We start from the raw sequence: 115,343 nt of genomic DNA, 5'->3' as shown, positions 1-115,343 counted from the left end.
AGCCTTGCACCGTGGGGTACAGACGGCCACGCACGCGATCGAACAGTTGCAGTTGGATCAGCTTCTCGAAGCGGGCCAGTTCGCGGCTGACGGTCGGTTGTGAAGTTTGCAGCAGCGCCGCCGCTTCGGTCAGATTGCCGGTGGTCATCACCGCGTGGAAAATCTCAATCTGGCGCAGGGTAATAGCGTACATGGCGAAACTCCACGGAGAGGGAAATCCATATCATAAATGAATAGACTATGGCGAAATAGATATTTTTCACACCGAGGCTGCTGCGGCATGATGGTGGAAAATTTGATTATGGGAACCGAACCATGCCACGCGCCTTGAACGACACCTCTACCGCCCTGAACGCCGCCAATCTGCTGGCGCTGCCCCCACGCTTTGGTTGCCCGGTCTGGGCCTATGATGCAGATATCATCAGCCAGCGTATCAGCCAGTTACAGCACTTTGACGTGATCCGTTTTGCCCAGAAAGCCTGCTCGAATATTCATATTCTGCGCCTGATGCGCGAGCAGGGCGTCAAGGTGGATTCGGTGTCGCTGGGTGAGATTGAGCGCGCGTTAAAAGCCGGTTTTGAGCCGGGTGGCGAGGATATTGTATTTACCGCCGACGTGCTGGATCACGCCACGCTGGCGCGCGTCAGCGAATTGAAAATCCCGGTCAACGCCGGTTCTATCGATATGCTGGAACAGCTTGGCCAGGTGTCTGCCGGGCATCCGGTGTGGCTACGTATCAACCCTGGTTTTGGCCACGGCCATAGCCAGAAAACCAATACCGGCGGTGAAAACAGCAAGCACGGTATCTGGTATGCCGATCTGCCGCAGGCGGTCGCCAAGGTGCAGCAATACGGTCTGAAACTGATCGGGCTGCATATGCACATCGGTTCCGGGGTGGATTACCAGCACCTGGAGCGCGTGTGTGATGCCATGGTGCAGCAGGTGATTGCCCTGGGGCAGGACATTACGGCGATTTCCGCCGGTGGCGGCCTTTCTATCCCTTATCAGCAAGGGGAAGAGGCGATTAATACCGAACACTATTACGGCCTGTGGAACCGTGCACGTGAGCGAGTTGCCGCACATCTGGGCCATCCGGTGAAGTTGGAAATCGAGCCGGGGCGTTTCCTGATGGCGGAAGCGGGCGTGCTGGTGGCCGAAGTGCGTTCGGTAAAACAGATGGGCTGCCGCCACTTTGTCCTGGTAGACGCAGGGTTCAACGATCTGATGCGTCCGGCGATGTATGGCAGCTATCACCATATCTCCCTACTGCCTGCCGACGGCCGCAATACTGATCATCAACCGCTGCAAGACACCGTGATTGCCGGGCCGCTGTGTGAGTCAGGTGATGTGTTTACCCAGCAGGCGGGTGGCGGTATTGAAACCCGTCCGTTGCCGCAGGTGCGGGTCGGGGATTATCTGGTGTTCCATGACACCGGGGCCTATGGCTCGTCGATGTCCTCCAACTACAACAGTCGCCCGCTGCTGCCGGAAGTACTGTTTGAAAACGGTGAGCCTCGGCTGATCCGTCGCCGTCAGACGATTGAAGAATTGATCGGGCTGGAGTTAATTTAAGCGTAGGGGCCAGGCACCACGGACTCACGCAGTTTTAACTCACCGACAAACGGCGTTAGCGGTTGTAGCGCTTCGCCGTTGATCAGACGCAGGGCTTGAGCGATCGCCGCTTCGATCATAGCGTCGATCGGCAGGTAGACGGTGGACAACGCCGGTTGCAGATAGGCGGCGCTTGGCTCATCGTCGAAACCAAACAGCGAAACGTCCTCAGGCAGGCGTTTGCCAGCCTGGTGCAGGGCCTTCATCGCGCCGATGGCCATATCATCGTTGCTGGCAAACAGCGCGCTGAAGGAGTTGCCGCTAGCCAGCAGTGCCTTACAACTGAGGTACCCGCCGGGTACGCTGCTGTCGCCGTTGGTGATCAAGGCATCATTGAACGCAACCTGGTGGTGTTCCAACGCCTGACGATAACCCGCCAAGCGGGATTGGGCGGTGGGGGTATCAATAGGCCCGGTGATGCAGGCGATCTCACGGTGCCCTTGACGGATCAGGTAATCCACCACGTTGAAGGCGGCCTGTTGCTGTTCGAAGAACACGCAGCGTTCACGGGCCTTCGGCAGATCGCGGTTAATGATCATCACCGGAACCGGCAGGTCTTCCAGCAGCTCCATCAGGGCGCTTTCGCTCATAAAGCGGGTGTACAGGATAATCGCGTCGCAGCGGCGATCCGCCAGCAGCCGTACCGCCTGCAATTCATCTTCTGGCGTGTCGTGGCCGTCGGTGACGATCAAGTGCTTGCCGCTGGCCTCGACCAGTTTGGCGGCCTGGCGCAGCAAACGGCCAAAGTAGGGGCCGTCAAAATTGGACACTACCAGCCCAATACTGTTGGAGCTTTTATTGGCCAGCGATTGGGCGAGAAAGTTCGGCCGGTAGCCCAATTCATCCATTGCCTTGAACACCGCATCACGCGTGCTTTTCTTCACCTGGCCGGTGCCATTTAAAACGCGGGAAACCGTGGCTTTGGACACCCCCGCGCGCATGGAAACATCCAACATGGTGATCATCAATGGCTACCCTCTTTCAACGTCCGCTGCGGTAAATAGTGTTGAGTCTAGCATAGGGTGAGATCGGCTCGAACATGTTCGACCCCTACAAATTCAGCAACCTATGTTGTTGGGGCACCCATGCATTGATTGGCGTACACTGACGGTGCAGGCGTTTAAGGCATTTTTCCGAGGGGATTAGCGTGTTTCGTATTGTGCATCTGGCGGACTATCCGCAGCATCAGCAACAGGTTATCGACTGGCAGTGGCAGGCGTTTGGCAGCGAAAACAGCCGGGAATTCTTTGCCAGTGTGGTGGCCAGCAGCCTGCGGCATGAAGGTTTGCCGATCACCTTTATCGCCCTGTTGGATGACCAGCCGGTGGGCACCGTGGGGCTGTGGCGCTGTGATTTGATCAGCCGCCAGGATTTAACGCCGTGGCTGGCCGCGCTTTACGTTGAAGAGAGCCAGCGCGGCAGCGGGCTGGGGTTGCAGCTCCAGCAATATGTGCAGGAGTACAGCCGCCAAGCCGGGTTCAAGGAGCTGTATCTGTATGCCGAATTTAGCGGTTATTACGAACGCCATGGCTGGCAGCACATCGGCGAGGCGCTGGAGTACCCGGATCGCCCCGTGCGCCTCTACCACCGCCGGCTAGATTAGCTCTGATCGAAAGCGTTATTGATGCTGGCGACCGAATGGCGGCGGACCAGCGTCGGGCTGAACATATTGGTGATCTCCGGTAGCGGCTGGTTGTTGGCCAACGCTAATGCCAGCTCTGCTGCTTGCGTTGCCATCGCCACCACCGGGTAGCGGATAGTGGTCAGGCGTGGGCGCAGATAGCGGGAAATCAGCACGTCGTCAAAACCAATCAGCGAAATCTGGCCAGGAACGTCCACGCTGTTATCACTGAGCACCGAAAGCGCCCCGGCGGCCATCGGATCGTTATAGCAGGTGATGGCGGTAAACTGCTTACCACGGCCCAGCAACTCGGTCATAGCCTGCTCGCCGCCAATCTCATCCGGCTTGCCGTAGGCAACCAGCTTCTCATCCACCGCAATACCGTGTTCTTCCAATGCATCCAGGTAGCCCTGCAGTCGATCGGCAGCATCTGAAATCTGATGGTTGGAGCAGATGAAGGCGATCCGCTGGTGGCCCTGCTGGATCAGATGGCGGGTGGCCAGCCAGGCACCGTAACGATCGTCAAGCGCTACGCAGCGGGGCTCAAACCCAGGCAGTGTTCGGTTGATCAGCACCATGCCTGGAATTTGGCGCATCCAGACGGTCAGCTCATCGTCGGTCAGCTTCTTGGCATGCACCACCAAGGCCGCACAGCGATGGCGCACCAGTTGCTCAATGGCCTGACGCTCTTTTTCGGCATTGTGGTAACCGTTACCAATCAGCAGAAAATTATGCGTAGCGTAGGCCACCTGCTCCACGGCTTTTACCATGGCACCAAAGAAGGGATCGGAAACGTCAGAGACAATCAGGCCCAGGGTTTCGGTGGATTGCTGTGCCAGCGCACGGGCATTGGCGTTGGGGTGATACTGTAATCCTTCCATGGCGGCCAGCACGGCGGTTCGTGAACTTTCGCTGGCTTTTGGGGAGTTATTTATTACGCGGGACACCGTGGCGACGGAAACACCCGCCAGCCTGGCAACATCCTTAATCGTGGCCATATCTGCAACACTTCCTGGGTAATCGCTTACATTCCTCAGTTTTGCGGAAAAAATCGCGCGCCGCAAGGGCTGGTATCGCTAACTTGTGGTGAGCGTTGCATTTATGGCTTTTAAATTCACCTTTTCACCCCAAGCGGATCCAGGGTTAACGGGCGCAACGTGCGGTGCCCCAACGATCCGGGTTGGTTGAGGTTTTTCAATAGTTTCAAAACAATGTCTATCAAAGGAAAAACTACATCGCTGGTTACACTTTGCGTCGGACTGTTGCGATTGGCCGCTGGCGAGAGTTTGGCGTGGCGGGGTAAATTGACTGTCCCAGAGGTATTGATTGGTGAGCAATCGGCATACTCTGTATGTTGAAGCCATTTTCAATTGCACCAACCTACGCGGATGCGTAGGTTTTTTTTTGCCTGCCGTATAGTATTCTTCCTCAGACAATTTTTAAGGCCATCAACCCCGAGGGAGAGTGGGATGATATATACCGTGTTACGTGCACTGTTTCGCCTGTTGTTTCGTGTTCGTGTCGAAGGCGACGCCAAGCATTTTGAGCAGCAGAAACTGCTGATCACCCCGAATCACGTTTCTTTCATGGATGGCGCGCTGCTGGCGTTGTTCTTACCGATCAAACCGGTGTTTGCCGTTTACTCCAGCATTTCCGAACGTTGGTTTATGCGCTGGTTGAAACCTTATATCGATTTTGTGCCACTGGATCCCACCAAGCCGATGGCCATCAAGCATCTGGTGCGCATGGTTGAACAGGGCAGGCCGATCGTGGTATTCCCGGAGGGGCGCATTACGGTGACCGGTTCATTGATGAAGGTCTATGACGGGGCGGCCTTTATCGCCGCCAAATCTGGCGCCACCATCGTGCCGGTACGTATCGATGGCCCGGAGTTCAGCGTGTTTGGCCGTATGGCCGGGGTGTATAAACTCCGCGCCTTCCCACAGACCACCATCAGCATTCTGCCGCCAACCACTTTACCGATGCCAGACGCGCCAAAAGCCAGTCAACGCCGGCAGTTGGCCGGTGACAGGCTGCATCAGATCATGATGCAGGCGCGCATGGATACCCTCAAACCGCAAACCCTGTTCGGCGCGCTGTTGGCCGCACAGCATCGTTATGGGCGCTTCAAGCCCTGCATCGAAGACATAGGTTTCAAGGAAGACAGCTATCATACGCTGCTTAAAAAATCGCTGGGCGTCAGCCGCATCCTGGAGCGCTTTACCGCGCCGAAAGAGCATGTTGGCCTGCTGTTGCCCAATGCCACTATTACCGCTGCCGCCATCTTTGGCGCTTCATTGCGGGGCCGTATTCCGGCGATGCTCAATTACACCGCCGGTGTGAACGGGCTGAAAAGCGCGATGACCGCGGCCACCATTAAAACCATCGTCACCTCGCGCCAGTTCCTGGAAAAGGGCAAGTTGACTCACCTGCCAGAGCAGGTGCCGGAAGCCAATTGGGTTTATCTGGAAGATTTGAAAGATACCGTCACCCGCGACGATAAGCTGTGGATCCTGCGTCACCTGTTCCAGCCACAAAAGGCCATGGTGCCGCAGCAGCCAGAAGATGCGGCGCTGATCCTGTTTACCTCCGGCTCGGAAGGCCATCCCAAGGGCGTGGTGCATTCCCATGCCAGCCTGTTGGCGAACGTGGAGCAGATCCGAACCATTGCGGATTTCACCCCGCGCGATCGCTTTATGTCCTCGCTGCCACTGTTCCACTCTTTCGGCCTGACGGTTGGGTTGATCACCCCGTTGATGACCGGTAGCCGGGTATTCCTCTACCCAAGCCCACTGCATTATCGCGTGGTGCCGGAACTGGTCTATGACCGTAACTGCACCGTGCTGTTTGGGACAGCGACCTTCCTCAACAACTACGCCCGTTTCGCCCATCCTTACGATTTTGCCCGTCTGCGCTATGTGGTGGCCGGGGCCGAGAAGCTGGCCGAAAGCACCAAACAGATTTATCAGGACAAATACGGCATCCGCATTTTAGAAGGCTACGGCGTCACTGAGTGTGCTCCGGTAGTGTCGATCAACGTGCCTCTGGCGGCCAAAGTTGGCACCGTAGGCCGCATTATGCCGCAGATGGAAGCACGTTTGATTAAGATGGCCGGGATCGATAACGGCGGCCGCCTGCAATTGAAAGGCCCTAACATCATGAAGGGCTACCTGCGGGTTGAACGCCCAGGCGAACTGGAAACTCCGGCAGCCGAGGACGAAAACGGCGTGTTGCAAGCTGGCTGGTACGATACCGGTGATATTGTCAGCTTCGACGAACAGGGCTATTGCACCATTCGTGGCCGCGTGAAGCGCTTTGCCAAACTGGCGGGGGAAATGATCTCGCTGGAGAGCGTGGAACAGTTGGCCGTGCGCCTGTCACCGGAAGGGCTGCATGCGGCCACGGTGAAAAGCGACAGCAGCAAAGGCGAAGCGCTGGTGTTGTTCACCAACGACGCCAGCATTACCCGTGATAGCTTGCTGCGGGTGGCTCGTGAGCAGGGCACCCCGGAGCTGGCGGTGCCGCGTGATATTCGCCTGGTGAAGGCGTTGCCGTTACTGGGCAGCGGCAAACCGGATTTCGTTACTTTGCGCCAAATGGCTGAACAGCCGGAGAAGGCATAATGAATGCAACTGATTCCCCACTGCTGTCACGTTCGATGATCGCGGTGATCTGTGCCCAGTTTCTCTCGGCCTTCGGCGATAACGCCTTGCTGTTTGCTACCCTGGCGCTGATCAAACAGCAAATGTACCCCGATTGGAGCCAACCGATACTGCAAATGGCCTTCGTGGCCACCTATATCATCCTGGCTCCGTTTGTCGGCCAAATCGCCGACAGCTTCTCCAAAGGCCGGGTGATGATGGTCGCTAACGGTTTGAAGCTGGCCGGTGCGCTGGTGATCTGCTTTGGGCTGAACCCGTTCCTGGGCTATACCCTGGTCGGCATCGGGGCGGCGGCTTATTCACCGGCGAAGTACGGCATCCTGGGTGAGATCACCAGCGGCGATAAGCTGGTGAAGGCCAATGGGCTGATGGAAGCTTCCACCATTGCCGCCATCCTGGTGGGCTCGGTAGCCGGTGGCCTGCTGGCAGACTGGCATATTGTAGCTGCACTGGCGGTGTGTGCTGTGGTTTACGGCGCGGCGGTCGTTGCCAACCTGTACATCCCGCGCTTGCCTGTTGCCCATAAGGTGGCCTCCTGGCACCCACGCGTCATGGGGAGCACTTTCTTCAACGCTTGCGTGGTGCTGTGGCGCGATGGGCAAACCCGTTTCTCACTGATTGGTACCAGCCTGTTCTGGGGCGCTGGGGTTACCCTGCGCTTCCTGCTGGTGCTGTGGGTGCCGGTGGCGCTGGGCATTCGCGATAACGCCACGCCAACCATGCTCAACGCGATGGTGGCAATAGGTATCGTGGTCGGGGCCGGGGCGGCAGCCCGCTTTGTGACGCTGGAAACGGTTAAGCGTTGTATGCCTGCCGGGATCCTGATCGGCATCGCCGTAGCCTTCTTTGCCGTGCAAACCAGCATGCTGAATGCTTATGGCGTGCTGCTGGTGATTGGTGTGCTGGGTGGTTTCTTTGTGGTGCCGCTGAATGCGCTGTTGCAAGAGCGGGGCAAACGCTCCGTTGGGGCGGGGAATGCTATTGCGGTACAGAACCTGGGTGAAAATACCGCCATGCTGCTGATGCTTGGCCTCTACTCTTTGGTGGTCAAATTAGGTGTGCCGGTGATCGGCGTCGGGATCGGTTTTGGCGTCGTGTTCGGCCTTGCCATCACCGTCCTGTGGATATCTCAATTCCGCTCCAAAGCCTAACGGTTTGATACATAGGGGCACAGCATGCTGTACCCCTATAGTCTTTATGGCGCTGGAATGGTGAAGCGGCTGTGGATCTCTTCCAGAGCCTGCAACACTTCCTCGTTCAACACCACGTCAAAACTGTCGATATTTATCTTCAACTGCTCCAGCGTGGTGGCACCCAGCAAGGTGCTGGCAACGAACGGCTGCTGGCGCACGAATGCCAATGCCATCTGTGAAGGGTCCAGACCATGCTTTTTCGCCAGCGCCACGTATTCGGCGATCGCCGCCTGGCTCTGGGCTGAAGAGTAGCGGGTAAAGCGGCTGAACAGTGTGTTGCGTGCCCCGGCCGGTTTGGCACCGTTGAGGTATTTGCCGGACAGCGTACCGAAGGCCAGGCTGGAATAGGCTAACAGTTCGATACCCTCATGTTGGCTGATCTCCGCCAGACCAATCTCAAAGCTGCGGTTTAACAGGCTGTAGGGGTTCTGGATCGAGACGATACGCGGTAGTTCGTGTTTTTCTGCCAGTTGCAGGTAGCGCATCACGCCCCAAGGGGTTTCGTTAGAGACGCCGATATAGCGAATTTTGCCGGCCCGGACCTGCTCGGTTAACGCTTCCAGAGTTTCCAACAGCGGGATGGTGGCCTTCTCATCGGTGTACTGATAATTGAGCTTGCCGAAACAGTTGGTGGTGCGCTGCGGCCAGTGTAGCTGGTACAGATCCAGATAATCGGTGTTTAACCGTTTCAGGCTGGCATCCAGGGCAGCGCGGATATTTTTGCGATCTAACGCCTGCTGTGGGCGGATCCCAGCGTCATTACCCCGGATCGGCCCGGAGACCTTGCTTGCCAGCACGATTTTATCGCGGTTGCCGCGCGCTTTGATCCAACTGCCAATGTATTGCTCTGTCAGCCCCTGGGTTTCCGGGCGCGGTGGCACTGGATACATCTCTGCGGTATCAATCAGGTTGATGCCAGCGGCTAATGCATAATCCAGCTGTGCGTGGGCATCGGCTTCGCTGTTTTGTTCGCCAAAGGTCATGGTGCCCAGTCCCAGCACGCTCACTTCTAAAGAACTGTGGGGAATACGGTGGTATTGCATTAACGGCCTTCCTTCAATGTTAGCGCTTACGGGCGTGATGCCCGGTAAAACAGCAGCCAGAGATCCAACGGCGTAACACGCCTTACTTGACTATAACCAAGCTAAGAAGATGGTGAAAGTGGAATATAACAGCCGAGGGCAGGGCTAATCCCCTGATTGATAATCCGTCAGGGGTCAGGAAGATGCGGGGGCTGGGATTAACGCTCGATAACCTGCGAGACCTGATCGCCGTTAATCTGACGCTGCTTGCCTTGCTCGTCCTGATAGCTGATCAGGCCGGTATCCTTATCGATTTTAGGCTTACCCTGCGTGAGGATCATATTGCCATCTTTGGTGGCCATCACATAGTCGCTGGAACAGCCTGCTAATCCGGCGACCATCATCAGGGCGGAAATAGCCATTACCCACTTTTTCATGCCGAACACCTTATATACCTAGAATAATTGTCCTAATAGAGTAGCAAACTCTGCCAAAGATGGCTTTCGGACGTATCCCATCTGTGTAAGGAGAAATGACGGTGAAATCAGGATGCGCAGGGCTAATCAAAGCGTAAAGTGCCTGGCCAGCAGCGCCCGGGTGAAGTTTTTCTTCAGATAGAAGCCGCGCGGCAAGGTGAGGATCGGTTGGCCCTGTTCGCCGGTGGCTTCGGTCAGTGCCTTGTTGTTGGCCGCTTTTGGCCGCAGCTGTAGCACTTCGCCATGGCGGGCAGTGATCCGCTCAACCTGGCCGAGCACGATAAGATCCATCAGTTCTTCCCAATCCCGGCGCAGCATCTCGGTTTCTTCCTGATTGGGCTGCCACAGCAGCGGGGAACCTACGCGGCGCTGTGCCAATGGGATTTGTCGTTCACCCTCCACCGGGATCCACAGCACGCGTGCCAGTTTGTGGCGTACGTGGCTGCTTTCCCAAGTGACGCCGCTATTGCCTGTCAGCGGGGCTACGCAGACGAAAGTGGTTTCCAGCGGGTTACCGGCGGCGTCGACCGGGATGGTTTTCAACTCAATGCCCAGCTCTGGGAAATCCTGTTCAGGCTTGCTGCCCGCCATGGCACCCAGATAGAGCTCCAGCAGCATGCCGACCCAACCTTTATCCCGTTTGAGATCCTTGGGAATGCTGACCTGCGCACGAGCTGCCAGTTCACCAAGGTTAAAGCCAGCCAGCGCCTGGGCACGGGCTAATAATTGCTGCTCGTTTTCTGGCGGCAGCGGGGATAAACACGCCATAAATCAGACCTATGCATTATGGTTAAAAAATGTACCGAATTTACTCACAGCCTTAAAAGGGAAAAGCAGGCTGGGGAAAACAACAATAGTAGCATGATTTTGCATGACTTTTTGGCTACCCCATCGCGGTAGAAAAATTTCATCGCGGGGTTGTGCACCTGTAGCCACCGACAATAAACAGGATCTTACACCTATTTATCCACAGATTTCTGGGATAACCCAACTTTTTGCCGATCACTGGTTTGATTTACAGCCTTGACGCGGGGCATTTTTTACGAATTTGGCGGTTTTATAGGTCACTGGGTATAATAATCTGTGGATAAAATCCGCATTGGTGGATCTTTCGCCAGAGAAAGATCCAAAGCGTGCATAGATCACATTTTTACCCTGTTCATAACTGTGTTTAAGTCATTATTGCATTGTATTTAAAGGAATAATAAAAAATTAAAAATACGGCGGATTTTAAGTTCAATTGAGTTTTCCCGGCTTATCCCTAGAGTTCTTCACACACCTATCCACAGAAAAAGTGAATAAAACCGCCCTCCAACCTCGTTACATGTTTATAACTTTGCCATTATCTGTGAGTTATCCCAATGTTATCCGAGCGACGGCGCTGCAAAGCAGTGGTTTACCGCCTGTGGCTTGTGTGAAACAATCAGGTTATCAATACGAATTTATGCTTATCGAGGTAGTCCGGTGATCGATGATGATGGCTACCGCCCGAATGTTGGTATCGTAATCTGTAATCGTCAGGGGCAGGTCCTATGGGCCCGCCGTTACGGTCAGCACTCCTGGCAGTTTCCCCAAGGGGGAATAAACCCTGGCGAAACGCCTGAGCAGGCGATGTACCGTGAGCTGTTCGAAGAAGTGGGGCTGAGTAAAAAGGATGTGCGTATCCTGGCCTCAACCCGCAACTGGTTGCGCTATAAATTGCCAAAACGTTTGGTGCGTTGGGACACAAAGCCGGTTTGTATCGGCCAAAAGCAGAAATGGTTTCTGCTGCAGTTAATGTGCAATGACGCGGATATCAACATGCAGCGCAGCAGTACGCCGGAGTTTGACGGCTGGCGCTGGGTGAGCTTCTGGTATCCGGTGCGCCAGGTGGTGTCGTTTAAACGCGACGTGTACCGCCGGGTTATGAAAGAGTTTGCCGCAACCGTCATGCCTATGCAGGAACTGGCAGCGCAGCGGCAGCCTCCTGCTTATCGCCGAAAGAGAGGTTAAGTCAAACCGACTATGCTCACGCGCTTGCGAGAAATTGTTGAGAAAGTGGCCGCGGCGGCCAGTCTGACAGATGCGCTGGATCTTTTGGTCAATGAAACCTGTCTGGCGATGGACACCGAAGTTTGCTCCATCTATCTGGCAGACAACGACCGCCGCTGTTATTACCTGATGGCGACGCGCGGGTTGAAAAAGCCCCGTGGGCGAACTATCGCCCTGGCCTTTGACGAAGGCATCGTCGGCCTGGTCGGGCGGCGGGCAGAGCCGATCAACCTGGCGGATGCCCAAAGCCATCCCAGCTTCAAATATATTCCGCAGGTCAAAGAGGATCGTTTCCGATCCTTCCTTGGCGTGCCGATCATTCATCGCCGCCAGTTGCTTGGCGTGTTGGTGGTGCAGCAACGTGAACTGCGCCAGTTTGACGAAAGCGAAGAATCCTTCATGGTTACCCTGGCCACCCAAATGGCCGGGATCCTCTCGTTATCACAGCTAAACGCCATTTTTGGCCAGTATCGCCAGACCCGCATTCGGGCGCTGGCTGCGGCTCCTGGCGTGGCAGTGGCGGAGGGGTGGTTAGATAGCAGCCAACCTTCACTTGATCAGGTGTATAAAGCCTCCACGCTGGATACCGTCAGCGAGCGTGAACGCCTGACACAGGCGTTGGAAGAGGCTGGGGCAGAGTTCCGCCGCTTCAGTAAGCGTTTTAGCGCCAGCTCGCAAAAAGAGAGCGCGGCGATCTTCGATCTCTATTCCCACCTGCTCAACGATGCTCGTCTCAAACGTGAACTGTACGCGGAGATCGATGCCGGTTCGGTAGCCGAGTGGGCGGTAAAACAGGTGATTGAAGCCTTCGCTGCCCAGTTTGCGACCTTGCAAGATACCTATATGCGCGAGCGCGCCAGCGACCTGCGTGCGCTTGGCCAACGTCTGCTCTTCCACCTCGACGATACCACCCAAGGGGCCAGCCAATGGCCAGCCCGATTTGTGCTGGTCGCCGATGAGCTGACGGCAACCCTGTTGGCCGAAGTGCCGCAGGATCGCCTGGCTGGCGTGGTAGTGCGGGACGGTGCCGCCAACTCCCATGCCGCGATCCTGGTGCGGGCCATGGGCGTGCCAACGGTGATGGGGGCGGACATCCAGCCTGCGCTGTTGGCCCAGCGAATGCTGATTGTTGATGGCTATCGCGGCGAGCTGCTGGTCGATCCGGAACCGGTGCTGGTGAAGGAATACCAACGTCTGATCAGCGAAGAGCAGGAGCTCAGCAAGCTGGCAGAAGACGACGTTGAACAGCCCGCAGAGCTGAAAAGCGGTGAGCGGATCCAGGTGATGCTGAACGCTGGCCTTAGCCCGGAACATGAACAACTGCTGGGTGCGCGCGTGGACGGCGTTGGCCTGTACCGCACCGAGATCCCGTTCATGCTGCAAAGTGGCTTCCCGTCGGAAGAGGAGCAGGTGGCGCAATATCAGGGCATGCTGCAACTCTTCTATCCGCACAAGCCGGTGACGCTGCGTACGCTGGATATCGGCGCTGATAAACAGTTGCCCTACATGCCGATCAGCGAGGAAAACCCGTGCCTCGGTTGGCGGGGGATCCGTATTACGCTGGATCAGCCAGAAATCTTCCTGATCCAGGTGCGCGCCATGCTGCGTGCCAATGCGGGAACCGGCAATCTGGGGATCCTGTTGCCGATGATCACCAGCCTGGAAGAGATCGACGAGGCCAAGCGCCTGATCGATCGCGCCGGGCGAGAAGTGGAAGAGATGCTGGGATACGACATTCCCAAGCCGCGGATTGGCGTCATGCTGGAAGTGCCGTCGATGATCTTCCTGATCCCTTATCTGGCCGCACGCGTCGATTTTGTCTCGGTAGGAACCAACGATTTAACCCAGTATCTGCTGGCGGTGGATCGTAATAATACCCGCGTTGCTTCGCTGTACGACAGCCTGCATCCAGCCATGTTGCAGGTGCTGAAATTGATCATCGATCAGGGGACGGCGGCCGGGCTGCATGTCAGCCTGTGCGGTGAACTGGCGGGAGACCCGATGGGTGCTCTGCTGCTGGTGGGTATGGGTTACCGCAATTTGAGCATGAACGGGCGCAGCGTCGCACGGATCAAATATCTGTTGCGCCATATCGAACTTGAAGACGCGCAAGGGTTGGCCAAGCGGGTATTGAGTGCCCAGATGACCACCGAGGTTCGCCACCAGGTAGCGGCGTTTATGGAACGGCGTGGCATGGGGGGGCTGATCCGCGGCGGCCGTTGATTAGGCGTTGTCCAGCCCGTTAAGTGTTGACCTATTTTTTTACAGAACTTTTCCCTGCCGGCAAGCCCGGACGTGGTTAAGCCTATGTTATGATGCGCCATCTCAATGCGGTGCTCCCGTTGCACGGGCTTTGCACCGCGTTTGGCACCTGCCGCCCCCGCTTGGGGATGAATAACAGACATATTGTGGTGATAGATGAGCACTAGCTATCTGGCGTTTCCAAAATTTGATCCGGTGATTTTCTCTATCGGCCCGGTCTCTTTGCACTGGTACGGTTTGATGTACCTGGTTGGCTTTGTTTTTGCCATGTGGTTGGCGGTGCGCCGCGCGAACAAGCCCGGCAGCGGTTGGACCAAAGACGAAGTGGAAAACATGCTGTATGCCGGTTTCCTTGGGGTCTTTATCGGTGGCCGTGTCGGTTACGTGCTGTTCTACAACCTGCCGTTGTTCCTGGATAACCCGCTCTACCTGTTCAAAGTCTGGGATGGCGGTATGTCATTCCACGGCGGCCTGATTGGCGTGATCGCGGTGATGCTGTGGTTTGCCCGTCGCACCAAGCGCAACTTCTTCCAGGTTTCTGATTTTATTGCCCCACTGATCCCGTTTGGTCTGGGCGCTGGCCGCCTGGGTAACTTTATCAACGGTGAGCTGTGGGGGCGTGTTACTACCAATACACCTTGGGCGATGCTGTTCCCAAGCTCGCGTCCGGAAGATATCGCCATCGCTGCCGCCAATCCTCAACTGCTGCCGCTGCTCAACGAATATGGCGTGTTGCCACGTCATCCGTCGCAGCTGTATGAAATGGTGCTGGAAGGCATCGTGCTGTTTATCATTCTGAACCTGTTCATCCGTAAGCCACGTCCGATGGGAGCCGTTTCGGGCCTGTTCCTGATTGGCTATGGCACGTTCCGTATTATCGTCGAGGCGTTCCGCCAGCCTGATGCCCAGCTTGGCCTGTTTGACGGGGTGATCAGCATGGGGCAAATCCTGTCCGTGCCGATGGTGCTCGCCGGTATTATTATGATGATCTGGGCGTATCGTCGTCGTCCACAGCAACAACAGTCGTGAGGAAAAATGAAACAGTATCTGGATTTGATGAACAAAGTGCTCGCCGAGGGCACCCCTAAAGCCGACCGTACCGGCACTGGCACGTTGTCGATTTTCGGCCACCAGATGCGTTTCAACCTGCAGGAAGGTTTCCCGTTGGTGACCACCAAGAAATGCCACCTGCGGTCGATCATTCATGAGCTGCTGTGGTTCCTGAACGGCGATACCAACGTGGCGTATCTGCGCGAAAACAACGTCAGCATCTGGGACGAATGGGCTGATGAAAACGGCGATCTTGGCCCGGTCTATGGCAAGCAATGGCGTGCCTGGGGCGCGGCAGATGGTCGCGAGATTGACCAGCTAAGCACCGTGTTGCAACAGCTGAAACAGGATCCGGATTCTCGCCGTATTATTGTTTCTGCGTGGAACGTGGGTGAGCTGGATAAGATGGCTCTGGCACCGTGCCATGCCTTCTTCCAGTTCTATGTGGCGGACGGCAAACTCTCTTGCCAGCTGTATCAGCGCTCGTGCGACGTGTTCCTCGGCCTGCCGTTCAATATTGCCAGCTATGCGTTGCTGGTGCATATGATGGCGCAACAGTGCGATCTGGAAGTGGGCGATTTTGTCTGGACCGGTGGTGATACCCATCTTTACAGCAACCACATGGAGCAGACGCAGCTGCAATTAACCCGCGAGCCGCGTGCGTTGCCGAAGCTGGTGATCAAACGCAAGCCAGCCTCGCTGTTTGATTATCGTTTTGAAGACTTTGAGATTGAAGGCTACGATCCGCACCCGCCGATCAAGGCTCCTGTCGCTATCTGATTTGCTGAGGGCCGTATCCGGCCCTCTTTCTTACGCCTACTGAAAGTAGGCGCGCCGCATGCTGCGCTCGTGCTGCATTGCCAAAAATGCGAAGCCGTACTCAACTTCCCCCAGCTTGTTACCTGCTAACTAAAAATTCTGCGTATCATTTGCCAGCCTGAGAAAAGGTGCCTTTCATCGTGCCTCTGGCTGATTACACTCGCCGTATGAACCGATATAAAAATAGCCCCGAACACCAGCAAGGCCTGACGCTGATCGAACTGATGATCGTGATGGTGCTGGCGGGGATGCTGACCTCTTGGGGGGGTAGCCAGTGGCATCATTATCAACAGGCGCTACGGCTTGAGCAGACCGCCCAGCAACTGCTGGCATTCTTAACGCGCTTACAGGCCGATGCCAACTGGCATAACCGCAACGCGTTATTGTGGTTTCGGCCTGGGAAAATCTGGTGCATAGGCAGCGGCCCGCAGGTGGCACCTTGTAGTGCATTGGCGGACCGGGTCTTTACCCCAGAACACCTGGATGTGGAGTTACAAGGTTATACCCAAAAGGAGATGGGATTTTATGGGGTGCGCAACAATGCGCAGGCCGGGCATATCCTGCTGGGCAATCCGGCTGGCCGCATACGTCTGGTGCTGTCTGCCAAAGGTCGGCTGCGGCTGTGCAGCGAAGAAACTGCTATCCGGAGCCTGCCCTTATGCGAACCTTAGAACAAGGCTTTACCCTGCCGGAGGTGCTGCTGGCGATGACATTCGGCAGCCTGATTGCATTGGCGGCGGCGAAAACCTTACCGATACTGCGTCAGCAGACGGTTGATGTAGGCCGTCATTATCGGTTGGAGCTGGTGTTACGCCAGCTGGCTTTCGGGATTGAAAAGGATCTGCGCCGCAGCGGATTTTGTGCCGGGCAGTGTCAGGGGCGCTCGTTGCTGATTGGCCATGCAGCGGGGGAAGCGCCGGGCAGCTGTGTGATCGTGGCCTACGATCTTAACCGCAATGGCAACTGGGACAGCGGTGGCGATGCCGAGTATTTTGGTTACCGCCTGCGGGCTGGCGGGCTGGAGGGGCAAAGCGGCGTGACCCAGTGCCAGGGCAGCGGCTGGGAACGCTTGCTGGATCAGGAAGAGGTACGGATTGAGTCTTTTTCTGTCAGCCAGATCGCAGGGCGCGATGGCAAGTCCTTGATGTTGTTTACCCTAAGGGGCCGCTCAACGGTGCGGGCAAATATAGAACGCCGCCTGGAGTGGGCGGTTAGCATGGAGGCACCCTAGAGATGGATATGCAGCAGGGGGGCAGCACGTTGGCTGCGGTGATGTTGTTGCTGGTGATGGGGCTGATGCTGCTCACCGCCCAGCAGCGGCAATTGGACAGTGCGCTACTGCTGGCCGTCGATCAGCAGCGCTATCTGCGGGCTTACAACCAGGCGGCTTCGGCCCTAAGCTGGGGGCTGACGCAACCGTGGCCACGGGAGTCTCTGCAGGCGAGCCACTGGTCCTGTCAGCAGATTAGCAGCGAGGCTTTGCAAGCCTGCGCCCGGCTATCGGCCCGTACCGGTCTGGTAATGGTGCGTGGGGCTGGAGATGTTGCGGGAGCGGAGCCCTTGTGGCTATACCAACTGGCTACACAGCAAGGCGGGGCTGGTGGCCACCTGCTGAAAGCGCAAAAAGGCGGCTGGCTGGATTTTTGTCCGGAAAAGCGGGAAAGCGACTGTGCTGAATAAACCAGCTGGCCGGCGAAGTCAGCGGGGTTTCAGCCTGCCCGAAGTGTTGATCGCGGCATTGTTGTTCGCCGTCTCGCTGCTCGGGCTGTTACACTATCAGCAGGTGTTGTTGCAGGCATTTCAACGGCAGTGGCAATATCGACAGGCCTGGTCTCTGGCGCACCAACAGCTGGAAATATTCAGTGCCGGTGCCGAAATAAGCCATGCCATATCGCTACCACCAAATTGGCACTACCAAGTCGAAACCCGCCAAGCGCAAGGCTCATGCCTGCGGCGTACGGTGAAGATACAAACGCCGCTGCACCAACAGATTGAACTCAGTCGCTGGTATTGCGGGCAGTAGCGCGGGGTGTTGTGCCACCTCAGACTCTTTTGGTCGAGATGTTCTCGATCGGTTCCCTCTCTCTTTGGGAGGGAGTCAGAGTGAGGAAAAACTATGTCGCCGGTAATGCCCTTTTTCGCTTCCAAGGAGCCTCATGTTTACGGTTTATCATTCCAATCAACTGGACTTGCTGAAAACGCTGACCAGCGCGCTGATAGCCAGAGAACCTTTGGCCGATCCGTTTCAACAGGAAGTGGTGCTGGTGCAAAGCCCCGGCATGGCGCAATGGTTGCAGATGCAGCTGGCCGAGCAGTTTGGCATTGCCGCGAATATCGTTTTCCCGCTCCCGGCGACCTTTATATGGGACATGTTCACCAAGGTATTACCCGGCATACCCAAAGAGAGCGCCTTTAGCAAAGATGCCATGACCTGGAAACTGATGTGGCTGCTGCCAGGCATGCTGACCCGGCCCGAGTTTGCTCCTTTACAGCATTATCTGACCGATGACGCCGACAAGCGCAAGATCCACCAGCTGGCCGGGCGTGTTGCCGATCTGTTTGACCAATATCTGGTTTATCGCCCGCAGTGGCTGGAGAGTTGGCAGCGTGGGGAAACGGTAGAAGGGCTGGCAGAGGCGCAAAGCTGGCAAGCCCTCCTGTGGCATCGGCTAGTGGAATATACCCACGAGCTGGGTCAGCCTGAATGGCACCGTGCCAATTTATATCGCCGGTTTATTAGTACCCTGGAGAATGCCACTCAATGCCCAGCAGGGTTGCCGCCACGGGTGTTTATCTGTGGGATTTCTGCCTTGCCGCCAATCTACCTGGAAGCGCTGCAGGCTTTGGGTAAACATATTGATATCCATCTGATGTTTACCAACCCCTGCCGCTATTACTGGGGCGACATTCAGGACTACGCCTTTCTGGCCCGTTTGCAGAGCCGCAAACGCCGCCACTATCACCAGGCACGGGAGCAAGGCTTGTTCCGTCAGCCGGAACAGGCAGCACAACTATTTGATGCCGAGGGTGAACAACAACTGAGTAACCCGCTGCTGGCTTCCTGGGGCAAGCTGGGGCGCGATCATCTGTATTTACTGTCGCAGATGGAGGCGGTGCAGGAAGTAGATGCCTTTGTCGAGATCCCGGCAGATAGCTTGCTGCACGCCATTCAGCACGACATGTTGGAGCTGGAAGATCACGCACTGATCGGCACCACGCCGGAAACCCTGGAGCGCAGTGACAATAAACGCCAGCTCGATCCGCAGGATCGCTCCATCAGTCTGCATGCCTGCCACAGCCCGCAGCGCGAAGTCGAGGTGCTGCACGACCATTTGCTGACCATGCTGGCAGAAGATCCCCAACTTACCGCGCGCGACATCATCGTGATGGTGGCCGATATCGACAGCTACACCCCGTATATTCAGGCGGTGTTTGGCAATGCCCCCGCCGGGCGCTATCTGCCGTTTGCCATTTCCGATCGCAAGGCCCGTCAGGCGCATCCTGCGCTACAAGCCTTTATTTCCCTGCTGGATCTGCCGCAAAGCCGTTTTACCTCAGAGGAGGTACTGGCGCTGTTGGACGTGCCTGCGCTAGCGGCACGTTTCTCGATTCAGGAAGAGGGCTTAAGTCTGTTACGCCACTGGACTGGCGAATCCGGGGTACGTTGGGGGCTGGATGATGACAACGTGCGTGAGCTGGATCTTCCCGCAACCGGGCAGCATACCTGGCGGTTTGGCCTGACGCGGATGCTGCTGGGCTACGCAATGGACAGCAACGCCGGAGATTGGCAGGGCGTATTACCTTACGATGAGTCTAGTGGATTAGTGGCCGAACTGGCTGGGCAACTGGCCGATCTGCTGGCACAACTCAGCCGTTGGCGGCAAATCCTCAGTGAAGAGCGGCCGTTAGCCGAATGGTTACCGCTGTGCCGCCAACTGCTCAATAGCTTCTTTGAGACGGACAGCGAAACCGAAGAGGCGTTGGCGCTGATCGAAGAGCAGTGGCAGAAAGTGGCCAGCTTTGGCCTGGCGGCCCGCTATCCCGATGCCGTGCCGTTGACGTTGCTGCGCGATGAACTGGCCGCACGGCTCGATCAGCAGCGCATCAGCCAGCGTTTCCTGGCTGGGCAGATCAACTTCTGTACCTTGATGCCCATGCGTTCCATTCCGTTCAAGGTGGTCTGCCTGCTGGGCATGAACGACGGTGTCTACCCCCGCACCTTGCCGCCGCTGGGGTTTGACCTGATGGCGCAGCAGATTAAGCGCGGCGATCGCAGCCGCCGTGACGATGACCGCTACCTGTTCCTGGAGGCGATCCTCTCTGCCCAGCAGCAGCTGTATATCAGCTTTATTGGCCGTTCCATTCAGGATAACAGCGAGCGATATCCTTCCGTATTGGTCACTGAACTGTTGGAATATCTGCAGCAAAGCTATTGCCTGCCCGGCGATGAAGGGCTGGATGCGGACGGCAGCGCACGCAGGGTCGGTGAGCACTTGCTTAAACGTCATGCCCGCATGCCGTTTGCTGCGGAAAACTTCCTGCCGGGGAGCGAAGATCAAAGCTATGCGGCAGAATGGTTGGCCGCTGCCGATGGCCGTGGCGCTGCACATCCAGAATTTAATCAACCGCTGGCGGAGGAAGAGAAAACCCAGGTTTCTCTTGATGAACTGCTCCGTTTTTACCGCCATCCGATCCGTGCCTTCTTCCAGCTACGTCTTGGCGTTAACTTTATTCTGGAAGAGACCGATCTGCCGGAAGACGAGCCTTTTACGCTGGATAACCTCAGCCGCTATCAGTTCAACAGCCAATTGCTGAACACGCTGATCGAGGGGGAGGACGCAGGCAAGTTATACCAACGGGTGCGTGCATCGGGGGGATTACCTTACGGGGCTTTCGGTGAGATTTACTGGCAAAAGCAGCAGGAGGAAATGGCGGAGCTGGCCGAGCGGGTGCGTGAACAGCGCCAGGAGAATGGCAGCCTGGAGCTGGATATCGACGTGGCGGGCATGCGTATCACCGGCTGGCTGCATCAGGTACAGCAGGATGGCTTGCTGCGCTGGCGACCGGCAACGCTTTCTGCCGTAGACGGCATCTTGCTTTGGCTGGAGCACCTGGTGTATTGCTGCGTTGGCGGTAGCGGGGAAAGCCGTATGTTTGGCAGCAAGAATTCCGCCTGGCGCTTCGCTGCGCTCGCAAGCGAGGATGCCCACGCGCAGTTGGCGGAGCTGGTAGCGGGCTACCGCCGTGGCCTGTCGCAGCCGCTGATGCTGCTCAATAAAAGCGGCTGGGCCTGGTTGAGCCAATGTTATCAGGCACAAACGCAGCAGATAGACTGGGATGAAGAAGTCCAGATCAAGGCGCGTGCCAAGCTGCTACAAGCCTGGCAGGGCGATCAGCGGATCCCGGGCGAGGGAGCAGATCCCTATACCCAGCGCGTTTTCCGCCAAATGGATAATGTTCGCCTTGAACAAATCCTCAAAGAAACAGAGTGTTACTTGTTGCCCGTGGCCCGTAATAACCTGGGGTAACCCCCCTCACGGTGGCACAGGTCGCAGTGAGGTGATAAAAATTTTACGCTTTTATACTCAACCATTGAGGTTAAGTCTGGTCTTACATAACGTATAGGCATATACGTTGTAGAGTGGCGCACGCTGCGCGCCCAACGATGTGGGCTATAGTGAGTTGAGTGTTTAAAACCGTAATGCGTTGAGTTAGAAATTGAATTTCATTGGGCATCGCTTTCGGTTGTGTCATTTTGCACCGTGCTGTCACCGTCAGGGAGTTGGCGAGACAGCCAGAGAACAGGGGTTTATTTTGGATATGCGCAGACTGTTGACCCGCATTACCGGGTTGATGTTATTGGTTATGTTTTGGGCGCCGTTAAGCTGGGCCGCGCAAGGCTGGCAACCGCTGGCGGAAAAGATCAACAAAAGCGATCACGATCCGCGTGAATACCAGGCTATCAAGCTGGATAACGGCATGACCGTACTGCTGGTGTCCGACGCGTTGGCACCAAAGTCACTGGCTGCTCTGGCGCTGCCGGTAGGCTCGCTGGAAGATCCCAACAGCCAACTTGGCCTGGCTCACTACCTGGAACATATGGTACTGATGGGCTCCAAGCGCTATCCAGAACCCGAGAACCTCTCCGAGTTTTTGAAAAAGCACGGTGGTAGCCACAATGCCAGCACCGCGTCTTACCGCACTGCGTACTATCTGGAAGTGGAAAATGACGCTTTAGAACCCGCTGTCGATCGGATGGCCGATGCCATTGCCGAACCTATTTTGGATCCCGGCAATGCGGACCGCGAACGCAACGCGGTGAATGCCGAGTTAACGATGGCGCGCTCTCGTGACGGTATGCGCATGGCGCAGGTTGGGGCAGAAACCCTCAATCCGGCTCACCCTAGCGCACGTTTTTCTGGCGGCAACCTCGAGACGTTGCAGGACAAGCCAGGCAGCAAGCTGCATGAAGAACTGGTTAGTTTTTATCAGCGTTACTATTCTGCCAACCTGATGAAGGGCGTGCTGTACAGCAACCAATCCTTGCCTGAACTGAGAGCGCTGGCGGTCAAAACCTTCGGCCGCATTCCTAATCACGATGCGAAAGTGCCACCGATCACCGTTCCGGCGGTCACCTCGGAGCAGCAGGGCATCATTATTCATTATGTACCGGCGCAGCCGCGCAAGCAGCTGAAGGTCGAATTCCGTATCGATAACAACAGCGCCGAGTTCCGCAGTAAAACCGATACCTATATCAGCTACCTGATTGGCAACCGCAGCACCAATACGCTTTCTGACTGGCTACAGAAGCAGGGGCTGGCAGATGCCATCAATGCGGGTGCCGACCCGATGATCGATCGCAACGGTGGCGTGTTCTCAATCAGCGTTTCCTTGACCGACAAGGGGCTGGCGGAGCGTGACAAAGTGGTGGCAGCGATCTTCAGCTATCTGAAAATGTTGCGTGGTGAAGGGATCAAGCAAAGTTATTTTGACGAGATCGCCCATGTGCTGAATCTGGATTTCCGCTATCCGTCGATTACCCGCGACATGAATTACATCGAATGGCTGGTGGACACCATGCTGCGCGTGCCGGTAGAGCATACGCTGGATGCGCCGTACCTGGCCGATCGCTACGATCCTGAAGCCATTGCTGAACGCCTGGGGCAAATGACGCCACAAAATGCGCGTATCTGGTTTATCAGCCCGAATGAGCCACACAACAAAACGGCTTACTTTGTTGAAGCACCTTATCAGGTCGAGAAAATCAGCGCGGAACGCTTCGCGAAATGGCAGCAGTTGGGTAAAGATATCGCACTTTCTCTGCCGGGGCTGAACCCTTATATTCCGGATGAGTTTACCCTGAACAAGCCCTCACATGAGTTTATCAAACCGGAAATGGTGGTGAACCAGCCAGGGCTGCGGGTGCTGTATATGCCAAGCCGCTATTTTGCCGATGAACCCAAGGCCGATGTCACGGTAGCGTTGCGTAACGCCAAAACCATGGATTCCGCGCGTAATCAGGTGTTGTTCTCGTTGATGGATTATCTGGCGGGGATCTCGCTAGATGAGTTGAGCTATCAGGCCTCGGTGGGTGGGATTAGCTTCTCTACCTCGCCTAATAACGGCCTGATGTTTAGCGCCAATGGCTTTACCCAGCGTCTTCCACAGCTGTTGACCTCGCTGATTGAAGGCTACTCCAGCTTTACCCCAACGCAAGAGCAGTTGGAACAGGCGAAATCCTGGTATCTGGAACAGTTGGATTCCGCCGAGAAGGGCAAAGCCTTTGAGCTGGCGATCCAGCCGGTACAGATGCTGTCCCGCGTGCCTTACTCCGAGCGTAGCGAACGCCGCGAAGTGCTGAAAACCATTACGTTGCAAGACGTGCTGGCTTACCGTGACAGCCTGATGGCCGGGGCCACGCCGGAGTTACTGGTAGTGGGCAATATGAGCAAGCAACAGGTGGACACGTTGGCTTCTTCACTGAAGCAGAGCCTGGGTTGTACTGGTCTGGAATGGTGGCACGGCGAAAACGTCGTGATTGCCAAAAACCAGTTTGCCAACCTGCAGCGCCCTGGCAGCAGCACCGATTCGGCGCTGGCGGCGGTGTATGTCCCAACGGGGTATGACGAAGTGACCAGCATGGCGTATAGCTCATTGCTGGGGCAGATCATCCAGCCGTGGTTCTACAGCCAATTGCGTACGCAAGAGCAGCTCGGCTATGCGGTGTTCTCCTTTGCGATGCCGGTTGGCCGCCAGTGGGGCATCGGTTTCCTGCTGCAAAGCAACAGTAAGCAGCCAGCCTATCTCTACCAGCGCTATCAAGATTTCTACCCGAAAACGGAAAAGCGCCTGCGTGAGTTGAGTGATGCCGATTTTGCCCAATACAAACAGGCCATGATCAATGAGCTGCAACAGCGTCCACAGACTTTGGGTGAAGAAGCGGGCCGCTTTAGCAGCGATTTCGATCGCGGTAATTTCGCCTTCGATACCCGTGAAAAGCTGATCGCTCAGGTACAGACTCTGACGCCTGCCAAGCTGGCGGATTATTTCCATCAGGCGGTGATTAAGCCACAGGGGCTGGCACTGTTGTCTCAGGTGAGTGGCAGTAGCCAGCAGAAAGCTGATTTTGCGGCGCCGGGTGAGGGTTGGGTGACCTATCCTAACGCCTCGTCCCTGCAAAAAACGCTGCCTCGTAAAGTGGCGACGCCATGACGAAAGGCGTTCCTCAGCGGCTTGATCCACTGACGTTGCCGCTGTTTGGTGAACGGCTGATCGAAGCCTCGGCAGGGACAGGGAAGACCTTCACTATCGGTGCTTTGTATCTGCGCCTGCTGCTTGGCTTAGGCCAGGCAGCAGCGTTTCCACGGCCGCTCACGGTAGAAGAGATCCTGGTAGTTACCTTTACCGAAGCGGCGACGGAGGAACTCCGGGGCCGCATTCGCAGTAATATCCACGCATTACGCATTGCCTGCGTACGCGGGCATAGCTCAGACCCGCTGTTTGCCGCGCTGATGGCGGAGATTGGCGATCTGTCAGAGGCCGCAGCGCAATTGCTGGCTGCCGAGCGCCAGATGGACGAAGCGGCGATCTACACTATCCACGGTTTTTGTCAGCGAATGCTCACTCACAACGCATTCGAGTCGGGCATTCTGTTTGAACAAACGCTGGTGCAGGACGAACTGCCGTTGCGCCGCCAGGCCTGCGCCGATTTTTGGCGGCGTCACTGTTATCCATTGCCACTGGGCGTTGCCCGGGCGGTCAGTCAGGAGTGGAGCGGCCCAGAGGCTTTGTTGAGCGATCTCTCGGGCTATCTGCATGGCGAAGCTCCCACTCTGCGTCAGCCGCCGAAAGATGACGAAACGGTGCTGATGCGCCATGAACAGATCGTTGCGCGGATCGATGCCCTCAAGGCGCAATGGCAGGCGGCGGCCGATCTGGAAGCACTCATCAGTCAGTCTGGCGTCGACAAACGCAGCTACAGCAGCAAACATTTACCCAACTGGCTGAATAAGGTGGGGGAATGGGCGGGGCAGGAAACCGAAGATTACCAGTTGCCCAAAGAGCTGGAGAAGTTCCGCCAATCGGTGCTGCTGGAGAAAACCAAAAAAGGTGAGGCTCCGCGGCATCCGCTGTTTGTGGCGATTGATGAGCTGTTTGCCGAACCCTTGACCCTGCGTGACCTGATCATGGCACGGGCGCTGAGCGAAATACGCCTTTCCATTCAACAGGAAAAACGCCAGCGTGCCGAACTGGGGTTTGACGATCTGCTCAGCAGGCTGGATGCGGCACTGCAAAGCGCCGGTGGTGAACAACTGGCGCTGGCGATCCGTCAGCGTTATCCGGTGGCGATGATCGATGAGTTTCAGGATACCGACCCACAGCAGTACCGGATCTTCCAGAAACTGTATGTTGGCCGGGAAGAGTGTGGCCTGCTGCTGATCGGAGATCCCAAACAAGCGATTTACGCCTTCCGTGGTGCAGACATTTTTACCTATATGAAGGCTCGTTCAGAGGTAAGTGCCCACTATACCTTAGAGACCAACTGGCGCTCATCACCGGCGATGGTTGGCAGCGTTAACCGCCTGTTTGCTCAGGTGGAAAAGCCGTTCCTGTTTGGCCAAATCCCGTTTATCGAGGTGGCTGCCGCAGCGAAGAATCAGGAACTGGTCTTCGAGTGGCAGAATAAGCCGCAACCGGCTATGCAATTTTGGCTGCAACCTGGGGATGGGGCCGGAGTAAGTGATTACCAACAATTAATGGCGCGCTTGTGTGCCGCCCAGATCCGCGACTGGCTGAGTGCCGGGCAGGCCGGAGAAGCCTGGCTGGTCAAAGGGGAACAACGCCGCCACGTTCAGGCATCGGATATTACCATTCTGGTGCGTAGCCGCGCCGAAGCGGCGTTGGTGCGTGACGCACTCAGCGCGCTGGCCATTCCCTCGGTTTACCTTTCCAACCGTGACAGCGTGTTTGATACGCCGGAAGCCAAAGATTTACTGTGGCTACTACAGGCGGTGCTGGCTCCCGAACAGGAACGAACCCTGCGTTGCGCTTTGGCCACCGGGCTATTGGGGCTGGATGCCTTGACGCTGGATGGACTAAACCATAACGAGTCCGCTTGGGATGATTTGGTCAACGAGTTTGATGAATATCGTAGCCACTGGTTACGTCGTGGCGTATTACCAATGCTGCGTGAGGTGATGGCCAAGCGGCATCTGGCAGAAAACCTGCTGGCCAGCCCTGGGGGGGAGCGCCGTTTGACCGATGTCATGCACCTGGGGGAGCTGTTGCAGGAAGCCACGGCGCAGCTGGACGGTGAACACGCGCTGGTGCGCTGGTTGGCGCAGCAGATCGCTCAGCCGAATCGCCAGTCGGACAATCAGCAACTGCGGCTGGAAAGCGACCGTCATCTGGTGCAGGTGATCACCATCCACAAGTCGAAAGGGTTGGAGTTCGATCTGGTATGGCTGCCTTTTGTGGGGAATTTCCGCCAGCAGCAACAGGTGCTGTACCACGATCGCCAGACCTTTAAAGCCCTGCTGGATCTGAATGCCAACGAAGAAAGCGTGGCCTGGGCGGAAGAGGAACGGTTGGCAGAGGATTTGCGCCTGCTATACGTGGCGCTGACCCGTTCGGTGTATCACTGCAGCATCGGTATTGCGCCGTTGTTCCTCGGTACGCGCAAGAAGCAGGGCGATACGGATTTGCACCGCAGCGCGCTGGGATATCTGGTGCAGGCCGGGCAGGCGGGCGATGCGGCCTATCTGCAAAACTGCCTGCAACAGCTGGCAACTCAGGGCATCGCGCTGTCGCTGGTGGATGCACCGGGTGAACAAAGCTGGCAGCCACAGATGGCCGCCGCCGCAGAACTGACGGCCAGGCAGTTTCCACGCAGGATGCAGGATTTCTGGCGGGTTACCAGCTATACCGGCTTGCAACAGCATGGCTCAAGCCGGATGCAGGAGCTGTTGCCGCGCCTGGACGTTGATGCCGTTGGTGAGGGCGATACGGCTACACCACCCGCATTGACTCCCCATACTTTCCCGCGCGGCGCGGCACCTGGAACCTTCCTGCACAGCCTGTTTGAGGAGTTGGACTTTACCCAACCGCTAGATGAACAGTGGCTGTTGGCGCAGTTACAACAGCAAGGGCTGGAGGAGCATTGGTTGCCGGTATTATCCGGCTGGATGCAGGTGTTGCTGAATGCGCCACTTAATAGCAGCGGCGTCGCGCTATCCGCCTTACCGGCGGGAGCCAGGCAGGCAGAATTACAGTTCTATCTGCCGATCGGTGGCTTGCTGCAAGCGCAGCAGTTGGATGAACTGGTAAAACGCTACGATCCCCTTTCTGCTGGCTGCCCGGCGCTGGATTTCCAACAGGTTCAGGGCATGCTGAAAGGCTTTATCGATCTGGTGTTCTGCTGGCAGGGCAAATATTACCTGCTGGATTACAAATCCAACTGGCTGGGCGAAGACAGCAGCGCCTATACCCAAGAGGCGATGGCGCGGGCGATGGCGGAACACCGCTACGATCTGCAATACCAACTCTATACCTTGGCGCTGCACCGCTATCTGGGGCATCGTCTGGCGGATTACGATTACCAGCGCCATTTTGGCGGGGTAATTTATCTGTTTTTACGCGGGGTAGATGCCGAGCATGAGGGCAACGGTATTTTTGCCTGTCGTCCGGAGTTCGCTCTGGTTGAAGGAATGGATCGCCTGTTTAGCGGTGAAACGGTCGACGTTGAGGATGGGCAATGATTGAGATTTTGCATCAGGCGTTGGCTCTGGGCGCCTTGCGACCGCTGGACGTGCAATTTGCCCAGGTGGTCGCCAACGATGATGAGCCGGATATTCTGCTGGCCGCCGCCTGCCTGAGCTCGGAGGCCGGTGCGGGCCACGTTTGTCTGTTGCTCGAACAATTATTGCCGGAAAATCTGTTTGGTGGCCGCCAGCCAGAGTTGGCCTTGGCTGCCTGGCAGGCCTGCGGGCAACCGGACGTGGCGAGTTGGCAACAGCGTCTGGCGGTCTCGCCAGCGATTAGCGATGGCAGTACGGCAACGCCGATGGTACTGCAACAGCAGCGGCTGTATCTGCAACGCATGTGGCAGAGCGAAGGTGACGTCGCCACTTTTATCAGCAGCGACAGCGTGCCACAGGAACTTGAAGAAGCGCAGCTGCGCACCATCCTCGATCGGTTATTTGGCGCAGCCACGGACGAACCTGATTGGCAAAAAATTGCCGCAGCGGTAGCGGCCACGCGCCGCATCGCGATTATTTCCGGCGGCCCCGGTACTGGTAAAACCACAACCGTCGCTAAGCTGTTGGCGGCGCTGGTGCAGTTGGCGGCCGGGGAGCGTTTGCGTATCCAGCTTGCTGCGCCTACCGGTAAAGCAGCGGCTCGACTAACCGAATCCTTGGGAAGCGCTAGCCGTCAGTTGGACTTAACCCCGGAGCAACGTGCCTTGTTTCCTACGGAAGCGGCGACGTTACACCGCTTGCTGGGGGCCCAGCCAAACAGCCAACGCATGCGCTATCACCGGGGGAACCCGCTGCATCTTGATGTGCTGATAGTGGACGAGGCTTCGATGGTGGACTTGCCCATGATGGCAAGGTTGATTGCCGCCTTACCCCCCAAGGCGCGAGTCATCTTCCTTGGCGATCGCGATCAACTGGCCTCGGTGGAGGCTGGAGCCGTGCTGGGGGATATCTGCCGGTTTGCCGAGCAGGGATATAGCGAAACCCGTGCGGCACAGTTGTCGCGCCTGACCGGTTGCCCCTTGCAAGGGCAGCCAGCGCAGGCCGAGGCAGCGGTGCGCGATAGCCTGTGCCTGCTGCGCAAGAGTTACCGGTTTGATGCCAAATCCGGCATTGGCCAGTTGGCTTTGGCGGTGAATGCTGGCGATAGCAAGCGCGCCCTGGCGGCGTTGAATGGCAGCTATGCCGACGTGGCGGGTTATCCGCTGGCAGAAACCGAAGATTATCAACGGCTGTTGGATAACTGCGTTGCTGGTTATCGCGACTATCTGCGGCTGGTAGCAGAAGGGGCGGGGGCCGTAACGATCCTGGATGCCTTTGGCCGTTTCCAGTTGCTCTGCGCACTGCGCGAAGGGCCATTTGGCGTTGCCGGGTTGAATGAGCGTATCGAAAGTGGGTTGCAGCGTGCCGGTTTGATTCGGCGTAATCCTGGCCCCGCCGGTCGCTGGTATTTAGGGCGGCCGGTGATGATTGGCCGTAATGATAGCGCGCTGGGGCTGTTTAACGGCGATATAGGCATTGCCTTGCCCGGTGAGGGCGGCGATCTGCGCGTGCATTTCCAATTACCGGACGGCAGCATCAAATCGGTACAGCCTAGCCGCTTACCGGCGCATGAAACCGCCTATGCGATGACGGTGCATAAATCACAGGGTTCGGAGTTCGACCACACGGCGCTGGTGCTGCCGAATCATTTTCTGCCGGTACTGACCCGTGAGCTTGTCTATACCGCCATTACCCGCGCGCGCCAGCGGTTGTCGCTCTATGCGGTAGACAAGGTGTTGGTGAGCGCTATCCGCACCCCCACCCAGCGCCGCAGCGGGTTGGCAGAACGTTTGCAGATTGGGAAATAATAACGGCGGGCGTTTGCCATACAGACGTAAAAAAACCTGACTGGTGAGGTCAGGTTTTTTTAGTGTTCCAGCACGGAGCGGTAACTCTGGCCAGAGCGAGGTGCTCCCTTACTAACGTGCTCAGTATATAAACAGCGGCGGATAAAGGCAAATCATAGAGAAGCGTTTTTGGACAAGTTCCAAGCCTCGCCCGAGAAAATTTAATGTTGTATAGTCATTGAGTTAGTTATGGAGATGCTTCGTTTCAGCCTTCTGTATGGCGGTATAACGTCTTGAAGTCCTGGCTGAATTGCGGGTGGTGCCGGGTTCAGTGCTCTGGCCGGAGCGAGGTGCTTCCTTACTAACAATGGAAGGAGCCGTTGTGACAGGCAAATGGAAGGGTAAACAGCGGCGATCTCGCTCCATATGATGGAGAGACGGATGAAAACTTTGATCGATAAAGTTCTCATCGTTCTGAAAGCGCTCGTCGCGCTGCTAGAACTGATCCGCCGGTTGATCGACTGATAGCGGAAACGTAGCTAAGGCCAGGGTTAACCACACCCTGGCCTTTAACATTTACTCAGCTTGTCCCACTACGTTCGAAGATCGGCCAACAGGATCTTCGAGCGGCGCTGGTAGTTATATAAAGCCTGCTTCTGCATCGGCAACACGTCGACTTCCGCCGGAGTGAAGCCGCGCTCCTGGAACCAGTGGATGCTGCGTGTGGTCAGCACAAACAGCTTCTGTAGCCCCATCTGGCGCGCCTGGCTTTCTACCCGCTGCAGCAGCATCTCGCCCCGCGACGAGCTGCGGTAATCTGGATGCACTGCCACGCAGGCCATCTCACCAATCTTCTCTTCCGGGAACGGATAGAGCGCCGCGCAGGCAATGGTCAGGTTATCGCGTTCGATAATCGTGAACTTGTCGATCTCCATCTCCAACTGTTCGCGCGAACGGCGGACTAAAATCCCCTGTTGCTCCAATGGGCGGATCAGCTCAAGTATCCCACCGATATCATTGATGGTCGCCCGGCGTACCTGCTCGGCGCTCTCCATAACGATTTGGGTACCGATACCGTCGCGTGAAAACAGCTCCTGTACCAGTGCACCATCCTCCTGATAGCTGATCAGGTGGCTGCGGCGTACCCCGCTGCGGCAGGCCTTTACCGCGCCGCGCAGGAAGCGTACGGTGCCGGAATGGTAGTCACCAGCCTCTTCCAACTGCTCGATACGTTTTTGTGCATCGTTGGGGAACAGTTCGGAAAGAATATTGCCTTCTGCATCTGTCACCCCTTGTGATGAACAGAAGCCGATCATTTTCTCGGCCTTCAGCTTGATTGCCAACTGGGTGGCGACTTCTTCCGAGGTCAGGTTAAAGCTTTCGCCAGTCACCGATACCGCCACCGGGCCAATCAGCACGATGGCCTTACTATCGAGTTGGCGATGAATGGCTTCTTCATCAATACGGCGGATACGGCCGCTGTGGCAATAATCGACGCCGTCATCCACGCCCAGCGGTTGGGCGATAATAAAGTTGCCGCTCACTACGTTGATGTGCGCCCCTTGCAATGGGGTGTTATTCAGGCTCATGGAAAGCCGTGCGGTAATATCCAGCTGTAACAAGCCGGCGGCCTGCTTGACCAGCTCTAGGGTATGGGCGTCTGTTACCCGGGTATGCTTATGGTAAATCGGCTCGTAGTTATGCTGCGCCAGATTGGCGTCAATCTGCGGCCGCGCACCGTAGACCACCACCAGACGAATGCCCAGGCTATGTAACAGCCCGATATCATTGACGATACTGGAAAAGTTTTCATGTTCAATAGCTTCGCCACCCAGCATGACGACAAAGGTCTTGCCACGGTGAGTATTGATATAGGGAACTGAGTGACGGAATCCTTGCACCAGCTCTGTACTACGTTCCTTCACGGCAAGACCTCATTTGCATATTTATACGGTATTTTTGTATTTTTATTCTTTTATTGCGCCAAAGGCAAGCAGGAAATGACAGTGATTTTTCTGACAAATGCGCTAACTGATTAATAAATTGAAAGATCATAAAAAGATTTTCTGATGACAGCGGTGAATGGATTGGGTAAAGTTTTTGCCATTGTTTTTTTTTGCTGTTTTTTTAATCGTTATTTTTACCGGAGCCGCATGCCTAACTCTAATCACAATCCGGGTCGCCGTCGTTTGTTGCAGGGGGTTGCTGCAACCTGGTTGCTGAGTGTGAGTCGCGTTGGTTTCGCCGCTGCTTCTCATGTGATTGCCGTTCGTGTCTGGCCTTCCTCGACCTATACCCGAGTCACGCTGGAATCCAATGTCCCGCTAAAATACAAACAGTTTGCCCTGACCAATCCAGAACGCATCGTGGTGGATGTGGAAGGGGTACAGCTGAATAGCGTGCTTAAAGGCATCGCCGGACAGGTGCGCAAAGAAGATCCCTATCTGAAACAGGCACGGGTCGGCCAGTTTGACAAGAATACCGTCAGGCTGGTGCTGGAACTCAAGCAAAGCGTCAGCCCAAATATGTTTACCCTGACTCCCGTCTCGGAATATCGTAACCGCCTGGTAATGGATCTTTATCCTACCAAGGGGGGCAGCGGTGAAGAGTATGATCCGCTGTTGGCGTTACTGGAAGATTACAACAAGGGCGATCTGGAACGGACGTTACCGGCAGAAGCACCACAGGCCGGTAAGGCAGGGCGCGATCGGCCGATTGTGATCATGCTCGATCCTGGGCACGGCGGGGAAGATCCGGGAGCCATTGGCAAAAATAAAACCCGTGAAAAAGATATCGTGCTGCAGATTGCCCGTCGTCTCAGTGCGCTGATCAAACGCGAACCCAACATGAAAGTGTTTATGACGCGTAATGAAGACGTGTTTATCCCATTAAAGGTACGTGTAGCCAAAGCGCGTAAGCAGCGGGCCGATCTGTTTGTCTCGATCCACGCCGATGCCTTCAGCAACCGTGCGGCACGCGGTTCCTCGGTGTTTGCGCTTTCTACCAAAGGGGCAACCAGCAACGCCGCCAAGTTTCTGGCGCAAACCCAGAACGCCGCCGACGATATCGGCGGAGTCAGCAAGAGTGGCGATCGCTACCTGGATCACACCATGTTCGATCTCTTGCAGACCGCCACCGTCAATGACAGCCTGAAATTCGGTAAGGAAGTGCTGAACCGGATGGGTAAAATTAACCGTTTGCATAAGAATCGTGTCGATCAGGCCGGTTTTGCCGTGTTGAAGGCCCCGGATATTCCGTCGATCCTGGTGGAAACGGCGTTTATCAGCAATCTGGAAGAAGAGCGCAAGCTGCGCACCAGCCATTTTCAGCAGCAGGTGGCGCAATCTATTCTGGCCGGGATCAAAGCCTATTTCGCCAACGGTGGCGCATTGGCACGGCGTTAAACCAGGCGTAGCCCAAGGAGGGGCGGCGTAGTTAATTGGGAAGGTAGGGGGAAATTCAGATACAAAAAAACACCCGTTAAGGTGCTTGTCTGATGTTATCAAGATTGGTTGCGGGGGCCAGATTTGAACTGACGACCTTCGGGTTATGAGCCCGACGAGCTACCGGGCTGCTCCACCCCGCGTCCGTCTTGATACTGATATTATCGAACCAACCCTTCATGTGATACCGCTATTGCCGTATCGGTTGGTTGCGGGGGCCGGATTTGAACCGACGACCTTCGGGTTATGAGCCCGACGAGCTACCAGGCTGCTCCACCCCGCGTCCGTATAATACCTTTTCTTTCATCGAATCCAACACATTTTTGATACCGTTATCACAGTATCGGTTGGTTGCGGGGGCCGGATTTGAACCGACGACCTTCGGGTTATGAGCCCGACGAGCTACCAGGCTGCTCCACCCCGCGTCCGATGGAAGCGCACTATACTCTCCAGGCATTTTGTTGCAAACCCTTTTTGCATATAATTCACCGAAAGCCATTTTTATGCTGCATTAGTCCCCAATTTGCGTTTTTTTTCATCATAATCATCTGGCTGGGAATTTTTAGCGGTAGCGATTCCTTTATCTATGGCCGTTTGTTATCGTTCAGCCAGTTTACCCGTATCCATTGGGTATGGAACATATCAGTCTGAGAGAGTGTGCAATGAAAGGACGTTGGGGCAAATACCTGCTCGGTGGGTTAGTGATTGCGGTACTGGCCGGTTGTTCGTCAAAACCGACCGACCGGGGGCAGCAGTATAAAGATGGTCATCTGGATCAGTCGCTGGAGTTGGTGAATCGCCCCAATGCCAGAGGCGCCCCGATCAACGGCCAGGATTACGCCAACCAGCTGATGGAGATTAAATACGCTTCGCCGTCGCTGTTTAACCGCAATAACGCCACCTATCAGGCGGTGCAAAACTGGATGGCGGCGGGGGCGGATACGCGCCAACTGAACCAGTTCGGCCTCAGCGCCTATCAGATGGAAGGCGTCGATAGCTATGGCAACGTCCAGTTCACCGGCTATTACACCCCGGTGCTGCAGGCGCGTTATACCCAACAGGGCGAATTCCGCTACCCGCTGTACAGCATGCCAGCCAAAGGCAAGCGCCGCCTGCCGGATCGTGCCGGTATCTACTCAGGGGCGCTGGACAGCCGTTACATCATCGCTTACACCAACTCCCTGATGGATAACTTCATGATGGAAGTGCAGGGCAGCGGCTATGTCGATTTCGGCAATGGCCAGCCACTGGTGTTCTTTGGTTATAGCGGCAAGAACGGCCATGCTTACCGCAGTATCGGCAAGGTGCTGATCGATCGCGGTGAAGTGGCCAAGGCCGACATGTCAATGCAGGCCATCCGCCAGTGGGCGGATACCCACAGCGAAGCCGAGGTGCGCGAACTGCTGGAGCAAAACCCGTCGTTCGTGTTCTTCCACCCGGTGCCTTTTGCTCCGGTGAAAGGGGCCAGCGCGGTGCCGCTGATTGCCAAAGCCTCCGTGGCCTCCGATCGCTCCCTGATCCCGGCCGGTACCACGTTGCTGGCAGAAGTCCCGCTACTGGACAACAAGGGCAAGTTCACGGGAAAATATGAAATGCGCCTGATGGTCGCTCTCGACGTGGGGGGCGCCATCAAGGGCCAGCACTTTGACATGTACCAGGGGATTGGCCCAGAAGCCGGTCACTCGGCAGGGTTCTATAATCACTATGGCCGGGTCTGGGTATTGAAAGGCGGTAATCCTGGGGCACAGCTGTTTAGCGCCAATCAACCGTTGACCGCCTCGAGTGGTTCCCAGTTGGTTACCCGCTAAGAACGATGGCATATAGCTTGACCCGCAGGGCCGGATCTTCCGGCCCTGCCTATTTGCAACCAAGGTAAGTAAAGCAAAATGAGTACAGCCTATTCAGAGGCCTATCTACAGCGTTTTGGCGGCACGGCACGCCTGTACGGCCAGCCGGCATTGGCCCTGTTTGCCCAGGCGCACGTTTGTGTGATCGGCATTGGCGGGGTCGGTTCATGGGCGGCTGAAGCGCTGGCACGCACCGGCATTGGAGCGATCACTCTGATTGACATGGATGACGTCTGCGTCACCAACACCAATCGGCAGATCCATGCTTTGCGCCAGCATGTTGGCCAATCGAAAACCGAAGTGATGGCGGAACGGATCCTGGCGATCAACCCGGAATGCCGGGTGACCTGCGTAGATGATTTTATTACCCCGGACAACGTCGCCGAGCTGTTGAACCATAATTTCAGCTATGTGATCGATGCGATTGACAGCGTACGGCCCAAAGCGGCGTTGCTGGCCTATTGCCGACGCTTCAAGATCCCGGTGGTCACTACCGGCGGTGCCGGTGGGCAGATCGATCCTACGCAGATCGCCGTGGCCGATCTGGCCAAAACTATCCAGGATCCGCTGGCCGCCAAGCTGCGTGAAAGGTTGAAGAACGACTTTAACGTGGTGAAAAACAGCAAAGGCAAGCTGGGGATCGACTGCGTCTTCTCCACCGAGCCGCTGGTATATCCGCAGCCGGATGGTTCAGTATGCGCCTCACGCAGTACTGCAGAAGGGCCGAAAAGAATGGATTGCAGCGCGGGTTTTGGCGCGGCGACCATGGTCACCGCGACCTTTGGCTTTATTGCCGTCTCCCACGCGTTGAAGAAGATGGTGGCAAAGGCGGCACGTCAGGCATAGCTGGCAGCGATGGCGTGTACCCTGGCCGCCAAGGCTGCCAGGCCGCTGGCTCGGGTGGCGCTGAGCTGGGCACGCAGCGCCAAGCTATCAAACAGGGCCAAAGGATCGATAGCTAAGACCTGCTGAGGCGTTTTGCCTTCGACTGCGGTCAGCAGGATCGCCAGCAGGCCGCGCACAATGCGTCCTTCGCTGTCGCCATAAAAATGCAGTGTTCCATCTGCCAACCGCTGGTGCCCCAACCAGACCCGGTTTTCGCAACCGCTCAGTTCCATCTCCGTTTGCCGTAGATCGGCCGCCAGCGATGGCAAGCGTTTCGCCAGCATGATCAGTTGGCGGTAACGGTCTTCCCACTGTTTTAGCGGGCTGAAGGTTGTTATCAGCGTCTCGGCGGTGATTTCACGGCCAAAAGGGTGAGGGGCAAGCATCGGTTCTCCGTTGTGCATCTTATTCCGCCAGTAGTTCGATGGCGTTAGTTAACGCCAGCACCAGAGCATCGACGTCTTGCGGCGTATTATAAGGCGCAAATGACGCACGTAACGTTCCGCTGACCCCTAATGCGGCGATCAAAGGTTGGGCGCAGTGTTGGCCCGCGCGTACCGCGATGTTCTGTTCGGCTAACAGGGTGACGATATCGCTGTGGTGGATCCCAGCGATATCAAAGGCCAGCAGGCTGGAGCCGGAACTGCGGAAGCTGCGAAATCCGGGTAACTGCTGCAAACGCTGTTCGGCATTTTGCGCCAGGGCGCGGCTGTATTGCTCGGCGGCGGCCATATCCTGCGTTTCCAGCCAGCTCAACGCGGCACCCAACCCCAGCACTCCGGCAATATTTGGCGTACCGGCTTCAAAACAGTGCGGTGGTTTTTGTGGCGTAAAGCCGCTGAAAGAAGCCTGCGTCAGCATTTTCCCCCCGCCTTGCCATGGCCCCATTTGAGCCAGCAGCGCGGTTTTGCCATACAACGCACCAATGCCCGTTGGGCCATAGAGTTTATGCGCTGAGAAGGCGTAGAAATCGATATCGAGCCGCTGAATATCGGCAGGGCAATGCACAATGCCCTGTGCGCCGTCGATCATCACTACCGCGTTCACCGCATGGGCCAGCTCAATAGCCAGCGCGATATCCGGGCAGCCTCCCGTGACGTTGGACATTTGCCCCAAGGCCAGAATGCGGGTTTTCTCGCACAACAGCGTAGGGAGCAGCGTCAAATCTGGCAGGCGATCGGGGCCAAGCGGCAGCTTCACCACTTCGGCACCGGTCTGTTCTGCCACCATCAACCACGGGATCAGGTTGGCATGATGCTCCGCCTCGCTAACCAGGATCTGATCTCCCGGCTGCAGGCGTGGGCGAGCATAGCTCTGCGCGACTAAATTGATGGCTTCCGTGGTGCCGCGGGTCCAAACGATGTCGTCCGCACAAGGGGCATTAATCAAGGTGGCAACCTGCTGGCGTGCCTGCTCAAAGCGCTGGGTCAAATCCTGTGCCGCACGATGTTGGCTGCGGTGTACGGTGGCGGCATCTGCGCTGTAAAACTGCTGCGTGGCGTCGATCACCGCCTGCGGTTTTAGCGCGGTAGCGGCACTGTCCAGATAAATTCCTGCCTGTTGAAGGGCCGGGAACTGGCTGCGGAACAAGGTAGGCTCAAAAGGCTTCATCGGCTGATTATCAGTGGCTTTGTCAGCCATTGATCCTGTCCTATTTTGCCGTCAGAGACAAGTTATCCCGAACAATTGTCGCCGTTTCCTGGAAATCTGACGAAAGTTTGTTATGCTGAATATTGGCGTTCGAATGAGTCCCTTAAATAACAGAAATGATTTTTACAGCATTTTTATCTGCAAGGAGTCACAAATGAACAAGACAGCCGCAGTTATCTCTGCCCTGATGCTCACGTTTACCCTGGCAGCCTGCTCAAGTAACTACGTCATGCATACCAGCGATGGACGCACCATTGTCGCCGATGGAAAACCCAAGGTGGATGACGATACCGGGATGATCAGCTACAAAGATGCCAACGGCGTTGAGCAGCAGATTAACCGCGCCGACGTGAAGGAAATGGTTGAAGGTAATCAGTAACTTCCAGGCAAAAAAAAGCACCGCGAAGTTGGCGGTGCTGCATAAAATCACTATGGACAGACAGGGTAAATGTACAGGAAGTGAAAAACAGTAGCCTAGCTACCATGTCCGAATTGGCGGACAAATTGCAAACACAACATCACAACCACAAGCCAAAAGTTCATCGGCGTCTTCGACACCCAATCCCTTTTCGTTCCGGCCCAGGAAGTGTCGCCACTATAGGTATTTACTGGCGCATGCTCAACGGACAATTTATAATGGCTCGGATTAAAAAAACTAATGGCAATAGTCCACGCGGATGGGCTAGTGGCGTTATGTATCATGCAGCCTGATCTCGTTTGCGAAACCCGGCGGTCATTTGTTACATAAATGTAACTAAAGCCGATGAATTGCAAATTGGCCGCTCTGGCGTGTCCCTGCGCTCGCGGCATTTTTCGGCACAGCTAGGTAGCGGTAAGGACGCGTTCAGCCGACAACGCCGCAGTTTGCCATACAAAAGGGTCAATGAATGTCTAAACGTCTCCCTCCTCTTAATGCTCTGCGGGTTTTTGACGCGGCAGCCCGCCATTTGAGCTTTACCAAGGCGGCAGAGGAGCTGTTTGTTACCCAGGCCGCAGTCAGCCATCAGATCAAGTCTCTGGAGGATTTCCTGGGGCTGAAACTGTTTCGACGACGCAACCGTTCTCTGTTGCTGACGGAAGAGGGGCAGAGTTATTACCTGGATATCAAAGAGATTTTCTCTTCGATCAATGAGGCAACACGCAAGCTTCAGGCACGCAGTGCCAAGGGGGCTCTGACCGTCAGCCTGCCACCCAGTTTCGCCATTCAGTGGCTGGTGCCACGTCTTTCCAGCTTTAACTCAGCTTATCCGGGGATCGATGTGCGCATCCAGGCCATTGACCGCGAAGAAGAAAAGCTGGCGGATGACGTTGACGTGGCGATCTTTTATGGCCGTGGCAACTGGCCGGGAGTGCGCGCCGAGCGTCTGTACGCGGAGTATCTGCTGCCGGTTTGTTCTCCCAGCCTGTTAATGGGCGATCATGCACTGAAAGTGCCGGGCGATCTGGCTTATCATACGCTTCTGCATGATACTTCACGCCGCGACTGGCTGGCATACACCCGCCAACTGGGGTTACAGCATATCAACGTGCAGCAAGGGCCAATCTTTAGCCATAGCGCCATGGTGGTCCAGGCGGCCGTTCATGGCCAGGGGGTTGCGCTGGTGAATAACGTGATGGCGCAAACCGAGATCGAAGCCGGTCGGCTGGTCTGCCCGTTTAACGATGTGTTGGTAAGTAAAAACGCTTTTTATCTGGTATGTCATGACAGCCAGGCAGAACTGGGTAAAATAGCCGCCTTTCGCCAATGGATCTTGGCGCGTGCGGCCAGCGAACAGGAGAAGTTCCGCTTTCGCTATGAACAATAAGGCCGGCTGCGGTGACGTTGTGGCTGTGGCTGGTGGATCTCGATTAAGGTGAATAATGATGAGTAGCCGTTCTATGCTGATTTTTGCTGCTATCAGTGGTTTTGTCTATGTTGCTCTGGGCGCGTTTGGTGCGCACGTATTGAGTAGTGCGCTCGGGGTCAATGAAATGGCCTGGATCCGCACCGGGCTTGATTATCAGGGTTTCCATACTCTGGCGATCCTGGGGCTGGCCGTTGCCATGCAGCGTCGGGTCAGCCTGTGGTTTTACTGGAGCGGAGCGCTGTTGGCGCTCGGCACCGTGTTGTTCAGCGGCAGCCTGTACTGTCTGGCGCTGTCTCACCAAAAGGTTTGGGTTTATGTCACGCCAGTGGGCGGGACCTGCTTCCTGATCGGTTGGGCATTGATGTTGATTGGCGCTTTGCGTCTGAGGAAAAAGGCCGAGCGCCATGAATAAGATCGCGTTGTACTGCCGCCAAGGCTTTGAGAAAGAGTGCGCGGCGGAAATTACCGACAAGGCCGCCCAGTTGGAAGTGTTTGGTTTTGCCAGGGTTAAAGACAACAGCGGCTATGTGCTGTTTGAATGCTATCAGCCGGACGATGCCGATCGCCTGGCGAAAGAAATCCCGTTCCGTGAGCTGATCTTTGCCCGCCAGATGTTGGTGGTGGGAGAACTGCTGCGTGATTTGCCACCGGAAGATCGGGTTTCACCGATTGTCGGCATGCTGATGGGCGTGGTCGATCGCGGCGGTGAATTACGGGTAGAAGTACCGGATACCAACGAAAGCAAAGAGCTGCTGAAGTTCTGCCGCAAGCTGACTGTGCCGCTGCGCGGCGCATTGCGTGAGCAGAAAGTGCTGATGGCGCGTGAGAATCCCTCTCGGCCTGTGGTACACGTGTTCTTTATCGCGCCGGGCTGTTGCTACGTGGGGTATTCCTACAGCAACAACAACTCCCCGTTCTATATGGGGATCCCACGCCTGAAGTTCCCGTCCGATGCGCCAAGCCGCTCTACGCTGAAGCTGGAAGAGGCTTTCCACGTTTTCATCCCGGCAGACGAATGGGACGAGCGTTTAGGCAGTGGGATGTTTGCGGTCGATCTGGGGGCTTGCCCTGGCGGCTGGACCTATCAGTTGGTCAAACGCAGCATGATGGTGCATTCGGTGGACAACGGCCCGATGGCCCCGAGCCTGATGGATACCGGGCAGGTGACCCATCATCGTGTCGACGGCTTCCGTTTTGAACCGACCACCAGCAAAAACTACTGGGTAGTATGCGATATGGTGGAGAAGCCGGCAAAAGTGACCAGCCTGATGATCCAATGGTTGCTCAAAGGCTGGTGCCGTGAGGCGATCTTTAACCTGAAGCTGCCGATGAAGAAGCGCTATGAAGAGGTGGCGCAGAACCTGCAAAGTATCCACGAAGCCTTGGCCAACGAGGGGATCAGTGCAGAGATCCACGCCAAGCAGCTGTACCACGATCGTGAAGAGATCACTGTACACGTGCGCCGCATGTGGTCGGCCATTCCCGGCCGCCGCGACGAGCGCGAGTAAGGCGTAAGGGCGTTGCTGCTGGCAGCGCCCTTAATTTATTGGCAAACGTAACTGTTGCAGATTGCCGTCCAGCGTCAGATCGGTACGCAAAGTGGCGACCTGCTTGCTGATATAGGCCAGCTCGCGGTGCTCTAACAGCTTGCTGTGCCACTTCTCCGGCACCTGTTCCAGGTGTTGATACAGACCATCCAGACTCCCCATCTGTTGCAGTAGCAATACCGCCGTTTTGGGCCCGATACCGGCAACGCCTGGGATCTTGCTGCTACCAATGCCTGCCAGCCCCCAATAATCCGTGAGCTGTTGCGGTAACACACCAAACTCTTGCTGCACAAACGGCATATCCAACCAGCGTTTCTGGAAGTAGTCACGGATTTGTACGCTGGGAGCCAGCAGTTGGCAGTAGCCTTTGTCGGTAGAGACAATCGTCACCTGGTGGCCACCCGCGGCCATTTTCGCTGTCAGCGTCGCAGCCAGATCGTCCGCCTCATTGCCTGAGGAGTGCCAACTGGCGACCCCTAGCTCGGCAAACGCTTCGCGCAGCTGCGGCATTTCCTGATGCAGGTTTTCCGGCATCGGCGAACGCCCGGCTTTGTAATCGGGCAGAATTTGATGGCGCCAGCTCTCGCTACGGTCGTCTTCGTCGAACACCGCCACGGCGTGGGTGGGCTGGCTGTGTTGAATCAACTGCTGTAGCGCATGCTTGCAAGCGTTGACACAAGGGGACCCTTGAACCGCATGAATGCGGCGAATTAGGTTCAGAGCATCGACAATCAGTAAATGTATAGGCATAGGCAAGGCAACAACGTCAGAAAATAAGGGCGGCTATGACGCCGCCCAGAGGTGAGGATCAGGCTACAATCTCGTAGCAAGGCACGTAGGCGGTTCCCGGCAGTTTCATACGGTGCTGGGCGACAAAGCCCTGCAACAGGTTATCCATCTGCTTCATCATCAACGGATCGCCATGCAGCTTGTAAGGGCCGAACTGTTCGATGGCATGGATGCCGTTCTCCTTCACGTTACCCGCTACGATCCCTGAGAATGCACGTCGCAGGGCCGCAGCCAACTGTTCCGCCGGTTGATTCGGGTACAGGTTGAGGTTGGCCATGTTTTCATGGCTTGGCTCGAAGGGGAGCTGCAGGTCCGGTGCAATACGCATCGACCAGTTAAAGCTGTAGGCATCACCGGTATTGCGGCGGTTTTCTTTCACCAGCGGCATGGCCTTTTTCATCTGACGGGCCACTTCGGCCGGATCGTCGATGATGATGGTGTAGTGGCGGCGGGCCTTCTCGCCCAGCGTATTCATGATGAATTCGTCCAGCACGCGGAAATAATCGGCGCTTTCTTTTGGCCCGGTGAGGATCAGCGGCAGTACCTGCTCGCTGTTTTCCGGGTTCATCAGAATGCCCAACAGATACAGCAGTTCTTCCGCTGTACCGACCCCGCCAGGGAAAATAATGATACCGTGCGCGATCCGCACAAAGGCTTCCAGACGTTTTTCGATATCTGGCATGATCACCAGCTCGTTAACCAGTGGATTCGGCGGCTCGGCGGCAATAATGGAGGGCTCGGTCATGCCGATAAAGCGGCTGTTGTGGTAGCGCTGCTGCGCATGGCCGACGGCGGCCCCTTTCATTGGCGCTTCCATCGCCCCTGGCCCACAGCCGGTACAGATATTCAGCTCGCGCAGGCCCAGCTGGCTACCGACCTTACGGGCATAAAGATATTCGTTTTCATTGATCGAGTGGCCACCCCAGCACACCACCATATTCGGGTCTTCGTCGAGGTGCAGCGTGCGGGCATTACGCAGGATGGAGAACACCAGATTGGTGATATGAATGGAGTCTTCCGAATTCAGGTGTTGGAAACGCCCGGCGCTGTCAATTTGGCCGTGGACAAACAGGATATCGCGCAGCACCGCAAACAGGTTGGCCTGCAGTGAACGAATAATGCGGCCATCAACAAAAGCCTCTTCTGGCGGGTTCACCAGCTCCAGTTTTACGCCGCGTTCACGGCGCAGTACGTTGATATCAAAGTTTTCATAACGCGATAGCAACTGTTTGCTGTTGTCGGTCTGGCTGCCGGAGTTTAACACCGCCAGGGAGCAGTTGCGGAACAAACGGTACAGGTCGCTGCTGGCGGTACGCTTCAGCATGTCTACTTCCAGCTGCGACAACAAATCCATAGCGCCAAGTGGGCTGATATGTGTAATCAAGGTAACTCCTTTGCGCCCATAAATAGGGCGATAATAATCCTTACCTGTCTCTGTGCACTGCGGTAAGAATTTTGTATTGCCTACTGGAATGCCTGAGCAAAAAGCGGGCACTCTTGATTTAACCTTACCGCCGTCTCCGGATTTTTACCAATACAAACCGCCTGTTAGCTCAGTTGTTGAGCATTATTGACGGGCCAGACGGCCATGCGCCGGTTCGAACGCCACATTGCTGCGCCAAGGGTTGATATCCAGACCACCGCGCCGGGTGTAGCGGGCATAAACGCTCAATTGTTGCGGCTGGCAGAAACGCAGCAGATCGTTAAAGATCCGCTCAACGCACTGTTCATGGAATTCGTTGTGATGACGGAACGAAACCAGATAGCGTAGCAGGGCTTCACGGTTGATCTGCGGACCGCGATAGCGGATTTGCACCGAGCCCCAATCGGGCTGGTTGGTGATCAGGCAGTTGGACTTCAGCAGATGGCTGACCAGCGTTTCCTCAACGATTTGGCTACCGGCTGCGCTTTCCAGGTAACCCGTGTCGAACTCGTAGTTATCAATGCTGATGTCTTGCTGGTCGAGGCATTCACCCTCCAACCGGGCGATAGGGCTGCCTTCAAGCCGATCGACGCTGAACAGGCTCACGCTGACATCCCCTTGTGCGCAGGCGGCGAGATCGCGTTGTAGCGTAGAGCGTACCGCTTCCCAGTCTGGGAAGTGGGTTTGGTTAAAGCTGTTGAGATAGAGCTTGAAGCTTTTGGACTCGATCAGGTTGACGCTGTTGGCATTCAGGCTGATTTCTCCCACCGCGACCTGCGGCAGCCCCTTGGCATTGAGCCAGGACAGTTCATACAGCGTCCAGATATCGGCACCGTGGAACGGCAGGTTATCGGGATAAAGCCCCAGCGGCTCCCGGTTCATGCTGCGAGGAACCGCTTGTAACAGTGAGGCATCGTAGCAGTCACGGTATGCGGTTGGCTTGCCCAGCGTCAGTGCCGCCAGAGCCTGATGATCTTGATAGGAGGACATGAGCTGTCACCTTGGTCTTAGATAGGTACAATAGGCACCAGTTTACCGTATGCGAGAAAAAATATGGACCATGATGTATCGCACGCCCTGTGTGAATTTACCCAGCGCTATGTCGACAAATGGCAGCAGCAGTATGGCCATGCCCCGGCTAGCCAGGAACTGTACGGCGTGGCTTCCCCCTGTATTGTCGAAAATCGCGATGATACGGTGTTGTGGCTGCCACAGCCTTTTACGCCAGCGGCCAGCCTGGAAAAGGTGGAGCAGGCGCTGGAACTGCAACTACAGCCGGATATCCACACCTTCTATACCCAACAGTATGCCGGGGATATGAATGCGGAGTTTGGCGAGCATCCGTTGACGCTATTGCAGGTCTGGAGTGAAGACGACTTTATTCGGCTGCAGGAGAATCTGATTGGGCATCTGGTGACGCAAAAACGCCTTAAGCTATCGCCTACGTTGTTCCTGGCGACCACAGAATCGGAAATGACGGTGGTGTCGCTGTGTAATGTCAGCGGCAACGTGCTGCTTGAGCAATTTGGCAGCAAAAAACGCACGCTATTAGCCGCCAGTTTGGGGGATTTTCTCAATGCTTTACGCCCCAGAGTTAATTAATCGGCTAATTTGCCTTTAGTGCGTGTGCGAGATCTCTTACAAAAGCTGTGAGAGATCGCTTTTAATTTTTCGATTTAGTTAGCCATTTTTTAATTATTAGTTATATATATCAGTTTGTTATGTATTTTTGCCGATGTAGGTTAAGTCAAGTTTACTGTAATCCGTCCTACATGCCCTTGTTAACGGGAAGGAAATAAGCGATCTTATGTCTACCGGAAGGAAGCCGGATGGAGCAGGAAAGCGTCAGGATGATGCAGCTTCAGGAAGAAGAAAGGGATGCACTCAGGAAGAGTGGAAAGGATTGGTATCAGGATGATACACAGGATGTTTCAGGATTGAAACCAAGGACACCTCCAGGACGGAGATAGAGAGCCAGCACAGGATTGTTGGTGGGTCAGGAAGGCTGAGGAACCGCGTCAGGATGATGCTAGAGGATTTTGCGAAGGATTGTTTTGGTCAGGATGGCCGAAAGGAAAAGTTTTCAGGGATTGAGCAGGGAGCACACTTGTAGCGGGATTAGCTATAAAACGAACCGGGGGCACTGTTAACGCAGTGCCCCCAACTTTTTGTCTGGAGCAAAGCCAGACAGCAAATCCTGCCTGACTTCCCCCCTCAAGGTTTACCCGATTGCCCCCAACGTATCGCCCGTGCTTTGTTTCTTCGGTAGCAGGAACAGCGTGGCGAAAATATCCAACAGGTAAATAGCGGCCAGCAGGCTGATCGCGGCGGTAAAGGAAACCTGAGTGACCAGCGCACCGATCACCAATGGCCCCAACCCACCGACGCCGCGGCCCAGGTTGAACAGGATATTCTGCGCCGTGGCGCGAGCCTGTACCGGGTAGGTGTCAGAAATCAGCGCGCCGTAGCCGCCAATCATCCCGTTAACGAATACTCCCATCAGTGCACCCGCAAACAGCATCAGCGTGGGATCGGTGAGTTGCGCATAGCTTATGACCATCACCACGGCGCCAACCTGATAAATGACAAAGATGATCCAACGGGGAAAGCGGTCGGCCAATACGCCAAACAGCCAGATACCGAAGGTCATGCCGATCACCGTGACCCCCGTCCAGACGCCAGATTTGGTCAGCGAGAAGCCAAAGTTTTTGGCCAGATAGGTCGGCATCCAGATCATCAGCCCGTAATAGCCAAAGTTCTGCACCGAGCAGAGGATGAAGATTCCCAGGCTGGCCTTGCCGGTGGCGCGATCTTTAAATAGCAGCTTTAATCGTTGAGTAAAGGAGAGCTGCTGTTCGCTGGTTTTCTGCTGCGTAAACTCTTTGGGTTCGCCCATGGTTCGGCGAATAAGGAAGGAAACCAGCGCCGGCAGCAGACCCACCAGAAACATGCCACGCCAGCCGATATAAGGCAGCAACAGCGGGGTGAGGAAGGCTGCGGCAAGCACGCCGAGTTGCCAGCCCATCCCCACATAGGCCGAGGCACGGTTGCGCTTCTCAGCGGGCCAGGCTTCGGCGATCAACGCCATGCCAATGCCGAATTCACCGCCCAGCCCAATCCCCGCTAGGGTGCGATAGGCAAGCAAGTCCCAGTAGCCGACGGCAACGGCGCACAGGCCGGTAAACAGCGAAAACATCAGGATAGTGATGGTCAGCACGCGGATGCGGCCAAAACGGTCGCTGAGATGGCCGAAGATCACGCCGCCAATCACTGCGCCGATCAATGTCCAGGTCACCAGCGAACCGGCTTGTGATGAGGTGAGACCTAGCTCAGTGGTGATCACCGGCAGCATAAAGCCGAGTATCAACAGATCGAAGCCGTCCATAGCATAACCGGTAACCGAAGCCAGCATGGCTTTACCGGGCGTAGCGTGATTTTTATTGAGTGATGTTGCGGGCATGTCTTTTATCATGTGTGATTTTTGGGTGCGCGTATTGTGCCGTGCCAGGCGTGGCGCCACCAGATAAAATTGGGTGCTTTGGGCTTAAATGTTATGCTTTGCGGCTTGCAGCCGTAGGCTGATTAACATGCTTAAATTGTTCGGGAATGTCGATGAGTATATCCAACCAGGTTCGCCACAATTTACAGGCGATTGAACAGTCCATGCGGGATTTGGCGTTGTGGCAGTTGACGCCGCCAGAAGCCGAGGCTTTTGCCAGCACGGAACCCTTTTGCATCGACAGCATGCAGGCCGAAGAGTGGTTGCAGTGGATACTGTTGCCAAGGATGCATGCGCTGCTCGATGCCGATGCACCACTGCCAACGCGTTTTGCCATCACCCCCTATTTTGAAGAAGCGTTAAAGGATAAACAGCCGAACTGCCTGCCGCTGCTGTTGCTGTTACAACAGCTGGATTCACTGCTCAATATCGAGCTGTAATCGCGCTGCATTCTACACCTGCAATCTGCAATTCACCGGTATGGCTAAAATAGAGTTTCCACCGCCGTGTGCAACTAGTAGATAATGTGCACATTACCGCGAGTCACCAAGGAGGGTTTCTCATGTTGAGACAAAATATATTCGGTTGGTTGGGGATTGCGCTAGGCGGCCTGGCGCTGTTATTGGCGATGGTGCATTTCTATGCCGGGCCATTTGCCCCTCAGCAGACGTTGGAAAGCCTCGTGGCGGGCAAAGCGGTGGCCATCAAAGAATCACTGTTGGCCTCATTGGCTGGCCAGCAAATCCCTGAAAAGGTCTCGCGGCCTCATTATGATGTGGATCGGATTTTGAAGATCGTCACTGCCGTATTGGCGGTGGGGGCCGTGATCCTGGGCGCCATTGCTGGTGTGTGTAAGGAAAATCCGCGCGCGGTTTCCGCTGCGGTATTGCTCGGTATTGGCACGCTGGCTTTTCAAATTGCCATGTTTGCTTTTGGCGTGATCATGACCATTCTTCTTATTGTGTTGGTATTGTCACTGATTTCTGGAATGGGTGTAGGCTGTTAGCTGCTTAGGCTCCGTCGTCGGAAACCTTGTCTCTGGGTGTCTTTCAAGGATTAAAAAGGTGCTGCAATCATGGATTTGCTGAAGTTTATCCTCCGTTTGCCTTTTACGTTGATAAAAGGCCTGTTCCGCCTGTTGGCCCTGGTTTTTGGCCTGTTGGGGCGGCTGTTCAAGCCGGTGGTGGGCAACCTGAACTGGAATGCACCTGCCTGGTGGGCAGCGGTATCCGGCGGGGTGAGGCGCGGCTTCCTGCGGCTGGAAGGTGGGGTAGACAAATATCCCAAAGCCATTAGCCTGTCGTTGCTGGTGCTGTTGTGCGCCGCGGGTGGCGCCTTCTACGGATGGCACTGGTGGCTGAATCGGCCACAGCCGATTGAACCGGCACCGATGGTGTACCAGGAAACCAGCGTGCGGGTATCCGATCCTGAGCCGGTTAACTTTGCCGTGCAGAAATCTGCGCCGCAGCAGGTCACCCTCACCTTTAGAAACTCCGTGGCACCGTTGACCGATGCTGGCAAGGTCGTGGAAAAAGGCATCTCCATCAGCCCGGCCCTTGAAGGGCAGTGGAAGTGGAATAACGCCTGGACCCTGGTCTTCACGCCGAAAAACCCATTGCCGATGGGCAGCAAATATGAGGTTAAGCTCGAGCCTGCCGTGTTGCTGGCCCCGCAGATTAAACTCGCCAACACCCACTACAGCTTTAGTGCCCCGGCTTTTGACTATCAACTTGGGCAAGCTGAGTATTATCAAGACCCACAAGATCCGCAAAAGCGCAGCGCTATCTTCAACGTCAAATTCAATGCGCCAGTGGACGTGGCCAGCTTTGAAAAGCAGATCGCCATGGGGTTGATCGAAGCCAACGCCAAATCTGAAAAGAAACTTAATTTCTCCCTGGTTTACGATGCCAAGAAGCTGAACGCCTGGGTGCATTCTGAACCGCTGAAAGCGCTGGATCACGGTGGTAAAGTGCATCTGGTACTGGGCAAGGGCATCAAGTCGGTGGTGTCTGCCAATGAGATCGCTCAATCGAAAGACAGCTGGGTGTCGGTGCCAACTCTGTATAGCCTCACTGTGAAGGACGCTAGCGCCCAGGTGGTCGATAGCGATGGCAGCAAAGGCCAGCGTGCGCTGATCGTCGCCTTCAGCGATGCGATCAAAGACAAAGATGCCGGGCGCGCGGTCAAGGCCTGGCTGTTGCCGCAGCATAATCCTAACGATTCCGAAGCCAGTAACGAACCGGACGATTTTTATCAGTGGGGCGGGACCGAGAGCATCGAAAACAGCGTGATGGCCCAGTCTACGCCGCTGACGCTGACCCTGAATGAAGCGGAAGAGACCTATCAACCGCAGTTCAGCTTCAAGTTTGACGCACCGGCTCACCGCTTTATGCTGCTGGAAATCACTAACCTGATGACCTCTTCGGGCGGCTATAAAATGCCGGAGAAGGTCTACCGTATCGTCGAAGTACCAGACTTCCCGAAAACCTTGCAGTTTATGTCACAGGGTTCTCTGCTGTCGGTGAATGGTGACAAGCAAATCAGCGTGGCGGCGCGTAACGTGCCCGGCCTGCGTCTGGATATCAAGCGGGTGATCCCAAGCCAGCTGCAGCATATCGTCTCATTCAAAAGCAGCGAATACTCTTCGGCCCAGTTCAACCAGCTTAACGATGAATATTTTACCGAACACTTTAACTATCAAACGGTCATCAACAACGATCAGCCGGGTGAAGTAAGCTATAAGGGCATAGATCTCTCACGTTACCTGTCCACCAGCACGGATTCCCATCGCGGCGTGTTCCTGCTGACGCTGTCGGAATGGCAGCCAGAAAAGAAAAAGACGCAGGCCGCAGAGGATGAAGGCGATCAGGGCGAGCAAGAAGGGGATGATTCACCTAGCGTGGGAGATTCTCGCTTTGTTGTCGTCACCGATCTGGGCATCATTGCCAAACGTTCACAGGATAAAACGCGTGATGTGTTTGTCCAATCTATCCACAGCGGTGCGCCAGTCGGTAACGCCAAGGTTTCGGTGATCGCCAAAAACGGCGTGACGCTGCTTAGCCAGGTGACCGATGCCAATGGGCACGTGCGTTTCCCATCGTTAGACGTGTATACCAACGAACGTCAGCCGGTGATGTTCCTGGTGGAAAAAGAGGGCGATGTGTCCTTCTTGCCGACCACCCGCTACAACGACCGCGGGCTGGATTTCTCCCGCTTTGATATTGAAGGCGAAGAAACTCCGATCGATCCACGCACCCTGAGCAGTTACCTGTTCTCCGATCGTGGCGTGTACCGTCCGGGCGATACCTTCAATATTGGTCTGATTACCCGTGCTGCCGATTGGGGCGTAGCCCTGGCTGGCGTACCGGTACGTGCCGAGATCCGCGATCCGCGCGACAAATTGATGACAACGGTGCCGCTGACTCTCGGTGGCAGTGGTTTCAATGAATTGAGTTACACCACCGACGAGAATGCGCCAACGGGCGAATGGAACGTCTACCTGTATCTGATTGGCAAGAATAACGACACTTCCACCTTGCTTGGCCATACCGCCGTCAACGTAAAAGAGTTTGAGCCAGACCAACTGAAGGTGAAGCTGGAGTTGACGCCGAACCGCCAGCAAGGGTGGGTGAAACCTTCTGAGCTGCAGGCGAACATCGATGTGCAGAACCTGTTTGGCACGCCTGCCCAGGATCGCCGAGTTACCTCGAAGCTGACGCTACGGCCAATGTACCCAAGCTTCGATCGCTTCCCGGATTACGCCTTCTTTGAGAACCGCCAGAATAGCGATGGTTTTGAAACCGAGCTGGAAGACCGTACCACCAACGAGCAGGGCGTGGCGAATATCCCACTGGATCTGAAGTCCTATGCGGATGCCACCTATCAGCTACAACTGCTGTCAGAAGCCTTTGTAGCGGGTGGCGGGCGTTCCGTTGCCGCCACCGCTCGGGTGCTGGTATCGCCGTATGACTATCTGGTGGGCGTGAAGCCAGACGGTGATTTAGGCTATATCAACCGGGGTTCAGCGAGAAATCTGAACGTGATTGCCGTCGATCCTTCCCTGAAACAGATTGCACTCGCCGATCTGAAGCAGGTGTTGATCGAGCAGAAATACATCTCGGTGCTGACCAAGCAGGATTCTGGCGTTTATAAATACCAGTCGAAGATGAAAGAGGTGCAGTTGTCCGAGCAGCCGTTGGCGCTGAGCGAGCAGGGCACCGATCTGACCTTGGCAACCGACACCCCGGGTGACTTTGTTCTGGTGATCGAAGATGCACAGGGCAAGGTGCTCAACCGTATCGCCTATAGCGTGGCGGGCAATGCCAACCTCAGCCGTTCGCTGGATCGCAATGCCGAACTGAAGCTGAAACTGAATCAGGCGGAATATCAGCCGGGTGAAGAAATTGAAGTGGCGATCAACGCGCCTTATACCGGCAGCGGTTTGATCACCATCGAAAAAGACCGTGTCTATGCCTGGCAGTGGTTCCACACCGATACCACCAGCTCGGTGCAGAAAATCCGGGTTCCGGCCGGGATGGAAGGCAACGGGTATATCAACGTGCAGTTTGTGCGCGACGTGAACTCCAGCGAGATCTTTATGAGCCCGCTGAGCTATGGCGTCATGCCGTTTAAAATCAGCACCAAAGCCCGGCAAAACGGCCTGGAAATAGTGACGCCTGAGGTGATTAAGCCGGGTGAAAATCTGACCATGACGGTGAAAACCGATGGCCCACAGCAGGTGGCACTGTTTGCCGTAGATGAAGGGATCTTGCAGGTAGCGCGTTACCGCCTGAAAGATCCGCTGGAGTACTTCTTCCGTAAGCGTGAGCTGAGTGTGGAAAGCTCGCAGATCCTCGATCTGATCCTGCCGGAATTCAGCAAGCTGATGGCGCTTTCTGCGGCACCGGGCGGTGATGCGGGTGAAGGGCTGGATCTCAACCTGAATCCGTTCAAGCGCAAGCGCGACAAGCCGGTGGCCTATTGGTCTGGCATTACCGAAGTGAACGGCGAGAAGCAGTTTACCTATCCGGTGCCGGATTACTTCAACGGCAAGATCCGCGTGATGGCCATTTCGGTTACGCCAAGCAAAATCGGCAAGGCCCAAACCTCCGCGACGGTACGTGACAACTTCATCATGACGCCGAATGTGCCTTATATGGTGGCACCGGGGGATGAGTTTGATGTCAGCGTAGGGGTTAGCAATAACCTCGAAGGGTTGAACGGAAAGCCTGTGGCGATCGCCGTGCAGTTGACGCCGCCACCGCAGTTGGAAGTGGTGGGTAAGGCCGAGCAAAGCCTGTCATTGGCGGAGAAGCGTGAAGGCGTGATCAACTTCCGCCTGCGTGCCAAGGCGGCACTGGGTGATGCTCCGTTGGTGTTTGATGCGCGTTACGGTGATAAAACCAGCCGCCGTACCGTTAGCACCTCGGTACGCCCGGCAATGCCTTACCGCACCCAGACGGTGATGGGCCGGATGAGCGGTAGCAGCCAGAATATTGATAATCTGCGGCAGATGTTTGATGCCTATGCGCAGCGTAGCGCGGCGGTATCTCACTCCCCGTTGGTGCTGACCAACGGCCTGGCGCAGTATCTGGCGGATTATCCGTACTACTGTTCTGAGCAGATCGTCAGCCGTTCCATTCCGCTGATCATGCAAAGCCAGCATCCGGAAATGAAAAGCAGCCTGAGCCAGGCCGAAGTCAGCAAACAGCTGAAAAACCTGCTCGGCGTACTGCGTTCCCGCCAGAACGACAGCGGGGCCATTGGTGCCTGGCGTTCATCGCCGGAAACCGATCCTTTCGTCACGCCATACGTGGTGCAATACCTGCTGGAAGCCAAAGCGGCGGGTTATGCTTTGCCGGTGGGGATGCTGGAAGATGCCAACGGTGCGCTGCGTGAACTGGCAGCCAACCGTTATGATGATATGTACCATCTGCGTCTGCGTACCTGGGCAGTCTACCTGCTGACCTTGCAGGGCGAAATTACCACCAACTCGCTGGCCTCGGTGCAGGATACGTTGCAGAAACTGTATCCAGACAGCTGGAAAACCGATCTGAGCGCCCTGTATCTGGCATCGTCTTACCGTCTGCTGAAAATGGACGATGAGGCGAATGCCTTGCTGCAACCTAGCTGGAAGCAACTGAGCAAAGCCTATGACAAAGGCTGGTGGACGCAGAATTACTTCGATCCGCTGGTGCAGGACGCAACGCGTCTGTACCTGATCGCTCGCCACTTCCCGGAGAAGGTGTCTTCCATCCCTCCGCAGGTGCTGGAGAACATGGTCAAGGCGTTGAAAGAAGAGCGCTACACCACCTATTCTTCGGCGATGAGTATCCTGGCGCTGGAAAACTACTCGGCTCAGGTGGCGGCGCAGGCCAATACTAGCGATTCGCTGACGATTGCGCAGAGCGGCAAGCAAGGTAACGTCGATCCGCAGGTGATTTCAGAGATGATAGGGCTGTTTGCCAAAGGCCAGTTTACGGCCGAGGCCAAGGCTATCCGCTTTACCAACAGCGCCGACGCTCCGGCCTGGTATGTGGTCACTCAGGCCGGTTATGATCTGGCTGCTCCACAGAAAGCCATTGCTCGCGGTTTGGAAATTACCCGTGATTACACCGATGAACAGGGCAAACCGGTCACTCAGGTAACGTTAGGACAGAAGATCAACGTTCATCTGAAAATCCGCGCCAATTCGAAAGAAGGGCAGAGCAACCTGGCGATTGTCGATCTGCTGCCTGGCGGATTTGAAGTGGTGCAGCAAACGGCACCAGAGCCAGAATCGACCGGCGAAGACGGTGAAGCCAGCGAGAATACGGATGCAGGGTGGCAGTCACCACTGGCTGCCTCGGGCTCCACTTGGGCACCTGATTACAGTGATATCCGCGAAGACCGGGTGATTATCTATGGTAGCGCCAGCACCGATGTGCAGGAGTTTGTCTACCAGATTAAAGCGACCAACACCGGTAGCTTTGTGATCCCTCCGGCTTATGGCGAAGCCATGTACGATCGTGAAGTGCAGGCCATGTCGGCCAGCAGCGGTAAACTGGTGGTTGTACCGGCGGAAAGTCAATAAGCCATCGCGATGCCCCGCAGCGTTGAGCTGCGGGGTTCGTGGGTATCGAGACTCCATGAAAATCCTTCCTGTATCTGCTGTGGCAAAACGCTGGCTGCAAAATATCCTGATGGCGGTATTTCTGCTGGCGCTGGGCCTGGTAGGTGCCCGGCTGTGGCCGCATCCTCCTCTTTCGCAGGGCGTGCCCTTCTCTACGGTTTACTACGATCGCCACGGGACGCTGATGCGCCTCACGTTGGCCAATGACGACCGTTATCGCCTGTGGACGCCGTTGGAAAAGATCTCGCCGTTGGCGGTGCAGGGTATTTTGCTGCATGAAGATCGCTGGTTCTATTACAACCCCGGATTTAACCCCGTCAGTCTGCTGCGTGGCTTTTGGCGCAGCTACGTAGCCGGCGGCAAAATGCAGGGCGGTTCGACCATCACCATGCAGCTGGCGCGCATGCATTGGCATCTGAATACCCGTACACCCGGCGGTAAACTGATGCAGGTTCTGCGGGCCGTGCAGTTGGAACTCAGCTACTCCAAGCACGATATTCTGGAAGCCTATCTCAATTACGCCCCCTATGGCCGCAATATTGAAAGCATCGGTGCGGCCAGCCTGATCTATTTTGCCAAGGCACCGCAGGATCTGACCTTGCCGGAGGCGCTGACGCTCTCGGTGTTACCACAGTCACCCAGCTATCGTATCGATCCTAAAACCGGCGTGTTGGGGCAAGCCCTGACGCAGGCCCGTAACCGCCTGTTTCAACGCTGGCAGGGCGTGTATAGCACCGACAGTAGTCAGCGTGCCTTGTTTCAACTCCCTTTGGCACTGCGCCAACCAGAACGGATGCCGTACATTGCTCCACACTTTATCGAACAGTTGCGTCAACAGACCCAGCAGTTAGTGCAGTTGGATACCCGTGTGGATACCACGTTGGATGCCGGGCTCCAGCGGCTGATCGAAAGGCAGGTGAACGCGTTTATCGTCCGTAACCAGAGCCGGGGGATCCATAATGCCTCGGTGCTGTTGGTGGATAGCCGTGATATGGGGATAAGGGCGCTGGTAGGCTCTGCCGATTATTACAACCGCGAGATCCAGGGGCAGGTGAACGGGACCAATGCCAAGCGCTCCCCTGGTTCGACCCTCAAGCCCTTTATTTATGCTTTGGGGATGGAGCAGGGCGTACTGCATCCGATGACCATCCTGAAGGACGTGCCTTCATCCTTTGGCGCCTATGCGCCAGAAAACTTTGACCGACGTTTCCTGGGGCCGGTAACGGCGACGGATGCGTTGAATTTCAGCCGTAATATTCCTGCGGTGTACGTAGCTTCACAACTACGGCAACCGACGTTTTACCAGTTTTTAAGCCTGTCCGGCATCGCCAACCTGGCCAGTGAAAACCATTATGGATTGTCGCTGGTGTTGGGGGGCGGTGAAATCACTGCTCAGGAACTGGCGAAGCTGTATGCGCTGTTGGCTAACCGGGGCGCATTGCGCCCATTACGGATGCAAAAGAGTGATGCCTATCCGCCACCAATCCGTTTGCTCAGCGAAGAAGCCAGCTTTACTACGCTGGATATGCTGCGCCAGCACCGCCGGCCTGGTGACACTTTGGCACAACGCTCGTCATCCCTGCCGGTCTATTGGAAAACAGGGACCTCCTGGGGCTTCCGCGATGCCTGGAGCGTCGGGATCTTCGGGCCTTACGTGCTGGTGGTATGGGAAGGGAATTTCGACAGCAGAGGCAACAACGTGTTTGTGGGGGCCGATGCGGCAGCCCCGCTATTTTTCAATATTATCGACAGCATTAACGCCAGCTATCCGGCCTTGCAGGAGCCGAAACACCCCTTCCCGAAACAGTTGAAGCGGGTGGATATTTGCTTGGCCAGCGGCAACCTGCCGACGCAGTGGTGCCAGCAGAAAGGCAAAACCTGGTTTATCCCCGGCAAGTCGCCGATCAAGGTCGATACCGTCTATCGCCCGGTGGTGTTGGATATTCACAGCGGTGAGGTGGCCTGCCCGCCGTATGATGAAACACAAACCCGCACCGAAGTGTTTGAGTTCTGGCCTTCCGATCTGGCTAACGTGTTTGCGCAGGCTGGATTACCCAAGCGAGCTCCGCCGGTAAACCATTGCAAGGATAATGCGGTGGCGATGGGGGGCAACCCGCCGCGCATTACCTCGCCGCTGAAAAATACCACCTATACCTTGCGGCAATCGCAGCAGGGGCGTGACAAAATCTCCTTCAATGCGGTGACGGATGCGGACAGTAAAATGGTGTATTGGTTTGTCGATGATATTTATCTTGGCAGCAGCGGCAGTAAAACCGCCATCGATTGGCGGCCGGTCAACAATGGCCAGTATCGCATCCGGGCGGTGGACGATCATGGCCGGGCCGATAGCCGCCTGATCACCATTGAGCTGGTGAACTAAGATGCCTCTCCCCTCACCCTAACCCTCTCCCACAGGGAGAGGGTTAGGGTGAGCGTGTTTGAAATGGTAGTGACTTACCTTGGATAAAGAAGGTTATTGAGTTTGCTTCTACTTCCAAAACAGCTTTAGAGTTTGCTTGAGATTTTCTCTTTACTGCCAAAAGAGCAGGGCCATCAGCTCGCTATCCTTGCGAAAGAGGGTTGGGATGAGGGGGCGTAAATGCCCGCTTTCTGCGCCATCGTCTGCAAATGACCAAAAACATTACCAACGCGTAAGCCGTTATGCTCATACTCGTTGGTGATCCACGGCGTCAAATTACCCACCTGTTGCGCCGTCGCCAGCGAGAGCTGCAAATCGACATACATATCGCTGAAATAAATGGCGGCGAATACCGGTACCCGATTGTCGAGCAGGCGATCGCTGTTATACAGCGGTGACCACACGCGGCGATCGGCCAGCAACTTAACGGGTTCATTGAAGGGGCGCAGAGCGGCGATCTCGGTGAACATCCAGGGATAGATCATTTCCCCGGTCAGGTAAAGCGGGCGCCGATCTTCGGCGAAAGCATCGAAGTTGCCCCGTTGCCGCTGGGCGGCCCAATTGGTGGCCTTATCCTGTGCGTAGATACTTTCATGCAGCGCGGCAAACAGCGGATTCTCCGCGTAGCTGGTCAACGCCATTACCTGTGACAAAAAGGTGTCGCTGAATTCACCGTCCGGGTTGAAGGCTTCGTCAAACAGCCAAAGTAGCCGCTCGTAACCTTCACTCATGCCAAGATCGATCCCCAGGCTTTGCAGGCGGCGTATGGTCAGCCGGTCGCCATCGGGCAACAACACCTCTTCCTGCTCTAGTTTGTCGGCAATCTGACCGATAAGCGGCTCCAGATGTGGGTAACGCTGATAGAAGATGCGATTTTTGGCGATCACCTGTGGATAGGTATGAGCGTAGACTTCATCGGCATCGGGCTGCAGGCTTGCCAGGCCGCCGGTCATAAAGCAGCAGTGGAGACCTTCCGGCGCCTGAGAAAGATAGGTCAGCGTGATAAAGCCGCCATAGCTTTGCCCCAGCGTGCTCCACGGGCGATCGCCAAAGCAGTTTTTACGCAGATATTCGGCATCGCTCACTATCGAGTCGGCGCGGAAGCAGGCCAGGTAATCTGCCGCCTGGTGGGCGGTTAGCCCGGCCAGACTCTTACCTTCAATGCGGCTGCTGCGCCCGGTGCCACGCTGATCGAGCAGGATCACCCGATAGCTTTTGAGGGCTTCGGCGATCCAACTGCTGCGTGCCGTAGGGCGTGGGCTTTTCCCTCCGGGACCACCTTGTAAAAACAGCAGACAAGGGAGTTGTTCATCACGGCGTAACGGGTCAACCAACTCACGGGCAAAGATCTCAATGGTGCGGGTATCCTTGTTATTGAACCAATTCAGCGGGACCTGGACCAGGTGTTCACGCACCCAGATCGCTGGCAACAAATATTCTCGTTCAACGCTCATGTTTTTCTCTCCCTATTATGGTGTTCTCTTTTTTCTGCCGGTTATTTTAATGCCATATCGGTGTTTACGCGGAGCGTTCAGATCTACTCTATTTTATCGATAAGCAACAATAGTCCGGAGTTTGAAGAGTGAACATCAGCGTAACAGGAGGAATGAACTTAGCAAATGCATGAGTGATTAAATTTTAGTCAAAATGTGCAAGAGTGTGACTGAATAAGTATTCTTGACTGATGAATATAAAGGGAGTGCTGGTGGCAGTGGGAGCCACCAGTCAACATCGAGCGGGCTCAGCCGTTATCTATGACGTCGGCAGCAAGGAACTCAAAGGGAGGGCTGGTTTTAAACTCAGCGGAAACTTCACCGGTAAAATCTGCCATCTCATCTTTACCCAGCGTCAGCTTTTTAACCGGAGCGCCGGCAGCAAAGTTGACCCGTTTCAGGTCTACCCAAAAAGTACTGCTGCCCAGTGCCGATTCAAAGTAGTACAGCTTGTTCTTTTGATCGGCCAGGGTGCGCCAACGAGTGGAAGAAATATTGGGTTCTTCAGGGGTCGTGATGCCAAAGGGCACAGAAACATTGCGCATAACGCTCAGCACGCTAGAGGCTGCCAGCCTGGCCTGATGATATTTCGGGATAGCGTTGATATAAAACTGTGCGCGTACAAAACGGTCGGCAGCACGGTTTGTGCCAGGCAGCATGACGTTACCCCCAATCCCTTGCCAGTATTTGGTGATGGCCAACTGCTGATCGAAGGTAGGGGAATTGGTCAGGACCTGATAGTCGCGGCTATGGTGAATCACTAATTTGCCGTTAATGTATTCGAAAATGGCACTGTCCCCACTGGCATCGGACAACGACAAATGAAGGGAGGCCAAACGTTCCTGGCCAGGCACACCGCCGGTCACAACGATAAAAGGGGCCTTTTCCAGTGAGTTAACCGCTTCTTGCACCGTGGCGAAGTTATCCAACGCATACTGTGCCCATGCTGCCAATGATAAGGTTGGCTGCTGGCCATCGAATGCCGGGTATTGAGATTCCACCAACCACAGCATATTGGCCACCAGACCTTTTTCATTCATACCATCGGTGGTTGCAACACCATAGGCGGAAGTCACGACGCTGCCGTATTTAGATGTCCATTTGATCGAGTTGCTGCCTGCATTACCACTGCGCTCCATTCCTTGCGGGAAAATCCACAGGTCAGAGTGCAGCTGTTCTTTCCAGTCCATAGTGCGGCCGGTGATCACCAGATTACCTTCGCCGTGGTAGACCGCGCGAGTACAGGCCATTGCCAACTGTGGTGAAAACAGAATGCCGCACATGGACAATAAAAGGGGGGTTATCAAAAGCGTTATATTCCAACTCACCGTTATCTCTCCTTGCTACTTTTTGTACAGTGTAGGCACTACTGACCCGTGGGGCAAAAACGAGAGCGCCAAACGGGATTTTCGTTTCGTTATTATTTATGTTTGACGATAGAATCAATCAATTACCTATCTCCTTGCCCCTGCAAACCGGCCAGCAGGCTGCAGCTTGCAGGGGCAAGGAGATAAAATGCATGATTAATCTATGGAAAAAATCACTCTATGAAGGTGTTGTACCAGGACGAACATCTGATCGCCGTTAACAAACCCTCAGGTTGGCTGGTGCATCGTAGCTGGCTGGATCGTCACGAGACGAGGTTTGTCATGCAAACCGTGCGCGATCAGATTGGCCAGCACGTATTTACCGTACACCGCCTGGATCGTCCTACTTCCGGCATATTGCTGATGGCGTTGTCCAGCGATGTGGCTCGGTTATTATCGCAACAGTTTGAACTGCATCAGGTACAGAAAACCTATCACGCGGTGGTGCGGGGCTATGTTTTAGAGGGCGGCACCGTTGATTATGCGCTGACGGAAGAGTTGGATAAGTTGGCGGATAAACATGCCAACCCGGATAAAGCTCCAAAACCGGCGGTAAGTCATTATCAGCCCTTGGCAACGGTGGAGATGCCGGTGGCGATTGGCCGCTATGACACCTCGCGCTATAGCCTGGTTGAGCTGAAACCAGAGACCGGGCGTAAGCATCAGCTGCGTCGTCATATGGTGCACCTGCGCCATCCGATTATTGGTGATACCGCTCACGGCGATCTGCGGCAAAACCGCGGGATGGCCGAACATTTTGGTTGTTCACGCCTGATGCTGCACGCCAGCCATCTTCAACTTACTCATCCGGTGAGCGGCCAACCGCTGCATATTTCCGCGCCCTGGGAAGCGGATTGGCAAGGTGTCATGTCACAATTTGGCTGGCATAACGTGCTGCCAGAACTTGAGTTTCCGCAGGCTAACGGTCAGGATAGCTAATCATTTTTCAACGGTCATAAGGGAGCAGCAACGATGGCTCAGGTCGGCATTTTCGTTGGAACGGTCTACGGTAACTCTTTGTTAGTGGCGGAAGAGGCAGAAAATATCCTGCAACAACAGGGCCATGAGGTCAAAGTGTTTGAGGAAGGGACGCTGGCAGAGTGGCAGTTTTACCGCCAGCATTATGCGCTGGTCGTGACTTCCACCACCGGGCAAGGGGACTTGCCTGACAGTATTGCACCCCTGTTCCAGGCTATTCGCGACCAGGTGGGCTATCAGCCGGAGCTGCGTTATGGCTTGATTGCACTGGGTGATAGTAGCTATGACAATTTCTGCGGTGCCGGGCGTACCTTTGATGCTTTGCTGCAGGAGCAGGGAGCGACGCGCGTAGGTGAAGTGCTGGAGATCGATGCGATCGAGCAACCTGAACCGGAAGTGGTTTCCTGCCCGTGGGTAGAGCAGTGGGGCGCCTTGTTGAAATAGTCTCTCGATGCCTGGTGGCGAGCGGCCAGGCACGACTTTATTCCTGCTATCCCCTGTGGTAAAGCTAAAGCAAAAAAAAACCTAATCCCTTACGCACTCAAGGCCGCAGCCAGCAAGCGTTAAAGAATTAGGTTTTGCCTGCCGGAGCAGTAACTACCCTATCGATTACCGATTTACCCTATCACACGGAAAACCGGCAAAATGTGAACCCGCTGGCACACAGGCGAACAAATTATCGCCGAAGTTTGCTGTTATTTACCGCGCGTCAGCTTTTCCAGATCGGATTCGATCTCGGCAATCTTGTTGGTGACCACGTTTTGCAGGTGCTGCAGGTCATCAAGGATCTTGCGTTTCAGATCCACTTCCACCTGATCGCGCTGGCAGAGTTGATCCAGTTCATCGATCACGTAGCGCAGGTTGGGGTTGATCTCATGGATCTCTTTGTAACCCTGGCCGGCATTGTCTGCCACCACGGTTTTGCGCTGGCGTGGATACTTGAACTTCACGCTCTTGGCAAAGAACTCGCCCTTATCTTTGCGGAAGTAAATCTTGAGGATGTCGTTATTGGCCTCCTGACGCAGGCTATAGCGATCGATATCTTCCGGTTGATTGATACCTAAACTTTTCAGGTTGTCATACATAATAGCGCCACCTTTTAATCAACTATATTTGCCTGATTAGCCAATATGCAGTGTAGTGAGCTGCAAATCGAAACACATCAGGAATATTCCACTGCCAGAGAGTATGGCGAAAACGCCCGTCACAGACTGTGACGGCCCGCGTATTGAAGGCAAAAAAATGGCGGGTGCTGCACCCGCCGTTCAAGCTTAGTCGATAGTGCGCAATAACTCATTGATCCCGACTTTGCCACGGGTCTTGGCGTCCACTTTCTTGACGATCACAGCGCAATACAGGCTGTAGGAACCATCTTTGGAAGGCAGGTTGCCGGATACGACCACGGAGCCAGCAGGTACGCGGCCATAGTGCACTTCACCGGTTTCACGATCGTAGATACGGGTGCTTTGGCCCAGATAAACGCCCATTGAGATCACGGAACCTTCTTCCACGATCACGCCTTCAACCACTTCTGAACGCGCACCGATAAAGCAGTTGTCTTCGATGATGGTTGGGTTGGCCTGCAACGGCTCCAGCACGCCACCGATGCCGACGCCGCCGGACAGGTGAACGTTTTTGCCGATCTGCGCACAAGAGCCTACGGTGGCCCAGGTATCTACCATGGTGCCTTCGTCGACGTAGGCACCGATGTTGACGTAAGAAGGCATCAGCACGGTGTTACGAGCGATAAATGCCCCCTGACGCACGGTAGCCGGTGGCACTACGCGGAAGCCTTCCTTCTGGAAGCGAGCTTCATCGTAGTCAGCGAATTTCATCGGCACTTTGTCGTAATAGCGGGTTTCTGCACCGTCCATTACCTTGTTGTCGTTGATACGGAAAGACAGCAGGACGGCTTTTTTCAGCCACTGATGGGTAACCCATTGCCCCTCGATCTTCTCGGCAACGCGCAGGGCGCCGCTGTCCAGCAGGGCGATCACCTGGTTTACCGCTTCACGCGTTACGGTGTCTACGTTGGCCGGGGTAATATCCGCACGGCGTTCGAAGGCGCTTTCAATAACGTTCTGTAATTGCTGCATGCTGTTCTCTGTCCTGATTTTATTTACGAAAGGTTACTTTTATCACATTTTATCGGTTGGATTGAGTGCCTCTGTCAACCGTTGTTCTAATTTTCTGCGTGTTTGCGGATCCAGCGCCCGGCGATCGGCATCGGCCAAAATAAACAAATCCTCGACCCGTTCGCCGATGGTGGAGATACGTGCGCCGTGCAGCGACAGGCCCAGATCGGCGAAAACCTCACCCACGCGTGCCAGCAGGCCGGGCTGATCGAGGGCAATTAGCTCCAGATAGCTGCGGCGATCGGTATGAGTTGGCAGGAAGCTGACCTCTGTCGGTACGCTGAAATGGCGTAGTTTGGACGACGGACGCCGAGCGCGCGGCGGTAGATAATCTCGCTGGGTGATAGCTTGCTCCAGCGCATGGCGGATCGCAGCATGACGATCCTGGGCCAGCGGGCTGCCGTCCGGCTCCAGCACGATAAAGGTGTCCATGGCCATGCCGTCGCGGTTGGTGAAGATCTGGGCGTCATGCACGCTGAGATTGCGCCGATCCAGCTCACCGGCAACGGCGGCGAACAGGTAAGGGCGATCCGGGCTCCAGATAAAGATCTCGGTGCCGCCACGCGTGGCCTGGTGGCTGACCAGCACCAGTGGCTTGGTTGAGTCATGGGCCAGCAGGTGGCGGGCGTGCCAGGCGAGCTGATTCGGTGAGTGGCGCAGGAAATAGTCGGCGCGGCAGCGGCTCCAGATATGGTGCAGCGCTTCTTCATCGATATTATCCATACGCAACAATGCCAGCGCCTGTAAACGATGGTGGCGCACCCGCTCGCGCAGATCCGGGCTGTTCTGCATACCACGGCGCAGTTGCTTCTCGGTGGCGAAATACAGCTCGCGCAACAGGCTCTGTTTCCAACTGTTCCACAAGGTCTCGTTGGTGGCACAGATATCGGCGACCGTCAGGCAAACCAGGTAGCGTAGACGGGTTTCGCTTTGCACTTCGCTACTGAACTGCTGGATCACGGTCGGGTCCTGAATGTCACGTCGTTGCGCGGTAACCGACATCAGCAGGTGGCAGCGTACCAGCCAGGCAACCAGCTGTGCTTCGCGTGAGTTCAAGCCATGCAATGCAGCAAACTCCAGGGCGTCTTGGGCGCCTAAAATGGAGTGATCGCCCCCGCGCCCTTTGGCGATATCGTGGAACAGCGCCGCTAGCAACAGCAATTCTGGGTGAGGCAGGCGAGGATAAAGCTCCACGCACAGCGGATGGCGTGGGCGAGTTTCCTCATCGGAGAAGCTTTCCAGCTTTTGCAGCACACGCACGGTATGTTCATCGACGGTATAGGCATGGAACAGGTCAAACTGCATCTGGCCGACGATGCTGCCCCATTGCGGCATATAGGCCCACAGCACGCTGTGGCGATGCATTGGCACCAACGCCCGTGAGACCGCGCCTGGGTGTCGCAGAATGGCCATAAACAGCTCTCTGGCCTCGGGAATGTTGCACAGTGGCTGTTTCAGGTGGCGGCGCGCATGGCGCAACTGGCGTACGGTGGTGGAGTAGATGCCTTTGATTTCGCGGTTGCGTACCATCAGGTAGAACATGCGCATGATGGCTTCGGGCTGGCGGATAAACAGCGTTTCGTCGCGCAAATCGATCAGATCGCCACGCAGCTGAAAATCATCGTTCAGCGGGCGGGGTTTCTCCGTGGCGTCCAATGCCAGGATCGCTTCATCGAACAGCTGTAGCAGCATGTGGTTCAGCTCGCCGACGCGGCGCGTCATGCGATAGAAATCCTTCATCATGCGCTCTACCGGTTCATTGCCTTCCCCCTCGTAGCGCAACAGCTGGGCCACGCTGAGCTGGCGATCGAACAGCAGGCGGTTGTCATAACGCGGCAGCGCCAGGTGCAGGGCAAAACGAATACGCCACAGGAAGCTTTGGCATTCGTTCAATTCGTTGCGCTCGGCCTGAGTCAGGAAGCCAAAACCGACCATCTCATCGAGCGAGGTGGCGCCGAAATGGCGGCGGGCCACCCACATCAGCGTATGAATATCACGCAGGCCACCGGGGCTGCTCTTGATATCCGGCTCCAGGTTGTAGCTGGTACCGTGATAGCGCTGGTGGCGTTGCTGCTGTTCGATCAGCTTGGCGTCAAAGAATTTGGGCGAAGGCCAGAAGCCGTCGCTGAAAATGTGCTTTTGCAATTGCAGGAACAGGGCGACGTCGCCGCAGATCATGCGGGATTCGATCAGGTTGGTGGCAACGGTCAGGTCCGCCAAGCCTTCCAGCAGGCACTCTTCGAGCGTGCGCACGCTGTGGCCGACTTCCAGTTTGAGATCCCACAGCAGGGTAATGAATTCACCGACGCGAGCGGCCTGTTCATCGTTCAGGCGAGTCTGGCTGAGTACCAGCACGTCGATATCAGACAGCGGGTGCAGTTCACCACGGCCATAGCCGCCAACGGCCAGCAGCGCCGTTTCGGGGATAGTGTCAAAGCCGTAAAACAGCCACAGCCGCCGCAATAGCCGATCGATAAACTTGCTGCGCGCCGCCACCAGGCTTTCGGCACTGGCACCAGCATTGAAGGCCGCTGCCAGCCACTGCTGAAACTGCTCAAGCCGCTGTTTGAGGGCCAGGCAATTAATCTCTTCATCGGCATAGGTGCTGGGAGCATCCGGCTTCTTGGGTACGGCCGGGGTTTCTAGCTCACGATAATTTTCAGACATGTTTCGCCGCCCATAAAAAAAGCCGGCATAGGCCGGCTTGTCACAAGAACCCTGCGGTTCTTACATCTCGTGCGTAATGATGTTGGGGATGGTGTCATCCTTGCGCAACGTCATTATCTCGCAGCCGTTATCAGTCACCACAATAGTATGCTCATACTGTGCCGACAAGCTGCGATCTTTGGTTTTCACCGTCCAGCCGTCTTTCATGGTGCGGATGCGGTAATCACCGGCGTTGACCATAGGCTCAATGGTGAAGGCCATACCGGCCTGTAGCACCACGCCGCCGTCATCGGCATCGTAATGCAGTACCTGCGGCTCTTCGTGGAAACCTTCGCCGATGCCGTGGCCGCAATATTCGCGCACGACGGAGAACTTCTCTGCTTCAACAAACTGCTGGATGGCTTTACCCAGAGTGCGCAGGCGGATACCCGGTTTGACCATCTTCAAGGCCAGATACAGGCTTTCCTGGGTGATGCGGCACAGGCGCTCGCCCAGAATGGTGGGTTTACCGACGATGAACATCTTGGAGGTGTCGCCGTGGAAGCCGTCTTTGATTACGGTCACGTCGATATTGACGATATCCCCGTCTTTCAGCACCTTGTCGTCACTTGGGATGCCGTGGCACACCACTTCGTTCACCGAGATACAGACCGATTTTGGGAAGCCGTGGTAGCCCAGGCAGGCCGAGATCGCCTGCTGTTCATTGGTGATATGCTCGTGGCAGATCCTGTCCAGCTCGCCGGTGGTGACGCCGGGTTTAACGTGGGGCTCGATGATTTCCAGCACTTCTGCGGCCAGGCGGCCCGCAACGCGCATCTTTTGAATATCATCAGGTGTTTTAATTGAAATTGCCATGAAAGTTAGTCCGCAGGTGTCGTTATGGTCGACAAGGTAGAAAGATAAGGCATTGAGTTATGGTATCAGCCCGGCTTGAGGCTGCCAAATTTCATTTGTGAAGGGCCAGGCCAACTGCAACAAAAGTTGGTGTCTGGGGCGGGTTTATGGTATAAAGCGCGCCGGCAGATCCGCATTCGGCCTTGAGTGCCAGTGAGGAAATGACCGAAGTAGTTTTAACTGCACTCACATTGTGTAAATAACACACACGTATCGACACATCCGCCGGGGTGCCTTGAGATGGCTCACGTCATTGTCCGGGTCGGCGTTATGGGATACGTGGAGGCATAACCCCAATCAACTCTAATAGAGGTTTTAATCATGGCAACTGTTTCCATGCGCGACATGCTCCAGGCTGGTGTACACTTTGGTCACCAGACCCGTTACTGGAACCCGAAAATGAAGCCTTTCATCTTCGGCGCACGTAACAAGGTTCACATCATCAACCTGGAAAAAACCGTACCAATGGCCAACCTGGCTTTGGCTGAACTGACCAAGATCTCTTCCCGCAAAGGTAAGATCCTGTTCGTTGGTACCAAGCGCGCAGCAAGCGAAGCGGTAAAAGAATATGCTAACGGCTGCGATCAGTTCTTCGTGAACCATCGCTGGTTGGGCGGCATGCTGACTAACTGGAAAACCGTTCGTCAGTCAATCAAACGTTTGAAAGATCTGGAAATCCAGTCCCAAGACGGCACCTTCGACAAGCTGACCAAGAAAGAAGCGCTGATGCGCACTCGTGAACTGGCCAAGCTGGAAAACTCCCTGGGTGGTATCAAGGACATGGGTGGTCTGCCAGACGCTCTGTTTGTTATCGATGCCGATCACGAACACATCGCGATCAAAGAAGCCAACAACCTGGGTATCCCGGTATTCTCTATCGTTGATACCAACTCCGATCCAGACGGCGTTGACTTCATCATCCCTGGTAACGACGACGCAATCCGTGCAATCAAATTGTACCTGACCGCCGTTTCTGCCGCCATCCGTGAAGGTCGTTCTCAAGATCTGGCCGTTCAGGCGGAAGAAAGCTTCGTAGAAGCTGAATAATAAGGTCAAGCCCTTATTAACCAGGTATTGAATATGTTGGTTAGGGGGGCCTTTAAGGGCCCCCTTTGCTTATCTGAATGAGAACTATCTCCGAGCGAGATAACCGAGGAAAAAGAAATGGCTGATATTACCGCTGCCCTGGTAAAAGAACTGCGTGAGCGTACCAGCGCAGGTATGATGGATTGCAAAAAAGCGCTGATCGAATCTAACGGCGACATCGAGCTGGCAATCGAAAACATGCGTAAATCTGGCGCGATCAAAGCGGCGAAAAAAGCAGGCAACGTAGCTGCTGACGGCGTGATCAAAACCAAGATCGAAGGCAACTTCGGCATGATCGTGGAAGTTAACTGCCAGACCGACTTCGTTGCTAAAGACGGCGGTTTCCAGGCTTTCGCTGACAAAGTGTTGGATGCGGCTTTTGCTGGCAAAATCACTGACGTTGACGTGCTGAAAGCGCAGTTCGAAGAAGAGCGCGTTGCGCTGGTGGCAAAAATCGGTGAGAACATCAACATTCGCCGCATTGCTGCCCTGGAAGGCGACGTGTTGGGTAGCTACCTGCACGGTGCTCGCATCGGTGTTCTGGTTGCCGCTACCAAAGGCGCGGATGAAGAGCTGGTTAAGCAGCTGGCAATGCACGTTGCCGCTAGCAAGCCTGAATTCGTCAAGCCTGAAGATGTGTCTGCTGAAGTGGTAGAGAAAGAGTACCAAGTTCAGTTGGACATCGCCATGCAGTCTGGCAAGCCGAAAGAAATCGCAGAGAAGATGGTTGAAGGCCGCATGAAGAAATTCACCGGCGAAGTCTCTCTGACCGGTCAGCCTTTCGTGATCGAACCAAGCAAGAGCGTTGCTCAGGTGCTGAAAGAGCACAACACTGACGTAACCAATTTCATCCGCTTTGAAGTGGGTGAAGGCATCGAGAAAGTTGAAGCTGACTTTGCTGCTGAAGTTGCAGCAATGAGCAAACAGTCTTAATGCTGTTAATGGAGCCGCCGCGAGGCGGCTCCATTTTATCCAGCCAGAGAAACGCCGATGATGGGCCCCGCGTGCCCAGGCTAATCGGTTGAAAACCCCAATACTATTACTACTGCTTCTTAGGACAGAACACCATGGCAACCAATGCAAAACCCGTTTATCAGCGTATCCTGCTCAAACTGAGTGGTGAAGCCCTGCAAGGTGCAGAAGGCTTTGGGATCGACGCTAGCGTTTTGGATCGCATGGCTCAGGAAGTAAAAGAGCTGGTCGAGCTGGGCATCCAGGTCGGTGTAGTTATTGGCGGTGGCAATCTTTTCCGTGGTGCAGGTCTGGCACAAGCCGGCATGAACCGCGTAGTGGGCGACCACATGGGAATGCTGGCTACCGTGATGAACGGCCTGGCTATGCGTGATGCACTGCACCGTGCCTATGTGAACGCCCGCCTGATGTCTGCCATTCCGTTGAATGGCGTATGTGACAACTACAGCTGGGCAGAGGCGATCAGCCTGCTGCGTAACAACCGCGTGGTGATTTTCTCCGCCGGTACGGGTAACCCGTTCTTTACCACGGATTCTGCGGCCTGCCTGCGCGGCATCGAAATTGAAGCCGATGTGGTATTGAAAGCGACTAAAGTGGATGGTGTATACTCCGCTGACCCGGTGAAAAACCCGGACGCAACGCTGTACGAACAGATCACCTACCAGGACGTGTTGGAGCGTGAGTTAAAAGTGATGGATCTGGCGGCGTTTACGCTGGCCCGCGATCATGGCTTGCCGATCCGCGTATTCAACATGAACAAGCCGGGCGCACTGCGTCGCGTGGTGATGGGTGAGAACGAAGGTACTCTGATCACCAAATAACGGCTGTTTGGCCAAATTTCGCAGGAGCGGGTAACGCCAGGCGTTGTGTGCTTCTGATAAGTAAAATTCACGGGCTATACTTTTCAGTACAGCCTGCCAAGTAACCAGCTTCCAAGGGTTCGCAACGTGATTAATGAAATCAGAAAAGATGCTGATTCACGCATGGAAAAAAGCGTCGAAGCATTTAAAAACCAAATCAGCAAGATCCGTACTGGCCGTGCTTCTCCAAGCATCCTGGACGGCATCATGGTGGAATACTACGGTACAGCAACGCCGCTGCGCCAACTGGCCAACGTCACGGTAGAAGATTCCCGTACGCTGGCGATCAACCTGTTTGACCGTTCTCTGGGGTCGGCGGTAGAAAAAGCCATTATGTCTTCCGATCTGGGCCTGAACCCAAGCTCGGCTGGCACCGTGATCCGCGTTCCGCTTCCTCCGTTGACGGAAGAGCGCCGTAAGGATCTGATCAAGGTCGTACGTGGTGAAGCCGAGCAGGGCCGTGTGGCCGTGCGTAACGTGCGCCGCGATGCCAACGATAAAGTGAAGGCACTGCTGAAAGACAAAGAAATCAGCGAAGATGAAGATCGCCGTTCACAAGACGATATCCAGAAAATGACCGATGCCTACATCAAACTGCTTGATGCGGCATTGGCCGATAAAGAAAAAGAACTGATGGATTTCTAATCTCCATCGCCTTGAAATAAAGCGTCGCCTTGGCGGCGCTTTATTTTTTGTGGTGCAGATCTCGTTTTATCGTACGCACAGAGCGTAAACCAGCCGTGATGCAAGTTACACTGTGGTGTACCTCCGATCTCATCACGCAGTAGATTCAGAGCGATCTCATGAAGCAACTGACAATTCTGGGTTCCACCGGTTCCGTGGGCACCAGCACCCTGGCCGTGGTCAGGGAAAATCCCGACCTTTTCGCGATCAAGGCACTGGTAGCTGGCCGTAATGTAGCGGTCATGGCGCAGCAGTGCATAGAGTTCCGCCCGAGTTATGCGGCAATGGCCGATGAGCAGGCCGCCAATGAGTTACGCGCCGTGCTGGCAGAAAACGGTGTGAAAACCGACGTGTTGGCCGGTGAAAAGGCAGCCTGCGAGCTGGCCGCATTAGACGACGTCGATCAGGTGACGGCCGCTATCGTCGGGGCCGCTGGGCTGTTGCCCACCCTGGCCGCTATTCGTGCCGGTAAGCAGGTGCTGCTGGCGAACAAAGAGTCTCTGGTCACCTGTGGCCGCCTGTTTATGGACGCGGTGCAAAAGAGCCAGGCACAGTTGCTGCCACTGGACAGCGAGCACAACGCCATCTTCCAGAGTCTGCCAGAAAGCATCCAACGCCAACTGGGGTATAGCTCGCTGGAAGCCCACGGCGTTTCGCGCATCGTGCTGACCGGTTCCGGTGGCCCGTTCCGTACTACGCCGATGGAACAGTTCGCCACTATGACGCCGGATCAGGCCTGTGCGCATCCCAACTGGTCTATGGGGCGCAAAATCTCGGTAGATTCCGCCACCATGATGAACAAGGGGCTGGAGTATATCGAGGCTCGCTGGCTGTTCAACGCCTCGGCAGAGCAGATGGAAGTGATCCTCCATCCGCAGTCGGTGATCCACTCCATGGTGCGCTATGCCGATGGTAGCGTGCTGGCCCAACTGGGTACGCCGGATATGCGCACGCCTATTGCCCATGCCATGGCTTACCCGCAGAGGGTCCACTCCGGGGTGGCTGCACTCGATTTCTGCCGTATCGGGGCGCTGACCTTCTCCGAGCCGGAGCGTGAGCGCTATCCTTGCCTGTATTTGGCGATCGAAGCCTTCGATGCGGGCCAGGCGGCGACCACCGCGCTCAACGCGGCCAATGAAATTGCCGTAGCGGCATTTTTGCAGCAACAAATTCGTTTCACTGATATTTCAGCCATGAACCAAAAGGTTGTTGAATGTATGGCGCTGGCGGAGCCAACCAGTATTGAGATGGTGTTGGAGATCGATCGTCAGGCGCGTGAGGTGGCTCGAGGTCTGGTTCGTAACCTGCGGGTTTAATCACTTGGGCGGGGTGTACCGAGGGCAAATTCGGCTCTGCTACATTGTCTGAATTTGCTGGTAAACTCGCCAGGCCGCCGTGTGGCCGTTTGTTCAGGCTTCACGGAGGTGTTATAGTCTGCGCCATAATCACCGGTTATACCGTTGAATAATGGCCGGATTGGCAGCTCTTTTTACCTGACAAACGCGGCCAATAGGGCAGTGCCAAGCCAGAAGACGGGGAAAACTTACGCCAATCTTTGCCGGGAGCCCCTTGGGGCACCAGGCAGGCAGACTGAAAAGCTGTGTCAGGCACACGGCTTTTTTTGCGCGTAAGGTCCGATATTCCGGCAAGGCTGTGGTGTTTCTACCGAGGAAATAAGTACGAGTTATGTCGTCCGCAAACCAACAAGAAGCTAATCTTTCTGCTCATGGGCCACGTCATGTCGCGATCATTATGGACGGCAATGGGCGTTGGGCTAAACGCCAGGGCAAGTTACGTGTCTTCGGTCATAAAGCAGGGGTGAAATCGGTACGCCGCGCGGTCAGTTTTGCCGCCAGTCACCATTTAGATGCACTCACGCTTTATGCCTTCAGCAGCGAAAACTGGAACCGTCCGGCGCAGGAAGTCTCCGCGCTGATGGAGCTTTTTGTCCGCGCACTGGACAGCGAAGTAAAAAGCCTGCATAAACATAATGTCAGGTTGCGAGTGATCGGCGATGTCAGCCGGTTCAGCGCACGTTTGCAAGAGCGTATCCGCCGCTCGGAGCAACTGACAGAAAATAACGATGGCCTGACGCTTAACGTTGCCGCCAATTACGGTGGCCGTTGGGATATTATTCAGGGAGTGAAGGATCTGGCTGAGCAAGTGCAGCAGGGTACGCTGTGCGTGGACCAGATCAGCGAGGAGTTACTGGGTGAGCGCGTCTGCATGAGCGATTTGTCTCCGGTGGATCTGGTGATCCGTACCGGCGGCGAACATCGCATCAGTAACTTTTTGTTGTGGCAAATTGCGTACGCCGAGCTTTACTTTACTGATGTACTCTGGCCAGATTTTGATGAACTTGTCTTTGAAGGTGCGCTGAATGCATTTGCACAACGCGAGCGTCGCTTCGGAGGAACAACACCTATCGACGCCAATGCGTCCTAGGGGGAACTTTTGCTGAAGTCTCGCATCATAACGGCTCTGATTTTAATTCCGATTGTTATCGCAGCGCTGTTCTTACTGCCGCCGATGGGCTTTGCCCTGGTAACACTCGCTGTGTGCATGTTAGCCGCCTGGGAATGGGGGCAGTTGGCTGGCTTTGCTGCCCGCCCCCAACGTATCTGGCTGGCGATATTGTGCGGTTTCCTATTGGCGCTGATGATGCTCAGCGTGCCTGCCTACCATCAGTCTGTTCACCAATTGCAGATCGCTGGCCCGCTATGGTTGTCGCTGGGATGGTGGCTGGTGGCTCTGCTGCTGGTGCTGTTCTATCCAGGCTCGGCGGCGCTGTGGCGTAATTCGCGCACCTTGCGGCTGGTCTTTGGCCTGTTGACCATCGTGCCGTTTTTCTGGGGCATGCTGGCACTGCGTCAGTTCGGCTATGAAGAGAATCATTTTACCGGTGCCTGGTGGTTGCTGTACGTTATGCTGCTGGTCTGGGGCGCAGATTCCGGCGCCTACATGTTCGGCAAGCTGTTTGGCAAACACAAGCTGGCACCGAAGGTCTCCCCAGGCAAAACCTGGGAAGGGCTGGTCGGTGGGCTGGTCACGTCTGCCGTGATTTCGTGGCTGTTTGGCCGCTATGCGCCGCTGAACGTGGTGCCTATGACCCTATTGGTCTGTTCGGTAATTGCGGCCCTGGCTTCGGTATTGGGCGATCTGACGGAAAGCATGTTCAAACGTGAAGCCGGTATCAAGGACAGTGGTCATCTGATCCCGGGGCACGGCGGCATTCTGGATCGTATCGATAGCCTGACCGCAGCGGTACCGGTATTTGCCTGCTTGATGCTGTTAGTGTTTTAATCCGTCATCGGCGGGGGGAGTAAAGGGATTCTATGGTCAGCGTACTCTGGAACTTGGTCGCGTTTATTATCGCTCTGGGTATATTGATCACCGTGCATGAGTTCGGGCACTTTTGGGTGGCCCGCCGCTGTGGCGTCCGCGTGGAGCGCTTCTCTATCGGCTTTGGCCGTGCGCTATGGCGCCGCACCGATCGCCAGGGCACCGAATATGTCGTCGCCATGATCCCCCTTGGCGGCTATGTCAAAATGCTCGATGAGCGCGTCGAAACGGTAGCTCCCGAGCTGCGTCATGAGGCGTTCAATAATAAAACCGTCTGGCAGCGCGCGGCGATTGTCAGCGCGGGCCCCATTGCCAATTTCCTGTTTGCCATTCTTGCCTATTGGGTCGTCTTTATCATCGGCGTGCCGAGTTACCGCCCGGTCATCGGTGAAATTACTCCGCAATCCATTGCCGCTCATGCCGAAATTTCTCCGGGAATGGAACTTAAGTCCGTTGACGGTATCGAAACGCCTGATTGGGAATCTGTTCGTCTGGCGTTGGTGACCAAAATCGGTGATGCGCAAACCGAGGTAGAAATTGCTCCGTTTGGTACCTCACAAAAGGTGAGCAAGACCCTGGATTTGCGCCACTGGAGCTTTGAGCCGGACAAAGAAGATCCCGTGCGTTCTCTAGGCATGATCCCGCGTGGCCCGCAGATTGAATCCGTGCTGGCGGAAGTCCAGACCGGGTCGGCTGCGCAAAAGGCAGGTTTACAAGCGGGGGACAGGATCGTTAAAGTCGATGGTCAGCCACTTGGTCGTTGGGTTACGTTGGTTAAACGTATCCACAATGCTCCAGGGCTTCCGCTGGTTTTAGAGATAGAAAGAAACGGCGCCCCCTTGTCTTTAACGCTGATACCAGATACAAAGCCGGTGGGAAAAGACAAAGCGGTGGGGTTTGCCGGGATTATACCTAAAGTTATCCCTCTGCCGGATGAGTACAAGACCATCCGTCAATATGGGCCGTTCTCTGCGCTGTATCAGGCGGGGGACAAAACCTGGCAGCTGATGCACCTTACGGTCAGCATGATAGGTAAATTAATTACCGGTGATGTAAAGCTGAACAACCTGAGTGGCCCGATTTCCATTGCACAGGGAGCAGGGGCATCAGCAGAGGTGGGTTTTGTGTATTATATGATGTTCCTGGCGTTGATTAGCGTCAACTTAGGGATCATCAACCTCTTCCCATTACCGGTATTAGATGGTGGGCATCTCCTCTTCCTGGCGATAGAAAAGCTGAAGGGGGGGCCAGTTTCTGAGCGAGTACAGGACTACAGCTACCGCATTGGTTCGATCTTGTTGGTACTGCTGATGGGTCTTGCACTTTTCAATGATTTTTCTCGTCTTTAGGGGCGGGGACAGGTTAGGAAGAACGCATAACAACGATGGCGATGAAAAAGTTGCTCATAGCGTCGCTGCTGTTTGGCAGCGCCACCGTATACGGTGCAGACGGGTTCGTAGTGAAGGATATTCATTTCGAAGGCCTGCAACGAGTCGCCGTCGGTGCGGCGTTACTCAACATGCCGGTTCGCGTAGGCGATACCGTCTCTGATGATGATATCGGTAATACCATCCGTGCGTTGTTTGCCACTGGCAACTTCGAGGACGTTCGCGTCCTGCGCGATGGTGATACGCTGATTGTTCAGGTTAAGGAACGCCCTACCATTGCCAGCATCACTTTCTCCGGTAACAAATCGGTGAAAGATGACATGCTCAAGCAAAACCTGGAGGCCTCTGGCGTCCGGGTTGGTGAAGCACTCGACCGCACTACCTTATCCAGCATTGAAAAAGGGTTGGAAGACTTCTACTACAGCGTCGGTAAATACAGTGCCTCGGTGAAAGCCGTTGTCACGCCGTTGCCGCGCAACCGTGTTGACCTGAAACTGGTGTTCACGGAAGGGGTTTCCGCCAAGATTCAACAAATCAACATTGTCGGCAACCATGCCTTCACCAACGATGAGCTGATCGCGCACTTCCAGTTGCGTGATGATGTGCCGTGGTGGAACGTAGTGGCCGATCGCAAATACCAGAAGCAAAAGCTGGCGGGGGACCTTGAAAGCCTGCGCAGCTTCTATCTGGATCGCGGCTATGCCCGTTTCAATATCGATTCGACGCAGGTCAGCCTGACGCCAGATAAAAAAGGCATCTATATCACCGTTAACATCACCGAAGGCGATCAGTACAAGCTTTCCGGCGTGGTGGTCAATGGCAACCTGGCCGGTCATTCGGCAGAGGTGGCCCAGTTGACCAAGATTGAGCCAGGTGAGCTGTTTAACGGCACCAAAGTGACCAAAATGGAAGATAACATCAAGAAGATGTTTGGCCGTTATGGTTACGCCTATCCTCGCGTACAGACTCAGCCTGAAATCAACGATGCGGATAAGACCGTGAAGCTGAACGTCAACATCGACGCGGGTAACCGTTTCTATGTGCGTCGCATCAAGTTCGAAGGCAACGACACCAGTAAAGATTCCGTTCTGCGCCGCGAAATGCGCCAGATGGAAGGGGCGTGGCTGGGTAACGATCAGGTCGAGCAGGGTAAAGAGCGTCTGAACCGTCTGGGTTACTTCGAGACGGTCGACGTTGAAACCCAGCGTGTACCGGGTTCCCCCGATCAGGTTGATATCACCTATAAGGTGAAAGAACGTAACACCGGGACGCTGAACTTTGGTGTGGGTTACGGTACCGAAAGTGGCGTCAGCTTCCAGGCGGGTGTACAGCAGGATAACTGGCTGGGCACGGGCTACTCTGTTGGCATCAGCGGTACCAAGAACGACTACCAGACCTATACCGAGCTGTCGGTGACCAACCCGTACTTCACCGTTGACGGTGTGAGTCTGGGCGGCCGTATCTTCTATAACGACTTTAAAGCGAATAATGCCGATCTGTCTGACTATACCAACAGCAGTTATGGTGTTGACGGCACGCTGGGCTTCCCAATCAACGAGAACAACTCGCTGCGCGCTGGCCTGGGTTACGTCCATAACTCCCTGTCAGAAATGCAGCCGCAGATTGCCATGTGGCGCTATCTGAACTCGATGGGCGATTATCCTGACTTTAAGGATCGCGCCAGCTTTACAGCCGATGACTTCACGCTGAACCTGGGCTGGACCTATAATAATCTGGACCGTGGCTATTTCCCTACCCAGGGTAACCGCACTACGTTCAACACCAAGGTGACCGTGCCGGGTTCCGACAACTCATACTACAAGATGACGTTGGACACCGCGCAGTATATGCCGCTTAACGATGACAAGACCTGGGTGTTGCTGGGTCGTGGCCGTGTGGGCTATGCCGATGGATTGGGCGGTAAAGAAATGCCGTTCTATGAAAACTTCTATGCGGGTGGTTCAAGTACCGTACGTGGCTTCCAGTCCAACACCATTGGTCCAAAAGCCGTGTACTACAACTCCAACTCGTATCAGTGTCAGTTTAAAGTCGGTAGCACAACGGATCGTCAGGATATCTGTAATTCGAACGATGCGGTGGGCGGGAACGCCATGGCCGTGGCAAGTATGGAGTTGATCACGCCTACGCCGTTCCTTAGCGAGAAATACGCCAACTCGGTACGTACTTCACTGTTTATCGATGCCGGTACCGTGTGGGATACCCACTGGGAAAACACCGATCAGACGCTGATGTACGGGGTGCCAGACTACAGCAAAGCGAGCAACATTCGCGTGTCTGCCGGTCTTGCGCTGCAGTGGATGTCTCCACTGGGGCCGTTGGTCTTCTCCTATGCGGATCCGATCAAGAAATACGACGGCGACAGGTCGGAGCAGTTCCAGTTTAACATCGGTAAAACCTGGTAATAACCGGTTTCACCCGTGGGCATAGCGGTACAAGAATCGCAAATGCCAGGCTTAAACCCGCTCATAGCGAGAGAAATCTCATTGTGTAATGTGATAAGTCTGGCAGATTGTGTACTTTCAAAAGTGTCATGTGACACAAATGGGTGATGGTAAGGAGTTTATAGTGAAAAAGTGGTTATGTGCCGCAGGCCTCGGTTTAGCAATGGCTGCTTCTGCAGGCGTTCAGGCAGCTGACAAAATTGCTGTTGTTAACGTTTCTAGCATTTTCCAACAGCTGCCAGCTCGTGAAACCGTAGCCAAGCAATTGGAAAGCGAATTCAAAGGCCGTGCAAGCGAACTCCAGAACATGGAACGCGATCTGCAAACCAAAATGCAGAAACTGCAGCGTGATGGTTCTACCATGAAAGCCAGCGATCGCACCAAGATGGAAAAAGACGTGATGGCTCAGCGTGAGCAGTTCTCTCAGAAAGCGCAGGCTTTCGAGCAGGACAATCGTCGTCGCCAGATGGAAGAGCGTAACAAGATCCTGAGCCGTATTCAGGATGCTGTGAAAGCTGTTGCCAGCAAAGAAGGCTATGACGTCGTGATCGACGCCAACGCAGTGGCTTACGCAGGAACTTCTAAAGATATTACTGCAGACGTGCTGAAACAGGTTAAATAACGCCATGCCTTCAATTCGACTGGCTGATTTAGCGCAGCAGTTGGATGCACAATTGCACGGTGATGGCGATCTCGTCATCACCGGCATTGCTTCTATGCATTCCGCACAGCCTGGCCAAATCACGTTTTTGTCAAACAGCCGCTACCAAGAGCAGTTGTCTTCCTGCCAGGCGAGTGCCGTGGTACTCACCGAAGCAGACCTACCACACTGCCGTAGCGCAGCGCTGGTGGTGAAAAACCCTTACCTGACCTATGCGCGTATGGCGCAGTTGATGGACACCACGCCAGCACCCGCAGCAGATATCGCGCCAAGCGCGGTGATCTCTCCGCAGGCCAAGCTGGGACAGAACGTTGCTATTGGGGCGAACGCGGTTATCGAATCCGGTGTTGAACTGGGTGATAACGTGGTCATCGGCCCGGGTTGCTTTATCGGCAAGCAGGCACGCATCGGCGCAGGTACGCGTCTGTGGGCCAACGTGACGATTTATCATGAAGTGGAAATCGGCCAGCACTGCCTGATCCAATCGGGAACGGTGATTGGTGCGGACGGTTTCGGCTACGCCAACGAGCGTGGCAACTGGATCAAGATCCCGCAGCTTGGCACGGTGATTATTGGCGATCGCGTTGAGATTGGGGCCTGTACCACCATCGATCGCGGCGCGTTGGATAACACCCAGATTGGGAATGGTGTTATCATAGATAACCAGTGTCAGATTGCACACAACGTGGTGATTGGCGAGAATACCGCCGTCGCGGGCGGTGTGATCATGGCGGGTAGCCTGAAAATCGGGCGCTATTGCCAAATTGGCGGCGCCAGTGTGATCAATGGTCACATGGAGATTGCTGACCAGGTAGTTGTCACCGGGATGGGAATGGTTATGCGACCAATCACCGAACCTGGGGTATACTCCTCTGGCATTCCGTTACAACCCAACAAAGTTTGGCGTAAAACCGCGGCGTTGGTGATGAATATCGATGAGATTAGCAAGCGCTTGAAAGCTGTCGAACGAAAAGTCGGAAAAGACTAATCACCACGGCCCGGGATGCTGGGTATAAAACGAAACGCGTTGGCAATGATGCCAAAAGCGCAAAGAGTTGTTAATTTGCGGCCTGCCTGATGATCTCCTTTTTGGGGTCAACGCAGGCCGTGTTGTTGATGCCATCAGTTTTTAGAGACAGGAAGAGTATTTTGACTACTGACACTCATACTCTAGATATTGCAGAAATTCTGGAACTGCTTCCTCACCGTTATCCATTCTTGCTGGTTGACCGTGTATTGGATTTCGAAGAGCATAAATATCTGCGTGCAGTGAAGAACGTATCCGTTAATGAGCCGTTTTTCCAGGGGCATTTCCCTGGTAAACCGATTTTTCCAGGCGTGCTGATTTTGGAAGCTATGGCTCAGGCCACGGGTATCCTGGCATTTAAGAGCGTGGGTAAACTGGAACCGGGCGAGCTGTACTATTTCGCCGGTATTGACGAGGCTCGCTTCAAGCGCCCTGTGGTGCCTGGCGATCAGATGATTATGGAAGTCACTTTCGAAAAAACCCGTCGTGGTTTAACCCGCTTTAAAGGCGTGGCGACCGTCGACGGAAAAATTGTCTGCGAAGCAACCATGATGTGTGCCCGCAGCCGGGAGGCATAATCCGTGATTGATAAAACCGCCTTTATCCATCCAAGTGCGATCGTTGAAGAAGGCGCCGTCATCGGCGCTGGTGCGCATATAGGTCCCTTCTGCTACGTCGGCTCCCAGGTGGAAATCGGCGCGGGTACGGTCCTCAAATCGCATGTGGTGGTGAACGGTATCACCAAGATTGGCCGCGATAACGAGATCTATCAGTTTGCCTCTATTGGTGAAGTGAATCAGGATCTGAAATACGCTGGCGAACCGACTCGGGTTGAAGTCGGCGATCGTAACCGCATTCGTGAGAGCGTCACCATTCATCGCGGTACTGCGCAGGGAACGGGCCTGACCAAAGTCGGTAATGACAACCTGCTGATGGTCAACGTGCACGTTGCTCATGACTGCGTGGTGGGTAATTCCTGCGTGTTGGCCAACAACGCCACGCTGGCTGGTCACGTGGAGATCGACGATTTCGCCATCATTGGCGGCATGACCGCGATCCACCAATTCTGTGTGATTGGTGCCCATGTGATGGTCGGTGGTTGCTCCGGTGTCGCTCAGGACGTACCGCCTTTTGTCATCGCGCAGGGTAACCACGCAACGCCATTTGGTATTAACGCCGTAGGCCTGAAACGCCGTGGTTTTGATAAGGATGAAATGCAGGCGATCCGCAACGCCTACAAAATCCTCTATCGCAGCGAGAAGACCTTCGACGAGGCTAAAGCAGAGATCGAAACTCTGGCGCAACAGCAGCCCGTGGTGCAGCAGTTCCTCGATTTCTTTGCGCGTTCTACCCGTGGGATTATTCGCTGAGTTATGCCAAATCGTCCATTGACTATCGGATTGGTCGCCGGGGAAACTTCCGGTGATATTCTGGGTGCCGGTTTAATTCGTGCGCTTAAGACGCACTACCCAAGCGCCCGCTTTGTCGGTGTCGCTGGCCCGCTGATGCAGGCCGAAGGGTGTGAAACCTGGTACGAAATGGAAGAGCTGGCGGTGATGGGCGTGGTAGAGGTGCTTGAGCGTCTGCCACGCCTGTTGAAGATCCGCAAGGATCTGACCCGCCGGTTCAGTGAGCTGAAGCCTGACGTGTTTGTCGGTATTGATGCGCCAGACTTCAACCTCACGCTGGAAGGCCGCCTGAAACAGCGCGGTATCCGCACTATTCACTATGTCAGCCCGTCCGTTTGGGCCTGGCGTCAGAAACGCGTTTTCAAAATTGGTAAAGCGACCGACCTGGTGTTGGCGTTCCTCCCTTTCGAAAAAGCGTTTTACGATCGTTTCAACGTCCCTTGCCGCTTTATCGGTCATACCATGGCCGATGCGATGCCATTGCAGGCGGATAAGCTGGCCGCACGCGCTACGCTGGGCATTGCCCCGGGCGCTCGCTGTTTGGCATTGCTACCCGGCAGCCGTAATGCCGAAGTGGAAATGCTCAGTGGTGACTTCCTGCGTACCGCACAACTGCTACGCGAGCATTATCCCGATCTGGAAGTGGTGGTGCCTTTGGTCAATGCCAAGCGCCGTGAGCAGTTTGAGCGCATCAAGGCCGAGGTTGCGCCGGAGCTCAAGGTTCACCTGCTGGATGGCAAAGGGCGTGAGGCAATGGTGGCCAGCGATGCGGCACTGTTGGCTTCCGGCACCGCAGCGCTGGAATGCATGTTGGCAAAATGCCCGATGGTGGTGGGCTACCGCATGAAGCCATTTACCTTCTGGCTGGCGGAGCGGCTGGTCAAAACCCCGTATGTCTCATTGCCTAACCTGCTGGCGGGGCGTGAAATCGTCACCGAACTGCTGCAACACGATTGTGTACCGGATAAGCTGGCCGCGGCGTTATTGCCGTTGCTGGAAGACAGCCCGCAGACGGAGCTGTTGAAACAGACCTTCCTTGAACTGCATCAGAGCATTCGCTGTGGTGCCGATGAACAGGCCGCTCAGGCTGTATTGGAGCTGGCGAAAGCATGATGGAACCCTTTGTTTACCCTGCCGCCCGGTTGTTTGCCGGTGTGGATGAAGTGGGGCGCGGGCCTTTGGTGGGCGCCGTTGTGACCGCTGCGGTGATCCTCGATCCTGCACGGCCGATTGTTGGCCTGGCGGATTCCAAAAAGCTCAGTGAGAAGCGCCGCCTGGCGTTATACGACGAGATCCTGGAAAAGGCGCTGTCCTGGAGCCTGGGGCGGGCTGAACCGGTCGAGATCGACCAACTGAATATCCTGCATGCCACCATGCTGGCGATGCAGCGTGCGGTGGCGGGTTTGCATATCGCACCGGACATGGTGTTGATTGACGGCAACCGTTGCCCCAAATTGCCGATGCGTTCGTTAGCGGTGGTGAAAGGGGATAGCCGGGTAGCGGAAATCAGTGCTGCATCGATTCTGGCGAAGGTGACCCGCGATCGCGAGATGACCGAGCTGGATGCGATTTTCCCGGATTACGGTTTTGCCCAACACAAGGGCTATCCGACTGCGTTCCATCTGGAAAAGCTGGCTGCTCTGGGTGCTACCGAGCATCATCGCCGCAGTTTTGCCCCGGTCAGACGAGTGCTGGAATCTGGCTCGTTCGCATAGTTCACGCGATGCTTAAAATTACGCCCCCTCTCCTTTTGGGAGAGGGTCGGGGTGAGGGGAAATGGCTACGGTGATCTTCCCCATACCCTAATGTAACCCTGGTTCAGTGTGCTGAACCCCAACACGTTGGTATCTGGATATGGCCGAACCTCGTTTTATTCATCTGCGCGTCCACAGTGACTACTCCATGATTGATGGATTGGCCAAGATCGGCCCGTTGGTGAAAAGAGCTGCCGCGTTAGCCATGCCAGCCTTGGCCGTCACCGACTTCACCAATATGTGTGGTCTGGTGAAGTTTTATGGCAGTGCGCACGGTGCCGGGATCAAACCGATCATCGGTGCGGATTTCCATGTGCAAAGCGAAGAGCTGGGCGATGAGCTGGCACAGCTTACCGTGCTGGCAGCCGATAACGTTGGCTATCAAAACCTCACCCTATTAATCTCCAGGGCGTATCAGCGCGGTTATGGCCCGGCCGGTCCGGTGATCGATCGCGACTGGCTGATAGAACACCGCAGCGGGTTGATCCTGCTTTCCGGTGCACGCATGGGCGACGTCGGCAAGTTTCTGCTGCGTGGCAACCAGGCCCTGGTCGATCAATGCCTGGAGTTTTACCAGCAGCATTTCCCGGACAGCTATTATCTCGAACTGATCCGCACTGGCCGTGCGGATGAAGAAAACTATCTGCACGCCGCCGTAGCCCTGGCAACCGAACGTGGGTTGCCGGTAGTCGCCACCAACGACGTCCGTTTCCTGGTGGAAGATGATTTTGATGCCCATGAGATCCGCGTAGCGATCCATGATGGCTTCACGCTCGACGATCCCAAACGCCCGAAAAACTACAGCCCGCAGCAGTACATGCGCAGCGAAGAGGAAATGTGCGAGCTGTTTGCCGACATCCCGGAAGCGTTGCTAAACAGTGTGGAAATTGCCAAGCGCTGTAATGTCACCATCCGTTTGGGCGAATATTTCCTGCCACAGTTCCCCACCGGCGATATGACCACCGAAGATTTCCTGGTGCTCAAGTCCAAAGAGGGGTTGGAAGAACGTCTGGAGTTCCTGTTCCCAGATCCGGAGGTCCGTGCCGAGCGCCGTCCTGAATACGATGAGCGTCTGGATCTGGAACTGAAAGTGATCAACCAGATGGGATTCCCGGGTTACTTCCTGATCGTCATGGAATTCATCCAGTGGTCGAAAGATAACGACGTGCCGGTAGGCCCGGGGCGTGGTTCCGGTGCCGGTTCGCTGGTGGCCTATGCGCTGAAAATCACCGATCTCGACCCGTTGGAGTTTGACCTTCTGTTCGAACGCTTCCTGAACCCGGAACGTGTCTCGATGCCCGACTTCGACGTCGACTTCTGCATGGAAAAGCGTGACCTGGTCATCGAGCACGTGGCGGACATGTATGGCCGTGAGGCGGTATCGCAGATCATCACCTTCGGTACCATGGCGGCGAAAGCGGTGATCCGCGACGTGGGTCGCGTGCTGGGGCATCCTTATGGCTTCGTTGACCGTATCTCCAAGCTGGTGCCGCCCGATCCGGGCATGACGCTGGAAAAAGCCTTTGCCGCAGAGCCGCAGCTGCCAGAAATCTATGAGGCAGACGAAGAGGTCAAAGCGCTGATCGACATGGCGCGCAAGCTGGAAGGCGTGACGCGTAACGCCGGTAAGCACGCCGGGGGCGTGGTGATTGCGCCAACCAAGATCACCGACTTTGCCCCGCTTTATTGCGATGCCGAAGGTAACCACCCGGTCACCCAGTTTGACAAGAACGACGTGGAATACGCCGGGCTGGTGAAGTTCGACTTCCTCGGTCTGCGTACCCTGACCATCATCGACTGGGCGTTGGAGATGATTAACGCCCGTCGCGCCAAGACCGGGTTGGAACCGATAGATATCGCGGCCATTCCGCTCGATGACAAGAAAAGCTTCGACATGTTGCAACGCTCGGAAACCACTGCGGTATTCCAGCTTGAATCGCGCGGCATGAAGGATTTGATCAAACGTCTGAAGCCTGACTGCTTCGAAGACATGATCGCACTGGTAGCGCTGTTCCGCCCCGGCCCGTTGCAGTCCGGCATGGTAGATAACTTTATCGACCGTAAGCACGGGCGCGAAGAGATCTCCTATCCTGATATCCAGTGGCAGCATGAATCGTTGAAGCCAGTGCTGGAGCCGACGTATGGCATCATCCTGTACCAGGAACAGGTAATGCAGATCGCTCAGGTATTAGCTGGCTATACGCTGGGTGGTGCGGACATGCTGCGTCGCGCCATGGGTAAAAAGAACCCGGTCGAGATGGCCAAGCAGCGCGGCGGTTTTGAAGATGGTGCGAAATCGCGCGGCATTGACGGCGAACTGTCGGTAAAAATCTTCGATCTGGTAGAGAAGTTCGCGGGTTATGGCTTTAACAAATCGCACTCCGCTGCCTATGCGTTGGTGTCTTACCAGACGCTGTGGCTGAAGGCCCACTATCCGGCCGAATTTATGGCCGCGGTTATGACCGCCGATATGGATAATACCGATAAGGTGGTGGGGCTGGTGGATGAGTGCTGGCGCATGGGCCTGAAAATCCTGCCGCCGGACATCAACAGCGGGCAGTATCACTTCCACGTTAATGATGAGGGCGAGATCGTCTATGGCATCGGCGCCATCAAGGGCGTGGGGGAAGGGCCGATCGAAGCAATTATCGAAGCGCGTAATTCCGGCGAGCAGGGGTATTTCAAAGATCTGTTCGACCTGTGCGCCCGCTCCGATATTAAAAAGCTCAACCGCCGTATCCTGGAAAAGCTGATCATGTCTGGGGCGTTCGATCGCCTGGGGCCACACCGCGCCGCGTTGATGAACTCCCTGGGGGATGCGCTTAAAGCGGCCGATCAGCACGCCAAAGCCGAAGCCATCGGCCAGGCGGATATGTTTGGCGTGCTGGCGGAAGCGCCGGAACAGGTGGAGCAATCCTACGCCAACGTTCCCCCTTGGCAGGAACAGGTGGTGCTGGATGGTGAACGGGAAACGCTGGGGCTGTATCTTACCGGCCACCCGATCACTCAGTACCTCAAAGAAATCGAGCGCTATGCCGGTGGCCAGCGCCTGAAAGATATGCATCCGACGGATCGCGGCAAGATGACTACTGCCGTCGGGTTGGTGATTGCTTCCAAGATCATGATGACCAAACGCGGCAACCGCATCGGCATTTGTACGCTGGATGACCGTTCTGGGCGTCTGGACATTATGTTATTCACCGATGCCTTGGAAAAATACCAGCATTTGTTGGAAAAAGACCGTATCCTGATCGCGACTGGACAGGTCAGCTTTGATGACTTTAACGGCGGGCTTAAAATGACCGCTCGTGAATTAATGGACATCAGTGAAGCACGTGAAAAATACGCTCGCGGGCTTGCTATCTCGCTGACGGACAGGCAAATTGATGACCAGCTTTTGAACCGTCTCCGTCAGTCTTTGGAACCCCATCGCTCGGGGACGATTCCAGTGCATCTCTACTATCAACGGGAAGATGCACGGGCAAGATTGCGCTTTGGTGCAACTTGGCGCGTGACGCCGACCGACCGCTTGTTGATAGATTTGCGGACCTTGGTAGGTAATGAGCAGGTGGAACTGGAATTTGACTAAAATAGGAATGCTATGAGTCTGAATTTTCTTGATTTTGAACAGCCGATTGCAGAGCTGGAAGCGAAAATTGACTCGCTGACCGCAGTCAGCCGTCAAGACGAAAAATTAGATATTAATCTGGACGAAGAGGTTCAGCGCCTGCGTGAGAAGAGCGTTGAGCTGACGCGCAAGATTTTTTCCGATCTTGGGGCCTGGCAGATTGCCCAATTGGCACGCCACCCGCGCCGTCCTTATACCCTGGATTATATCAAACACATCTTTACCGACTTTGAAGAGCTGGCAGGCGATCGCGCCTATGCCGATGACAAAGCCATTGTCGGTGGTATTGCGCGCCTCGATGGCCGCCCGGTGATGATCATTGGTCATCAGAAAGGGCGTGAAACCAAAGAGAAAATCCGCCGCAACTTCGGTATGCCAGCACCGGAAGGCTATCGCAAAGCGCTGCGCCTGATGGAAATGGCCTCCCGCTTCAAGATGCCGCTGATCACCTTCATCGATACCCCAGGTGCTTATCCTGGCGTGGGTGCGGAAGAGCGTGGCCAGTCTGAGGCGATCGCCCGCAACCTGCGTGAAATGTCTCGCCTGAATATCCCGGTGATCTGCACCGTGATCGGCGAAGGCGGCTCCGGCGGGGCATTGGCGATCGGCGTGGGCGATAAAGTGAATATGCTGCAGTACAGCACCTATTCGGTGATCTCGCCGGAGGGCTGTGCCTCGATCCTGTGGAAAAGTGCCGATAAGGCACCGATTGCCGCAGAAGCGATGGGCATCACTGCACCGCGTCTGAAAGAGCTGAAGCTGATCGATTCTGTGATCCCAGAGCCTTTGGGCTCCGCTCACCGCGACGTACCGGCAATGGCGGCTTCGCTGAAAGCCCAACTGTTGGCGGACTTGGCGGATCTGGATGGCCTGAACAACGAAGAGTTGCTCAACCGTCGCTATCAACGGCTGATGAACTACGGTTACTGCTGAGTTTGTTCGCCTGATGACTAACCGCCTTTCGGGGCGGTTTTTTTATGCGCGTAAGACAGCCCCGGCTTTTTATGTTGTTATAAGCTATTGGTAGTTAACTGAAGGATAGCTGCGATGAATATCATTGCGATCATGAGCCCGATGGGCGTGTATTACAAAGACGAGCCTATCCGCGAACTGCACGTGGCGCTGGCCTCAATGGGTTTCCAACTGGTGTTCCCGAAGAACAGCGGTGACCTGCTCAAGCTGATCGAACACAATGCGCGTATCTGTGGGGTGATCTTCGACTGGGATGAATACAGCCTGGAGCTGTGCAGCGAAATCAATGAGCTGAATGAATACCTGCCGCTGTATGCGTTTATCAACACTCACTCCACCTTTGACGTCCACCTGCACGAAATGCGTATGGTGCTCTATTTCTTCGAGTATGGTCTGAACGCTGCCGACGATATCGCCCAGCGCATTCGCCAGTATACCGATGAATATATGGATACCATCACTCCTCCGCTGACCAAGGCGCTGTTCACCTATGTGAAGGAGGGGAAATATACCTTCTGTACGCCGGGCCATATGGCGGGCACCGCGTTCCAGAAAAGCCCGGTGGGCTGCCTGTTCTACGATTTCTTTGGTGCCAACACCCTGAAGGCGGATATTTCCATCTCGGTGACGGAGCTCGGCTCGCTGCTGGATCACACTGGCCCGCATCTGGAGGCGGAGGAGTACATTGCCCGCACGTTCAACGCGGAGCAAAGCTATCTGGTGACCAACGGCACCTCTACCGCCAACAAGATTGTCGGCATGTATTCGGCACCTGCCGGAAGTACGGTACTGATTGACCGTAACTGCCATAAGTCGCTGTGTCACCTGCTGATGATGTGTGACATCGTGCCGATTTATCTGCGCCCGTTGCGAAATGCGTACGGTATTTTAGGCGGCATTCCCCAGCGCGAATTTACCCGCGACAGCATTGCCAAGCGGGTGGAAGACACAGCCAACGCCAGCTGGCCGGTGCATGCGGTGATCACCAACTCCACCTATGATGGCCTGCTGTATAACACCGATTACATCAAGCAAACGCTGGACGTGGCGTCGATCCACTTCGATTCGGCCTGGGTGCCTTACACCAATTTCCACCCGATTTATGACGGCAAAAGCGGCATGAGTGGCGATCGCATCCCAGGCAAGGTGATCTATGAAACTCAATCGACCCACAAGCTGCTGGCGGCGTTCTCTCAGGCTTCGATGATCCACATTAAAGGGGATTATGATGAGAACACCTTTAACGAAGCTTACATGATGCACACCACCACTTCGCCGCATTATGGCATTGTGGCTTCAATGGAAACCGCTGCGGCGATGCTACGTGGCAATCCAGGGCGGCGCATGATTAACCGTTCGGTGGAGCGAGCCCTGCATTTTCGTCGTGAAGTGCAACGCCTGCGCGCTGAGAGTGATACCTGGTTCTTCGATATCTGGCAGCCGGAAGAGATTGACGAAGCACAGTGCTGGCCGCTGAATCCGGACGATAACTGGCATGGCTTTGGCCAGACCGACAGCGATCATATGTATCTGGATCCGATCAAGGTCACCATTTTGACGCCGGGGATGAACGAACTGGGTGAGCTGGAGGAAAGTGGGATCCCTGCCGCGCTGGTAGCGAAATACCTGGATGAGCGTGGGATCGTGGTGGAGAAAACCGGCCCGTACAACTTGCTGTTCCTGTTTAGCATTGGTATCGACAAGACCAAGGCGATGAGCCTGCTGCGCAGCCTGACGGATTTCAAACGAGCTTACGATCTTAACCTGCGGGTGAAGAACATGCTGCCGGATCTGTATGCGGAAGATCCGGACTTCTACCGCCATATGCGCATTCAGGATCTGGCCGCCGGGATCCACCAACTGATCCGCCAGCACGATTTACCGGGCCTGATGTTGCGTGCGTTTGACGTATTGCCAGAAATGAAGCTGACGCCTTATGAGATGTTCCAGCAGCAGGTACGCGGCAATGTGGAAACCTGCGAGATCGATCAGTTGATCGGCAAGGTGGCGGCGAACATGATCCTGCCTTATCCGCCGGGCGTACCGGTCGTGATGCCGGGGGAGATGATCACCGAAGAGAGCCGCGCGGTGCTCGATTTCCTGCTGATGCTGTGCTCGATCGGTGAACACTATCCAGGTTTTGAAACCGATATCCACGGCGCTAAACTGACCGAGGATGGGCGCTATCTGGTGAAGGTGCTGAAAACTAAATAACTTACGGAGTCCATCCATGTTGGCATTACGACAGGTTCACCATATAGCGGTGATTGGTTCTGATTACGCCGCCAGTAAGCACTTTTACTGCGATATCCTGGGGTTCACCCTGTTAGCGGAATATTACCGTGAAGAACGTGACTCCTGGAAAGCCGATCTGGCGCTGAATGGCCAATACGTCATTGAACTGTTTTCTTTCCCATCCCCTCCAGCCAGGCCGAGCCGCCCGGAAGCCTGTGGCCTGCGTCACCTGGCATTCAGCGTAGAGGATATCGAGGCATCGATCGCGCATTTACAGGCGGCAGGGGTCGTTTGCGAGCCGGTTCGGGTCGATCCCTATACCCAATCCCGCTTTACCTTTTTCAGCGATCCTGACGGATTACCGCTCGAATTATATGAACTATGAATGCTTAATCTGCTGAGAACGGCCCAAGTTATGGGTCGTTATGCTATCATCGCGCCCTTGCCCTCAGTGTCCACAGAGTTATTTCCGCCATGCAAGAGCCTGTTTTCCGCGTCGGGGAGTGGCTGATCACCCCGGCCGACAACCGCATAAGCCGTGATGGGCGTCAACGGACGCTGGAACCGCGCCTGATCGATATGTTGCAGTACTTTGCCCAGCACCCGGACGTGGTGCTCAGCCGCGACGAGCTGATTGATAACATCTGGAAGCGTAATATCGTCACCAACCATGTGGTGACCCAGTGTATTTCCGAACTGCGCAAATATCTGAAAGACGGCGATCCAGACAGCCCCGAATACATCATCACCGTCCCCAAACGCGGTTATAAACTAACGGCACCGGTCATGTGGTGTGAAGAGGGGGAGGACGCGCCGCCGTTGCTACCCCAGGTGGCCGTGGTAATGCATGAGCCGGAAGATGGCAGCGAGGAAGAGGCTCCCGCCTATATACCGCCGCGCCCGCCCACCAAGCCAAAGACCCTGTTACCTAGTGCGGCAGGTCGTTTTTATCAACGCTCACCCTTTTGGGTCTGGCTGGCTTTTCTGGCGGCGCTGTCTGCCTGCGTCGCCTTTGTTGGCATTGCGACCCTGTCTCAGCGCGTGCCGGTGTCCACTATGCCGGTGTTGCTCAACCCGCGTGATATCGATATTCGTATCCAGGGGGGTAACAGCTGCAGCAACTGGACGCCACAGCTCTCTTACGTAGTTGGCGTGAGTGAGCTGGTTACCGACGCGCTGAATACCTATTCCACGTTTCTGGTACACGATCAGACCAACTATAACTTTGCCGGGCCGAGCAGCTCCGGCAAGTCGCTGTATATCGAGTTCGTTAACCAACGCCATTACCGTGCCCAGCAATGCTTCCTGTCGGTGCGGCTGGTGGATAATGCCGACAGCTCGATCATGCTGGATAAGCGCTACTTTATTACCACCGATAATCAGCTAAAAATTCAGCAGGATTTCCTTGCCAGCCTGTCGGCGGCGCTGAAACAGCCTTGGCCGCAGCAACTGGCGCAGCGTTTGGCGCAGCTGCTGCCGCAAAATGGCCCGGCGCTGCAGCGTTTCTATCAGGCACATCAGTTGCTGGTACAGGGAGATGCGGACTCACTGACCCGCGCCAGCAGCCAATTGGAGGCAATAATCAAAGCCTCGCCGGACTTTGAGTATGCCGTTGCCGAAAAAGTGCTGGTGGATTTGTTGCGTAACTCCTACCAACCCCTTGATGCGGCCGAACTCGCACAGCTACGAACGGATATTACCCGGCTGGGGACGTTACCAGCATTGGTAAATTCACCCATCTTGCAGCAGATAGTTACCGTCGATGCCTTGTCGCAGGGAAAAACCGATGAGGCTTATCGCGCCATTAATAAAGCTATCGATCTACAGATGTCATGGTTGAACTATGTATTACTAGGCAAAGTCTACGAAATGCAGGGCCATAACCATCAGGCTGCGGATTCTTATATTACGGCTTTCAACCTTCGCCCCGGTGAAAATACGCTGCATTGGATCCGTAATGGCGTATTCCAAACCTCAGTCACCGCCGTTGTTCCTTATTTAGACAACTACGACACGCAAAAATAACTCTATTGCCAACTGTTCTTTTAAAACAGCGACACTTAAAGTCTAAGGTCGGTGGGAGTCATGCAGGTTAGCCGACCGTTGAGCGCAGGGATGCGCGATTGCGAGCCCCCAGGGATGGGTTTACGGCGTGTCGGCGTTCTGCATGACTCCCATCGGCTTCACTCTTAATTCCCGCTATCCCATGTAAATATCCTGTTGTTTCTAAACAAACTTTATCTTTTCTTTAGCTTATCCTGCCTTCTTGATAAGTGAGTCAAAAACCTCCAGATCTCATTTGTAGGATCATGAGCGTAATTTCACCTTATCTTTAGGACTTTATTTGGGCCGATCGTTAGCATCCTGATTATCAAGTCTGTTCATTAATCTCGCCTCTTAATGCTCAGCACTTACCAGCATCGATAATCAGGAGAAACTGACCATGGCTTCATCCAAGAAAATAGGGCTTATTGCCTGCACCGGCGTCGTCGCCGGTAATATGATGGGGAGCGGGATTGCCTTATTACCGGCAAACCTGGCAAGTCTGGGATCTATCGCCATCTGGGGATGGGTGATTTCTATCATCGGCGCGATGTCATTGGCTTATGTTTACGCCCGCCTGGCGACCAAAAACCCGCAGCAGGGTGGGCCAATTGCCTATGCGGGGGAAATCTCCCCGGCGTTCGGTTTCCAGACTGGCGTACTTTACTACCATGCCAACTGGATCGGTAACCTGGCAATCGGCATTACCGCCGTTTCTTATCTCTCTACTTTCTTCCCCGCGTTGAATAATCCGGTACCGGCCGGGATTGCCTGTATCGCCATCGTCTGGATATTCACCTTTGTCAATCTGCTGGGGGGCACCTGGGTCAGCCGCTTGACCACGCTGGGCCTGGTACTGGTCTTGATCCCGGTAGTGGTCACCGCCGTGGCCGGTTGGCACTGGTTTGATGTTGCCACCTATCAAGCCAACTGGAATACCTCGGGTACCACCGACAGCCATGCCGTGGTGAAAAGTATCCTGCTCTGCCTGTGGGCGTTTATCGGCGTTGAATCCGCCGCCGTCAGCACCGGGATGGTAAAAAACCCTAAACGTACCGTACCACTGGCTACCATGCTGGGTACCGGCCTGGCTGGGATTATCTACATTGCCGCCACTCAGGTGATGAGCGGGATGTTCCCAGCGGCGCAAATGGCCGCCAGCGGTGCGCCATTCGCCATCAGCGCTTCCGCCATTATGGGTAACTGGGCCGCTCCGATGGTATCCGCCTTCACCGCCTTTGCCTGCCTGACCTCGTTGGGTTCCTGGATGATGCTGGTAGGCCAGGCCGGGGTGCGTGCGGCCAACGACGGCAACTTCCCGAAAGTGTATGGCGAACTGGATAAAAACGGCATTCCGAAGAAGGGCCTGCTGTTGGCAAGCTGCAAAATGACCGCGCTGATGGTGTTGATCACCGTGATGAACTCCAGTGGTGGCAAGGCTTCCGACCTGTTCGGCGAACTGACCGGTATCGCGGTGCTGCTGACCATGCTGCCTTACTTCTACTCCTGCGTTGACCTGATCCGCTTTGAAGGCGTCAACGTGCGTAACCTGCTGAGCCTGGTGGCGTCGGTACTGGGCTGTGGATTCTGCTTTATCGCCCTGATGGGCGCCAACTCCTTCGAGCTGTCCGGCACCTTTATCGTCAGCCTGATCATCCTGATGTTCTATGCCCGCAAAATGAATACCCGCCAGGTTGCCAAAGCAGCCGCAGCGGTCAACGACAGCACCACGGCCAAAGCGCACTGAGATTGCGTGCTCTGACCCACTGAATTTACCCAGCCCCTTTCTTTCCGACCTGTCAGCCGCGACGGGAAGGGGCCCGCTTTGCCTGGAGAAATGATTATGAACGTTATTGCCATCATGAATCACATGGGTGTCTACTTCAAAGAAGAGCCGATCCGCGAACTGCATCAGGCGCTGGAAAGCCTGGACTTCCGCATCGTCTACCCTAATGACCGTGAAGATTTATTAAAGCTGATCGAAAACAATGCCCGCCTGTGCGGCGTGATTTTCGATTGGGACAAATACAACCTTGAGCTGTGCGAAGAGATCAGCCAGCTCAATGAATACATGCCGCTGTATGCCTTTGCCAATACCTATTCGACGCTTGATGTCAGCCTCAACGATCTGCGCATGCAGGTGCGCTTCTTCGAATACGCGCTGGGCGCGGCAAAAGATATCGCCGCCAAGATCAAACAGAACACCGACGAGTATATCGATGCCATCCTGCCACCGCTGACCAAGGCGCTGTTCAAATACGTGCGTGAAGGCAAATATACCTTCTGTACTCCAGGCCATATGGGCGGCACCGCCTTCCAGAAAAGCCCGGTAGGCAGCCTGTTCTATGACTTCTTTGGCCCGAATACCATGAAGTCTGACATCTCCATTTCGGTTTCCGAACTGGGTTCGCTGTTGGATCACTCCGGCCCGCACAAAGAGGCCGAAGAGTATATTTCCCGCGTGTTCAATGCCGAACGCAGCTACATGGTGACCAACGGCACCTCTACCGCCAACAAGATTGTTGGTATGTATGCCGCTCCGGCAGGCAGCACCGTGCTGATCGACCGTAACTGCCACAAATCATTGACCCATCTGATGATGATGAGTGACATCACGCCGATCTACTTCCGGCCAACCCGTAATGCCTACGGTATTCTCGGCGGTATCCCGCAGAGCGAATTCAGCCGCGCTACTATCGCCAAGCGGGTGAAAGAAACGCCGAACGCCAGCTGGCCAGCGCACGCGGTGATCACCAATTCCACCTACGACGGCCTGCTCTACAACACCGATTTCATCAAACAGACTCTGGACGTTAAATCGATCCACTTTGATTCTGCCTGGGTGCCTTACACCAACTTCCATCCGATCTACAAAGGCAAATGCGGTATGAGCGGGGGCCGGGTTGAAGGCAAGGTGATCTATGAAACCCAGTCGACCCACAAACTGCTGGCGGCGTTCTCGCAGGCTTCGATGATCCACGTTAAAGGGGACATCAACGAAGAGACCTTTAACGAAGCCTATATGATGCACACCACTACCTCGCCGCATTACGGCATCGTGGCGTCCACCGAAACCGCCGCTGCGATGATGAAGGGCAACGCCGGTAAGCGCATGATTAACGGTTCCATCGAGCGTGCCATCAAGTTCCGCAAGGAAATCAAACGGCTGAAAGTGGAGTCCGAAGGCTGGTTCTTTGACGTCTGGCAGCCTGAGCATATCGATGAGCCAGAATGCTGGCCGCTGCGTTCCGACAGCGCCTGGCACGGCTTCAAAAACATCGATAACGAACACATGTATCTCGACCCGATCAAGGTGACCATCCTCACCCCCGGGATGAGCAAAGAAGGTGAGATGCAGCCGTTCGGTATCCCAGCCAGCCTGGTAGCCAAATACCTGGATGAGCGCGGCATCATCGTGGAGAAAACCGGCCCGTACAACCTGCTGTTCCTGTTCAGCATTGGTATCGATAAAACCAAAGCGTTGAGCCTACTGCGCGCGATGACCGATTTCAAACGCTCGTTCGATTTGAACCTGCGGGTGAAAAACATGCTGCCATCGCTGTATCAGGAAGCGCCTGAGTTCTATGAAAACATGCGCATCCAGGATCTGGCGCAGAACATCCATCGCCTGGTCGAGCATCACAACCTGCCGGACCTGATGTACCGTGCGTTTGAAGTGCTGCCAACTATGGTGATGAACCCTTACCACGCCTTCCAGAAAGAGCTGCACGGGGAAGTGGAGGAAGTCTATCTGGAGGATATGGTCGGCAAGGTCAATGCCAATATGATCCTGCCTTATCCTCCAGGCGTGCCGTTGGTGATGCCGGGGGAAATGCTGACCGAAGAAAGCCGCCCGGTGCTGGAGTTCCTGCAAATGCTGTGTGAAATCGGCGCGCATTATCCGGGCTTTGAGACCGATATTCACGGGGCGTACCGCCAGCCGGATGGCCGCTACACGGTGAAAGTGTTGAAAGCGGAATAATGGCATCACAGGGGAAAGCACAGACGCTTTCCCCTTGCTTATCCTGATGGGAGTACACCATGAAAACACCCTCACAGCCGCGCGCTATCTACTATGTCGTTGCAATCCAAATCTGGGAGTATTTTAGTTTTTACGGCATGCGCGCGTTACTGATCCTCTATCTGACCCACCAGTTAGGCTACTCCGATAGCCACGCCATCACCCTTTTCAGCGCTTATGCCTCTTTGGTTTATGTCACCCCCATTCTGGGCGGCCTGCTGGCCGATCGCCTGTTGGGTAACCGCGTCTCGGTGATTGCCGGGGCGGCCTTGATGACCGTGGGCCATATCGTATTGGGGCTGGGTTCGGTCTCTGCCAACTCTCTTTACCTGGCGCTGGGCATAATCATCTGCGGCTACGGCCTGTTTAAATCCAATATCAGCTGCCTGCTGGGAGAGCTGTATCAGGCGCAGGATCCACGGCGGGAAGGCGGGTTTTCTCTGCTGTATGCGGCGGGGAACGTTGGCTCTATCCTGGCTCCGATCGCCTGTGGGTTGGCCGCTGAACGTTATGGCTGGCACGTCGGCTTTGCGCTGGCGGGAATAGGGATGTTTGCCGGGCTGATGATCTTCCTGTCGGGAAGTAAACATTTTCGGCATACGCGCGGGGTGAATATCCCGCTGATACAGGCCACCACGCTACGCTTGCCGCATTGGTTCTGGCTGGTGGCTGGGGTGCTGTGTGCTCCGCTGTTTTTCGCGCTGTTGTTTATTCACAACTGGGCCGGCTATCTGCTTGGCGTAGTGTGCGCCGTTGCGGTGGTGATCGTCATGCGTATCCTCTGGCGGGTGAGCGGTGAACAACGGCGGGCGTTATGGCAAATCATCATCTTGATGCTGCTGGGGACGCTGTTTTGGGCCTTTGCCCAACAGGGCGGCAGTTCGATCAGCCTGTTTATCGATCACTTTGTTGACCGGCAATGGTTCTCCTGGTCGGTACCTACTGCGCTGTTCCAGTCGGTAAACGCCTTTGCGGTCATGCTGGGCGGCGTACTGCTGGCCTGGCTGATGCGTAGCAGCCAGGGAAACGCTCAGACGGTGCGCATTTGGTGCAAGTTTGCCTTTGGCCTGCTGTTGATTGCGGTGGGCTTTATGCTGATGGCGCTAAATGCGCGCTGGGGGGAACTGCATGGCCAGGCCTCGATGGGGATGATGGTGGCCGGGCTGGCGGTGATGGGATTTGCCGAACTGTTTATCGATCCGGTGGCGATGGCCCAAATCACCCGGTTGGATATTCCTGGCGTCACCGGCGTGTTGACCGGTATTTATATGCTGGCGACCGGGTCGGTGGCTAATTATCTCGCGGGCCTGATTGCCAATCAGACCACCGAAAGCCAACTGGGTAATGCGATGATCGAAGCTTATGGCAAGGTTTTCACCCAGATAGGCTGGGGAGCCGCAGGCTGCGCCGCCTTGGTGCTGGCGGCTCTGGGGCTGTGGTGGGGAATGACCCGGCGCAATGATAGCGCGGTTAATGCTTGATTGATGGCGGTGGGCTGGTTAACGTGCAGCTATGTAGATGTCACTAAGCTCAATTGATGAAGACCCACCACCTCCTGACACAGATTGCCGACCATCTAGGGGCTGAGCGCCAACTACTGCTGGCGTTCAGCGGCGGCCTGGATTCCAGCGTGCTGTTGCATATGCTGATGCTGTTGCGCCAGCAGCAACCGGACATTGCCCTGCGCGCGGTGCATGTCCACCATGGCCTGAGCCGTTTTGCCGATGATTGGGTGGCACATTGCCAGCAGCAATGCGAACGCTGGCAGGTACCGCTGGTGGTACAACATGTACAGCTTGAGGGACGGCCAGGGGGCATTGAGGCAGCGGCCCGTTCGGCCCGCTACGCTGCTTTTGCAGAAACGTTGGCCGTAGACGAGGCTTTGCTGACGGCGCAGCATCTTGACGATCAATGTGAAACCTTCTTGCTGGCCTTAAAACGGGGCAGCGGCCCTGCGGGGTTGTCTGCCATGGCGGCACAAACCCGTTTGGATAACAATCCCTTATTGCGCCCGCTGTTGGGAATATCTCGTCAGCAGTTGGAAGCCTACGCACACCAGCATCAACTGCAGTGGATCGAGGATGACAGCAATCAGGATCCCCGCTTCGATCGCAACTTCTTACGTCTGAACGTTCTGCCGATAGTGAATCAACGTTGGCCGCATTTTGCTGCCGCCACCGCCCGCAGCGCTGAATTATGTGCCGAGCAGGAGCAACTGCTTGATGAGCTGCTGGCCGAGCAATTGACCCAACTGCTGGATGGCGAAAACTCGCTCGCTATCGCCGAATTGGCTACCTGTTCTGCGGCCAGGCGCTATGCTTTGCTACGGCGCTGGATTGGGCTGTTTGGCGTCACCATGCCTGCGCGAGATGGCTTGCATCGGCTATGGCAGGAAGTGGCGTTAAGCCGGGAAGATGCCGAACCACAGTTGCAACTCGGGAACTACCAGATCCGCCGTTTTCGCCAGCGCTTGTATCTGCTACCGCTGATGTCTGATCTGAGCGGCGCACAATTGCCCTGGCCTAATGAGGCCCCACTGGCGTTACCAGACGGACTGGGTACTCTGTACGTGGGCGAAGGTGAATGCCAGATACGCGCCCCTTTAGAGCATGAGTCGGTCAGCGTGCGTTTTACCGCCAAGGGCAGGGTGCGGATTGTTGGCCGTGCCGGTTCACGTCCGATCAAAAAACTGTGGCAAGAGTTGGCTATTCCACCGTGGCAGCGTGAACGTATCCCATTGGTCTATTATGATGAGCAGTTAATCGCTGCCGTGGGCGTATTTATTACTGAGGAAGGGCAAGCGTCTGCGGGGCAACCGGCTTGGCGGCTTGGCTGGAAAAAAAATAATAACAATCTGCTGTGAGGAGTGGGCAATGAAATTGGTGAGCGTAATGGTAGTGATGGCAAGCGTGCTGAGTTTTTCCGCCATGGCGGCGGGCGATGCGGCGGCAGGGAAGAATAAATCGGCCAGCTGCATGGCTTGCCACGGCGCGGAAGGCAAGGTTTCGGTACCTATGTACCCGAACCTGGCCGGGCAGAATCAAATGTATCTGGAGCACTCTTTGCAGGCTTACAAGAAAGGGGAGCGCTCTGGCGGGCAGGCGGAAGTAATGAAGGCCTATGTCTCGGGGTTGTCGGATGAGGATATTGCCGACCTGGCGGCCTATTACGCCAGCCTGAAGCCTTAAATGACGAGGGCAGCCCTTGGGCTGCCCTGTGGAGATGGCGTTACCGCTATATCAGTCTGATAGGCTGACAACCACGGTACCGATTTCCGGATGACTGAAACTGAGGATGTGATCCAGACGCAAGCTGAGAGCGCTACCGGCCTGATCGACAATCAGGTACTCAACGCCCTTGGTAAATTTCAACTCGGTGGCAATGCCTTCGAACTTCTCTCCGTCGCGTAACTCTAGCTTCAGAATGTAGTTATGCTGACAGGCGAGTTCCAGGCTTTCATAGTCATCGCAATTGATGGATTGGTACTCATCATTCATCAACATGGTCGCTCACCAATAAGTTAGCGGCGGCAAATGCCGCCTGTTCCCTAACGGAGGACGGTAGCTCGCTATTCGCGGCAACCTCGTCCAATGCCTTTAACACACATGCTAGTGCATCCGGCACGTAGCCTAGATCTCCACTGCCGATCTGAGCGTAAAAACGTCGTACTAACTCACAGTATTGTTGCACAATGGCCTCCCTTTAGGATCTCTGCATTATTGCCACGCAGGCTGCAATAAGGCACAGACACTCGGGGTTAAATCCTATCTAAAGGACTATAGCACAGGTGTTAGTGAGTTATTAGTTCCTCTTTTTGGGCATTAGTCCACTCCTGACGTTCCCCGTGCTGGCTGCGGACTGCCCTGATCAAGTACAATGTGGCCTGTTAATAAAGAGGTTACCCATGGCGCTGAAAGCAACAATTTACAAAGCCACGCTCAATATCGCTGATATGGATCATCACTTTTATCACGACACAACGCTCACCCTGGCCCAGCATCCTTCAGAAACCGAACAGCGCATGATGCTACGCCTACTGGCCTGGATCTGCCATGCCGATGAGCGCCTGGTGTTTACCAAAGGCCTGAGTGCGGAAGACGAGCCGGAAATCTGGCGGCGCAACGACCATAACGGGCTGGAGATGTGGATAGAGCTGGGGCTGCCGGACGAGAAACGCATCAAGAAAGCCTGCAATCAGTCACCTCGGGTGGTGCTTTACGCCTATGGCGATCGCGCCGGGCATGTCTGGTGGCAGTCTATGCAGAGCAAAGTTGCTAACCACAAGAACTTGAGCATTCGCTTTCTCGATGATGAACAACTGTCCCGCTTGACCGCGTTAGCCAGCCGCAATATGACGCTACAGGCCACGCTGCAGGAAGGCACTATCTGGCTGTCAGACCTTCAGAATAGTCTGGAAATTCAATTTGCCGAATGGCAGCAGGCGCAGGTATAACCGGTGCTGGAACTGTCAAGAAACGTAGCCATACCGGACAACGAAATAGAATTAACGGCGATCCGCGCGCAGGGGACGGGTGGCCAGCATGTGAATAAAACCTCAACGGCGATCCATTTGCGCTTTGACATCCGGGCGTCCAGCCTGCCAGAGTACTATAAAGAACGGCTGCTGGCGCTTAATCATCATTTAGTGACCGGTGATGGGGTGGTGATTATCAAAGCGCAGGAATATCGCAGCCAGGAAATGAATCGTGAAGCGGCACTGGCCCGGCTGGTGGCACTGATCCAACAGGCGATGGTGGTCGAAAAGACGCGCAGGGCCACCAAACCAAGTAAAGGCGCCAAATTACGCCGTCTCGAAGGCAAAGTGCGTAAAGGCGCGACCAAGGCGCTGCGCGGCAAGGTTTTACCTTAGGCGGCGTCTTGGCATCAACGGATGACAACAGGAGAATAACTTGAAGCAAATAACCATTGCCCTGTTTTTAGCGGCAGGAGCCCTTTCATTGCTGGGATGTAATAATCAATACCAGCCAAAAGAACAGCCGCTTCAGCCGATGCAGCAGAGCTATCAGGGCTTATTGCCCTGTGCCGATTGCAGCGGGCTGGACACCACACTGTTCCTCGATCAAGACGGCACCTTTATCTTGCAGGAAACCTATCGCGGTTCAAGAGATGGCGATAGCACCTTTGCCAGCTACGGTAAATGGGCGCGCACGGCAGATAAATTGGTGCTGACCGAGAGCAATGGTGAAAAGCGCTATTTCCATCCGGAAGGCAAGCAATTGAGAATGCTGGACCGCAGTGGAGCACCGATTGTCTCTCAGCTTAATTATGTGCTGTCGCCGGTGACCAAAGCCTTGCCGAAAACGCCGATGCCGTTGACCGGGTTGTATACCTATATGGCCGACGCGGCGGTATTCCAGGATTGTGCCACCGGCAAAACCTTCCCGGTAGCGAATAATATCGCGCTGGAACAGGGCTATCTGAAGGCTCAGCGGGCGCCGGGCGAACCGGTATTCCTGATGTTGAACGGGCATTTCAGCGTGCAGCCTTCCATGGAGGAAGGGCAGATGCAAAAAGCGCTGATCCCGGAGCCGGGTGGCAAAATCACTTTCGACAACAGCAAGAGCTGTGCTAATTAATCAACGAATTATGGCCTCATCATTTGATGATGGGGTCGTTATTGTTGTCCGTTGCAGATATCAGTGTGGGTTGGTTTTTAGCTAACGCCCGCGAACGTAAATAGATCCCCGGTTTGATATGGCCCACGTAAACCAGCGCTTTGCTAGGTGCCAGCGTGGCAATATCCCCTTCGCGCATATGCAGTAAATCGCCTGGGCTGACCCAGCCTGGGGCGGCTAACGTCAACGGATGTCCGGCGTTTTCAAACGCGGCAATCACAAACTCCGAACAAAAATAGGACGACTCTGTGCCGGTCGGTGCCTTGAGCTGGGCTGCGGCCAAGCCTTGTACACATTGCTGGCGGAAATCGGCAGAGAAGGGGTTCAGTGAACACAGTTGCTTGGTCATCATAAAGGGCACCATCTCGGCAATACCCAGATAGTTATACCGGCTGCCGGCCTTTTGGCTGGCGAATTGGCGGATCTGGCTAGCCTGCTCCGGTGTCAGATCGGGGATGCGCAAAGCAAACATCTTGTCGCTATGGGTCAGCGCATCTTTCAGGCTGATAATCTGCACGCCTTCCCCTACCGCTTCGGCAACCTGGCCTTCACCAATATACACGGCAACATGGCTGACTGACGAAGTACTCAAGATACGGATCCCGAGTGATTTCAAACCAATCGTTGAGGAGAACAGCAGGTCACCCTCTTGCAGGTCGGCCTGATTGATTTCGCGCAGCGTTTTTCCTGGGGCGGAGCTTAACGATTGGAACTGAACGTTGACGGGATTGATGGAGTGTTTTTCACGGTCGGATAAGCCTACGTTCATCGTGCAACCGGTCAAAAACACCGAAAGCAAAGCATACAGGCAGGTAGCCGAGGGGCTGCGTAATGGCATAAGTTAATCCTTTAACAACAATATCCATTAATAAAGCCCCCCATCTGGGGGGCTTGGTCTATCAATTAACGTTGGATCTGGCCCAGCAGGAAATCAACGATTTCGCCGGTTTTGATCATCTGCTTCTCGCCAACGCGGCGATTTTTATACTCAATCTCTTCGCTGTCGAGGTTACGATCGCCAATCACGATGGAGTGAGGTACGCCGATCAGTTCCATATCGGCAAACATCACGCCTGGGCGCTCTTTACGATCGTCCAGGATCACGTCGATGCCGTGTGAACGCAGGGTATCGTACAATTCCTCAGCCAGTGCCTGCACGCGGAATGACTTGTGCATGTTCATTGGCAGAATGGCTACCTGGAACGGGGCAATCGCGTCTGGCCAGATAATGCCACGGTCATCGTGATTCTGTTCGATGGCAGCAGCTACGACGCGCGTCACACCGATGCCGTAGCAACCCATGGTCAGCACCTGATTACGGCCATCTTCACCCTGTACGGTGGCTTTCATCGCTTCCGAGTACTTGGTACCCAGTTGGAAGATGTGGCCCACTTCGATACCGCGCTTGATCAGCAACGTACCTTTACCGTCTGGACTGGCATCGCCTTCCACCACGTTACGGATATCGGCGCTCTGTGGCAGCGGCAGATCACGCTCCCAGTTGATGCCAAAGTAGTGTTTGCCATCGATGTTGGCACCGGCGCCAAAGTCACTCATGGCCGCTACGCTGCGATCGACAACCACTGGGATCGGCAGGTTGACAGGACCAAGGGAGCCAGGGCCTGCACCGACGATTGCACGGATTTCTTCTTCGGTGGCGAAAGTCAGCGGAGCCGCGACCTGTGGCAGTTTCTCGGCCTTGATTTCATTCAGCTCGTGATCGCCGCGCACCAGCAGGGCAACCAGCTTGTGGCCACTCTCTTCACTGGCGTGCACCATCAAGGTTTTCACCGTTTTCTCTACTGGCAGTTGGAATTGCTCTACCAGCTCGGCGATGGTTTTGGCGTTCGGCGTATCGATGATGCGCAGTTCTTCGGTTGCCGCAGCACGTGGCTGAGCGGGGGCAACCGCTTCGGCCAGCTCGATGTTGGCAGCATAGTCGGAACCGGTTGAGAACACGATATCGTCTTCACCGCTGTCTGCCAGCACCTGGAACTCATGTGAAGCGCTGCCACCGATAGAACCGGTATCGGCCAGCACCGGACGGAAATCCAGACCCATGCGGTTGAAGATCTTGCTGTAGGCCTCGTACATCGCGTCGTAGGTGACCTGCAAGGATTCCTGGGTGGTGTGGAAGGAATAGGCGTCCTTCATCAGGAATTCACGCGAACGCATTACGCCAAAACGTGGGCGAACCTCGTCACGGAACTTGGTCTGGATCTGGAAGAAGTTCAGCGGCAGCTGCTTGTAGGAGCTGATTTCGTTGCGGATCAGATCGGTGATCACTTCTTCATGGGTTGGACCAAGTACAAACGGACGTTCGCCGCGATCGACAAAACGCAGCAATTCCGGGCCATACTGCTCCCAGCGGCCGCTTTCCAGCCAGAGGTCTGCGGGCTGAACTACCGGCATGGAAACTTCGATCGCGTTAGCATTGTTCATTTCTTCGCGAACGATGTTTTCAACCTTCTTCAGAACGCGCAGGCCGGTCGGCAGCCAGGTGTAAAGACCGGAGGCCAGCTTGCGGATCATCCCGGCGCGTAGCATCAACTGGTGGCTGATCACTTCGGCGTCGGCAGGTGTCTCCTTCAGTGTGGAGAGCAGATATTGGCTTGTACGCATGGTGTTTTGGTTCCGTTAGAACTGCAAATTGCATCGGGCTGCCAGGGTTGGCCGCCAAAATTTTCAAAAGTGGCTTAGTTTACCAGCGCAAGCCGGTTGTCAAAAGAGAGCGGGCGGAATTTTAACGGGCGTCGAGCGACAACACTTCGCTTTGACTATCAACGATCCGCCAGCGCACGTTGAACTCCAACAACCATACCGCATATTCGCGCCCGCTGGCTTCTTCTTTTCGATAGGCGGGGCGAGGATCTTGCGCCAGAACCTGAGTGATAAAACGGCGCAGGTTGGGGTAGCGCCGCACATGTTGCTGCAGTTGTTGTTCCGCTTCGGGCGAGAAATACACCGGCATATCACCGGCCGGAGCCGCCTGAGCAAACCCGGCCCGCGCTTGCGGATGGCTTTCGGCAAACGGCAAATAAGGTTTGATATCGACCACCGGCGTACCGTCAACCAAATCCAGGCTGCCCAGCTCCAGTACCACCTCGCCCCCTTGAGTCCGTATGCCTTTCAGTTCGATCAAGGACATACCCAACGGGTTAGGGCGAAAGGTCGAACGGGTGGCGAACACGCCCATACGCGCATTGCCGCCCAGACGAGGAGGCCGCACGGTAGGACGCCAGCCTCCTTCCATGGTTTGATGAAACACAAACATCACCCACAGATGGCTGAACTCGCTGAGGCCACGTACCGCTTCGGGTTGATTGTAAGGCGGCAACAGCACCAGTTCACCGCCGCCGTCTTCAACTAGCCCAGGCTGACGGGGAACCGCGAATTTCTCTTTATACGGAGAACGGATGGTGCCGATCTGCTCAAAAACAAATTCGGTCATTTGGCTGAGACGTTAAGCGCAGAGCCTTGGCAGATGGCCTGCTGGTAACAACCGGCGACGCCGCTGACAATCTGACAGTCATGCAGTAGCACCGCATTGGCCTTCATGTAGGAGGCTCGGGTCTGCATGCGCTTACGTGCGGTATTCAGATTTGGCGGAGAGTCCTGAACCGTGGTCTGACAAGATTCGCCAGAAACCTCACCTAAATCGCGGAAAGGTTTACCGACCAGTTCTTCTGCACTCTTGTACAGTTTTACCGGGGCCGGGCGGGCTGCTGGGGTGGCTTTTACCGGAGCGGGAGCGGCCGTAGTTGTTGTGCTGTTTGTTGTGGATGGAGCCGTGTGCTGCGTTGAGCATCCAGTCAGCGCGAGCGCTAACAAACAGAGAGGTAAAACACGCATTGAGAGTCCCTGCCATTTTATAATCAAAGTGGCGCTATTGAAGCAATCTCTGGCACAAATAACAAGACGGGCCGTAGCCCGTCTTGCAATTATCGGAATAAAATGGCTAAGGAATGATTACCAGCCTTTTACTGCGCCACCGTTAAAGATCTTGTTGGCTGCTTCGTTAACTTCGTCAGACTGGTAAGCCTGAACGAATTTCTTCACGTTTTCCGCGTCTTTGTTATCTTCACGGGCAACCATGATGTTGACGTAAGGTGAGTCTTTATCTTCAACAAACAGACCGTCTTTGGCTGGCGTCAAACCAATCTGGCTGGCGTAAGTGGTGTTGATGATGGCCAGAGCGATTTGCTGATCGTCCAGTGAACGTGGCAGCTGTGGTGCTTCCAGTTCAACCAGCTTCAGGTTTTTCGGGTTCTCGGTCACATCCAGCACGGTTGGCAGCAGGCCAACACCGTCTTTCAGCTTGATCAGACCCTGTTTTTGCAGCAGCAACAGTGAACGGCCCAGGTTGGTGGGATCGTTAGGCAGTGCTACCTGTGAACCATCTTGCAGCTCATCAATGGATTTGATCTTTTTGGAGTAACCGGCGATCGGGTACACGAAGGTGTTACCCACCGTAACCAGCTTATAACCACGATCCTTGATCTGCTGATCCAGGTAAGGCTTGTGCTGGAAGGCGTTGACATCGATATCGCCTTTGCTCAGGGCTTCGTTTGGCAACACGTAGTCGTTGAAGGTGACCAGCTCAACGTCCAGGCCATACTTATCTTTTGCTACTTTTTGTGCCACTTCAGCTACTTGCTGTTCAGCACCAACAATAACACCCACTTTGATATGGTTTGGATCTTTTTCATCCTGGCCACAACCGGCCAGAGCCAGAGTACCGATCAGTGCGCCGATTGTTGCGATGGATTTAAACTTTAACGACATATCCCTTCCTCAATTAGACTCGCATATGAAATACGCCTTACTCTTTATGCTGCCAGATGCAGCAAAGCTATCGAGTAGATGTCAGCGCGTGGGTAAAACTATTTGTGGGTAACGGCCTTCACGATACGGTCGCCACCAAACTGGATCAGATACACCAGCACCACCAGTAATATTAATACCGTATTCATCACGGTAGCGTTATAACCAATATAACCATACTGATAACCAATTTGACCTAAGCCACCGGCACCAACGGCACCGCCCATTGCAGAATAGCCCACCAGGGTGATCAGCGTGATGGTAGCGGCATTCACCAAACCTGGCAGCGCTTCAGGCAGCAGCACTTTGGTGATGATTTGCATTGGGGTCGCACCCATGGCACGAGCAGCTTCAACCAGACCTGACGGAATTTCCAACAGGGCGTTTTCTACCATACGGGCAATAAAGGGAGCCGCGCCCACGGTCAGTGGAACGATAGCCGCCTGCAAACCGATAGAGGTGCCAACGATCATGCGAGTGAACGGGATCATCCAGACCAGCAGGATAATGAACGGGATGGAACGGAAAATGTTCACCAATCCGGACAACACCTTATAGACGGTATTGTTGGCAATGATTTGCCCAGGGCGGGTCACATATAACAGTACGCCAACCGGTAAGCCAAGAACAAAGCCAAAGAAGCCGGAGACAAAGGTCATCGTAACGGTTTCCCACACGCCACGTGCCATTAACCACATCATTGCCTCAGACATAACCCAGAACCTCTACTTTTACCTGATTTTCTTGTAGGAACTTAATCGTTGCCTGTGCATCTTCATCGGAGCCGTGCAGTTCAGCCAGCATCACGCCGAACTTCACGCCGCCAGCGTAATCCATCTGTGCGCTGATAATATTGTTGTTCACGTTAAAGCGACGAGCCGCTTCTGACAGTAACGGGGCATCGACCGAGCGGCCGGTAAACTCCAGGCGTAACAGCGGTTGACGGCCTCCGGTACGCTCAGGTACCAGACGTGCGGCATAATCATCCGGAATATCCAGATGCAGCGTAGCCTGGATAAACTGCTGTGCCAGCGGCGTCTTGGGATGGGAGAACACTTCGCTAACGCTATCTTTCTCAATCAATTGACCTTGGCTGATAACCGCGACCTGATCGCAGATACGTTTCACTACGTCCATTTCATGGGTGATCAGCAGGATGGTCAGCCCCAGACGGCGGTTGATATCTTTCAGCAGTTCAAGAATGGAGCGGGTGGTGGCAGGGTCCAGCGCACTGGTCGCTTCGTCGCACAGCAGCACTTTAGGATTGCTAGCCAGCGCACGGGCGATGGCCACACGCTGCTTTTGGCCGCCTGACAGATTGGCAGGGTAGGCATCGTGCTTATCTGACAGACCAACCAGCTCCAGCAGTTCGACCACGCGTTTTTTGATTTCCGCGCGTGGGGTGTTGTCCAGCTCCAACGGCAGGGCAACGTTACCGAAGACCGTACGTGAAGAAAGCAGGTTAAAGTGTTGGAAGATCATGCCAATCTGGCGGCGTGCGCGCGTCAGCTCACCTTCAGACAGGGAGGTTAGATCCTGGCCATCAACCAGAACGGTACCTGACGTTGGGCGCTCAAGCATGTTGGCGCAGCGGATCAGCGTACTCTTACCGGCGCCTGAGGCACCGATGACGCCATAAATCTGTCCGGCAGGAACGTGAAGAGTCACGTCAGAGAGTGCGCTAATGGAACGCGACCCCTGCTGGAACACTTTGGTGATGTTGGAAAGTTTAATCATATTCTTCTTATTTTTAGCTTGGTTGCCGTGGCCTAATAAAGAGAGACCTTGATCAGCGCCAAGGTCTGGATCAGATGTTAAGGCGTCTAGACGTCCAAGTCAACGTTAACGCTATTCTTCATCATTCTCAGTCTCGGCGAAAACATGCGATACTGTGGCGGTTTTCAGGCTTTCAGGAGCATACCGGTGACACAACGCGTTCCAGCAATTTTCTTAGATCGTGACGGCACGATTAATATCGATCATGGCTACGTCCATGAAATAGATGATTTCCAGTTTATCGATGGCGTGATTGACGCCTGCCGTGAACTGAAAAGCATGGGCTTCGCACTGGTGCTGGTCACCAACCAGTCTGGCATTGCCCGTGGTAAATTCAGCGAAGACCAGTTTATGCGTCTGACAGAATGGATGGACTGGTCGATGGCTGACCGCGACGTCGATCTGGACGGCATCTATTTCTGCCCACATCATCCTGAAGCAGTAATAGAAGAGTATCGCCAGGTTTGTGATTGCCGCAAACCGCAGCCGGGCATGTTGTTGCAGGCGCAGAAAGAACTGAACATCGATTTGGCCGCTTCTTATATGGTTGGCGACAAAATCGAAGACATGCAGGCGGCCGCAGCTGCAGGGGTAGGCACTAAAGTGTTGGTACGCACCGGCAAGCCAGTGACTGAAGAAGGCGAAAAAGCGGCGGATTGGGTGCTAAACAGCCTGCAAGAGCTGCCGGCAGCGATTAAAAAGCGGGTTTAAGCAGCGTTATGCATGAATAGTGAGCGGTCGGAAGAAAAGTGCATATTATCCCTTGTCATTCTGAACCAGCTCCCTATAATGCGCCTCCATCGACACGGAACATGTGAACAACTTCACAGAGTCTCCGGGGGTCGCAGAGAAAAAAACCTGAAATTAAGGTTGACTCTGAAAGAGGGAAGCGTAATATACGCCACCTCGAGTTAGCAAGCGAAAGCGCGTAACTCACTGCTCTTTAACAATTTATCAGACAATCTGTGTGGGCACTCACAAGACGATATCCAGCTACTTCGGTAGCAAAAAAATATCAAGTCTTGAAGAGTGACCAAGCAGTCATTCATGCGAATGAATGATTACGAAAGTTAATTTTCGAGCATCGCTGCACCGTTCTTTAATGAACAGTGTCAGCAAATCAAGCTTTTAATTGAAGAGTTTGATCATGGCTCAGATTGAACGCTGGCGGCAGGCCTAACACATGCAAGTCGAGCGGTAGCACAGGGAGCTTGCTCCTGGGTGACGAGCGGCGGACGGGTGAGTAATGTCTGGGAAACTGCCCGATGGAGGGGGATAACTACTGGAAACGGTAGCTAATACCGCATAACGTCTTCGGACCAAAGTGGGGGACCTTCGGGCCTCACACCATCGGATGTGCCCAGATGGGATTAGCTAGTAGGTGAGGTAATGGCTCACCTAGGCGACGATCCCTAGCTGGTCTGAGAGGATGACCAGCCACACTGGAACTGAGACACGGTCCAGACTCCTACGGGAGGCAGCAGTGGGGAATATTGCACAATGGGCGCAAGCCTGATGCAGCCATGCCGCGTGTGTGAAGAAGGCCTTCGGGTTGTAAAGCACTTTCAGCGAGGAGGAAGGGTTCGGTGTTAATAGCACTGTTCATTGACGTTACTCGCAGAAGAAGCACCGGCTAACTCCGTGCCAGCAGCCGCGGTAATACGGAGGGTGCAAGCGTTAATCGGAATTACTGGGCGTAAAGCGCACGCAGGCGGTTTGTTAAGTCAGATGTGAAATCCCCGAGCTTAACTTGGGAACTGCATTTGAAACTGGCAAGCTAGAGTCTTGTAGAGGGGGGTAGAATTCCAGGTGTAGCGGTGAAATGCGTAGAGATCTGGAGGAATACCGGTGGCGAAGGCGGCCCCCTGGACAAAGACTGACGCTCAGGTGCGAAAGCGTGGGGAGCAAACAGGATTAGATACCCTGGTAGTCCACGCTGTAAACGATGTCGACTTGGAGGTTGTGCCCTTGAGGCGTGGCTTCCGGAGCTAACGCGTTAAGTCGACCGCCTGGGGAGTACGGCCGCAAGGTTAAAACTCAAATGAATTGACGGGGGCCCGCACAAGCGGTGGAGCATGTGGTTTAATTCGATGCAACGCGAAGAACCTTACCTACTCTTGACATCCACAGAACTTTCCAGAGATGGATTGGTGCCTTCGGGAACTGTGAGACAGGTGCTGCATGGCTGTCGTCAGCTCGTGTTGTGAAATGTTGGGTTAAGTCCCGCAACGAGCGCAACCCTTATCCTTTGTTGCCAGCGCGTAATGGCGGGAACTCAAAGGAGACTGCCGGTGATAAACCGGAGGAAGGTGGGGATGACGTCAAGTCATCATGGCCCTTACGAGTAGGGCTACACACGTGCTACAATGGCATATACAAAGAGAAGCGAACTCGCGAGAGCAAGCGGACCTCATAAAGTATGTCGTAGTCCGGATCGGAGTCTGCAACTCGACTCCGTGAAGTCGGAATCGCTAGTAATCGTAGATCAGAATGCTACGGTGAATACGTTCCCGGGCCTTGTACACACCGCCCGTCACACCATGGGAGTGGGTTGCAAAAGAAGTAGGTAGCTTAACCTTCGGGAGGGCGCTTACCACTTTGTGATTCATGACTGGGGTGAAGTCGTAACAAGGTAACCGTAGGGGAACCTGCGGTTGGATCACCTCCTTACCTAAAGATATGCAGTTGAGTGCAGTGTCCACACAGATTGTCTGATGAAAAAGTAACGAGCAGAAATACCTTTATAGGCTTGTAGCTCAGGTGGTTAGAGCGCACCCCTGATAAGGGTGAGGTCGGTGGTTCAAGTCCACTCAGGCCTACCAAATTCGCACTTGTGCTGCGTTGCACGCGATACGTTTACACCGTAAACGTCCAGTGAGCATGCCTTGCCTGAGCGAGTGGTAAATAAAGGTTTCTGCAAGTGACTGTATGGGGCTATAGCTCAGCTGGGAGAGCGCCTGCCTTGCACGCAGGAGGTCAGCGGTTCGATCCCGCTTAGCTCCACCATATCCATATGGTCCTTGATAATACTTCAGAGTGTACTGGCAACAGTATGCTGCGAAGTATTTTGCTCTTTAACAATCTGGAACAAGCTGAAAATTGAAACATGACAGCTGAAACTTATCCCTCCGTAGAAGTATTGGGGTAAGGATTAACCTGTCATAGAGTCTCTCAAATAAACAGCACGACAGTGTCTCTGTTTACAGAAACACCTTCGGGTTGTGAGGTTAAGTGACTAAGCGTACACGGTGGATGCCTAGGCAGTCAGAGGCGATGAAGGGCGTGCTAATCTGCGAAAAGTGTCGGTAAGGTGATATGAACCGTTATAACCGGCAATACCCGAATGGGGAAACCCAGTGTGTTTCGACACACTATCGTATGGTGAATACATAGCCATACGAGGCGAACCGGGGGAACTGAAACATCTAAGTACCCCGAGGAAAAGAAATCAACCGAGATTCCCCTAGTAGCGGCGAGCGAACGGGGAACAGCCCAGAACCTGAATCAGTTCTTGTGTTAGTGGAAGCGTCTGGAAAGTCGCGCAGCAAAGGGTGATAGCCCCGTACACTAAAATGCATTAATTGTGAGTTCGATGAGTAGGGCGGGACACGTGACATCCTGTCTGAATATGGGGGGACCATCCTCCAAGGCTAAATACTCCTGACTGACCGATAGTGAACCAGTACCGTGAGGGAAAGGCGAAAAGAACCCCGGCGAGGGGAGTGAAATAGAACCTGAAACCGTGTACGTACAAGCAGTGGGAGCACCTTCGTGGTGTGACTGCGTACCTTTTGTATAATGGGTCAGCGACTTATATTTTGTAGCAAGGTTAACCGTATAGGGGAGCCGTAGGGAAACCGAGTCTTAACTGGGCGAATAGTTGCAAGGTATAGACCCGAAACCCGGTGATCTAGCCATGGGCAGGTTGAAGGTTGGGTAACACTAACTGGAGGACCGAACCGACTAATGTTGAAAAATTAGCGGATGACTTGTGGCTGGGGGTGAAAGGCCAATCAAACCGGGAGATAGCTGGTTCTCCCCGAAAGCTATTTAGGTAGCGCCTCGTGAACTCATCTTCGGGGGTAGAGCACTGTTTCGGCTAGGGGGCCATCCCGGCTTACCAAACCGATGCAAACTCCGAATACCGAAGAATGTTATCACGGGAGACACACGGCGGGTGCTAACGTCCGTCGTGAAGAGGGAAACAACCCAGACCGCCAGCTAAGGTCCCAAAGTCATGGTTAAGTGGGAAACGATGTGGGAAGGCATAGACAGCCAGGATGTTGGCTTAGAAGCAGCCATCATTTAAAGAAAGCGTAATAGCTCACTGGTCGAGTCGGCCTGCGCGGAAGATGTAACGGGGCTAAACCATGCACCGAAGCTGCGGCAGCGACGCTCAGGCGTTGTTGGGTAGGGGAGCGTTCTGTAAGCCGTTGAAGGTGAACTGTGAGGTTTGCTGGAGGTATCAGAAGTGCGAATGCTGACATAAGTAACGATAAAGCGGGTGAAAAACCCGCTCGCCGGAAGACCAAGGGTTCCTGTCCAACGTTAATCGGGGCAGGGTGAGTCGACCCCTAAGGCGAGGCCGAAAGGCGTAGTCGATGGGAAACAGGTTAATATTCCTGTACTCGGTGTTACTGCGAAGGGGGGACGGAGAAGGCTAGGCTAGCCGGGCGACGGTTGTCCCGGTTTAAGCGTGTAGGGGGGTGTTCCTGGTAAATCCGGAACGCTACCAACCCTGAGGCGTGATGACGATGCACTACGGTGCAGAAGTAGTTGATGCCCTGCTTCCAGGAAAAGCCTCTAAGCATCAGGTAACATCAAATCGTACCCCAAACCGACACAGGTGGTCAGGTAGAGAATACCAAGGCGCTTGAGAGAACTCGGGTGAAGGAACTAGGCAAAATGGTGCCGTAACTTCGGGAGAAGGCACGCTGGCGCGTAGGTGAAGAGACTTGCTCTCGGAGCTGAAGCCAGTCGCAGATACCAGCTGGCTGCAACTGTTTAATAAAAACACAGCACTGTGCAAACACGAAAGTGGACGTATACGGTGTGACGCCTGCCCGGTGCTGGAAGGTTAATTGATGGGGTCAGCCGCAAGGCGAAGCTCTTGATCGAAGCCCCAGTAAACGGCGGCCGTAACTATAACGGTCCTAAGGTAGCGAAATTCCTTGTCGGGTAAGTTCCGACCTGCACGAATGGCGTAATGATGGCCAGGCTGTCTCCACCCGAGACTCAGTGAAATTGAACTCGCTGTGAAGATGCAGTGTACCCGCGGCAAGACGGAAAGACCCCGTGAACCTTTACTATAGCTTGACACTGAACATTGAGCCTTGATGTGTAGGATAGGTGGGAGGCTTTGAAGTGTGGACGCCAGTCTGCATGGAGCCAACCTTGAAATACCACCCTTTAATGTTTGATGTTCTAACTCGGCCCCGTGATCCGGGGTGAGGACAGTGTCTGGTGGGTAGTTTGACTGGGGCGGTCTCCTCCCAAAGAGTAACGGAGGAGCACGAAGGTTAGCTAATCACGGTCGGACATCGTGAGGTTAGTGCAAAGGCATAAGCTAGCTTGACTGCGAGAGTGACGGCTCGAGCAGGTACGAAAGTAGGTCTTAGTGATCCGGTGGTTCTGAATGGAAGGGCCATCGCTCAACGGATAAAAGGTACTCCGGGGATAACAGGCTGATACCGCCCAAGAGTTCATATCGACGGCGGTGTTTGGCACCTCGATGTCGGCTCATCACATCCTGGGGCTGAAGTAGGTCCCAAGGGTATGGCTGTTCGCCATTTAAAGTGGTACGCGAGCTGGGTTTAGAACGTCGTGAGACAGTTCGGTCCCTATCTGCCGTGGGCGTTGGAAGATTGAGAGGGGTTGCTCCTAGTACGAGAGGACCGGAGTGAACGCACCACTGGTGTTCGGGTTGTCATGCCAATGGCACTGCCCGGTAGCTAAGTGCGGAAAAGATAAGCGCTGAAAGCATCTAAGCGCGAAACTTGCCTCGAGATGAGTCTTCCCTGGGCCTTTAAGGCCCCTGAAGGAACGTTTAAGACTAAGACGTTGATAGGCTGGGTGTGTAAGTGCAGCGATGCATTGAGCTAACCAGTACTAATGATCCGTGAGGCTTAACCTTACAACACCGAAGGTGTTTTGAAGAGATTGTAGAGATTTTCAGTGAAGTTCCGAGATTGGTTCTGGTGGTTACGAAAGTAACGGCCAAGAATGAAACGAATTTGCCTGGCGGCAATAGCGCGGTGGTCCCACCTGACCCCATGCCGAACTCAGAAGTGAAACGCCGTAGCGCCGATGGTAGTGTGGGGTCTCCCCATGCGAGAGTAGGACACTGCCAGGCATCAATTAAGCCAAGAGGCCATCCGCAAGGATGGCCTTTTTGCTATGGGTCAAAAACAGAAATGCCCCTCACCCCCACCCTCTCCCAGAGTACCAGCCGAGAACAACTGAACCCCCGTGTGAGGGAGAGGGAGCCGTCCGGCGTCGTGGATGAGCCCGTACTGCTTCGGAAAGTGGGGAGAGGTTGGGGTTGCCCGTACCGCTTCAGGACGTTGGAAGTAAGTAGAAAGATGAAGTATTACACAGAGAGATCCGCGGACTCGATCGGTTCCCTCTCCCTGTGGGAGAGGGTTAGGGTGAGGGGTCATTACCAAGCTTCAACGCGCCAGATGATAAATACTGTACCCTGTCGCAGCCCCTGCCACATCCCAGGCAAAATCCTTCCAGCTCCAGCCCGTACCGCCTTCGCGGCTGTCATACAGCTCTTTTGCCGCGCCCAACCCAACCGAAAATAGCAGGCCAAAACTGCGGCTACGTGCCTCATTCCAGTTCTGATGATCGCCATAAGCTGCGCCAGCGGCGGCAAATGCAGCGGAAGCCACAAAGTGCTGAGCCTTGTCTTTACCGGTCCAACTATCATTGGCCATGTGGGTACAGCCACTGGAGAACAACAGTACCGGAAGGAGGATAAACGGGCGGAGTGGGCACATAGTGAAAACATCCTGTCTCAATATGGACAAAAAAGCCCGGCATTGCCGGGCTGTGGTGCAGTTAATTATAGCGAGTTTACAATATACGGCTAATCAAGCGATCGATACGGATCCGACGCAGACGACGGATCAGTTTACGCACCTTGACCGGATATTCCTGAATGCTTTGCAATTCGAGATAGTGGCCAACCACTGTGGTATGGGTACGGATCGTTTCCAACTCTTTATGCCGTTGTTCCTGCATTTCGTGCTTGGGATCGTGGAACAGAATGGCGTTCTCCAGATCCAGCCGCCAGGCGCGCGGGTTGAGGTTGTTACCGGTGATCAACTGCCACTCGTCATCGACCCACATCCCTTTGAGGTGATAGCTGTTATCGCCGTCTTTCCACAGGCGCACAATCAGCTGGCCGGTATCAACATAGCGTTGCAGGCGGCTCAGGAAGCGGCGCAGGTTGATTTCATAGAGATAAGGCAGCGCACCGATAATCTTGAACGGCTGATCTTCAGGAATGTAGAAGTCATTGGCCGTCTTGTCACCCACGATGATCTCCACCTGTTTTCCTTGGCGCAGCAGATAAATGATATTGCGCACCAGCAAGGCTGGCAGGTTGAAGTAAGGCGTGCACAGCGTCAGTTTCTGATCGGTGCTGCACATCAGGTGGTGGATCGTTTTGTTCAGAATGCTCTGTTTACCCAGGCCGACTAACGGGGTGACGGCCAGCTCATCATTACTGGCGTTCCCCTGAAATTGATAGGCGGCACGGCGTAGGGCAAAGCGGAACAGGCGGATTTCGTTTTTGATCTCGAGGCTTTTGGGCCTGTCAGCACGATCAAGACGCTGCACGGCACCGGCGGTTAACAGATGCTGTTTGATGTAATCGCACAGGGTCACCGCCAACAGATTATTGGTTATCAGCTGATAGCGATCGTAACGATACTTATCATGCTGGTGCAGATAGACATCATTAATGCTGGCGCCGCTGTAGAACACCGTATCGTCAACGACAAAGCCCTTCAAATGCAGTACGCCCAGCGCTTCGCGAGTATTGACCGGAACGCCGTAAATCGGCACCGAAACCTGCGGGTGCTGTGCAGCCATAGCGCAGTACCAGTCGGCATTGGTATTGGCCGCTGCCGCACCGATACGCCCACGTTGAGCACGATGCCAGTCTACCAACACGCAGATCTCCAGCTCAGGGCGCTGCTGCTTGGCTTGATAGAGCGCATTGAGGATATCGCGGCCCGCATCGTCATGCTCCAGATAGAGCGCTACCAGATAAATGCGGGTTGTTGCGTTAGCGATCGATTCCAGCAGCGTTGCACGGAAATCAGCCGGCGTAAAAAGGGTACGGACATCAGCAACCGTCTGGGGGAGTTTGGGCAGTTGTGCAAGGTGTTGTTGATGTTTGCTACGTTTAAATTTTGACAACATCACAGTGCGCTTCTTCTCTCATATTTGGATGGCCGGAACGCCACTTCCATGAATAAAATGCTTCGAACAATCGGGCGATAATACCACTAGTTGCCCCGATTGTGCGTATGTTTTGGCGTTAAGTAGTGGATTCGTATTACATTGCGACAGCGGTCACGGCGTCGCCCCATCCTGTAGCGGCAGGGTTAAATTGACAATCCCTTCGTCAATTTGCACATCGACCTTGAACCCCAGCTTTTGAGCCAGTGTGACCATTCCGCGGTTATTCGGCATCGTAATGCCTGTCAGGCGGATCAGGCCTTGCGC

The 115,343-nt window shown here is 55.0% G+C and carries 91 protein-coding genes, 5 tRNA genes and 3 rRNA genes (2 of these 99 running past the window's edge); 65 read left to right on the top strand and 34 right to left on the bottom strand.

Going from position 1 to position 115,343, the window contains the following annotated elements:
- Window positions 1-193: the 5' portion of a LysR family transcriptional regulator gene (locus tag KGP26_RS22400; RefSeq protein WP_223664633.1), read on the bottom strand. Its footprint begins 731 nt before the window's first position; the window shows 193 of its 924 coding nt (coding positions 1-193); the start codon lies at window positions 191-193; its stop codon lies off the left edge, out of view.
- A 122-nt stretch (window positions 194-315) separates the two neighbouring features.
- Between KGP26_RS22400 and lysA the strand changes: the two genes are divergently transcribed.
- Window positions 316-1,572 carry a diaminopimelate decarboxylase gene (gene lysA, locus KGP26_RS22395; RefSeq protein WP_223664632.1) on the top strand — a complete coding sequence of 419 codons (1,257 nt, stop codon included), beginning with the start codon at window positions 316-318 and terminating at the stop codon, window positions 1,570-1,572.
- On the opposite strand, the gene KGP26_RS22390 is transcribed toward lysA, so the two are convergent.
- Window positions 1,569-2,576 carry a LacI family DNA-binding transcriptional regulator gene (locus tag KGP26_RS22390; protein ID WP_094981681.1) on the bottom strand — a complete coding sequence of 336 codons (1,008 nt, stop codon included), beginning with the start codon at window positions 2,574-2,576 and terminating at the stop codon, window positions 1,569-1,571. The two genes, lysA and KGP26_RS22390, sit on opposite strands and share 4 nt — an antisense overlap.
- A 182-nt stretch (window positions 2,577-2,758) precedes the next feature.
- Between KGP26_RS22390 and KGP26_RS22385 the strand changes: the two genes are divergently transcribed.
- Window positions 2,759-3,214: a GNAT family N-acetyltransferase gene (locus KGP26_RS22385; RefSeq protein ID WP_021806140.1), complete on the top strand. Its 456-nt coding sequence runs from the start codon at window positions 2,759-2,761 to the stop codon at window positions 3,212-3,214.
- Here the strand turns inward: KGP26_RS22385 and galR are convergent.
- On the bottom strand, window positions 3,211-4,230 hold the full coding sequence (galR, locus tag KGP26_RS22380; protein WP_021179861.1) for an HTH-type transcriptional regulator GalR: 1,020 nt from the start codon (window positions 4,228-4,230) through the stop codon (window positions 3,211-3,213). The genes KGP26_RS22385 and galR overlap by 4 nt on opposite strands.
- A 471-nt stretch (window positions 4,231-4,701) precedes the next feature.
- Between galR and aas the strand changes: the two genes are divergently transcribed.
- Both aas and lplT read left to right on the top strand, forming a co-directional pair.
- Window positions 4,702-6,855, top strand: a complete 2,154-nt coding sequence (gene aas / locus KGP26_RS22375) for a bifunctional acyl-ACP--phospholipid O-acyltransferase/long-chain-fatty-acid--ACP ligase (RefSeq protein WP_021806139.1) — start codon at window positions 4,702-4,704, stop codon at window positions 6,853-6,855.
- Window positions 6,855-8,045: a lysophospholipid transporter LplT gene (gene lplT, locus KGP26_RS22370; protein ID WP_094981683.1), complete on the top strand. Its 1,191-nt coding sequence runs from the start codon at window positions 6,855-6,857 to the stop codon at window positions 8,043-8,045. Before aas ends, lplT begins: the two co-directional genes overlap by 1 nt.
- Window positions 8,046-8,089: 44 nt before the next feature.
- Here lplT and KGP26_RS22365 read toward each other — a convergent pair whose 3' ends face one another.
- The 3 genes from KGP26_RS22365 to mutH all read right to left on the bottom strand — a co-directional run bounded on the left by KGP26_RS22365 (window position 8,090) and on the right by mutH (window position 10,353).
- Entirely contained in the window at window positions 8,090-9,130 is a 1,041-nt protein-coding gene (locus KGP26_RS22365) for an NADP(H)-dependent aldo-keto reductase (RefSeq protein ID WP_021179864.1), read from the bottom strand.
- 197 nt (window positions 9,131-9,327) lie between these two features.
- A complete protein-coding gene (locus tag KGP26_RS22360; protein WP_059201658.1) occupies window positions 9,328-9,546 on the bottom strand; it encodes a YgdI/YgdR family lipoprotein in 219 nt (72 codons plus the stop codon).
- Window positions 9,547-9,672: 126 nt separating this feature from the next.
- Window positions 9,673-10,353, bottom strand: coding sequence for a DNA mismatch repair endonuclease MutH (gene mutH / locus KGP26_RS22355; protein ID WP_021806136.1), 681 nt, complete (start codon window positions 10,351-10,353; stop codon window positions 9,673-9,675).
- Window positions 10,354-11,049: 696 nt separating this feature from the next.
- Here mutH and rppH point away from each other — a divergent pair.
- From rppH to dinQ, 13 genes are all read left to right on the top strand, one after another.
- Entirely contained in the window at window positions 11,050-11,577 is a 528-nt protein-coding gene (gene rppH / locus KGP26_RS22350; RefSeq protein ID WP_021179868.1) for an RNA pyrophosphohydrolase, read from the top strand.
- A gap of 12 nt (window positions 11,578-11,589) precedes the next feature.
- A complete protein-coding gene (ptsP, locus tag KGP26_RS22345) occupies window positions 11,590-13,839 on the top strand; it encodes a phosphoenolpyruvate--protein phosphotransferase (RefSeq protein ID WP_021806133.1) in 2,250 nt (749 codons plus the stop codon).
- Window positions 13,840-14,034: 195 nt separating this feature from the next.
- Window positions 14,035-14,907: a prolipoprotein diacylglyceryl transferase gene (gene lgt / locus KGP26_RS22340; protein ID WP_021179871.1), complete on the top strand. Its 873-nt coding sequence runs from the start codon at window positions 14,035-14,037 to the stop codon at window positions 14,905-14,907.
- Window positions 14,908-14,913: 6 nt separating this feature from the next.
- Window positions 14,914-15,708, top strand: a complete 795-nt coding sequence (gene thyA, locus KGP26_RS22335; RefSeq protein WP_021179872.1) for a thymidylate synthase — start codon at window positions 14,914-14,916, stop codon at window positions 15,706-15,708.
- A gap of 206 nt (window positions 15,709-15,914) precedes the next feature.
- On the top strand, window positions 15,915-16,418 hold the full coding sequence (locus KGP26_RS22330) for a prepilin peptidase-dependent protein (RefSeq protein ID WP_037375685.1): 504 nt from the start codon (window positions 15,915-15,917) through the stop codon (window positions 16,416-16,418).
- A complete protein-coding gene (locus KGP26_RS22325; RefSeq protein ID WP_223500275.1) occupies window positions 16,406-16,978 on the top strand; it encodes a prepilin peptidase-dependent protein in 573 nt (190 codons plus the stop codon). The genes KGP26_RS22330 and KGP26_RS22325 overlap by 13 nt, the downstream gene beginning before the upstream one ends.
- Before the next feature lie 2 nt (window positions 16,979-16,980).
- Window positions 16,981-17,427, top strand: a complete 447-nt coding sequence (locus tag KGP26_RS22320) for a YgdB family protein (RefSeq protein ID WP_223500274.1) — start codon at window positions 16,981-16,983, stop codon at window positions 17,425-17,427.
- Window positions 17,417-17,770 (top strand): prepilin-type N-terminal cleavage/methylation domain-containing protein, encoded by a 354-nt coding sequence (locus tag KGP26_RS22315; protein WP_223664631.1) that lies wholly within the window; start codon window positions 17,417-17,419, stop codon window positions 17,768-17,770. The genes KGP26_RS22320 and KGP26_RS22315 overlap by 11 nt, the downstream gene beginning before the upstream one ends.
- A gap of 133 nt (window positions 17,771-17,903) precedes the next feature.
- Entirely contained in the window at window positions 17,904-21,275 is a 3,372-nt protein-coding gene (recC, locus tag KGP26_RS22310) for an exodeoxyribonuclease V subunit gamma (RefSeq protein WP_223664630.1), read from the top strand.
- Between the two features lie 292 nt (window positions 21,276-21,567).
- Complete coding sequence (gene ptrA, locus KGP26_RS22305) at window positions 21,568-24,459, top strand: pitrilysin (protein WP_037375667.1); 2,892 nt, start codon at window positions 21,568-21,570, stop codon at window positions 24,457-24,459.
- A complete protein-coding gene (recB, locus tag KGP26_RS22300) occupies window positions 24,456-28,004 on the top strand; it encodes an exodeoxyribonuclease V subunit beta (RefSeq protein WP_223664629.1) in 3,549 nt (1,182 codons plus the stop codon). The genes ptrA and recB overlap by 4 nt, the downstream gene beginning before the upstream one ends.
- Window positions 28,001-29,851: an exodeoxyribonuclease V subunit alpha gene (gene recD / locus KGP26_RS22295; protein WP_223664628.1), complete on the top strand. Its 1,851-nt coding sequence runs from the start codon at window positions 28,001-28,003 to the stop codon at window positions 29,849-29,851. Before recB ends, recD begins: the two co-directional genes overlap by 4 nt.
- 405 nt (window positions 29,852-30,256) lie before the next feature.
- On the top strand, window positions 30,257-30,355 hold the full coding sequence (gene dinQ, locus KGP26_RS30450) for a damage-inducible type I toxin DinQ (protein ID WP_371822059.1): 99 nt from the start codon (window positions 30,257-30,259) through the stop codon (window positions 30,353-30,355).
- 68 nt (window positions 30,356-30,423) lie between these two features.
- Here dinQ and argA read toward each other — a convergent pair whose 3' ends face one another.
- Window positions 30,424-31,755, bottom strand: a complete 1,332-nt coding sequence (gene argA, locus KGP26_RS22290) for an amino-acid N-acetyltransferase (RefSeq protein ID WP_179253222.1) — start codon at window positions 31,753-31,755, stop codon at window positions 30,424-30,426.
- A gap of 228 nt (window positions 31,756-31,983) precedes the next feature.
- Between argA and amiC the strand changes: the two genes are divergently transcribed.
- On the top strand, window positions 31,984-33,234 hold the full coding sequence (gene amiC, locus KGP26_RS22285; protein WP_021179882.1) for an N-acetylmuramoyl-L-alanine amidase AmiC: 1,251 nt from the start codon (window positions 31,984-31,986) through the stop codon (window positions 33,232-33,234).
- A gap of 105 nt (window positions 33,235-33,339) precedes the next feature.
- Here the strand turns inward: amiC and KGP26_RS22280 are convergent.
- The 3 genes from KGP26_RS22280 to KGP26_RS22270 all read right to left on the bottom strand — a co-directional run bounded on the left by KGP26_RS22280 (window position 33,340) and on the right by KGP26_RS22270 (window position 33,698).
- Window positions 33,340-33,416: transfer RNA gene (locus tag KGP26_RS22280), tRNA-Met, on the bottom strand.
- 63 nt (window positions 33,417-33,479) lie between these two features.
- Window positions 33,480-33,556, bottom strand: a tRNA-Met gene (locus KGP26_RS22275).
- 65 nt (window positions 33,557-33,621) lie between these two features.
- Window positions 33,622-33,698: transfer RNA gene (locus tag KGP26_RS22270), tRNA-Met, on the bottom strand.
- A gap of 237 nt (window positions 33,699-33,935) precedes the next feature.
- Between KGP26_RS22270 and mltA the strand changes: the two genes are divergently transcribed.
- Both mltA and tcdA read left to right on the top strand, forming a co-directional pair.
- Window positions 33,936-35,081 carry a murein transglycosylase A gene (mltA, locus tag KGP26_RS22265; protein ID WP_021179883.1) on the top strand — a complete coding sequence of 382 codons (1,146 nt, stop codon included), beginning with the start codon at window positions 33,936-33,938 and terminating at the stop codon, window positions 35,079-35,081.
- A gap of 78 nt (window positions 35,082-35,159) precedes the next feature.
- The gene (tcdA, locus tag KGP26_RS22260) at window positions 35,160-35,966 is read left to right on the top strand and encodes a tRNA cyclic N6-threonylcarbamoyladenosine(37) synthase TcdA (protein WP_024529484.1); all 807 of its coding nucleotides are present in this window, start codon (window positions 35,160-35,162) and stop codon (window positions 35,964-35,966) included.
- Here tcdA and csdE read toward each other — a convergent pair.
- A complete protein-coding gene (gene csdE / locus KGP26_RS22255) occupies window positions 35,957-36,391 on the bottom strand; it encodes a cysteine desulfurase sulfur acceptor subunit CsdE (RefSeq protein ID WP_021179885.1) in 435 nt (144 codons plus the stop codon). The genes tcdA and csdE overlap by 10 nt on opposite strands.
- 19 nt (window positions 36,392-36,410) lie before the next feature.
- Window positions 36,411-37,616, bottom strand: coding sequence for a cysteine desulfurase CsdA (gene csdA, locus KGP26_RS22250; RefSeq protein WP_115159711.1), 1,206 nt, complete (start codon window positions 37,614-37,616; stop codon window positions 36,411-36,413).
- Window positions 37,617-37,809: 193 nt separating this feature from the next.
- Here csdA and KGP26_RS22245 point away from each other — a divergent pair, with 193 nt between their 5' ends.
- The 4 genes from KGP26_RS22245 to rlmM all read left to right on the top strand — a co-directional run bounded on the left by KGP26_RS22245 (window position 37,810) and on the right by rlmM (window position 41,010).
- On the top strand, window positions 37,810-38,034 hold the full coding sequence (locus KGP26_RS22245) for a YgdI/YgdR family lipoprotein (protein ID WP_021806121.1): 225 nt from the start codon (window positions 37,810-37,812) through the stop codon (window positions 38,032-38,034).
- 508 nt (window positions 38,035-38,542) lie between these two features.
- Window positions 38,543-39,460, top strand: a complete 918-nt coding sequence (locus KGP26_RS22240; protein ID WP_115159688.1) for a transcriptional regulator GcvA — start codon at window positions 38,543-38,545, stop codon at window positions 39,458-39,460.
- Window positions 39,461-39,518: 58 nt separating this feature from the next.
- Window positions 39,519-39,914 (top strand): DUF423 domain-containing protein, encoded by a 396-nt coding sequence (locus KGP26_RS22235; protein WP_024484299.1) that lies wholly within the window; start codon window positions 39,519-39,521, stop codon window positions 39,912-39,914.
- Complete coding sequence (gene rlmM / locus KGP26_RS22230) at window positions 39,907-41,010, top strand: 23S rRNA (cytidine(2498)-2'-O)-methyltransferase RlmM (RefSeq protein WP_021179890.1); 1,104 nt, start codon at window positions 39,907-39,909, stop codon at window positions 41,008-41,010. The genes KGP26_RS22235 and rlmM overlap by 8 nt, the downstream gene beginning before the upstream one ends.
- 30 nt (window positions 41,011-41,040) lie before the next feature.
- On the opposite strand, the gene xni is transcribed toward rlmM, so the two are convergent.
- From xni to queF, 3 genes are all read right to left on the bottom strand, one after another.
- Window positions 41,041-41,799 (bottom strand): flap endonuclease Xni, encoded by a 759-nt coding sequence (gene xni / locus KGP26_RS22225; RefSeq protein ID WP_223664627.1) that lies wholly within the window; start codon window positions 41,797-41,799, stop codon window positions 41,041-41,043.
- 58 nt (window positions 41,800-41,857) lie between these two features.
- Window positions 41,858-43,222, bottom strand: a complete 1,365-nt coding sequence (gene ppnN / locus KGP26_RS22220) for a nucleotide 5'-monophosphate nucleosidase PpnN (RefSeq protein WP_021179892.1) — start codon at window positions 43,220-43,222, stop codon at window positions 41,858-41,860.
- A gap of 183 nt (window positions 43,223-43,405) precedes the next feature.
- Window positions 43,406-44,251 (bottom strand): NADPH-dependent 7-cyano-7-deazaguanine reductase QueF, encoded by an 846-nt coding sequence (gene queF / locus KGP26_RS22215; protein WP_223664626.1) that lies wholly within the window; start codon window positions 44,249-44,251, stop codon window positions 43,406-43,408.
- A 63-nt stretch (window positions 44,252-44,314) separates the two neighbouring features.
- On the opposite strand from queF, the gene syd reads away from it, so the two are divergent.
- Window positions 44,315-44,863 (top strand): SecY-interacting protein, encoded by a 549-nt coding sequence (gene syd / locus KGP26_RS22210; RefSeq protein WP_021806117.1) that lies wholly within the window; start codon window positions 44,315-44,317, stop codon window positions 44,861-44,863.
- A 619-nt stretch (window positions 44,864-45,482) separates the two neighbouring features.
- On the opposite strand, the gene KGP26_RS22205 is transcribed toward syd, so the two are convergent.
- On the bottom strand, window positions 45,483-46,721 hold the full coding sequence (locus KGP26_RS22205; RefSeq protein ID WP_071682804.1) for an MFS transporter: 1,239 nt from the start codon (window positions 46,719-46,721) through the stop codon (window positions 45,483-45,485).
- A 152-nt stretch (window positions 46,722-46,873) separates the two neighbouring features.
- On the opposite strand from KGP26_RS22205, the gene KGP26_RS22200 reads away from it, so the two are divergent.
- The 4 genes from KGP26_RS22200 to pbpC all read left to right on the top strand — a co-directional run bounded on the left by KGP26_RS22200 (window position 46,874) and on the right by pbpC (window position 56,251).
- The gene (locus KGP26_RS22200) at window positions 46,874-47,200 is read left to right on the top strand and encodes a YqcC family protein (protein WP_223664625.1); all 327 of its coding nucleotides are present in this window, start codon (window positions 46,874-46,876) and stop codon (window positions 47,198-47,200) included.
- Window positions 47,201-47,322: 122 nt separating this feature from the next.
- Window positions 47,323-47,766: a hypothetical protein gene (locus KGP26_RS22195; protein WP_218518966.1), complete on the top strand. Its 444-nt coding sequence runs from the start codon at window positions 47,323-47,325 to the stop codon at window positions 47,764-47,766.
- A 69-nt stretch (window positions 47,767-47,835) separates the two neighbouring features.
- Complete coding sequence (locus KGP26_RS22190) at window positions 47,836-53,832, top strand: alpha-2-macroglobulin (RefSeq protein ID WP_223664624.1); 5,997 nt, start codon at window positions 47,836-47,838, stop codon at window positions 53,830-53,832.
- Window positions 53,833-53,887: 55 nt separating this feature from the next.
- Window positions 53,888-56,251 carry a penicillin-binding protein 1C gene (gene pbpC / locus KGP26_RS22185; protein ID WP_223664623.1) on the top strand — a complete coding sequence of 788 codons (2,364 nt, stop codon included), beginning with the start codon at window positions 53,888-53,890 and terminating at the stop codon, window positions 56,249-56,251.
- A gap of 173 nt (window positions 56,252-56,424) precedes the next feature.
- Here pbpC and KGP26_RS22180 read toward each other — a convergent pair whose 3' ends face one another.
- Together KGP26_RS22180 and KGP26_RS22175 are read right to left on the bottom strand one after the other, a co-directional pair.
- Complete coding sequence (locus KGP26_RS22180; protein WP_094981695.1) at window positions 56,425-57,744, bottom strand: alpha/beta fold hydrolase; 1,320 nt, start codon at window positions 57,742-57,744, stop codon at window positions 56,425-56,427.
- Between the two features lie 287 nt (window positions 57,745-58,031).
- Complete coding sequence (locus KGP26_RS22175) at window positions 58,032-59,066, bottom strand: linear amide C-N hydrolase (RefSeq protein WP_094981696.1); 1,035 nt, start codon at window positions 59,064-59,066, stop codon at window positions 58,032-58,034.
- Between the two features lie 264 nt (window positions 59,067-59,330).
- On the opposite strand from KGP26_RS22175, the gene truC reads away from it, so the two are divergent.
- A complete protein-coding gene (gene truC / locus KGP26_RS22170) occupies window positions 59,331-60,089 on the top strand; it encodes a tRNA pseudouridine(65) synthase TruC (protein ID WP_115159684.1) in 759 nt (252 codons plus the stop codon).
- A 33-nt stretch (window positions 60,090-60,122) separates the two neighbouring features.
- Entirely contained in the window at window positions 60,123-60,572 is a 450-nt protein-coding gene (locus tag KGP26_RS22165) for a flavodoxin (RefSeq protein ID WP_021806110.1), read from the top strand.
- Window positions 60,573-60,823: 251 nt separating this feature from the next.
- Here the strand turns inward: KGP26_RS22165 and KGP26_RS22160 are convergent, their stop codons facing one another.
- From KGP26_RS22160 to map, 4 genes are all read right to left on the bottom strand, one after another.
- Window positions 60,824-61,213, bottom strand: coding sequence for a DUF3461 family protein (locus KGP26_RS22160; RefSeq protein ID WP_021179904.1), 390 nt, complete (start codon window positions 61,211-61,213; stop codon window positions 60,824-60,826).
- 186 nt (window positions 61,214-61,399) lie between these two features.
- Complete coding sequence (gene dapD, locus KGP26_RS22155) at window positions 61,400-62,224, bottom strand: 2,3,4,5-tetrahydropyridine-2,6-dicarboxylate N-succinyltransferase (RefSeq protein WP_021179905.1); 825 nt, start codon at window positions 62,222-62,224, stop codon at window positions 61,400-61,402.
- Window positions 62,225-62,266: 42 nt separating this feature from the next.
- On the bottom strand, window positions 62,267-64,930 hold the full coding sequence (glnD, locus tag KGP26_RS22150) for a bifunctional uridylyltransferase/uridylyl-removing protein GlnD (protein ID WP_179253216.1): 2,664 nt from the start codon (window positions 64,928-64,930) through the stop codon (window positions 62,267-62,269).
- Window positions 64,931-64,990: 60 nt separating this feature from the next.
- Complete coding sequence (gene map / locus KGP26_RS22145; protein ID WP_021179907.1) at window positions 64,991-65,785, bottom strand: type I methionyl aminopeptidase; 795 nt, start codon at window positions 65,783-65,785, stop codon at window positions 64,991-64,993.
- Window positions 65,786-66,145: 360 nt separating this feature from the next.
- Here map and rpsB point away from each other — a divergent pair, with 360 nt between their 5' ends.
- The 25 genes from rpsB to KGP26_RS22020 all read left to right on the top strand — a co-directional run bounded on the left by rpsB (window position 66,146) and on the right by KGP26_RS22020 (window position 97,556).
- On the top strand, window positions 66,146-66,871 hold the full coding sequence (gene rpsB / locus KGP26_RS22140) for a 30S ribosomal protein S2 (protein WP_021179908.1): 726 nt from the start codon (window positions 66,146-66,148) through the stop codon (window positions 66,869-66,871).
- Between the two features lie 117 nt (window positions 66,872-66,988).
- On the top strand, window positions 66,989-67,843 hold the full coding sequence (tsf, locus tag KGP26_RS22135) for a translation elongation factor Ts (RefSeq protein ID WP_021179909.1): 855 nt from the start codon (window positions 66,989-66,991) through the stop codon (window positions 67,841-67,843).
- Window positions 67,844-67,977: 134 nt separating this feature from the next.
- Window positions 67,978-68,703 (top strand): UMP kinase, encoded by a 726-nt coding sequence (gene pyrH, locus KGP26_RS22130; RefSeq protein ID WP_021179910.1) that lies wholly within the window; start codon window positions 67,978-67,980, stop codon window positions 68,701-68,703.
- A gap of 126 nt (window positions 68,704-68,829) precedes the next feature.
- Entirely contained in the window at window positions 68,830-69,387 is a 558-nt protein-coding gene (frr, locus tag KGP26_RS22125; protein WP_021179911.1) for a ribosome recycling factor, read from the top strand.
- A 158-nt stretch (window positions 69,388-69,545) separates the two neighbouring features.
- Window positions 69,546-70,742: a 1-deoxy-D-xylulose-5-phosphate reductoisomerase gene (gene ispC, locus KGP26_RS22120; RefSeq protein ID WP_223664622.1), complete on the top strand. Its 1,197-nt coding sequence runs from the start codon at window positions 69,546-69,548 to the stop codon at window positions 70,740-70,742.
- Between the two features lie 370 nt (window positions 70,743-71,112).
- Entirely contained in the window at window positions 71,113-71,871 is a 759-nt protein-coding gene (gene ispU, locus KGP26_RS22115; protein WP_021179913.1) for a (2E,6E)-farnesyl-diphosphate-specific ditrans,polycis-undecaprenyl-diphosphate synthase, read from the top strand.
- Between the two features lie 9 nt (window positions 71,872-71,880).
- Window positions 71,881-72,729 (top strand): phosphatidate cytidylyltransferase, encoded by an 849-nt coding sequence (gene cdsA, locus KGP26_RS22110; RefSeq protein ID WP_021179914.1) that lies wholly within the window; start codon window positions 71,881-71,883, stop codon window positions 72,727-72,729.
- A 32-nt stretch (window positions 72,730-72,761) separates the two neighbouring features.
- A complete protein-coding gene (gene rseP, locus KGP26_RS22105) occupies window positions 72,762-74,117 on the top strand; it encodes a sigma E protease regulator RseP (RefSeq protein ID WP_021179915.1) in 1,356 nt (451 codons plus the stop codon).
- A gap of 35 nt (window positions 74,118-74,152) precedes the next feature.
- On the top strand, window positions 74,153-76,579 hold the full coding sequence (bamA, locus tag KGP26_RS22100) for an outer membrane protein assembly factor BamA (protein ID WP_021179916.1): 2,427 nt from the start codon (window positions 74,153-74,155) through the stop codon (window positions 76,577-76,579).
- A gap of 163 nt (window positions 76,580-76,742) precedes the next feature.
- Entirely contained in the window at window positions 76,743-77,240 is a 498-nt protein-coding gene (gene skp, locus KGP26_RS22095) for a molecular chaperone Skp (RefSeq protein ID WP_021179917.1), read from the top strand.
- A 4-nt stretch (window positions 77,241-77,244) separates the two neighbouring features.
- The gene (lpxD, locus tag KGP26_RS22090) at window positions 77,245-78,267 is read left to right on the top strand and encodes a UDP-3-O-(3-hydroxymyristoyl)glucosamine N-acyltransferase (protein WP_021806107.1); all 1,023 of its coding nucleotides are present in this window, start codon (window positions 77,245-77,247) and stop codon (window positions 78,265-78,267) included.
- Between the two features lie 161 nt (window positions 78,268-78,428).
- Window positions 78,429-78,884 carry a 3-hydroxyacyl-ACP dehydratase FabZ gene (gene fabZ / locus KGP26_RS22085; protein ID WP_021179919.1) on the top strand — a complete coding sequence of 152 codons (456 nt, stop codon included), beginning with the start codon at window positions 78,429-78,431 and terminating at the stop codon, window positions 78,882-78,884.
- A gap of 3 nt (window positions 78,885-78,887) precedes the next feature.
- Complete coding sequence (gene lpxA / locus KGP26_RS22080; RefSeq protein WP_021179920.1) at window positions 78,888-79,676, top strand: acyl-ACP--UDP-N-acetylglucosamine O-acyltransferase; 789 nt, start codon at window positions 78,888-78,890, stop codon at window positions 79,674-79,676.
- 3 nt (window positions 79,677-79,679) lie between these two features.
- Window positions 79,680-80,828, top strand: coding sequence for a lipid-A-disaccharide synthase (gene lpxB / locus KGP26_RS22075; protein ID WP_059201635.1), 1,149 nt, complete (start codon window positions 79,680-79,682; stop codon window positions 80,826-80,828).
- Window positions 80,825-81,430 (top strand): ribonuclease HII, encoded by a 606-nt coding sequence (gene rnhB, locus KGP26_RS22070; RefSeq protein ID WP_021806105.1) that lies wholly within the window; start codon window positions 80,825-80,827, stop codon window positions 81,428-81,430. The genes lpxB and rnhB overlap by 4 nt, the downstream gene beginning before the upstream one ends.
- 139 nt (window positions 81,431-81,569) lie before the next feature.
- A complete protein-coding gene (gene dnaE, locus KGP26_RS22065; RefSeq protein WP_071682796.1) occupies window positions 81,570-85,058 on the top strand; it encodes a DNA polymerase III subunit alpha in 3,489 nt (1,162 codons plus the stop codon).
- A 12-nt stretch (window positions 85,059-85,070) separates the two neighbouring features.
- On the top strand, window positions 85,071-86,030 hold the full coding sequence (gene accA, locus KGP26_RS22060) for an acetyl-CoA carboxylase carboxyl transferase subunit alpha (RefSeq protein ID WP_021806103.1): 960 nt from the start codon (window positions 85,071-85,073) through the stop codon (window positions 86,028-86,030).
- Window positions 86,031-86,144: 114 nt separating this feature from the next.
- The gene (locus tag KGP26_RS22055; protein ID WP_021806102.1) at window positions 86,145-88,283 is read left to right on the top strand and encodes a lysine decarboxylase LdcC; all 2,139 of its coding nucleotides are present in this window, start codon (window positions 86,145-86,147) and stop codon (window positions 88,281-88,283) included.
- Between the two features lie 16 nt (window positions 88,284-88,299).
- A complete protein-coding gene (locus tag KGP26_RS22050) occupies window positions 88,300-88,689 on the top strand; it encodes a VOC family protein (RefSeq protein ID WP_098929928.1) in 390 nt (129 codons plus the stop codon).
- Between the two features lie 89 nt (window positions 88,690-88,778).
- A complete protein-coding gene (gene cadC, locus KGP26_RS22045; RefSeq protein WP_223664621.1) occupies window positions 88,779-90,329 on the top strand; it encodes a lysine decarboxylation/transport transcriptional activator CadC in 1,551 nt (516 codons plus the stop codon).
- 418 nt (window positions 90,330-90,747) lie between these two features.
- A complete protein-coding gene (gene cadB, locus KGP26_RS22040) occupies window positions 90,748-92,094 on the top strand; it encodes a cadaverine/lysine antiporter (protein WP_021806100.1) in 1,347 nt (448 codons plus the stop codon).
- Between the two features lie 96 nt (window positions 92,095-92,190).
- On the top strand, window positions 92,191-94,329 hold the full coding sequence (gene cadA, locus KGP26_RS22035) for a lysine decarboxylase CadA (RefSeq protein ID WP_021806099.1): 2,139 nt from the start codon (window positions 92,191-92,193) through the stop codon (window positions 94,327-94,329).
- 59 nt (window positions 94,330-94,388) lie between these two features.
- The gene (gene dtpD, locus KGP26_RS22030) at window positions 94,389-95,849 is read left to right on the top strand and encodes a dipeptide permease DtpD (protein ID WP_218518973.1); all 1,461 of its coding nucleotides are present in this window, start codon (window positions 94,389-94,391) and stop codon (window positions 95,847-95,849) included.
- Window positions 95,850-95,905: 56 nt separating this feature from the next.
- Entirely contained in the window at window positions 95,906-97,231 is a 1,326-nt protein-coding gene (gene tilS, locus KGP26_RS22025; RefSeq protein ID WP_223664620.1) for a tRNA lysidine(34) synthetase TilS, read from the top strand.
- Window positions 97,232-97,241: 10 nt separating this feature from the next.
- Complete coding sequence (locus KGP26_RS22020) at window positions 97,242-97,556, top strand: cytochrome c (protein WP_021179932.1); 315 nt, start codon at window positions 97,242-97,244, stop codon at window positions 97,554-97,556.
- Between the two features lie 51 nt (window positions 97,557-97,607).
- Here KGP26_RS22020 and rof read toward each other — a convergent pair whose 3' ends face one another.
- Both rof and KGP26_RS22010 read right to left on the bottom strand, forming a co-directional pair.
- A complete protein-coding gene (rof, locus tag KGP26_RS22015; protein ID WP_223499701.1) occupies window positions 97,608-97,865 on the bottom strand; it encodes a Rho-binding antiterminator in 258 nt (85 codons plus the stop codon).
- Window positions 97,858-98,058 (bottom strand): YaeP family protein, encoded by a 201-nt coding sequence (locus tag KGP26_RS22010; protein ID WP_024529521.1) that lies wholly within the window; start codon window positions 98,056-98,058, stop codon window positions 97,858-97,860. Before KGP26_RS22010 ends, rof begins: the two co-directional genes overlap by 8 nt.
- Window positions 98,059-98,272: 214 nt before the next feature.
- On the opposite strand from KGP26_RS22010, the gene KGP26_RS22005 reads away from it, so the two are divergent.
- Genes KGP26_RS22005 through nlpE form a run of 3 tightly spaced genes read left to right on the top strand, consistent with a single transcriptional unit; the run spans window position 98,273 to window position 99,965 of the window.
- Window positions 98,273-98,821: a YaeQ family protein gene (locus tag KGP26_RS22005; protein WP_223664619.1), complete on the top strand. Its 549-nt coding sequence runs from the start codon at window positions 98,273-98,275 to the stop codon at window positions 98,819-98,821.
- Window positions 98,822-98,824: 3 nt separating this feature from the next.
- On the top strand, window positions 98,825-99,238 hold the full coding sequence (gene arfB, locus KGP26_RS22000; RefSeq protein ID WP_223664618.1) for an alternative ribosome rescue aminoacyl-tRNA hydrolase ArfB: 414 nt from the start codon (window positions 98,825-98,827) through the stop codon (window positions 99,236-99,238).
- A gap of 40 nt (window positions 99,239-99,278) precedes the next feature.
- Complete coding sequence (gene nlpE / locus KGP26_RS21995) at window positions 99,279-99,965, top strand: envelope stress response activation lipoprotein NlpE (RefSeq protein WP_021806095.1); 687 nt, start codon at window positions 99,279-99,281, stop codon at window positions 99,963-99,965.
- Between the two features lie 19 nt (window positions 99,966-99,984).
- Here nlpE and KGP26_RS21990 read toward each other — a convergent pair whose 3' ends face one another.
- The 7 genes from KGP26_RS21990 to metN all read right to left on the bottom strand — a co-directional run bounded on the left by KGP26_RS21990 (window position 99,985) and on the right by metN (window position 106,565).
- A complete protein-coding gene (locus KGP26_RS21990; RefSeq protein WP_021806094.1) occupies window positions 99,985-100,842 on the bottom strand; it encodes a YaeF family permuted papain-like enzyme in 858 nt (285 codons plus the stop codon).
- 65 nt (window positions 100,843-100,907) lie between these two features.
- A complete protein-coding gene (gene proS / locus KGP26_RS21985) occupies window positions 100,908-102,626 on the bottom strand; it encodes a proline--tRNA ligase (RefSeq protein WP_223664617.1) in 1,719 nt (572 codons plus the stop codon).
- Between the two features lie 121 nt (window positions 102,627-102,747).
- Window positions 102,748-103,455 (bottom strand): tRNA (N6-threonylcarbamoyladenosine(37)-N6)-methyltransferase TrmO, encoded by a 708-nt coding sequence (gene tsaA / locus KGP26_RS21980; protein ID WP_021179939.1) that lies wholly within the window; start codon window positions 103,453-103,455, stop codon window positions 102,748-102,750.
- Window positions 103,452-103,856: an Rcs stress response system protein RcsF gene (rcsF, locus tag KGP26_RS21975; protein WP_024485562.1), complete on the bottom strand. Its 405-nt coding sequence runs from the start codon at window positions 103,854-103,856 to the stop codon at window positions 103,452-103,454. The genes tsaA and rcsF overlap by 4 nt, the downstream gene beginning before the upstream one ends.
- Window positions 103,857-103,973: 117 nt before the next feature.
- Complete coding sequence (locus KGP26_RS21970; protein WP_021806093.1) at window positions 103,974-104,789, bottom strand: MetQ/NlpA family lipoprotein; 816 nt, start codon at window positions 104,787-104,789, stop codon at window positions 103,974-103,976.
- Window positions 104,790-104,887: 98 nt separating this feature from the next.
- Window positions 104,888-105,541 carry a methionine ABC transporter permease MetI gene (locus KGP26_RS21965; protein WP_021179942.1) on the bottom strand — a complete coding sequence of 218 codons (654 nt, stop codon included), beginning with the start codon at window positions 105,539-105,541 and terminating at the stop codon, window positions 104,888-104,890.
- Entirely contained in the window at window positions 105,534-106,565 is a 1,032-nt protein-coding gene (gene metN, locus KGP26_RS21960) for a methionine ABC transporter ATP-binding protein MetN (protein ID WP_021806092.1), read from the bottom strand. Before metN ends, KGP26_RS21965 begins: the two co-directional genes overlap by 8 nt.
- Window positions 106,566-106,751: 186 nt before the next feature.
- On the opposite strand from metN, the gene gmhB reads away from it, so the two are divergent.
- From gmhB to rrf, 6 genes are all read left to right on the top strand, one after another.
- Complete coding sequence (gene gmhB, locus KGP26_RS21955) at window positions 106,752-107,315, top strand: D-glycero-beta-D-manno-heptose 1,7-bisphosphate 7-phosphatase (RefSeq protein WP_021179944.1); 564 nt, start codon at window positions 106,752-106,754, stop codon at window positions 107,313-107,315.
- Between the two features lie 418 nt (window positions 107,316-107,733).
- Window positions 107,734-109,274 (top strand): 16S ribosomal RNA (locus KGP26_RS21950).
- Window positions 109,275-109,349: 75 nt separating this feature from the next.
- Window positions 109,350-109,426 (top strand) — tRNA-Ile (locus KGP26_RS21945).
- A gap of 108 nt (window positions 109,427-109,534) precedes the next feature.
- Window positions 109,535-109,610: transfer RNA gene (locus KGP26_RS21940), tRNA-Ala, on the top strand.
- A gap of 219 nt (window positions 109,611-109,829) precedes the next feature.
- Window positions 109,830-112,737 (top strand): 23S ribosomal RNA (locus KGP26_RS21935).
- 103 nt (window positions 112,738-112,840) lie between these two features.
- A 5S ribosomal RNA gene (gene rrf / locus KGP26_RS21930) occupies window positions 112,841-112,956 on the top strand.
- The 16S, 23S and 5S rRNA genes sit together here with 2 tRNA genes alongside, the layout of an rRNA operon.
- 316 nt (window positions 112,957-113,272) lie before the next feature.
- On the opposite strand, the gene KGP26_RS21925 is transcribed toward rrf, so the two are convergent.
- The 3 genes from KGP26_RS21925 to KGP26_RS21915 all read right to left on the bottom strand — a co-directional run.
- Window positions 113,273-113,605, bottom strand: coding sequence for a YfiM family lipoprotein (locus tag KGP26_RS21925; protein WP_094981238.1), 333 nt, complete (start codon window positions 113,603-113,605; stop codon window positions 113,273-113,275).
- Between the two features lie 76 nt (window positions 113,606-113,681).
- A complete protein-coding gene (gene pssA / locus KGP26_RS21920) occupies window positions 113,682-115,037 on the bottom strand; it encodes a CDP-diacylglycerol--serine O-phosphatidyltransferase (protein ID WP_218518976.1) in 1,356 nt (451 codons plus the stop codon).
- A 153-nt stretch (window positions 115,038-115,190) separates the two neighbouring features.
- Window positions 115,191-115,343, bottom strand: partial view of a bifunctional acetate--CoA ligase family protein/GNAT family N-acetyltransferase gene (locus tag KGP26_RS21915; protein WP_223664616.1) — the final stretch only. 2,499 nt of this gene lie beyond the right edge of the window; only the last 153 of its 2,652 coding nucleotides appear in the window; the start codon falls outside the window, past its right edge; its stop codon occupies window positions 115,191-115,193.

The organism is Serratia sp. JSRIV002 (genome assembly GCF_019968725.1).
Taxonomy (GTDB): Bacteria; Pseudomonadota; Gammaproteobacteria; order Enterobacterales; family Enterobacteriaceae; genus Chania; species Chania fonticola_B.
The sequence above is the reverse complement of the archived record's forward strand: the minus strand, read 5'-3'. Positions and strand labels throughout refer to the sequence as shown.

Coding starts and splice junctions, on each gene's coding strand:
- ptsP (WP_021806133.1), top strand. CDS start 11,590: ATGCTCACGCGCTTGCGAGAAATTGTTGAGAAAGTGGCCGCGGCGGCC.
- tilS (WP_223664620.1), top strand. CDS start 95,906: ATGAAGACCCACCACCTCCTGACACAGATTGCCGACCATCTAGGGGCT.
- ispU (WP_021179913.1), top strand. CDS start 71,113: ATGTCGTCCGCAAACCAACAAGAAGCTAATCTTTCTGCTCATGGGCCA.
- KGP26_RS22195 (WP_218518966.1), top strand. CDS start 47,323: ATGTTGAGACAAAATATATTCGGTTGGTTGGGGATTGCGCTAGGCGGC.
- KGP26_RS22020 (WP_021179932.1), top strand. CDS start 97,242: ATGAAATTGGTGAGCGTAATGGTAGTGATGGCAAGCGTGCTGAGTTTT.
- lpxB (WP_059201635.1), top strand. CDS start 79,680: ATGCCAAATCGTCCATTGACTATCGGATTGGTCGCCGGGGAAACTTCC.
- KGP26_RS22165 (WP_021806110.1), top strand. CDS start 60,123: ATGGCTCAGGTCGGCATTTTCGTTGGAACGGTCTACGGTAACTCTTTG.
- KGP26_RS22050 (WP_098929928.1), top strand. CDS start 88,300: ATGTTGGCATTACGACAGGTTCACCATATAGCGGTGATTGGTTCTGAT.
- lgt (WP_021179871.1), top strand. CDS start 14,035: ATGAGCACTAGCTATCTGGCGTTTCCAAAATTTGATCCGGTGATTTTC.
- rnhB (WP_021806105.1), top strand. CDS start 80,825: ATGATGGAACCCTTTGTTTACCCTGCCGCCCGGTTGTTTGCCGGTGTG.
- cadA (WP_021806099.1), top strand. CDS start 92,191: ATGAACGTTATTGCCATCATGAATCACATGGGTGTCTACTTCAAAGAA.
- mltA (WP_021179883.1), top strand. CDS start 33,936: ATGAAAGGACGTTGGGGCAAATACCTGCTCGGTGGGTTAGTGATTGCG.
- KGP26_RS22245 (WP_021806121.1), top strand. CDS start 37,810: ATGAACAAGACAGCCGCAGTTATCTCTGCCCTGATGCTCACGTTTACC.
- accA (WP_021806103.1), top strand. CDS start 85,071: ATGAGTCTGAATTTTCTTGATTTTGAACAGCCGATTGCAGAGCTGGAA.
- KGP26_RS21970 (WP_021806093.1), bottom strand. CDS start 104,789: ATGTCGTTAAAGTTTAAATCCATCGCAACAATCGGCGCACTGATCGGT.
- bamA (WP_021179916.1), top strand. CDS start 74,153: ATGGCGATGAAAAAGTTGCTCATAGCGTCGCTGCTGTTTGGCAGCGCC.
- recB (WP_223664629.1), top strand. CDS start 24,456: ATGACGAAAGGCGTTCCTCAGCGGCTTGATCCACTGACGTTGCCGCTG.
- KGP26_RS22240 (WP_115159688.1), top strand. CDS start 38,543: ATGTCTAAACGTCTCCCTCCTCTTAATGCTCTGCGGGTTTTTGACGCG.
- map (WP_021179907.1), bottom strand. CDS start 65,785: ATGGCAATTTCAATTAAAACACCTGATGATATTCAAAAGATGCGCGTT.
- KGP26_RS22160 (WP_021179904.1), bottom strand. CDS start 61,213: ATGTATGACAACCTGAAAAGTTTAGGTATCAATCAACCGGAAGATATC.
- KGP26_RS22055 (WP_021806102.1), top strand. CDS start 86,145: ATGAATATCATTGCGATCATGAGCCCGATGGGCGTGTATTACAAAGAC.
- KGP26_RS22390 (WP_094981681.1), bottom strand. CDS start 2,576: ATGATCACCATGTTGGATGTTTCCATGCGCGCGGGGGTGTCCAAAGCC.
- thyA (WP_021179872.1), top strand. CDS start 14,914: ATGAAACAGTATCTGGATTTGATGAACAAAGTGCTCGCCGAGGGCACC.
- rlmM (WP_021179890.1), top strand. CDS start 39,907: ATGAATAAGATCGCGTTGTACTGCCGCCAAGGCTTTGAGAAAGAGTGC.
- galR (WP_021179861.1), bottom strand. CDS start 4,230: ATGGCCACGATTAAGGATGTTGCCAGGCTGGCGGGTGTTTCCGTCGCC.
- cadB (WP_021806100.1), top strand. CDS start 90,748: ATGGCTTCATCCAAGAAAATAGGGCTTATTGCCTGCACCGGCGTCGTC.
- rcsF (WP_024485562.1), bottom strand. CDS start 103,856: ATGCGTGTTTTACCTCTCTGTTTGTTAGCGCTCGCGCTGACTGGATGC.
- dapD (WP_021179905.1), bottom strand. CDS start 62,224: ATGCAGCAATTACAGAACGTTATTGAAAGCGCCTTCGAACGCCGTGCG.
- amiC (WP_021179882.1), top strand. CDS start 31,984: ATGCCTAACTCTAATCACAATCCGGGTCGCCGTCGTTTGTTGCAGGGG.
- lpxD (WP_021806107.1), top strand. CDS start 77,245: ATGCCTTCAATTCGACTGGCTGATTTAGCGCAGCAGTTGGATGCACAA.
- KGP26_RS22205 (WP_071682804.1), bottom strand. CDS start 46,721: ATGCCCGCAACATCACTCAATAAAAATCACGCTACGCCCGGTAAAGCC.
- rof (WP_223499701.1), bottom strand. CDS start 97,865: ATGAATGATGAGTACCAATCCATCAATTGCGATGACTATGAAAGCCTG.
- KGP26_RS21925 (WP_094981238.1), bottom strand. CDS start 113,605: ATGTGCCCACTCCGCCCGTTTATCCTCCTTCCGGTACTGTTGTTCTCC.
- lysA (WP_223664632.1), top strand. CDS start 316: ATGCCACGCGCCTTGAACGACACCTCTACCGCCCTGAACGCCGCCAAT.
- csdE (WP_021179885.1), bottom strand. CDS start 36,391: ATGCTTGCCCCTCACCCTTTTGGCCGTGAAATCACCGCCGAGACGCTG.
- recD (WP_223664628.1), top strand. CDS start 28,001: ATGATTGAGATTTTGCATCAGGCGTTGGCTCTGGGCGCCTTGCGACCG.
- csdA (WP_115159711.1), bottom strand. CDS start 37,616: ATGAAGCCTTTTGAGCCTACCTTGTTCCGCAGCCAGTTCCCGGCCCTT.
- ispC (WP_223664622.1), top strand. CDS start 69,546: ATGAAGCAACTGACAATTCTGGGTTCCACCGGTTCCGTGGGCACCAGC.
- cadC (WP_223664621.1), top strand. CDS start 88,779: ATGCAAGAGCCTGTTTTCCGCGTCGGGGAGTGGCTGATCACCCCGGCC.
- mutH (WP_021806136.1), bottom strand. CDS start 10,353: ATGGCGTGTTTATCCCCGCTGCCGCCAGAAAACGAGCAGCAATTATTA.
- KGP26_RS22360 (WP_059201658.1), bottom strand. CDS start 9,546: ATGAAAAAGTGGGTAATGGCTATTTCCGCCCTGATGATGGTCGCCGGA.
- dtpD (WP_218518973.1), top strand. CDS start 94,389: ATGAAAACACCCTCACAGCCGCGCGCTATCTACTATGTCGTTGCAATC.
- KGP26_RS22325 (WP_223500275.1), top strand. CDS start 16,406: ATGCGAACCTTAGAACAAGGCTTTACCCTGCCGGAGGTGCTGCTGGCG.
- dnaE (WP_071682796.1), top strand. CDS start 81,570: ATGGCCGAACCTCGTTTTATTCATCTGCGCGTCCACAGTGACTACTCC.
- rpsB (WP_021179908.1), top strand. CDS start 66,146: ATGGCAACTGTTTCCATGCGCGACATGCTCCAGGCTGGTGTACACTTT.
- pyrH (WP_021179910.1), top strand. CDS start 67,978: ATGGCAACCAATGCAAAACCCGTTTATCAGCGTATCCTGCTCAAACTG.
- KGP26_RS22180 (WP_094981695.1), bottom strand. CDS start 57,744: ATGAGCGTTGAACGAGAATATTTGTTGCCAGCGATCTGGGTGCGTGAA.
- pssA (WP_218518976.1), bottom strand. CDS start 115,037: ATGTTGTCAAAATTTAAACGTAGCAAACATCAACAACACCTTGCACAA.
- KGP26_RS22235 (WP_024484299.1), top strand. CDS start 39,519: ATGAGTAGCCGTTCTATGCTGATTTTTGCTGCTATCAGTGGTTTTGTC.
- KGP26_RS21990 (WP_021806094.1), bottom strand. CDS start 100,842: ATGCCATTACGCAGCCCCTCGGCTACCTGCCTGTATGCTTTGCTTTCG.
- KGP26_RS22330 (WP_037375685.1), top strand. CDS start 15,915: ATGAACCGATATAAAAATAGCCCCGAACACCAGCAAGGCCTGACGCTG.
- pbpC (WP_223664623.1), top strand. CDS start 53,888: ATGAAAATCCTTCCTGTATCTGCTGTGGCAAAACGCTGGCTGCAAAAT.
- dinQ (WP_371822059.1), top strand. CDS start 30,257: ATGATGGAGAGACGGATGAAAACTTTGATCGATAAAGTTCTCATCGTT.
- KGP26_RS22190 (WP_223664624.1), top strand. CDS start 47,836: ATGGATTTGCTGAAGTTTATCCTCCGTTTGCCTTTTACGTTGATAAAA.
- glnD (WP_179253216.1), bottom strand. CDS start 64,930: ATGTCTGAAAATTATCGTGAGCTAGAAACCCCGGCCGTACCCAAGAAG.
- tsaA (WP_021179939.1), bottom strand. CDS start 103,455: ATGACCGAATTTGTTTTTGAGCAGATCGGCACCATCCGTTCTCCGTAT.
- tsf (WP_021179909.1), top strand. CDS start 66,989: ATGGCTGATATTACCGCTGCCCTGGTAAAAGAACTGCGTGAGCGTACC.
- rseP (WP_021179915.1), top strand. CDS start 72,762: ATGGTCAGCGTACTCTGGAACTTGGTCGCGTTTATTATCGCTCTGGGT.
- KGP26_RS22365 (WP_021179864.1), bottom strand. CDS start 9,130: ATGCAATACCACCGTATTCCCCACAGTTCTTTAGAAGTGAGCGTGCTG.
- KGP26_RS21965 (WP_021179942.1), bottom strand. CDS start 105,541: ATGTCTGAGGCAATGATGTGGTTAATGGCACGTGGCGTGTGGGAAACC.
- KGP26_RS22005 (WP_223664619.1), top strand. CDS start 98,273: ATGGCGCTGAAAGCAACAATTTACAAAGCCACGCTCAATATCGCTGAT.
- queF (WP_223664626.1), bottom strand. CDS start 44,251: ATGTCCTCCTATCAAGATCATCAGGCTCTGGCGGCACTGACGCTGGGC.
- KGP26_RS22200 (WP_223664625.1), top strand. CDS start 46,874: ATGAGTATATCCAACCAGGTTCGCCACAATTTACAGGCGATTGAACAG.
- KGP26_RS22175 (WP_094981696.1), bottom strand. CDS start 59,066: ATGTGCGGCATTCTGTTTTCACCACAGTTGGCAATGGCCTGTACTCGC.
- tcdA (WP_024529484.1), top strand. CDS start 35,160: ATGAGTACAGCCTATTCAGAGGCCTATCTACAGCGTTTTGGCGGCACG.
- aas (WP_021806139.1), top strand. CDS start 4,702: ATGATATATACCGTGTTACGTGCACTGTTTCGCCTGTTGTTTCGTGTT.
- proS (WP_223664617.1), bottom strand. CDS start 102,626: ATGCGTACAAGCCAATATCTGCTCTCCACACTGAAGGAGACACCTGCC.
- ptrA (WP_037375667.1), top strand. CDS start 21,568: ATGCGCAGACTGTTGACCCGCATTACCGGGTTGATGTTATTGGTTATG.
- lplT (WP_094981683.1), top strand. CDS start 6,855: ATGAATGCAACTGATTCCCCACTGCTGTCACGTTCGATGATCGCGGTG.
- recC (WP_223664630.1), top strand. CDS start 17,904: ATGTTTACGGTTTATCATTCCAATCAACTGGACTTGCTGAAAACGCTG.
- KGP26_RS22320 (WP_223500274.1), top strand. CDS start 16,981: ATGGATATGCAGCAGGGGGGCAGCACGTTGGCTGCGGTGATGTTGTTG.
- syd (WP_021806117.1), top strand. CDS start 44,315: ATGGACCATGATGTATCGCACGCCCTGTGTGAATTTACCCAGCGCTAT.
- metN (WP_021806092.1), bottom strand. CDS start 106,565: ATGATTAAACTTTCCAACATCACCAAAGTGTTCCAGCAGGGGTCGCGT.
- xni (WP_223664627.1), bottom strand. CDS start 41,799: ATGCCTATACATTTACTGATTGTCGATGCTCTGAACCTAATTCGCCGC.
- truC (WP_115159684.1), top strand. CDS start 59,331: ATGAAGGTGTTGTACCAGGACGAACATCTGATCGCCGTTAACAAACCC.